The organism is Asanoa ferruginea, from assembly GCF_003387075.1.
GTDB lineage: Bacteria > Actinomycetota > Actinomycetes > Mycobacteriales > Micromonosporaceae > Asanoa > Asanoa ferruginea.
Genome location: NZ_QUMQ01000001.1, coordinates 7,703,197 through 7,816,131, shown reverse-complemented (window position 1 = coordinate 7,816,131; position 112,935 = coordinate 7,703,197). Strand labels below are relative to the sequence as shown.

General features: G+C 71.2%; 99 protein-coding genes (2 of these 99 cut by a window edge). 52 read left to right on the top strand and 47 right to left on the bottom strand.

Going from position 1 to position 112,935, the window contains the following annotated elements:
• On the top strand, positions 1-94 hold the 3' end of the coding sequence (locus DFJ67_RS36485; RefSeq protein ID WP_203784043.1) for a S8 family peptidase. The gene continues 1,847 nt to the left of window position 1, outside the view; the window shows 94 of its 1,941 coding nt (coding positions 1,848-1,941); its start codon lies beyond the left edge, outside the window; the stop codon is at positions 92-94.
• Positions 95-119: 25 nt separating this feature from the next.
• Here the strand turns inward: DFJ67_RS36485 and DFJ67_RS36480 are convergent, their stop codons facing one another.
• Positions 120-1,052: a hypothetical protein gene (locus tag DFJ67_RS36480; RefSeq protein WP_116073424.1), complete on the bottom strand. Its 933-nt coding sequence runs from the start codon at positions 1,050-1,052 to the stop codon at positions 120-122.
• Between the two features lie 86 nt (positions 1,053-1,138).
• On the opposite strand from DFJ67_RS36480, the gene DFJ67_RS36475 reads away from it, so the two are divergent.
• Genes DFJ67_RS36475 through DFJ67_RS36465 form a run of 3 tightly spaced genes read left to right on the top strand, consistent with a single transcriptional unit; the run spans position 1,139 to position 3,357 of the window.
• Positions 1,139-1,990: a DUF4253 domain-containing protein gene (locus DFJ67_RS36475; protein WP_116073422.1), complete on the top strand. Its 852-nt coding sequence runs from the start codon at positions 1,139-1,141 to the stop codon at positions 1,988-1,990.
• 57 nt (positions 1,991-2,047) lie between these two features.
• Entirely contained in the window at positions 2,048-2,578 is a 531-nt protein-coding gene (locus DFJ67_RS36470) for an EXPERA domain-containing protein (RefSeq protein ID WP_116073420.1), read from the top strand.
• On the top strand, positions 2,575-3,357 hold the full coding sequence (locus tag DFJ67_RS36465) for an SDR family NAD(P)-dependent oxidoreductase (protein WP_116077072.1): 783 nt from the start codon (positions 2,575-2,577) through the stop codon (positions 3,355-3,357). The genes DFJ67_RS36470 and DFJ67_RS36465 overlap by 4 nt, the downstream gene beginning before the upstream one ends.
• On the opposite strand, the gene DFJ67_RS36460 is transcribed toward DFJ67_RS36465, so the two are convergent.
• Genes DFJ67_RS36460 through DFJ67_RS36450 form a run of 3 tightly spaced genes read right to left on the bottom strand, consistent with a single transcriptional unit; the run spans position 3,341 to position 6,262 of the window.
• Positions 3,341-3,964 (bottom strand): TMEM175 family protein, encoded by a 624-nt coding sequence (locus tag DFJ67_RS36460; RefSeq protein WP_116073418.1) that lies wholly within the window; start codon positions 3,962-3,964, stop codon positions 3,341-3,343. The two genes, DFJ67_RS36465 and DFJ67_RS36460, sit on opposite strands and share 17 nt — an antisense overlap.
• 13 nt (positions 3,965-3,977) lie before the next feature.
• On the bottom strand, positions 3,978-5,429 hold the full coding sequence (locus DFJ67_RS36455) for an aldehyde dehydrogenase (protein ID WP_116073416.1): 1,452 nt from the start codon (positions 5,427-5,429) through the stop codon (positions 3,978-3,980).
• Positions 5,426-6,262, bottom strand: a complete 837-nt coding sequence (locus DFJ67_RS36450; protein ID WP_116073414.1) for an SDR family NAD(P)-dependent oxidoreductase — start codon at positions 6,260-6,262, stop codon at positions 5,426-5,428. Before DFJ67_RS36450 ends, DFJ67_RS36455 begins: the two co-directional genes overlap by 4 nt.
• A gap of 142 nt (positions 6,263-6,404) precedes the next feature.
• Between DFJ67_RS36450 and DFJ67_RS36445 the strand changes: the two genes are divergently transcribed.
• The gene (locus DFJ67_RS36445) at positions 6,405-6,944 is read left to right on the top strand and encodes a TetR/AcrR family transcriptional regulator (protein WP_116073412.1); all 540 of its coding nucleotides are present in this window, start codon (positions 6,405-6,407) and stop codon (positions 6,942-6,944) included.
• Here DFJ67_RS36445 and DFJ67_RS36440 read toward each other — a convergent pair.
• Together DFJ67_RS36440 and DFJ67_RS36435 are read right to left on the bottom strand one after the other, a co-directional pair.
• Entirely contained in the window at positions 6,941-9,496 is a 2,556-nt protein-coding gene (locus tag DFJ67_RS36440; protein ID WP_116073410.1) for a DUF4062 domain-containing protein, read from the bottom strand. The two genes, DFJ67_RS36445 and DFJ67_RS36440, sit on opposite strands and share 4 nt — an antisense overlap.
• Before the next feature lie 133 nt (positions 9,497-9,629).
• Positions 9,630-10,613, bottom strand: coding sequence for a polysaccharide deacetylase family protein (locus tag DFJ67_RS36435; protein WP_116073408.1), 984 nt, complete (start codon positions 10,611-10,613; stop codon positions 9,630-9,632).
• Positions 10,614-10,784: 171 nt separating this feature from the next.
• Between DFJ67_RS36435 and DFJ67_RS36430 the strand changes: the two genes are divergently transcribed.
• Positions 10,785-11,474 (top strand): VOC family protein, encoded by a 690-nt coding sequence (locus DFJ67_RS36430; protein WP_116073406.1) that lies wholly within the window; start codon positions 10,785-10,787, stop codon positions 11,472-11,474.
• Between the two features lie 326 nt (positions 11,475-11,800).
• On the opposite strand, the gene DFJ67_RS36425 is transcribed toward DFJ67_RS36430, so the two are convergent.
• Together DFJ67_RS36425 and DFJ67_RS36420 are read right to left on the bottom strand one after the other, a co-directional pair.
• Positions 11,801-14,134, bottom strand: coding sequence for an AbfB domain-containing protein (locus DFJ67_RS36425; protein WP_116073404.1), 2,334 nt, complete (start codon positions 14,132-14,134; stop codon positions 11,801-11,803).
• A 13-nt stretch (positions 14,135-14,147) separates the two neighbouring features.
• The gene (locus DFJ67_RS36420) at positions 14,148-16,955 is read right to left on the bottom strand and encodes an RICIN domain-containing protein (RefSeq protein WP_116073402.1); all 2,808 of its coding nucleotides are present in this window, start codon (positions 16,953-16,955) and stop codon (positions 14,148-14,150) included.
• Between the two features lie 164 nt (positions 16,956-17,119).
• Between DFJ67_RS36420 and DFJ67_RS36415 the strand changes: the two genes are divergently transcribed.
• Genes DFJ67_RS36415 through DFJ67_RS36390 form a run of 6 tightly spaced genes read left to right on the top strand, consistent with a single transcriptional unit; the run spans position 17,120 to position 23,215 of the window.
• A complete protein-coding gene (locus DFJ67_RS36415; RefSeq protein ID WP_116073400.1) occupies positions 17,120-18,193 on the top strand; it encodes an ABC transporter substrate-binding protein in 1,074 nt (357 codons plus the stop codon).
• Position 18,194: 1 nt separating this feature from the next.
• Positions 18,195-19,706 carry a sugar ABC transporter ATP-binding protein gene (locus DFJ67_RS36410; protein WP_116073398.1) on the top strand — a complete coding sequence of 504 codons (1,512 nt, stop codon included), beginning with the start codon at positions 18,195-18,197 and terminating at the stop codon, positions 19,704-19,706.
• Between the two features lie 5 nt (positions 19,707-19,711).
• A complete protein-coding gene (locus DFJ67_RS36405) occupies positions 19,712-20,647 on the top strand; it encodes an ABC transporter permease (protein WP_116077071.1) in 936 nt (311 codons plus the stop codon).
• Entirely contained in the window at positions 20,644-21,648 is a 1,005-nt protein-coding gene (locus DFJ67_RS36400; protein ID WP_116073396.1) for an ABC transporter permease, read from the top strand. The genes DFJ67_RS36405 and DFJ67_RS36400 overlap by 4 nt, the downstream gene beginning before the upstream one ends.
• A gap of 22 nt (positions 21,649-21,670) precedes the next feature.
• Positions 21,671-22,699, top strand: coding sequence for a LacI family DNA-binding transcriptional regulator (locus DFJ67_RS36395; RefSeq protein WP_116073394.1), 1,029 nt, complete (start codon positions 21,671-21,673; stop codon positions 22,697-22,699).
• A gap of 39 nt (positions 22,700-22,738) precedes the next feature.
• Positions 22,739-23,215 carry a hypothetical protein gene (locus tag DFJ67_RS36390; RefSeq protein ID WP_116073392.1) on the top strand — a complete coding sequence of 159 codons (477 nt, stop codon included), beginning with the start codon at positions 22,739-22,741 and terminating at the stop codon, positions 23,213-23,215.
• A 49-nt stretch (positions 23,216-23,264) separates the two neighbouring features.
• Here the strand turns inward: DFJ67_RS36390 and DFJ67_RS36385 are convergent, their stop codons facing one another.
• Entirely contained in the window at positions 23,265-23,792 is a 528-nt protein-coding gene (locus DFJ67_RS36385; protein WP_116073390.1) for a COG4315 family predicted lipoprotein, read from the bottom strand.
• Positions 23,793-23,957: 165 nt separating this feature from the next.
• Between DFJ67_RS36385 and DFJ67_RS36380 the strand changes: the two genes are divergently transcribed.
• From DFJ67_RS36380 to DFJ67_RS36370, 3 genes are all read left to right on the top strand, one after another.
• Positions 23,958-25,850 (top strand): lectin, encoded by a 1,893-nt coding sequence (locus DFJ67_RS36380; protein ID WP_116073388.1) that lies wholly within the window; start codon positions 23,958-23,960, stop codon positions 25,848-25,850.
• Between the two features lie 117 nt (positions 25,851-25,967).
• Positions 25,968-27,620 (top strand): lectin, encoded by a 1,653-nt coding sequence (locus tag DFJ67_RS36375; RefSeq protein ID WP_116073386.1) that lies wholly within the window; start codon positions 25,968-25,970, stop codon positions 27,618-27,620.
• Positions 27,621-27,680: 60 nt separating this feature from the next.
• Positions 27,681-28,643 carry an acetylxylan esterase gene (locus DFJ67_RS36370; protein WP_116073384.1) on the top strand — a complete coding sequence of 321 codons (963 nt, stop codon included), beginning with the start codon at positions 27,681-27,683 and terminating at the stop codon, positions 28,641-28,643.
• 7 nt (positions 28,644-28,650) lie between these two features.
• On the opposite strand, the gene DFJ67_RS36365 is transcribed toward DFJ67_RS36370, so the two are convergent.
• Positions 28,651-28,908, bottom strand: coding sequence for a hypothetical protein (locus DFJ67_RS36365; RefSeq protein ID WP_116073382.1), 258 nt, complete (start codon positions 28,906-28,908; stop codon positions 28,651-28,653).
• Positions 28,909-29,025: 117 nt separating this feature from the next.
• Entirely contained in the window at positions 29,026-29,799 is a 774-nt protein-coding gene (locus tag DFJ67_RS36360) for a M23 family metallopeptidase (protein WP_116073380.1), read from the bottom strand.
• A gap of 101 nt (positions 29,800-29,900) precedes the next feature.
• Between DFJ67_RS36360 and DFJ67_RS36355 the strand changes: the two genes are divergently transcribed.
• Both DFJ67_RS36355 and DFJ67_RS36350 read left to right on the top strand, forming a co-directional pair.
• Complete coding sequence (locus DFJ67_RS36355; protein WP_244940451.1) at positions 29,901-31,817, top strand: ABC transporter transmembrane domain-containing protein; 1,917 nt, start codon at positions 29,901-29,903, stop codon at positions 31,815-31,817.
• On the top strand, positions 31,814-33,544 hold the full coding sequence (locus DFJ67_RS36350; RefSeq protein WP_116073376.1) for an ABC transporter ATP-binding protein: 1,731 nt from the start codon (positions 31,814-31,816) through the stop codon (positions 33,542-33,544). The genes DFJ67_RS36355 and DFJ67_RS36350 overlap by 4 nt, the downstream gene beginning before the upstream one ends.
• Here the strand turns inward: DFJ67_RS36350 and DFJ67_RS36345 are convergent.
• A complete protein-coding gene (locus tag DFJ67_RS36345; RefSeq protein ID WP_116073374.1) occupies positions 33,541-34,152 on the bottom strand; it encodes a hypothetical protein in 612 nt (203 codons plus the stop codon). The genes DFJ67_RS36350 and DFJ67_RS36345 overlap by 4 nt on opposite strands.
• A 76-nt stretch (positions 34,153-34,228) precedes the next feature.
• On the opposite strand from DFJ67_RS36345, the gene DFJ67_RS36340 reads away from it, so the two are divergent.
• Positions 34,229-35,176 carry a YihY/virulence factor BrkB family protein gene (locus tag DFJ67_RS36340; RefSeq protein ID WP_239097595.1) on the top strand — a complete coding sequence of 316 codons (948 nt, stop codon included), beginning with the start codon at positions 34,229-34,231 and terminating at the stop codon, positions 35,174-35,176.
• Here the strand turns inward: DFJ67_RS36340 and ppk2 are convergent.
• Complete coding sequence (ppk2, locus tag DFJ67_RS36335) at positions 35,163-36,095, bottom strand: polyphosphate kinase 2 (protein ID WP_116073370.1); 933 nt, start codon at positions 36,093-36,095, stop codon at positions 35,163-35,165. The genes DFJ67_RS36340 and ppk2 overlap by 14 nt on opposite strands.
• Positions 36,096-36,162: 67 nt before the next feature.
• On the opposite strand from ppk2, the gene DFJ67_RS36330 reads away from it, so the two are divergent.
• On the top strand, positions 36,163-36,945 hold the full coding sequence (locus DFJ67_RS36330; RefSeq protein ID WP_116073368.1) for an SDR family NAD(P)-dependent oxidoreductase: 783 nt from the start codon (positions 36,163-36,165) through the stop codon (positions 36,943-36,945).
• Positions 36,945-38,102 (top strand): low temperature requirement protein A, encoded by a 1,158-nt coding sequence (locus DFJ67_RS36325; RefSeq protein WP_116073366.1) that lies wholly within the window; start codon positions 36,945-36,947, stop codon positions 38,100-38,102. Before DFJ67_RS36330 ends, DFJ67_RS36325 begins: the two co-directional genes overlap by 1 nt.
• On the opposite strand, the gene DFJ67_RS36320 is transcribed toward DFJ67_RS36325, so the two are convergent.
• Both DFJ67_RS36320 and DFJ67_RS36315 read right to left on the bottom strand, forming a co-directional pair.
• Positions 38,090-41,020, bottom strand: coding sequence for an NACHT domain-containing protein (locus tag DFJ67_RS36320; protein ID WP_147315752.1), 2,931 nt, complete (start codon positions 41,018-41,020; stop codon positions 38,090-38,092). The genes DFJ67_RS36325 and DFJ67_RS36320 overlap by 13 nt on opposite strands.
• On the bottom strand, positions 41,002-41,733 hold the full coding sequence (locus DFJ67_RS36315) for a Crp/Fnr family transcriptional regulator (protein WP_116073362.1): 732 nt from the start codon (positions 41,731-41,733) through the stop codon (positions 41,002-41,004). Before DFJ67_RS36315 ends, DFJ67_RS36320 begins: the two co-directional genes overlap by 19 nt.
• A gap of 334 nt (positions 41,734-42,067) precedes the next feature.
• On the opposite strand from DFJ67_RS36315, the gene DFJ67_RS36310 reads away from it, so the two are divergent.
• The 5 genes from DFJ67_RS36310 to DFJ67_RS36290 all read left to right on the top strand — a co-directional run bounded on the left by DFJ67_RS36310 (position 42,068) and on the right by DFJ67_RS36290 (position 48,888).
• Complete coding sequence (locus DFJ67_RS36310) at positions 42,068-43,846, top strand: HSP90 family protein (RefSeq protein WP_116073360.1); 1,779 nt, start codon at positions 42,068-42,070, stop codon at positions 43,844-43,846.
• The gene (locus DFJ67_RS36305; RefSeq protein WP_116073358.1) at positions 43,843-46,626 is read left to right on the top strand and encodes a hypothetical protein; all 2,784 of its coding nucleotides are present in this window, start codon (positions 43,843-43,845) and stop codon (positions 46,624-46,626) included. Before DFJ67_RS36310 ends, DFJ67_RS36305 begins: the two co-directional genes overlap by 4 nt.
• A gap of 28 nt (positions 46,627-46,654) precedes the next feature.
• On the top strand, positions 46,655-47,014 hold the full coding sequence (locus tag DFJ67_RS36300; RefSeq protein ID WP_116073356.1) for a hypothetical protein: 360 nt from the start codon (positions 46,655-46,657) through the stop codon (positions 47,012-47,014).
• 31 nt (positions 47,015-47,045) lie between these two features.
• Positions 47,046-47,981, top strand: a complete 936-nt coding sequence (locus DFJ67_RS36295) for a Dyp-type peroxidase (RefSeq protein ID WP_116077069.1) — start codon at positions 47,046-47,048, stop codon at positions 47,979-47,981.
• Positions 47,982-48,057: 76 nt separating this feature from the next.
• Entirely contained in the window at positions 48,058-48,888 is an 831-nt protein-coding gene (locus DFJ67_RS36290; RefSeq protein ID WP_116077068.1) for an alpha/beta fold hydrolase, read from the top strand.
• Positions 48,889-49,165: 277 nt separating this feature from the next.
• Here DFJ67_RS36290 and DFJ67_RS36285 read toward each other — a convergent pair whose 3' ends face one another.
• Together DFJ67_RS36285 and DFJ67_RS36280 are read right to left on the bottom strand one after the other, a co-directional pair.
• Positions 49,166-50,383 carry a hypothetical protein gene (locus DFJ67_RS36285; protein ID WP_239097596.1) on the bottom strand — a complete coding sequence of 406 codons (1,218 nt, stop codon included), beginning with the start codon at positions 50,381-50,383 and terminating at the stop codon, positions 49,166-49,168.
• Between the two features lie 15 nt (positions 50,384-50,398).
• Positions 50,399-51,925: an alkaline phosphatase D family protein gene (locus DFJ67_RS36280; protein ID WP_116073352.1), complete on the bottom strand. Its 1,527-nt coding sequence runs from the start codon at positions 51,923-51,925 to the stop codon at positions 50,399-50,401.
• 119 nt (positions 51,926-52,044) lie between these two features.
• On the opposite strand from DFJ67_RS36280, the gene DFJ67_RS36275 reads away from it, so the two are divergent.
• The 4 genes from DFJ67_RS36275 (at position 52,045) to DFJ67_RS36260 (ending at position 55,725) form a co-directional block, all read left to right on the top strand.
• Positions 52,045-52,779 (top strand): MEDS domain-containing protein, encoded by a 735-nt coding sequence (locus DFJ67_RS36275; RefSeq protein ID WP_116073350.1) that lies wholly within the window; start codon positions 52,045-52,047, stop codon positions 52,777-52,779.
• Positions 52,776-53,729, top strand: a complete 954-nt coding sequence (locus DFJ67_RS36270; protein WP_116073348.1) for a sensor histidine kinase — start codon at positions 52,776-52,778, stop codon at positions 53,727-53,729. Before DFJ67_RS36275 ends, DFJ67_RS36270 begins: the two co-directional genes overlap by 4 nt.
• Before the next feature lie 54 nt (positions 53,730-53,783).
• Positions 53,784-54,950: an FAD-dependent monooxygenase gene (locus DFJ67_RS36265; protein ID WP_116073346.1), complete on the top strand. Its 1,167-nt coding sequence runs from the start codon at positions 53,784-53,786 to the stop codon at positions 54,948-54,950.
• 61 nt (positions 54,951-55,011) lie between these two features.
• A complete protein-coding gene (locus DFJ67_RS36260) occupies positions 55,012-55,725 on the top strand; it encodes a VOC family protein (protein ID WP_116073344.1) in 714 nt (237 codons plus the stop codon).
• Positions 55,726-55,949: 224 nt separating this feature from the next.
• Here the strand turns inward: DFJ67_RS36260 and DFJ67_RS36255 are convergent, their stop codons facing one another.
• Positions 55,950-56,675 (bottom strand): TetR/AcrR family transcriptional regulator, encoded by a 726-nt coding sequence (locus DFJ67_RS36255; protein WP_203784394.1) that lies wholly within the window; start codon positions 56,673-56,675, stop codon positions 55,950-55,952.
• Positions 56,676-56,700: 25 nt separating this feature from the next.
• Here DFJ67_RS36255 and DFJ67_RS36250 point away from each other — a divergent pair, with 25 nt between their 5' ends.
• Complete coding sequence (locus DFJ67_RS36250; protein WP_116073342.1) at positions 56,701-57,546, top strand: alpha/beta fold hydrolase; 846 nt, start codon at positions 56,701-56,703, stop codon at positions 57,544-57,546.
• Here DFJ67_RS36250 and DFJ67_RS36245 read toward each other — a convergent pair.
• Positions 57,509-57,931: a MerR family transcriptional regulator gene (locus tag DFJ67_RS36245; RefSeq protein ID WP_203784393.1), complete on the bottom strand. Its 423-nt coding sequence runs from the start codon at positions 57,929-57,931 to the stop codon at positions 57,509-57,511. The genes DFJ67_RS36250 and DFJ67_RS36245 overlap by 38 nt on opposite strands.
• Before the next feature lie 10 nt (positions 57,932-57,941).
• On the opposite strand from DFJ67_RS36245, the gene DFJ67_RS36240 reads away from it, so the two are divergent.
• On the top strand, positions 57,942-58,664 hold the full coding sequence (locus DFJ67_RS36240) for a methyltransferase domain-containing protein (RefSeq protein ID WP_116073340.1): 723 nt from the start codon (positions 57,942-57,944) through the stop codon (positions 58,662-58,664).
• Between the two features lie 1,704 nt (positions 58,665-60,368).
• On the opposite strand, the gene DFJ67_RS36235 is transcribed toward DFJ67_RS36240, so the two are convergent.
• Both DFJ67_RS36235 and DFJ67_RS36230 read right to left on the bottom strand, forming a co-directional pair.
• On the bottom strand, positions 60,369-62,291 hold the full coding sequence (locus DFJ67_RS36235) for an acyltransferase family protein (RefSeq protein ID WP_116073338.1): 1,923 nt from the start codon (positions 62,289-62,291) through the stop codon (positions 60,369-60,371).
• A gap of 34 nt (positions 62,292-62,325) precedes the next feature.
• Entirely contained in the window at positions 62,326-63,384 is a 1,059-nt protein-coding gene (locus DFJ67_RS36230; protein ID WP_116073336.1) for a 3-deoxy-7-phosphoheptulonate synthase, read from the bottom strand.
• 267 nt (positions 63,385-63,651) lie between these two features.
• Between DFJ67_RS36230 and DFJ67_RS36225 the strand changes: the two genes are divergently transcribed.
• Together DFJ67_RS36225 and DFJ67_RS36220 are read left to right on the top strand one after the other, a co-directional pair.
• Positions 63,652-64,971: a beta-ketoacyl synthase N-terminal-like domain-containing protein gene (locus DFJ67_RS36225; RefSeq protein WP_116073334.1), complete on the top strand. Its 1,320-nt coding sequence runs from the start codon at positions 63,652-63,654 to the stop codon at positions 64,969-64,971.
• Between the two features lie 30 nt (positions 64,972-65,001).
• Positions 65,002-71,112, top strand: a complete 6,111-nt coding sequence (locus DFJ67_RS36220; protein WP_203783323.1) for a type I polyketide synthase — start codon at positions 65,002-65,004, stop codon at positions 71,110-71,112.
• 35 nt (positions 71,113-71,147) lie between these two features.
• Here DFJ67_RS36220 and DFJ67_RS36215 read toward each other — a convergent pair whose 3' ends face one another.
• Positions 71,148-71,591 carry a hypothetical protein gene (locus DFJ67_RS36215; protein WP_116073332.1) on the bottom strand — a complete coding sequence of 148 codons (444 nt, stop codon included), beginning with the start codon at positions 71,589-71,591 and terminating at the stop codon, positions 71,148-71,150.
• A gap of 200 nt (positions 71,592-71,791) precedes the next feature.
• Here DFJ67_RS36215 and DFJ67_RS36210 point away from each other — a divergent pair, with 200 nt between their 5' ends.
• A complete protein-coding gene (locus DFJ67_RS36210; protein WP_116073330.1) occupies positions 71,792-72,901 on the top strand; it encodes an RICIN domain-containing protein in 1,110 nt (369 codons plus the stop codon).
• A gap of 51 nt (positions 72,902-72,952) precedes the next feature.
• Here the strand turns inward: DFJ67_RS36210 and DFJ67_RS36205 are convergent, their stop codons facing one another.
• On the bottom strand, positions 72,953-74,152 hold the full coding sequence (locus DFJ67_RS36205) for an RtcB family protein (protein WP_116073328.1): 1,200 nt from the start codon (positions 74,150-74,152) through the stop codon (positions 72,953-72,955).
• Positions 74,153-74,384: 232 nt separating this feature from the next.
• Positions 74,385-74,831 (bottom strand): YkgB family protein, encoded by a 447-nt coding sequence (locus tag DFJ67_RS36200; RefSeq protein WP_116073326.1) that lies wholly within the window; start codon positions 74,829-74,831, stop codon positions 74,385-74,387.
• A gap of 114 nt (positions 74,832-74,945) precedes the next feature.
• On the opposite strand from DFJ67_RS36200, the gene DFJ67_RS36195 reads away from it, so the two are divergent.
• Genes DFJ67_RS36195 through DFJ67_RS36185 form a run of 3 tightly spaced genes read left to right on the top strand, consistent with a single transcriptional unit; the run spans position 74,946 to position 77,658 of the window.
• The gene (locus DFJ67_RS36195; RefSeq protein WP_203783324.1) at positions 74,946-75,299 is read left to right on the top strand and encodes a VOC family protein; all 354 of its coding nucleotides are present in this window, start codon (positions 74,946-74,948) and stop codon (positions 75,297-75,299) included.
• Positions 75,296-76,252: a sigma-70 family RNA polymerase sigma factor gene (locus DFJ67_RS36190; protein ID WP_203783325.1), complete on the top strand. Its 957-nt coding sequence runs from the start codon at positions 75,296-75,298 to the stop codon at positions 76,250-76,252. The genes DFJ67_RS36195 and DFJ67_RS36190 overlap by 4 nt, the downstream gene beginning before the upstream one ends.
• On the top strand, positions 76,249-77,658 hold the full coding sequence (locus tag DFJ67_RS36185; RefSeq protein ID WP_116073322.1) for an MFS transporter: 1,410 nt from the start codon (positions 76,249-76,251) through the stop codon (positions 77,656-77,658). Before DFJ67_RS36190 ends, DFJ67_RS36185 begins: the two co-directional genes overlap by 4 nt.
• On the opposite strand, the gene DFJ67_RS36180 is transcribed toward DFJ67_RS36185, so the two are convergent.
• The 5 genes from DFJ67_RS36180 to DFJ67_RS36160 all read right to left on the bottom strand — a co-directional run bounded on the left by DFJ67_RS36180 (position 77,646) and on the right by DFJ67_RS36160 (position 81,200).
• A complete protein-coding gene (locus DFJ67_RS36180) occupies positions 77,646-78,527 on the bottom strand; it encodes a serine hydrolase (protein ID WP_116073320.1) in 882 nt (293 codons plus the stop codon). The two genes, DFJ67_RS36185 and DFJ67_RS36180, sit on opposite strands and share 13 nt — an antisense overlap.
• 8 nt (positions 78,528-78,535) lie before the next feature.
• On the bottom strand, positions 78,536-79,132 hold the full coding sequence (locus DFJ67_RS36175; protein WP_116073318.1) for a hypothetical protein: 597 nt from the start codon (positions 79,130-79,132) through the stop codon (positions 78,536-78,538).
• The gene (locus DFJ67_RS36170) at positions 79,129-79,635 is read right to left on the bottom strand and encodes a sigma-70 family RNA polymerase sigma factor (protein WP_116073316.1); all 507 of its coding nucleotides are present in this window, start codon (positions 79,633-79,635) and stop codon (positions 79,129-79,131) included. Before DFJ67_RS36170 ends, DFJ67_RS36175 begins: the two co-directional genes overlap by 4 nt.
• Positions 79,636-79,732: 97 nt before the next feature.
• Positions 79,733-80,458, bottom strand: a complete 726-nt coding sequence (locus DFJ67_RS36165) for a sulfite exporter TauE/SafE family protein (RefSeq protein ID WP_116077060.1) — start codon at positions 80,456-80,458, stop codon at positions 79,733-79,735.
• A 55-nt stretch (positions 80,459-80,513) separates the two neighbouring features.
• Positions 80,514-81,200, bottom strand: a complete 687-nt coding sequence (locus tag DFJ67_RS36160; RefSeq protein ID WP_244940450.1) for a TetR/AcrR family transcriptional regulator — start codon at positions 81,198-81,200, stop codon at positions 80,514-80,516.
• 90 nt (positions 81,201-81,290) lie between these two features.
• On the opposite strand from DFJ67_RS36160, the gene DFJ67_RS36155 reads away from it, so the two are divergent.
• Positions 81,291-82,685, top strand: coding sequence for an MFS transporter (locus tag DFJ67_RS36155; RefSeq protein WP_116073314.1), 1,395 nt, complete (start codon positions 81,291-81,293; stop codon positions 82,683-82,685).
• Positions 82,686-82,689: 4 nt separating this feature from the next.
• Here DFJ67_RS36155 and DFJ67_RS36150 read toward each other — a convergent pair whose 3' ends face one another.
• Complete coding sequence (locus tag DFJ67_RS36150) at positions 82,690-83,793, bottom strand: glycoside hydrolase family 18 protein (protein ID WP_116073312.1); 1,104 nt, start codon at positions 83,791-83,793, stop codon at positions 82,690-82,692.
• Between the two features lie 39 nt (positions 83,794-83,832).
• Positions 83,833-84,180 (bottom strand): ArsR/SmtB family transcription factor, encoded by a 348-nt coding sequence (locus DFJ67_RS36145; protein WP_116073310.1) that lies wholly within the window; start codon positions 84,178-84,180, stop codon positions 83,833-83,835.
• Positions 84,181-84,233: 53 nt separating this feature from the next.
• Between DFJ67_RS36145 and DFJ67_RS36140 the strand changes: the two genes are divergently transcribed.
• Entirely contained in the window at positions 84,234-85,283 is a 1,050-nt protein-coding gene (locus tag DFJ67_RS36140; protein WP_116073308.1) for a cation diffusion facilitator family transporter, read from the top strand.
• A 71-nt stretch (positions 85,284-85,354) separates the two neighbouring features.
• A complete protein-coding gene (locus DFJ67_RS36135) occupies positions 85,355-86,125 on the top strand; it encodes an SAM-dependent methyltransferase (protein WP_116073306.1) in 771 nt (256 codons plus the stop codon).
• Between the two features lie 4 nt (positions 86,126-86,129).
• On the opposite strand, the gene DFJ67_RS36130 is transcribed toward DFJ67_RS36135, so the two are convergent.
• Positions 86,130-86,879: a nuclear transport factor 2 family protein gene (locus tag DFJ67_RS36130; RefSeq protein ID WP_116073304.1), complete on the bottom strand. Its 750-nt coding sequence runs from the start codon at positions 86,877-86,879 to the stop codon at positions 86,130-86,132.
• An 85-nt stretch (positions 86,880-86,964) separates the two neighbouring features.
• Here DFJ67_RS36130 and DFJ67_RS36125 point away from each other — a divergent pair, with 85 nt between their 5' ends.
• Entirely contained in the window at positions 86,965-87,873 is a 909-nt protein-coding gene (locus DFJ67_RS36125) for a restriction endonuclease (RefSeq protein ID WP_147315751.1), read from the top strand.
• Positions 87,874-87,877: 4 nt separating this feature from the next.
• On the opposite strand, the gene DFJ67_RS36120 is transcribed toward DFJ67_RS36125, so the two are convergent.
• The 6 genes from DFJ67_RS36120 to DFJ67_RS36095 all read right to left on the bottom strand — a co-directional run bounded on the left by DFJ67_RS36120 (position 87,878) and on the right by DFJ67_RS36095 (position 94,575).
• A complete protein-coding gene (locus tag DFJ67_RS36120; RefSeq protein WP_116073300.1) occupies positions 87,878-88,723 on the bottom strand; it encodes an SMP-30/gluconolactonase/LRE family protein in 846 nt (281 codons plus the stop codon).
• Positions 88,716-89,645 (bottom strand): ABC transporter permease, encoded by a 930-nt coding sequence (locus tag DFJ67_RS36115; RefSeq protein WP_116073298.1) that lies wholly within the window; start codon positions 89,643-89,645, stop codon positions 88,716-88,718. The genes DFJ67_RS36120 and DFJ67_RS36115 overlap by 8 nt, the downstream gene beginning before the upstream one ends.
• A complete protein-coding gene (locus tag DFJ67_RS36110; RefSeq protein WP_116073296.1) occupies positions 89,642-90,592 on the bottom strand; it encodes an ABC transporter permease in 951 nt (316 codons plus the stop codon). Before DFJ67_RS36110 ends, DFJ67_RS36115 begins: the two co-directional genes overlap by 4 nt.
• A complete protein-coding gene (locus DFJ67_RS36105; protein WP_203783327.1) occupies positions 90,585-92,123 on the bottom strand; it encodes a sugar ABC transporter ATP-binding protein in 1,539 nt (512 codons plus the stop codon). Before DFJ67_RS36105 ends, DFJ67_RS36110 begins: the two co-directional genes overlap by 8 nt.
• Positions 92,120-93,238 carry a sugar ABC transporter substrate-binding protein gene (locus DFJ67_RS36100; RefSeq protein ID WP_116073294.1) on the bottom strand — a complete coding sequence of 373 codons (1,119 nt, stop codon included), beginning with the start codon at positions 93,236-93,238 and terminating at the stop codon, positions 92,120-92,122. Before DFJ67_RS36100 ends, DFJ67_RS36105 begins: the two co-directional genes overlap by 4 nt.
• A 152-nt stretch (positions 93,239-93,390) precedes the next feature.
• Positions 93,391-94,575 (bottom strand): ROK family transcriptional regulator, encoded by a 1,185-nt coding sequence (locus DFJ67_RS36095; protein ID WP_116073292.1) that lies wholly within the window; start codon positions 94,573-94,575, stop codon positions 93,391-93,393.
• Positions 94,576-94,829: 254 nt separating this feature from the next.
• Between DFJ67_RS36095 and DFJ67_RS36090 the strand changes: the two genes are divergently transcribed.
• On the top strand, positions 94,830-95,486 hold the full coding sequence (locus DFJ67_RS36090) for an FMN-binding negative transcriptional regulator (protein ID WP_116073290.1): 657 nt from the start codon (positions 94,830-94,832) through the stop codon (positions 95,484-95,486).
• Positions 95,487-95,499: 13 nt separating this feature from the next.
• Here the strand turns inward: DFJ67_RS36090 and DFJ67_RS36085 are convergent, their stop codons facing one another.
• Positions 95,500-96,000, bottom strand: a complete 501-nt coding sequence (locus DFJ67_RS36085) for a hemerythrin domain-containing protein (protein WP_170216138.1) — start codon at positions 95,998-96,000, stop codon at positions 95,500-95,502.
• A 151-nt stretch (positions 96,001-96,151) separates the two neighbouring features.
• Here DFJ67_RS36085 and DFJ67_RS43475 point away from each other — a divergent pair, with 151 nt between their 5' ends.
• On the top strand, positions 96,152-96,820 hold the full coding sequence (locus DFJ67_RS43475) for a DivIVA domain-containing protein (protein ID WP_116073288.1): 669 nt from the start codon (positions 96,152-96,154) through the stop codon (positions 96,818-96,820).
• Between the two features lie 126 nt (positions 96,821-96,946).
• Complete coding sequence (locus DFJ67_RS36075) at positions 96,947-99,064, top strand: alpha-L-fucosidase (protein ID WP_116077055.1); 2,118 nt, start codon at positions 96,947-96,949, stop codon at positions 99,062-99,064.
• On the opposite strand, the gene DFJ67_RS36070 is transcribed toward DFJ67_RS36075, so the two are convergent.
• Both DFJ67_RS36070 and DFJ67_RS36065 read right to left on the bottom strand, forming a co-directional pair.
• Positions 99,054-100,079: a hypothetical protein gene (locus DFJ67_RS36070; RefSeq protein WP_116073286.1), complete on the bottom strand. Its 1,026-nt coding sequence runs from the start codon at positions 100,077-100,079 to the stop codon at positions 99,054-99,056. The two genes, DFJ67_RS36075 and DFJ67_RS36070, sit on opposite strands and share 11 nt — an antisense overlap.
• A gap of 47 nt (positions 100,080-100,126) precedes the next feature.
• A complete protein-coding gene (locus DFJ67_RS36065) occupies positions 100,127-100,705 on the bottom strand; it encodes a TetR/AcrR family transcriptional regulator (protein ID WP_116073284.1) in 579 nt (192 codons plus the stop codon).
• A gap of 110 nt (positions 100,706-100,815) precedes the next feature.
• Here DFJ67_RS36065 and DFJ67_RS36060 point away from each other — a divergent pair, with 110 nt between their 5' ends.
• From DFJ67_RS36060 to DFJ67_RS36050, 3 genes are read left to right on the top strand one after another with little or no spacing between them, the layout of a single operon-like run.
• Positions 100,816-101,403 carry a TetR/AcrR family transcriptional regulator gene (locus tag DFJ67_RS36060; RefSeq protein ID WP_116073282.1) on the top strand — a complete coding sequence of 196 codons (588 nt, stop codon included), beginning with the start codon at positions 100,816-100,818 and terminating at the stop codon, positions 101,401-101,403.
• A complete protein-coding gene (locus tag DFJ67_RS36055) occupies positions 101,400-102,788 on the top strand; it encodes an FAD-dependent monooxygenase (RefSeq protein ID WP_116073280.1) in 1,389 nt (462 codons plus the stop codon). The genes DFJ67_RS36060 and DFJ67_RS36055 overlap by 4 nt, the downstream gene beginning before the upstream one ends.
• A 10-nt stretch (positions 102,789-102,798) precedes the next feature.
• The gene (locus DFJ67_RS36050) at positions 102,799-103,329 is read left to right on the top strand and encodes a GNAT family N-acetyltransferase (protein ID WP_116077053.1); all 531 of its coding nucleotides are present in this window, start codon (positions 102,799-102,801) and stop codon (positions 103,327-103,329) included.
• Here DFJ67_RS36050 and DFJ67_RS36045 read toward each other — a convergent pair.
• Positions 103,326-105,932, bottom strand: a complete 2,607-nt coding sequence (locus DFJ67_RS36045) for a CHAT domain-containing protein (RefSeq protein ID WP_116073278.1) — start codon at positions 105,930-105,932, stop codon at positions 103,326-103,328. The genes DFJ67_RS36050 and DFJ67_RS36045 overlap by 4 nt on opposite strands.
• A gap of 113 nt (positions 105,933-106,045) precedes the next feature.
• On the opposite strand from DFJ67_RS36045, the gene DFJ67_RS36040 reads away from it, so the two are divergent.
• Positions 106,046-106,933, top strand: a complete 888-nt coding sequence (locus DFJ67_RS36040) for a S8/S53 family peptidase (protein ID WP_170216137.1) — start codon at positions 106,046-106,048, stop codon at positions 106,931-106,933.
• 50 nt (positions 106,934-106,983) lie between these two features.
• Here the strand turns inward: DFJ67_RS36040 and DFJ67_RS36035 are convergent, their stop codons facing one another.
• The gene (locus DFJ67_RS36035; protein WP_239097062.1) at positions 106,984-107,193 is read right to left on the bottom strand and encodes a hypothetical protein; all 210 of its coding nucleotides are present in this window, start codon (positions 107,191-107,193) and stop codon (positions 106,984-106,986) included.
• A 91-nt stretch (positions 107,194-107,284) separates the two neighbouring features.
• Here DFJ67_RS36035 and DFJ67_RS36030 point away from each other — a divergent pair, with 91 nt between their 5' ends.
• From DFJ67_RS36030 to DFJ67_RS36020, 3 genes are all read left to right on the top strand, one after another.
• Positions 107,285-107,773 (top strand): RidA family protein, encoded by a 489-nt coding sequence (locus tag DFJ67_RS36030; protein ID WP_239097063.1) that lies wholly within the window; start codon positions 107,285-107,287, stop codon positions 107,771-107,773.
• A gap of 40 nt (positions 107,774-107,813) precedes the next feature.
• Positions 107,814-108,446, top strand: coding sequence for a maleylpyruvate isomerase family mycothiol-dependent enzyme (locus tag DFJ67_RS36025; protein ID WP_116073274.1), 633 nt, complete (start codon positions 107,814-107,816; stop codon positions 108,444-108,446).
• Between the two features lie 119 nt (positions 108,447-108,565).
• A complete protein-coding gene (locus tag DFJ67_RS36020; protein WP_116077050.1) occupies positions 108,566-110,059 on the top strand; it encodes a dihydrolipoyl dehydrogenase family protein in 1,494 nt (497 codons plus the stop codon).
• Here the strand turns inward: DFJ67_RS36020 and DFJ67_RS36015 are convergent.
• Genes DFJ67_RS36015 through crcB (DFJ67_RS36000) form a run of 4 tightly spaced genes read right to left on the bottom strand, consistent with a single transcriptional unit; the run spans position 110,043 to position 112,402 of the window.
• Positions 110,043-110,531 (bottom strand): inorganic diphosphatase, encoded by a 489-nt coding sequence (locus DFJ67_RS36015; RefSeq protein ID WP_116073272.1) that lies wholly within the window; start codon positions 110,529-110,531, stop codon positions 110,043-110,045. The two genes, DFJ67_RS36020 and DFJ67_RS36015, sit on opposite strands and share 17 nt — an antisense overlap.
• 40 nt (positions 110,532-110,571) lie before the next feature.
• Positions 110,572-111,648, bottom strand: coding sequence for a DUF190 domain-containing protein (locus DFJ67_RS36010; protein WP_116073270.1), 1,077 nt, complete (start codon positions 111,646-111,648; stop codon positions 110,572-110,574).
• A complete protein-coding gene (gene crcB / locus DFJ67_RS36005; protein ID WP_239097064.1) occupies positions 111,645-112,016 on the bottom strand; it encodes a fluoride efflux transporter CrcB in 372 nt (123 codons plus the stop codon). The genes DFJ67_RS36010 and crcB (DFJ67_RS36005) overlap by 4 nt, the downstream gene beginning before the upstream one ends.
• Complete coding sequence (crcB, locus tag DFJ67_RS36000) at positions 112,007-112,402, bottom strand: fluoride efflux transporter CrcB (RefSeq protein ID WP_116073268.1); 396 nt, start codon at positions 112,400-112,402, stop codon at positions 112,007-112,009. The genes crcB (DFJ67_RS36005) and crcB (DFJ67_RS36000) overlap by 10 nt, the downstream gene beginning before the upstream one ends.
• Before the next feature lie 127 nt (positions 112,403-112,529).
• Here crcB (DFJ67_RS36000) and DFJ67_RS35995 point away from each other — a divergent pair, with 127 nt between their 5' ends.
• Positions 112,530-112,935, top strand: partial view of an N-acetylglucosamine kinase gene (locus DFJ67_RS35995; RefSeq protein ID WP_116073266.1) — the start only. Its footprint extends 572 nt past the window's final position; only the first 406 of its 978 coding nucleotides appear in the window; its start codon is at positions 112,530-112,532; the stop codon falls past the right edge of the window.

The window sequence follows — 112,935 nt, the reverse complement described above, 5'->3', positions numbered from 1 at the left end:
CGGTCAGACCGTGACGCTGCGGTTCAACGGTGTCGAGGACCAGTCGCTGCAGACCAGCTTCGTGATCGACGACGTGACCATCAACGCCTCCTGACCTGTGGCGGGAGTGGGGGTAGCGGTTACTCCCACTCCCACCGCATGCCCACGATGCCGGGTGGCACGTCGGCCGAGACCAGGTGCGCGCCGTGGGTCGAGCCGATCCAGACCTCGCGGACGCCCTGGTCGGGTGCGTGCAGCCCGCGCCGCTCGAAGCGGTAGCAGCGGGCCGGCACCGCGTCGCGGTCGAACTGGACCTGGAGCACGTAGTCGCCGACCGGCACCGAGAAGCCGTGGTAGTAGTCGTCGGTGGGGACGGTCGAGCCGCTCTCGAACTCGTACTCGATGACCGCGGTGTCGCCCTGCGACAGCATCCGGTCGAAGATGATCTCCGCGGCGGTGATTCCCGACGCCGGGTCCGACCGCACCCGCCCGACCCGGCAGTTGCGCAACGCGTTGACGCCGACCGAGGCGGTCAGGTCGTCGGTGCGGAAGATGCCGACGGTACGCGAGACCCGGTCGACGTTGGCCCGCAACACCTGCCGGCAGACCAGGCTCCGCTCCTGCCGTTGGGGACCGACCTGGTAGAGGTCGTGCATGCTGATCCGGACGAGCTCGTGGTACATCCAGCGGTCGAGCTCACCGATGATCTTCGCGACCCCGTTCTCGAACAACCGGTCGATGTCGATCGTCCCGGGTGGCTGGTTGAGCCAGCGACCGCGCGGCCGGCGCGGCCCGAGTTGGGCGATCAGCGACTCGGCCGGCAGCGAGAGGATCTGTTCCATCAGCCGCACGGCCCGCATCGACTCGGGCCGCTCAGGCCGGCTCCGCCCGCGCCGCCAGTAGCTCAACGTCGCCAGGCTGACGCTCACCCCGGCGGCCGACAGCCGGGCCTGGATCTCCTCCGGCCGGATGCCGCGGTCCTCGATGGCCAGATGCAGGGCGGAGGAGAACGGGCCGGTGCGCAGGGCGTGCGCGAGGTCACGGCCGAGCGGGTCGGATCGAGCCTTCTCCATGAACGCTGAGTATCACCACGGCACCGCTCCGGCGCCAGCGCTCGGCCGGCTCTCCGGGCACGCCGCGAGGAGTTACGGTTCCCGGCGTGACCGCGGTGATGGACGACCCAGCCGAGATCGCCGCCGTTTTCCGGGGGACGGCACTGGACGGGCTGCCGATCGAGGAGGGCCTCGGCGACACCTGGGTGGTCGACCATGTCGAACCCAGCCGGCTCCTGCCGGCCTGGCGAGCGGCCCGGGCCGCGGTGGCTCGGACCGGCCGGTGGCCCGTCCTGACCACGGTCGACGAAGAGTGGCTCGACGCCGAGAGCGAGCAGGTCGAGGCGCTCGCACACGCGGCTTCGGCGGTGGATCCGTGGACGGTTTACCGCTGGTGGGGCCATGACGCGCTGGTCCGGCCCGACGAGCTGAAGCTGTGGCTGCCCGGGATCCTCGACGGGGACGCCACCGAGCAGGCACTGCGGAGCCTTCGCTGGCCGACGTCACTGGTCGCGGTCGAGCGGTGGATCTGGGAGCTGCTCCTGGCCAACCCCGCGATCCTCGAGCGGGCGCGGCCGCGGGTTGAGCCCTATGTGGGCACCCGGCAGTGGTTCACGAACCTCGACGAGGCGCAGGTCGTGCTGTTGCCGACCGCGACCCAGTGGCTCGCACCGGCCTGGCTCAACTACTTCGGCGCGACGGGCAAAGGTGCTGGCGCCGGCCGCGAGGCGCTCGCCGCGGCGATCCGGCAATGGGAGCAGCGATGGGGCGCGGAACTGGTCGCGTCCTGGGGGACGATGTTGCAGTTCACCGTCGCGCGGCAACCCAGCCTGGGCGACCAGGCGTGGCAATTGGCCCTCCAACTCCTGGCGGTTGGCGGCAGCCTCCAACCGCAGAGCTGGGAGTTGGCGCTCGCCGTCACCCGCAGCGACGCCTGGTTCCTGCACGACCGCCCGTGAACCTGATGGCCTATTGGCTCTTGTTGGGCCGGTGCGCCGAGGGCCAAGATCGGGGCCATGACCGTGCCGCTGCGCGCCCGTCGCTACGACCTGTTCTTCATCGCGTTCTTCACCGTCAACGCGCTGCTGATCACCTACATCGTCGACCTCGAGCAGATCGTGGTCCGCGACCCGGCCAACTTCGACTATCCGGTCTGGCCGCCGTCCGGCGCGATCGACCTGGTGCACTGGTGGGGCAACCACTACGACCCGCTGCTGATGGCCCGCCCACCGTTCTGGCAGATGACCATCTGGATCGACCTGATCTTCTTCGGCCCGTTCTACTTCTTCGCCGTGTACGCGTTCATCCGCGGCCGCGACTGGATCAAGGTGCCGGCGCTGGTCTGGTCGGGCACCATGCTCGCCAACGTGCTGATCATCCTGATGGACGAGCGTTACGGCGTCACCCCGGCACCCAACTTCGCGCTGGTCGTGGCCGCCAACGCGATGTGGCTGATCACCCCGTTCCTGATGATGTGGCGGATGCGGCGCGAGCACCCGTTCACGGTGCCGGCGGCCGCCGCGGAACCGGCGCCGGTGACCGCGTGACGGTCGACTTCGCCCACCGCTACGGCCCGTGGGCGCTCGTCGCCGGCGCGTCGGAGGGCCTGGGCGCGGCGTTCGCGCACCAACTCGCCGCACACGGGCTCAACGTCGTTCTCGCCGCCCGCCGGGCCGACCCGCTCGCCTCCCTGGCGAAGGACCTGCCCACCGAAACCGTCACGGTCGCCGCCGACCTGTCGACAATGGAGGGTCTGGCCGCCGTCGCCGACGCCACGGCCGGGCTCGACATCGGCCTCGTGGTCGCCAACGCGGCCTACTCGCCGATCGGCCGCTTCGTCGAGATGGACCCGGAGCTGACCCGCCGGGCCGTCGACCTCAACTGCCGGATGCCGCTCGAGCTGGCCCACCGCTTCCTGCCGCCGATGGTGGCCCGGGGCCGCGGCGGCTTCGTGGTCATGTCGTCGCTGGCGGGCCTCCAAGGTTCGCCGCCGATCAGCACCTACGCGGCGACCAAGGCGTTCGGCGCGATCCTCGCCGAGGGCCTCTGGGCCGAGTTGCGCGGCACCGGCGTCGACGTGCTCACCTGCGTCGCCGGCGCGGTCTCCACCCCCAACCTGGCCGGCGCGAAGGCTCGCCCGGCGCCCGGCACGCAGACCCCCGACCAGGTGGCCCGCGCCGCGCTGCGCGGTCTGGGCCACGGCCCGCGGGTGGTGCCGGGCCTGGGCATGCGGGTGTCATCGGCGCTGATGTCGCGGCTGCTGCCCCGCCGGGCCGCGATCGCCATCATCGCGCGGGCCTCGCGCGACCTCACTCCCCCCGGATAGGCAGGTAGTAGGCCGGAATGAAGGCGGCGATCACGGCCACCCCGGCGACCGGCACGAAGACGCCGAGCACGATCCCGACACCGATCCAGACCAGCGCGATGGCGAAGCGGATGGTGATGGCCCGGCCGGAATCGGTGAGCGTGCCGGTGTCGACCAGACCGCCGCGCCGGGCGTGCGCCCACAGCACGTTGAACAGCAGCGCCGCCGCCCACAGCGTGGTCCCGTAGAACACCACGGCGACGCCGAGCCCTTCGCGGGCGTCGAGCGCGCCGGCCAGCAACGCGGCCGAGAACGGCAGGAACGCGATGACCATCAGCAGCAGCGTGTTGAGGAACAGGATCCGCCGATCGATGCTCCGGATGTGCTCGAACATCACGTGGTGGTTGACCCAGACCTGACCGATGAGCAGAAAGCTGATGGCGTACGCGAGATAGGACGGCCAGAGCCGCCCGAGCCCTTCCATGAGGTGCCCGAAGTCGGCGGGCGGCTCGATGCCGAGCACCAGCAGCGTGACCGCGATGGCGAAGACGGCGTCGCTGAAGAAGACCACCCGCGCCGGATCGCGTTCGACCCTCGGCAACTGCTGCGACCCGAACCATCTCGTCATGGCACCGCAAACCCTATCGACGCGGGCGGGTCACCGTCTTGTGTTCGACATATCCGGTCAGCCCGACCATCCCGTACTCCCGCCCGATCCCGCTCGCCTTGTAACCGCCGAACGGTCCGTCGAAGCTCATCGGTGCCCCGTTCAGAGTCACGGTCCCGGTCCGCAACCGGCGGGCGACCGCCAGCGCGCGCTCGATGCTCGCCGACCAGACGCCGCCCGACAGGCCGTAGTCGGAGTCGTTGGCGATCCGCACGGCCTCGTCCTCGTCGGCGTAGGGGATCACCACCAGGACCGGGCCGAAGATCTCCTCCTGCGCGATCCGCATGTCGTTGCGGACGTCGGCGAACAGGGTGGGAGTGACGTAGTTGCCACCCTCCAGCCCGGCCGGCACCGCCGGGCCGCCGGTCACCAGGCGGGCGCCCTCCTCGATGCCGAGCTCGATGTAGTCGATCACCCGCTGCTGCTGGTCGGGCCGGATCATCGGGCCGATGAACGTGTCGGGGTCGGACGGATTACCCACCTTCAGCGACCCGACCATCTCCGCGAGCGCGGAGACCACCTCGGCATAGCGACGACGGGGCGCCAGGATCCGGGTCTGGAGGATGCAGGCCTCGCCGTTGTTGGCCAGCGAACCGAAGCGCAACCCCTGCACGGCCGCGGGCAGGTCGGCGTCGTCCAGGATGATGGCCGCCGACTTGCCGCCGAGTTCGAGGCTGACCCGCTTGAGCTGGGCGCCGGCGATCGAGGCGATCCGGCGGCCGGCCAGGGTCGACCCGGTGAACGCGACCTTGTCCACCCGCGGGTGCGAGACGAGGTGCTCGCTCGTCGACCGCGACGCCGGCAGGATGCTGAGGACTCCCGGCGGCAGGCCGGCCTCGTCGAACAGATCCGCCAACAGCATCATGCTCAGTGAGTTTTCCGGCGAGACCTTGAGCACGACCGTGTTGCCGGCCAGCAGGGCCGGCGTCAGCTTGGCCGTCGCCGCGGAGAACGGCGAGTTCCACGGGATCACCGCGGCCACCACGCCGATCGGCTCGCGCCGGACGACGGTGTCGAACGCGACCGACGGGTCCGATGGCGCGACCACCTCTTCCCAGGGCAGCGCCGAAGCCGCGGCCAGGTAGGCGTTGACCTGGCGGGTCAGGAACGGCTGGCCCAGCTTCGTGAACCACAGCGCCGAGCCGTTCTCGGCCGAGATGGCCGCCGCGATCTCGTCGGCGCGGGCCTCCCGTAGCGTGTTGACCCGGCGGATCACCGCGGCGCGGTCGGTGGGGGAGAGGTGCGGCCACGGGCCGTCGTCGAAGGCCGTCCGTGCCGCCGCCACCGCCGCGTCGACGTCGGCCGGCGCGGCCTGTGCGGCGCGGCCCAGCACCGATCGGTCGTGCGGCGAGCGGATCTCCAGCAGCTCCGGGTCGCTGGGCGTGACCCAGGACCCTCCGATGTAGAGCTTGTCCCGGGTGGTCATGCCGGAAGGTCCGTGGAACGGCTGACCTCGGCCCAGGTCCGCACCTCGGCCCGCCGGGTCTCGTCCGCCTCCAGCGCGAGGCCGAGCGCGTCACTGCCGAGCAGCAGCCGGCGCGGGTGCGCGGGTCCTTCGACCACGTCGCGGATCGCCGCCGCCATCCGGGCCGGGTCGCCGGGCTCGTTTCCGCTGTAGCCCACCATGAACCGCGCCATCTCCCCGACGGTCGGCTCGTAGTCGGCGGTCAGCGGGCCCGATGTCTTCGCGGCGCCGGCGGCCCAGCCGGTGCGGATGCCACCCGGCTCCACGATCGTCACTTTGATGCCCAGCGGCGCCACCTCGTTGGCGAGCACCTCGGAGAAGCCGGCGATGCCGAACTTCGCCGTCTGGTAGGCGCTCAGGCCCGGCGTGCCACCGACCCGCCCACCGATGGACGAGACCTGCACGAAGTGGCCGGACCGCTGGCCGCGCATGACCGGCAGCGCCGCCCGGCTCACGTTGATGACGCCGAACAGGTTGGTCTCGACCTGCGTGCGGAACTCGTCGTCCGGGAAGTCCTCCACCGAGCCCGTCGTCGCGTAGCCGGCGTTGTTGACCACCACGTCGAGCGACCCGAACCGGTCGACCACCGCCGCGACGGCTGCGCGGGCCGAGTCGGGCGAGGTCAGATCCAGGGCCAGGGTCAACAGCTCATCCGGGTACGCCGCGCGCAGGTCGCCCAGCGCGTCCGCCTGCCGGGAGGTCACCGCGACCCGGTCGCCCGCGGCCAGCGCCGCCTCGGCCAGGGCCCGCCCGAGGCCCTGGGAACCACCGGTGATCAGCCATGTCCGTACCATTGTGAGGTCTCCTGTCCGCTTCTGTGGTGTCTCAGCTCGGTCTCGAACTGCAACACGAACGTAGCACTAAGAACAGGGCCTGCCACGCCAGAGATGGTGATGTTGGGCATAACCGCGACTACCGCGTAAGATCCAGAGCACTATGAGAGCCGATGCCGCCCGCAACCTCGCCGTGGTCCTGCGTGCCGGGGCCCGGCTGCTGGCCGACGACCCGAGCACCCCGCTGTCAGCGATCGCCAGCGCGGCCGGGGTCGACCGCACCACCGTCCATCGCCGCTTCGCCAACCGGGAGGCCCTGCTCAGCGCGGTCTTCGAGGCCAAGCTCGACTCCTCCGAGCGGGTCCTCGACGAGGCCCGGCTGACGGCGGCGCCGGTGGCGGTCGCGCTGCACCGCTACGTCGAGGGGATCATCCCGGTCAGCCGCGAGTGGCCGGTCGACACCCGCCGGATGATGCGCGACGACCCGGCTGCCACCCGCCGGGCGGGGGAGCAGAGCGCGCGGCTCGACGCTTTCGTCCAGCGCGCGGCCGACGAGGGCCTGCTCCGCGACGACGTCCCACCGGCCTGGGCCCGGGCGGTGCTCGACCGGCTGGTGAGCACCATCGCGCACGACTTCCCCGACCTGCCCGCGCCCAAGGCGGCCGACCTGGTCGTCGACACGTTCCTGCGCGGGCTCGGCTAGCTGTCCGTCGCGAACTCGACCGCGGTCCGCAGGGTGTCCTGGGTGCCCTGCGCCCAGGCCTCGGGGTAGGCGTCCCGGTCGAACGTGGCGGCGCGGCTGGGCCAGGCCGGCACGTAGGCGCGCATCCACGCCGCGCCGCCGAACCTGCCGAGCTTGCGGGCCGCCGCCGCGAGTCGCACCGCGCGTTCGGCGGCGCCGCGGCGGTCGGCGATGTCAGCCAGCGCCCGCAGGTAGAGGGCGGCGCCGGCCTCGTCGCGGGCCGACGCGGAGACCCGCAGCCCGGCCTGGAGTTGGCCGTCGGCGCTGTCGAGGTCGCCGGCCGACGTGTTGGCGACCGCGAGGCTGTAGAGCGCGACGACCTCGCCCAGGTAGTCGTCGGTCTTGCGGGCGACCCGCAACCCGTCGTAGAACTGCTCGACCGCGGCCGGGTGGTCGCCGTCGTTGAGCGGCACCAGGCCGAGCCGGGTGTAGTAGAGCGCGGCCATCCACTCCTCGCCGAGTCGCTCGCCGATCTCCTTCGTCTCGCCGAGCAGTGCGCGGGCCTCGTCGTAGTCGCCGCGTTCCAGCGCTAGCTGGCCGAGCATGCCGGCCGCCCGGGCGGTGACGTCGCCGTCGTCGTACTCCCGCAGCATCTCCAATGCCCGCTCGAGCTTCTCCTTCGCGGGGGCCGCGTCGCCGCTGAGGAAGGCGATCGCGCCGTCGCCGAAGAGCACGTTCGCGTGCGCCCGCGGCGGCATCTCGGCGGCGTGTTCGAGCAGCCGTTGGACGGTCCGGGCGGCTTCGTCGACGTGGCCCCGCAGCCACCAGAGCTGCCACAGCAGCCAGGCCAGCCGGACCGCGTCGACCCACTGCTCGGTGTCGATGAGCCAGCTGATGGCGGCGCGGAGGTTGTCGTGTTCGGCCTCCAGCCGGTCGACCGCGGCCGGGTCGGTGGAGCTTCGGCCGATCGGCGGCGCGCTGCGCACGGCGGTTTCGACAAAGTGCCGGGCGTGCCGGCTATGGGTGTCGTCCCAGTCGCCGGCCTCGCGGAGCCGTTCCAGGGCGTACTCGCGGATGATCCCGAGCATCGTGAACCGGGTCTCGCGTTCGCGCCGCGCCGGGGTGACCAGGCTGCTCTCGACGAGCGCCCCGAGCGCCTCCAATTCGGCATAGCGCTCCGCGAAGCCGGCCACGGCGTCGATCCCGGCGAGGTCGAACCCGCCGGCGAAGACGCCGAGCCGGGCGAACAGCCGCTGCTCGTCGGCGGGCAGAAGCTGATAGCTCCAGGCGATGGTGTCGCGCAGGGTGCGCTGGCGGGCCGGCAGGTCGCGGGCGCCGCCGGTCAGCGTTCCGAGCCGGCTGGTGAGGCGGTCGAGCAGCGCCCGGGGCGTCAGGATGCGGACCTTGGCGGCGGCGAGCTCGATCGCGAGCGGCAGGCCGTCGAGCCGGCGCACTATCTCGACGATCGCGGCGGCGTCGTCGGTGCCGATCCGGAAGTCGCCGCGGACCGCCCGGGCGCGCTCGACGAACAGCAGGGCGGCGCCGTCGCGGTGCACCGCCGCCACCGGGTCCTCGGCCGGATCGGGAATCGACAGCGGTGGCACCTCGTAGACGTGCTCGTAGGTCAGCCGCAGCGGCACCCGGCTGGTGACCAGCACGGTGACACCGGGGGCGGCGTCGAGCACGGTGCCGATCATCGACCCGGCCTCGGCCAGGTGCTCCATGTTGTCGACGATCATGAGCAGGGAGCGGTTGCGCAGGTAGGCCACCACGTCCTCGACGGCCGACCGGTTCGGCATCGTCCGCAGGCTCAGCGACTGGGCCACCGCGGCGGCGACCAGGTTGGGGTCCGAGAGCGTGGACAGGTCGGTGAACCGCACGCCATCGGAGAAACTGCCGCGCAGCGTCGCACCGAGCTCGGTCGCGAGCCGGGTCTTGCCGACACCGCCGGGGCCGGTCAGGGTCACCAACCGCACGTCGTCGTCGGTCAGCAGGTCGCGTAGCGCGCGCTGCTCAGCGCGCCGGCCGAGCAGCGGGTTCGGCGGCACCGGCAGCACGGCGCGGGGGAGGTCGTCGGCCGGCAGCGGGTCTGCCGCTCCGCCGCTGCCGGGTCCGAAGCGTTCGGTCAGCAGCAGCGCGATGTCGTCGCCGACCACCTCGCCCAACTCGTCGGCCGAGCGGAACTGCCGGTAGCTGACCCGGGCGTCGGACCGGATCCGGTCGAGCAGTGCGTGCAACCGGGGGTCGCGGTCGGGTGCCGGGGTCTTGACGTAGATCAGCTTCGGCAGGTCGCCGGCGGCCTGGAACTCGTCGTCGACGCCGGAGATCTCCGCGTCGGACCCGGCCGCGCCGTAGCTCTGCCAGTAGATGCCGATGAAGAGCTGGCTCTGCTCGAGGTAGGCCTGGAGGACGTCGCGCGGCGGGTGTGGCCGCGCGCCCAGCTCGAACATCACCGGCACCAGCCGCATCCGGACGATCGCGTCGCGGACGGCCAGCCGCTCAGGTTCGAGCTCCTCCAGAGTCGACGAGACGAAGACCCGCAGCCGGTGGTCCGGCGCGCCCGAGCTTTCCATGAAAAGCCATCACATCCCCCGCTACCGGTATAAACCTAACTCAGCTCGGGGGCGGCGACCATGGAGGTTGTGGCGTGGCGGCCTGTTGGCCTGTTGGCCGGTTGGCTTGCTGGCCGCCACGCCGGGGTTGGGGCTAGCCCGCGGTGCAGGACCGGATCTGTGGTCGGGCGCTGCTGTTGCCGTTGAACATCGTGGTGAAGCCGAACGTGTTGCCGCTGCCGTTGGACCGCATGGTCATCACGTTGCCGCTGCTGTCCCAGGTCGCGGTGCCGTTCCAGATCGTGACCACCTTCTGCGGCGCTGTGATGGCCACCACCACGGCCCAGGTGCTGGCGCCGCTGACGGTCACCGAGGTGTTGTAGCGGTCACCCCAGACGTTGGGCGTGGTCGCCGTGGCGGTGCAGGACCCGCCGCCCGGGGGTGGGGTCGTCGGGGGTGGGGTGCTGCCGCCGTCGGGTGCGACCGCGCGGCCGGTCGACGAGGAGATCATCCCGGGGCACAGGTTGCGGCTGGTCAGGTTGGCCATGATCTGCGGGATCGCGTCGCGGGTGGTCTGGAGCCCGTCGTGCATCAGGATGACCTGGCCGGCCTGCAACCGCCCGGCGTTGGCGACGATCGTGCTGACGCTGGCGCCGTTCCAGTCCTGCGAGTCGACGTCCCAGATCACCTGGCGCATGCCGAGCGACGAGGCCACCGACTGGAGGGTCGAGTTGGTCTCGCCGTAGGGCGGCCGGAACAGCACCGGCCGGGTGCCGGTCGCCGACTGGATCGCCGTGCTGGTCTGCGACAGGTCAGACTGCATCTGCGCCTGGCTCATCGTGGTCATGTGCGCGTGGCTCCAACTGTGGTTGCCCACCCACATGCCGGCCGCGACCTGCGCCTGCGCCGCCGACCGGTTGTTCTGCGCGTTCTGGCCGATGTTGAACATGGTCGCGCGTACGCCGTTGTTGCGCAGCACCGTCAACAGCGCGCTCGTGCTGCCGGTCGGCCCGTCGTCAAAGGTCAATCCGACGTAGCCGTTACAGGTAGCGGCGCTGGACGGTGCGGCGACGGCAACACCGCCGATCGCGACGGCGGTGGCGACGACGGCCAGCCGGATCACGTGCCTGAGGGACATACCGGTGGTCCTCCTTCGGTTTGTCTCCGCTCGGCCCGCGGGGGTATGGATAGGCCGTGGCCGATGTTTCAGGGTCATTACATCGACGTCAACGAGTTTCGAAACGCGTGAATGGCCAAGCTTCGCGATATCTCGGTTGAAGCTCGAGGGGACCGTGCCTACGGTGCGGTGATGCTGCCACGAGTGCTCACCGTGACCTACGACGCGCGCGATCCGGAACGGTTGGCCAGGTTCTGGGCGGGAATGCTCGGCCGGGAGGTCATCGAGGATGCCGGCGGTCTGCTCCTCCCTGGCGACGACACCCAGCCGGGCCTGCGGGTCGCCCGTGGCGACGCGGAGATGGTGCGGCCGAACCTCATCCACCTGCACCTGACCAGCACCACTCTCGACGACCAGCAGCAGACGGTGGCGAAGATCCTCGAGCTCGGCGGCAGCCACCTCGACGTCGGGCAGCTCCCGGAGGAGGGGCATGTCGTGCTGGCCGACCCCGAGGGCTACGAGTTCGACGTGATCGAGCCCGGCAACAACTTCCTCGCCGGCACGGGCTTCCTCGGCGAGCTGGCCTGCGACGGCAGCCGTGCGGTCGGCGTCTTCTGGAGCGAGGCGCTGGGCTGGCCACTGGTCTGGGATCAAGACGAGGAGACCGCGATCCAATCCCCACACGGGGGTACGAAGGTCGCCTGGGGCGGCCCACCCTTGGCCGAGCGCGAGGGCCGCAACCGGCAACGCTTCGAGGTCGCGGTGGCCGCGGACGACCTGGCGGCGGAGGTCGACCGGCTGGTCGCCCTCGGTGCGAAGCGCCTCGGTCCGGCGGAGCTGGCCGACCCCGACGGCAACGAGTTCAGCGTGACCGCGCGCTGACCATGGGCGGCGCCCGCCTCCGACGGCAACGAGTTCAGCGTGACATCGCGCTGACCATCGCCCTCGCGGGCGTCTTGCGCACATCGGCGGCGCCCGCCCCCGACGGGATGGCGTTCGGGTGGCCATCCCCGGCATGGAGTCGCGCGGGGCCGTCGTGCGGTCGATCGGGGCGTCGGTCATGAAGCCACGATCGCCGGGCCCTGGCCGCGGAACAACGCAAGAAATCGAACCGCCGATTAAGCCAGCGGTTATCGTGCGAGCCCCGGAAGGCCCAGACCGTGGCGGGTGGGCAGGCCCCCGGCGAAGGGGCCTGCCCACCCTGGCCGTCAGGGCGCCCAGGGCGCCGCGAAGTTCCAGGTGCTGTCGGCCGTCCACGAGGTCGGCGAGTTGTAGGCGGCGCCGCCCGCGCCGTTGGAGAGCCACACCTCCGAGTTGTAGTGGCGCAGGTAGGAACCCCGGAAGTTCCAGGACTCCAACGACACACCCGAGCCGGTCAGGCCGGTCCGGGCGCACCACGTCGCGTCGGCTCGTAGCAGCGCCGAGCCGTCGTTGACCGAGTTCTGCACGCGGGAGTTGGCGTGGCGGAGGAACTGGCCCGGGAAGTTGACCGACTCGAACGAGTAGCACGACGCGTCGGCCAGGCCCGCCCGGACCGTGTAGGTCGCGTCGTTCTTCAGCAGTGCCGGCGACGCCGACGTGACCACCTCGGTGTAGGCCAGGCTGTTCTGATGCCGCAGGTAGCGGTTGGTGAACCCAGGCGTGGTCACCTGGAGCGACCGGCGCTGGTTGACCGGCAGCGACGTCGGCGCCAGCACCGGCAGCGACCGGGACGCCGCGATCAGGGACTGGTTGGCCGCCCGCACCCGGGCCTGGTCCATCTTCACGACCTGCCGGTCGTAGGTGACGAAGCCGTTCAGCTCGCCCTCCAGGTCGGTGATCTCGGTGTAGATCGCCGCCGACAGGCCGCGGCCCAGCATCAGGTTCTGCACGCCGGCCACCAGGCCGACGTAGCGGTCGGTCAGTGCGGTCGCGTTGGCCTGCCACTCGTAGGCGAAGAAGCCGCCGCTCGGGCTCCACTCGTGACCGGGCGTGTGCAGGCCCAGGCCGCCGAACTCGCCGAGGACCGCGATCCGGGACGAGGCGAGCGGGGAGTCCGGGCCCAGATACATGTGCCAGTCGTCGATGTCGCCGTTGCCCGGGTTGCCCAGCGACTGGCAGCAGTTATAGCCACTGTGGACATTGACCAGCCGGGTCGGGTCCTGGTTCTTGATGTTCTGGCCGACCCGCTGGGTGTCGGCCAGCGACCGCTCGCCCCAACCCTCGTTGTAGGCGGTGTACGCGATCACCGCGGGCGACGACCGGTGCTCGTCGACGATCTCGCGCGCCTCGGTCTCGAACTGGGCCTGCTGCGCCGCGTTGGCGTCGATGTTCTGCGCGGTCAGCGACGGCACGTCCTGCCAGACCAGCACGCCCAGCCGATCGGCGTGGTAGAACCAGCGCTGCGGCTCCACCTTGATGTGCTTGCGCACCATGTTGAAGCCCAGGTCCTTGTGCTTCTGGAGGTCGAAGGCGAGTGCGGCGTCGGTCGGCGCCGTATACACGCCGTCGGGCCAGAAGCCCTGGTCGAGCGTGCCGGTCTGGAACACGAACTGGCCGTTGAGCAGTGGCCGCCGCACCCCGTTGACCAGGCCGGTGCTGATCTCCCGCATGCCGAAGTAGTGAATGGTCTGATCGACCTGGGAGCCGGACCCGTTGCGCAGTGTCACCCGCAGGTTGTAGAGGAACGGGTCGTCCGGCGACCAGCGGCGCGCGTTGGGCACCGGCACGGCGAACTCGGTGAAGCCACCGGCGGCAGTGCCAACCACCGACGACCCGTTCAGTGCCTCGGCCAGCACCGAGTGGCCGGTGACCGTGCCGCGGGTGAACACTCGTACCCGAATGGTGTTCGTGGAAAGCGACGGCGTCAGGTCGACCGAGCTGATCGACGCCGCCGGGGTCGGTTCGAGCCACACCGTCTGCCAGATGCCCGAGCTCGGTGTGTAGAAGATGCCGTTCGGCGTCTTGGTCTGCTTGCCGATCGGCTGGAGGCTGCCGTTCTGCCGGGTGTCGCTCGGGTCCCAGACCTTGACGACGATCTCGTTCGTGCCGCCGTTCAAGGCAGGAGTGATGTCGAACGTGAACGCGTCATAGCCGCCGGTGTGCCCGCCGATCAAACTTCCGTTGACCCAGACCGTGGTCTGCCAGTCGACAGCGCCGAAGTTGAGCTGCACCCGACGCCCCGACCAGCCCGCCGGCACCGTGAACGTGCGCCGGTAGAACAGGTAGTTGCGGTTGTCGTTGGCCGCCCGCATCACTCCCGAAAGCGCCGACTCGACCGGGAATGGCACGTTGACCCGCTCCGGCAACGTGGTGTTGAACTGCGGTGCATCGTCGGTCGCCGACTGGCGCAACTGCCACTCGCCGTTGAGGTTCTGCCAGTCGGGTCGGGTCATCTGCGGCCGCGGATACTCGGGCAAGGGGGTGCCGTTCAACGCCTGCGCGGTCCAGGGCGTGGTGAGCGGCGGCGGTTTGGCCGGTGCGGCCTCGGCGGCGCCGGGCGCCACAAAACAAGAAACCAAGGCCAATAGAGCGACGACGGCGGTACGACGGGACGGGTTCATACCAACTCCGTTTCTAGAGGATGCGCCAGTTGTGGTCGGCGGTGCCGTTGTCGGCGAACTGCTCGACGTTGGCCGAGTCGGCCGTCGACATGGCGTGCACGGCGAGCACCTTGCCGCTGTTCTGGTTCTGGATCCGCAGCAGGCCGGGACCGCCGGCCAGCACCCGCAACCGCCAGCGGTGGTCGGCGGTGCCGGTGTCGTCGTATTGCACGATCTGGGCCGAGTCGGCGGTGGACATGCCGGCGACGCCGAGCACCTTGCCGGAGTTCTGGTTGCGGATCCGGAACCACGGCGCGACATCAGGTATGAAAGACCAAATATGATCGACTGTGCCGCTGTCGGCGAACTGCTGCACCCGGGCGGAGTTGGCGGTCGACATGTTCTCCACCGCGAGCACCTTGCCCGAGTTCGCGTTCTGGAGCTTCACCGCGCCATCGGGGATCAGCCGCCAGTCGTGGTCGGCCGCGCCGTTGTCGTCGAACTGGGTGACCTGAGCCGAGTCGGCGGTCGACGCGCCGGATACCGCGAGCACCTTGCCGCTGTTGCCGTTGCGCAGCCGCAGCCAACCGTCGCCGGTGTCGACCAGCACCCAGCGGTGGTCGGCCGAGCCGACGTCGTCGTATTGCTGCACCCGCGCGCCGTTGGCCGTCGACATGTTCTCGACGGCCAGCATCTTGCCGGAGTTGACGTTCTGGAGCTTGACCGCTCCGCCGCCGGCGTCGACCAGCCGCCATAGGTGGTCGGCGGTGCCGTTGTCGGCGAACTGCACGACGTTGGCCGAGTTGGCCAGCGACATACCGGCCACCCCGAGCACCTTGCCGGAGTTGCGGTTCTGGACCCGGAACGCGGCACCGGGCCGCTGCCACGGCCGGGTGCCGCCGGTGACCGGGAACGAGGTGATCCGCAGCCGGGCCGCGCCCATCGGGATCAGCGTGACCGCCTCGACCGGCGTGCTCGCCGCCACCGGGCCGTCCTGCAACGGCGTCACCACTCGCTGCGCGTCGGCCTGCCAGGCGTCGATCCGCTGCGCGCTGGTGGTGATCCGGACGGGCGCGTTGACGACGGTGAACGGGTCGGCCACCGAGCCGGCGTTGGTCACGGTGAGCGCGGCCCCGGGCACCAGCCCAAAATTCCAGGGCGATCCCGCGTGTACGTCGTACTCCGGGAACTGATCGGTGCCGCCGGTGCGTACCCAGTTCTCGGTTATCCGCAGTGAGAACGCCAACGGTCCGTAGTGGACGGACGCGGCATTGTGCTGCCCCGGCCAGGATCGCACGGTGGCCGTCATCGGCAGCCGCAGCGTCACCGTGTCGTTGGCCGACCAAGTGCGGTTGATCGTGGCGAACCGCGGCCCGGCCCCCGAGGCCACCAGCGCGCCGTTGACCCGCAACTCCGGCGCCGCACACCAGCCCGGGATCCGCACCAGGAACGGGAACGCGACCGGGGCGGGCGTCGACACGCGGAAGGTGACGGTGTCGGCGAACGGGTAGGAGGTTGTCTCGGTGATCGTGACCGTGGTGCCGGCGCCGACCCGGGCGGTCACCGTCGAGGGCCCGAGCAGTGCCGCGCACAGGCCGCCGTCGCCGGTGGCGAGCCACATCTCGGTGACGTATCCGGGCCAGCCCATCCCGTAGTTGTGCGGGCAGCAGCGGTATTGGTCGACGCCGGCCCGGTAGGACTGCATCGCGAACCCGTTCTGGAACTGGCCGAGCGTCTTCGCCGTGTTGTCGAGGTCGACGACGTTGGCGCTGGTCACGTAGTGGATCGCGCGACCTGAGGGATCGAGTGCGGCGGGCAACGAGTTGACCGCGAGGTCTTCGGCGCGGTCGGCCCACACCGGGTCGCCGGTGATCCGGGTCAGGATCTCGTGGCTGAGCAGATATTCCACGATCCCGCAGGTCTCGAACCCCTGCCGCGGGTCGGTGAAGCCGGGCCGGATGTTCTCGTCGCCGGCGAAGCCGCCGCCCGGGAACTGCCCGTAGTCGCGCTGCACCTGGTCATAGAGCGTGTAGGTGGCCGTGCGGTCGGCCGCGTCGCCGGAGAGCACCCAGTATTGCGCCGGCTCGCGGAAGCCCTGGGTGATGTTGACGTTGTGCGGGTTCGGCAGGCCGTGCCGCCAGTCGGCCGAGTTGGCGTGGATCTTCCGCACCAGGTCGAGCAGGAACGCGTCGCCGGTGCGGTTGTAGAGCCAGTAGACGACGTCGATCGTGTCGCCCCAGCGCCAGGTGCCCCAGCCGTCGCGGAACACCGCCGCCGGCTGGGCGTTGGCGTAGCCGAAGAACCGGGTCAGGAACGGGGTGACCCGGGTGTCGCCGGTGAACTCCGCGTGCGACCGCAGCGCGTGCAGCATCGGCATGTGCGGCCAGAGGTCGGCGTGCCCGTTGAGCGAGGTGCGCAGCGCTGTCGGTCCGAAGAAGCCATCAGCGGATTGGGTACGCAGCACCGCGTCCATCCAGCGCTGCGCTTCCGACAGCACCGTGGCGTCGCCGGTGACGTAGCCGAGTTCGACGTAGCCGCGGAGCCAGTAGGGCACCTCCTCCCAGCCGCCGAGAGCCGGGTTGGTCCAGCCGGTGGCGTCGAAGCGGAGGAAATGCGAGGTCGCCGCGTACTGTCCACACAGCCCGGTGACCTGTCGCGACAGTTGGGTGGCGAGCCAACCCTGGGCGCGCACGGCGCCGGGCGGCAGCCGCAGGAAGGCGGCCGGGCGCAGCGGGGCGCGGTTGATGGGATATTGCGGTGCGGCGAATGCGGGTGCGGCCAGCAGCGAGCCGCCGGCAGCACCCAGCCCGGCCGCGAGCAGCCGGCGTCGGTCGAGGGGCATCGGCCCTCCTGACGGTCCGAAACGGTTTCGTAACGGCGCTTGACATGACATCGATAGCCGGCTGTATAACGTTATAGAGCCCCATCGACCTCTCAGTCAATGGGTGACCGTCAATATCTGCGTCTCCATTGCACCGCCCGCTACCGCGCAAGAGGAGATCTGACATGACCGCACGGAGGCGCGCTGCCGCGCGCACCGCAATCGTCCTGCTCACCACCGCCGCACTGGCCGTGGCCTGCGCCAACCCCGAGGAGGAGACCCCGTCGCCGGCCGGCAGCGGCGGCGAGCAGGTGGTCGCCACCGGCGCGCCCACCGGGGCCGGCTGCTCGCTGTCGCAATACGGTGCCGAGAAGCTCGACCTGAAGAACGCCATCGTCGGCTTCTCCCAGTCGGAGAAGGAGGCCAACCCGTTCCGGATCGCCGAGACCCAGTCGATCCGCGACGAGGCCGCCAAGCTCGGCGTCAAGGAACTCAAGGTCACCAACGCCCAGTCGCAGCTCTCGAAGCAGATCGCCGACATACAGGACCTGCTCAACCAGGGTGCGCAGTTCATCATCGTGGCGCCGCTCAACTCCGACGGCCTGGAGCCCGCGTTGCAGGCCGCGGCGGCCAAGAAGGTGCCGGTGCTGACCATCGACCGCAAGGTCAACGCCACGCCGTGCAAGGACTACCTGGCGTTCCTCGGCTCCAACTTCGTCGAGCAGGGCAAGCGCGCCGCCGACGCGATGATCAAGGCAACCGGCGGCAAGGGGAAGGTGGCGATCCTTCTTGGTTCGTCCGGAAATAACGTAACTACTGACCGGACCAAGGGCTTCGTCGACCAGGTCGCCGCCCAGGCCCCCGGCCTGACCGTCGTCGCGCAGCAGACCGGCGACTTCGCCCGCGACAAGGGCCAGCAGGTGATGGAGCAGATCATCTCCAGCAACCCCGACATCACCGGCGTCTACGCGGAGAACGATGAGATGGCCCTCGGTGCCGTCACCGCATTGACCGCGGCCGGCAAGAAGCCGGGCAAGGACGTCAAGATCGTCTCCATCGACGGCACGCGCAACGCGGTGCAGGCCATCGTGGAGGGCACCATCAACGCGGTGATCGAGTCCAACCCGCGGTTCGGCCCGCTGGCGTTCAAGACGGCGCAGGACTTCTACAACGGCACGGCGATACCGGAGAACGTGATCATCTCCGACCGCGAGTACGACTCGGCCAACGCACAGGCGTCCGTGGCGAGCGCGTACTGAGATGACTCCAGTGCTCGAGGTTCGCGCGGTCACCAAGCGCTTCCCTGGCGTCCGCGCGCTCGACGCGGTGGACATGGCGGTTCTCCCCGGCGAGGTGCACGCCCTCGTCGGGGAGAACGGCGCCGGCAAGTCCACCCTGATCAAGGTGCTCACCGGCGTCTACCGGGCCGACGAGGGCGAGGTGCACTACCGCGGGGAGCCGGTCAGCTTCGCCCGGCCGCTCGACGCCCAGCGCGCGGGGATCTCCACGATCTACCAGGAGGTCAACCTCATCCCGCTGATGAGCGTGGCGCGCAACCTGTTCCTCGGCCGGGAGCCGCGTACCCGATTCGGTCTGCTCGATATCGGTCGGATGAACCGCGACGCGGGCGAGACGCTGGGCCGCTACGGCATCGACGTCGACGTCACCCGGCCGCTGCGCTCGACCAGCCTCGGCACCCAGCAGATGGTCGCGCTGGCCCGCGCCGTCGCGATCGACGCCAAGGTGCTGGTGATGGACGAGCCGACCTCGTCGCTGGAGCCGCGCGAGGTGCGCACCCTCTTCGACGTGGTCCGCCGGCTGCGCGAGCAGGGCCTGGCCGTGGTCTACGTGAGCCACCGCCTGGACGAGCTCTACGAGCTGTGCCAGCGGGTCACCGTGCTGCGCGACGGCCGGGTGGTGCACACCGGGCCGCTCGAAGGCCTGGCGCGGCTCGCGCTCGTCTCCCACATGCTCGGTCGCGACATCAGCCAGGTCCGCCGCGAGGGCCTGACCGGCTTCACCGGCGACCACGCGTTGGCCGACGGCGAAACCCCGGTGCTGCGGGTCGAGGGCCTGACCAAGAGACACCAGTTGCACGACGTCTCGTTCGACGTGCGCGCCGGCGAGGTGACCGGGCTCGGCGGCCTGCTCGGCTCCGGCCGCTCGGAGACCGCCAAGGCGATCGTCGGGGCGCTGCCGCTCGACGAGGGCACCGTCACCGTCAACGGCAGAAGGCTGCGCCGCCTGTCGCCGGCCGCCGCGATCCGCGCCGGGATCGCGCTGCTGCCCGAGGACCGCAAGGCCGAGGGCATCATCCCGGACCTGTCCGTACGCGAGAACATCGTGCTCGCCGCCATGCCCCGGCTGGCCCGGGCCGGGATCGTCACCCGGGCGAAGCAGGACGCGATCGTCGAGACGTTCATGACCCGGCTGCGGATCAAGGCGGCCGGCCCCGAGCAGCGGGTCGCCGAACTGTCCGGCGGCAACCAGCAGAAGGTGCTGCTCGCCCGCTGGCTCTGCCTGCATCCCAAGGTGCTGCTGCTCGACGAGCCGACCCGCGGCATCGACGTCGGTGCCAAGGCCGAGGTGCAGAAGCTGGTCGACGAGCTCGCTGCCCAGGGTCTCGCGGTCGTGCTGATCTCGTCTGACCTGGAGGAACTGGTCGAGGGCGCCGACCGGGTGGTCGTGCTGCGGTCCGGCGCGGTGGCCGGCGAACTGGTCGGCGACGAGGTCACCGAAGACGCCATCCTGGCCACGCTGGTCGCGCCGTGACGACCATGACCGCACCGACCCGGACCCGCTACGTGCAGGACTTCGGTGTGTACGCCGCCGTCCTCGTACTCCTGCTGTTCAACGCGCTCTTCACCGACAACTTCCTCGACCTGGCCAACCTGCGCACCCAACTCGTGCAGGTGGCCCCGGTCGTGATCGTCGCGCTGGGCATGGCGCTGGTGATCGGCAGCGAGGGCATCGACCTGTCGGTCGGCTCGGTGATGGCGCTGGCCGCCGCGGTCATCCCGCTCTACCTCGGCTCCGGCATGTGGGTGGCGATCGCGATGGCCCTGCTGGCCGGCGCCGCCGCCGGCGCACTCAACGGCACGCTGGTCGCGGTCGTCAACCTCCAGCCGATCGTGGCGACGCTGGCGCTGCTGGTCGCCGGCCGGGGCATCGCCCTGGTGCTCGCCGACGGCCAGCTCAAGCAGATCCGCAACCCCGACCTGCTGGCGCTCGGCCGCGACCAGGTGGCCGGGCTGCCGGTGGTGGTCTGGATCGCGATCCTGCTCGCCCTGGTGGTCGGCGCGGTCGTGCACCGCACCACCTACGGGCGGCAGCTCGTCGCGGTCGGCGGCAACCGGGCGGCGGCCCAGCTCGCCGGCCTGCCGGTGCGCCGGGTACTCATTGTTACCTACGTCCTGTGTGGAGTCTTCGCCGCGCTGGCCGGCGTGCTGGCCACGGCCCGGCTGACCGCGAGCGACCCGTCGGCGATCGGCAACCTGATGGAGCTGTCGGCGATCACCGCGGTGGTGGTCGGCGGCACCCCGCTGACCGGCGGCCGGATCCGGGTGCTCGGCACGGTCGCCGGGGCCTTGCTGATGCAGCTCCTGCGGGCCACGCTGATCAAACACGACCTGCCGGACTCGACGGCCCAACTGGTGCAGGCGGCGATCATCCTGGTCGCGGTCTACGTGGCCCGGCAGCGGAGGACGACATGACGGCGGTGGCGGAGCAGTCGCAACAGGTTCCGGTCGCCCGGGTCGCGACCAGCGAACGGCTGGCCGCGCTGGCACAGCGGCACGGCGCGCTCGCCGTACTCCTGCTGGCTCTGCTGGTTTCTTCCCTGACCTTCGATGCTTTCGCGTCGTTCGACAACCTGGCCGGCATCGCGATCCAGTCGTCGTTCCTGGTGATCGTCGCGCTCGGGATGACCTTCGTGATCATCGGCGGCGGCATCGACCTGTCGGTCGGCTCGGTGTTCGCGCTCGGCGGCGTGCTCGCGGCGTGGGCCAGCCAGTGGGGCATGGTGGCCGCGCTGGTCGCGCCGTTGCTCGTCTGCGGCGGGATCGGCCTGCTCAACGGCTTGATCATCGCCCGCACCGGCCTGGCGCCGTTCATCGTGACGCTGGCCAGTCTGCTCGGCGCGCGGGGCCTGTTGCTGGCAATCACTTCCGAGGGGGCAACCACCTACCTCGTACCCCGTGACGCTGTTTTTCTTGATCTGGGTCGGGGCACGTTGTGGGGCCTGGGCTATCCGGTGTGGATCGCGGTGGCGCTGTGTGCCCTCGGCGGCCTGTTGCTGCAACGCACGGGCTATGGGCAGGCGGTGTACGCCGTCGGCGGCAGCGAGGACGCCGCGTCGCTGATGGGCCTGCCGGTGGCCCGGGTCAAAACGCTGTCCTACCTGCTGAGCGGCCTGCTGGCCGGCCTAGCCGGTTGTCTGAACGCGGCCAGGCTCGGCTCCGGCGTGACCATCCTCGGCGTCGGCATGGAGCTGGACGCGATCGCCGCGGTGGTCATCGGCGGCACCCTGCTGGTCGGCGGCGCGGGCACGATCAGTGGCACGCTGTGCGGCGTGCTCCTGCTCGGCGTCATCCAGAACGTGATCAACCAGATCGGCAACCTGACCTCGTCGATCCAGTCGGTGGTCAGCGGCGCGTTCCTGGTCGTGGTCGTCGTGACCCAGAGCTACCTCAGCCGGATCCGGCGGCTGCGATGAGTTTCGCCAAGGGAGTGCGCAGGTGGTCGTGAGCCTCAAGGAGATCGCCGCACGGGCCGGCGTCTCGCTGTCGACCGTGTCCAATGTAGTCAACGGCTACCGCCCGGTGGGCGAGGAGACCCGGCAACGGGTGCAGGACGCGATCGACGAGCTGGGCTACGCGCCCAATCTCAGCGCCCGCCACCTGCGCAGCGGCCGCACCGGCATCGTCGCCCTGGCCATTCCCGAGCTGAACAACCCGTACTTCGCCGAGTTGGCCGGCGCCGCGATCCGGGAGGCGGCCGGCTTGGGCTACACGCTGGTCATGGAGGACACGGCCGGAGAACGCGAGCGCGAGCTGATGGTGATCGACAACTCCCGCCGCCAGGTCGTCGACGGCCTGATCTTCAGCCCGGTCGCGGTCACCCGCGAGGAGGTCCTGGCCCGCGACCCGGCCACCCCGATGGTCCTGATCGGCGAGGGCGTCTACGACGTGCCACACGACCACATCGCCATCGACAACATCGCGGCCAGCCATGTGGCGGTGCAACATCTGGTGTCGCTGGACCGCTATCGGATCGCCTTCATCGGCGCCCAGGCCGGCGACCATCGGCAGTCGGCCCATTTGCGGTTGCGGGGCTATCGCGAGGCACTGGCGGGTGCGGGGTTGCCTTTTGACGCGGCGCTGGCCGCGCCGACAATGGCGTTCGGGCGAGCCGACGGCCTGATGGCAATGCGCGACCTACTGGCGCGGCGGCAGCCACCGGACGCGGTGTTCGCCTACAACGACCTGGTGGCGATCGGCGCCATGCGGGCGGTGGCGGAGGCGGGAATGCGGATCCCGGACGACATCGCGGTGATCGGCATCGACGACATCGAGGAAGGCCGCTTCAGCAACCCCACGCTGACCACGATCTCGCCGGACAAGGAACACATCGGGCGGTTGGCAGTGCAGGCGCTGGTAGCCCGCATCGAGGGCAAGCCGGTGCAGCCGCCCTACGACATCCAGCCACCGTTCCGGCTGGTCACCCGGGAGAGCACGCTCGGCGGCCGCCGCGCCGTGCGGCCATAGCCAATGTCGAAAGTTGCGGCCATCAATGAACCTGGAGCTATGCCCGACCTCGCAGCGCTCATCGTGCCCGCTGTCTCCGCTCTACTCGGCGTCGTCACTAGTCAGGTGTGGACTTCCCGGCAGGCGCGCACCGAGCGGGTGGAGCGCAACGAACAACGTCTGATGATCGATCGCAGGCAGGCCTTGGCCCGGTTTCTGGTCGCCCTGAATCGAGCTATCGACGAGACCCGAAATCGGGTTCGGACCGGCAACGATGCGGATCCTCGCGCGGGGCGCGACTTCGGGTGGGCCGATGCCTACGAACGCAAGTTGGAACTTCTCTTGCTGCTGCCCGAAGACGGCCGTGTCATGGTCGATGACCACATCGCCCGGGCCTACCGCTGGCGTGATGCCGCTCTTGCCACTTCGGACCTCGACGGAGTCCCTGTCAACGAGGACCTCATCCAGCAACTCCAGATCTGGACGGTTTACGCCGGCCTCGGTCGCCGCAACCCGCTCTCGCGCCGTCGTGATTAGCGCGGCCCAACCCCGATGAGCTAGGCCCACCGGGGTTCAGCCGTTCGCGTCAGTAGGTGACGCCTCCGCTCGGGGCCGGTGCGCCGCCCTTGGCGGTGATGGCGTTGCCGGCTGGGTTGACGGTCCACCACAGGGCGCCGAAGGCGTTGACGCCCTGGCCGTTGGTCTGGCCTGGCGCCGTGTCTGCGATGAACTTGTAGAGCGGATGGTTGTTGTACGTCGCCTGCTTCGTGTTGTCCTGCCGGTTCGACGTCGCGAGCTTGGCCGCGTCGACGCCGCTGCCGGCCACCACGGCACCGCCGGTGGTGAGTGGCGGCCACTGGGCCGCGCACGCGTCGTTGCAGGTCGACTGGTTGGTCTTGTCGGCGACGAACAGGTAGAGCGTGTTGCCCTGCTGATCGGTGAGATACGGCCCGTTGGGGCCGTTGCGGGTCTGCACGGTGACGCTGGCCGGTGGTGCGGCCTTCGCGTCGTTCGCGCTCGCCGTCGTGGCCGCCGTGGCACCCGTGATCACAAGTGCCGCACCGGCCACGCCCACTCCGAATTTTGTCCAGAAGCTTCTGGACCTTGTAGCCATGGCGCTGTCCTTCCCCCCGTGAACAGTTCCAAAGGCCGACGCTACGCCGGGTGCGTGTGGCAGGGGCAGACGTACATTGACATCAATCTGTTAAGGGTGTTTCCTATTAGGCACCCTGTCGGCGAGGGCAGCGCAATCCTGATGTCTCCAAGTGGAAGGACGCGCATGTCACGAGCAAGGATCGCCGGCATCGTCGCGCTGGGCGTCGCGGCCGCGGCCACCGCCTTCGCGTTGGCGCAACCGGCGTACGCCGCGAATGAACCGGTCAATGTCTGGCTCACCACCACCTCCGACGGCGGTGGGCGCACCGTCACCCGCGGGCTCCAGCAGCAGGCCGCCACGGCGTTCGCGGCGAGCAGCCCCGGCGCCACGCACACCATCACCGTCAACGAGAACACCCGCTACCAGACCTTCGAGGGCGCCGGCGCGTCGATCACCGACACCACCGCCTACCTGCTGCGCGGGGGAGCGGTCAGCGCGGCCACCCGCGACGCTGTGATGAGCAAGCTCTTCAGCCCGACCAACGGCATCGGTCTGTCCTTTGTGCGCAACCCGATCGGGGCGTCGGACCTGTCGCGACCGGGCAACGTCTCGCTCGACGACACCTGTTGCAACCTCAATGACTTCGGCGCCAACGGGTACGACACGAACGTGCGGCTGCTGACCCAACAGGCCAAGCAACTCAACCCCGCCCTGCGGGTCAAGGGTGTGCCGTGGAGCGCGCCGGGCTGGATGAAGGACAACCGCCGGATGGACCAGATGGGCTGGCTCAAGGCCGAGTACTACCCGATGTATGCCCAGTACCTGGTCAAATACGTGCAGTCCTACCAGGCCGCGGGCATCCCGGTGAACTACATCTCGGTGCAGAACGAGCCCAACTGCTGCCAGGCCGGCAACCCGCCCGCGATGACCTACCCGGGCATGAGCTGGAACTCGTCGGGCCTGCTCGAACTGACCAAGAACCACGTGATCCCGGCGTTCCGGGCCGCGGGGCTGTCGACCAAGGTGTTGGTGCACGACTGGAATTACGGCGACTGGGGCCAGATCGGCGCCGGGATCGTCTCCGACGCGACGCTGCGCAACGACCCGCTCTTCGGCGGGATCGCCTGGCACGGCTACAACGGCAGCCCGTCGGTCGGCTCGCAGGTGCACAGCCAGTACCCAGCGGTGCACATGTTCTCCACCGAGCACTCCGGCGGCACCTGGGTGGGCAACCAGCACAACGACGACATGAGCGACATCATCAACTACACCCGCAACTGGAGCGAGTCCGTCGTCAAGTGGAGCCTCGCGGTCAACCAGTTCATGGGCCCGCACAACGGCGGCTGCGGCACCTGCACCGGCCTGATCACTGTGCAGGAGGGCGGCGCGCGGGCCGGCCAGGTCGACTACACCATCGAGTACTACACGACCGGGCACCTCACCAAGTTCGTCCGGCCGGGCGCGCAGCGGATCGACTCGACCGCCAACGGCACCGTGCAGAACGTCGCCTGGCGCAACAGCGACGGGTCAAAAGCCTTGATCGCCCACAACGGGGGTACGAGCAGCCAGTCGATCAGGGTCGTCTGGGGCGGGCAGTCGTTCACCTACACGATGCCGGCGCGTACGACGGCGACGTTCACCTGGGCCGGCACCCCGGGCAGCGGGCCGACCGACCCGCCGCCGACCGGGCGGACCGGGCCGATCACCGGGCTCGCCGGGAAGTGCCTCGACGTCGCCGGTGCCAACAGCGCCGACGGCACGGCGGTGCAGATCTACGACTGCAACGGCACCGCCGCGCAGCAGTGGACGCTGGGCACCGACGGCACCGTGCGGGCGCTGGGCAAGTGCCTCGACGTGCGCGACAACTCGACCGCCAACGGGGCCCGGGTGCAGATCTGGACCTGCTCGGGCTCGGCCAACCAGCGCTGGACGGCGACCGCGGCCCGCGACCTCACCAGCGTCAGCGCGAGCAAGTGTCTCGACGTCGTCGACAACAACTCCGCCAACGGCACGCCGACCCAGATCTGGTCGTGCACCGGCGCGGCCAACCAGAAGTGGACGGTGCCCGCCGCGTGATCAGACATTGATGGACGTTGACTGATCGGACCTCTCGCCGTTAGCGTGGGGTCCGGTCAGTTAACAAACCAGACACAATGCGGCCATTCGGCGGTGGCCCGAAGGGAGAAAGACCCGATGGGTATCTCACGCCGATCCGTGCTCGCGGGCGCCGGTGCCACGGCCGCCGCGCTCGCCACCGCTCCTTCCACGGCCGCGGCCGCTGCCGCGGTCAGCCCGCCCGGCGATGTCGTCGGCAAGATCAGTGTTGGCTATCAGGGCTGGTTCGCCTGCCCGGGCGACGGCGCCCCGATCGGCGGCTGGTGGCACTGGAGCCGGGACCGGTTCCAGCCGCCGTCGCCGTCGAACACGACGATCGTGTCCTGGCCCGACATGCGCGAATACAACCGCGGTTACACCACCGCCTACCCGAATCTGGGCAATGGGCAGCCGGCGCAGCTGTTCTCGTCGTACGACGATCAGACCGTCGACACGCACTTCCGCTGGATGCAGCAGTACGGCTGCGACACCGCCGCGCTACAGCGGTTCAACCCGGTCTCCGGCGAGGGCCCGACGCGCGACGTGATGGCCCAGAAGGTGCGGGCGGCGGCCGAGCGCTACGGCCGCAAGTTCTACATCATGTATGACGTCACGAGCTGGACGAACATGCAGTCGGAGATCAAGACCGACTGGACGTCGAAGATGTCGGCGCACGTCGCGTCGCCGGCCTACGCCCGGCAGAACGGCAAGCCGGTGGTGTGCATCTGGGGGTTCGGGTTCAACGACTCGGGCCGCCCGTTCGCGCCGGGGCCGTGCCTCGACGTGATCAACTGGTTCAAGGCGCAGGGCTGCTACGTGATCGGGGGAGTGCCGACCTACTGGCGGCAGGGGATCAACGACTCGCGGGCCGGCTTCTCGGGCGTCTACCACGCGTTCAACATGATCTCGCCGTGGATGGTCGGGCGCACCGGTGACCTGGCCGGGCTCGACTCGTTCTACGCCAACGTCAACGTGCCGGACCAGGCCGACTGCAACGCGAACGGCATCGACTACCAGCCGTGCGTGATGCCGGGCGACCTGTCGTCGGGGGTCCGGCGGCACGGCGACTTCTACTGGCGACACATCTACAACATGGTCCGGGTCGGTGCGGCCGGGCTCTACGTCTCGATGTTCGACGAATACAACGAGGGCAACCAGATCGCCAAGACCTCGGAGACCCAGGCGATGACGCCGGCCGGCGCCAACATCCGCGCGCTGGACGAAGACGGCACGTTCTGCTCGTCGGACTACTACCTGCGGATCACCGCCGACGGTGGCCGGATGCTCAAGGGCCAACTCGCGCTGACGGCGACCCGGCCCACCCAGCCGGTCGCGGGCGGCCCGACCAACCCGCCGGTCGCAATCTACGGCTTCCGGTCGCGGGCCAACAACCTCTGGGTGCAGGCCGTCGACGCCGGCGCCGCGCCGCTGGTCGCCCGCGGCACCTCGATGGGCGCGTGGGAGCAGTTCGAGCTGGTCACGCTCAGCGGCGGCAACGTCGCGTTGCGGGCCCGGGTCAACGGGCGTTTCGTCTGCGCGGAGAACGCCGGCGCCAACCCGCTGATCGCCAACCGGGCGACGGCCGGTGGTTGGGAGACGTTCCGGCTGATCCGCAACGCCAACGGCACGGTGAGCCTCCAGGCGACGGTCAACGGCCGCTACGTCTGCGCCGACAACGGCGGCGCGGCCGCGCTCATCGCCAACCGCACCGCGATCGGCCCCTGGGAGCAGTTCGATCTAGCCACCCAATGAGCACGTCGTAGCATCGGCGGCGTGGCTGTCCAACCACGTCGCCGTCGCTAGGAGTTTTTTGTGGAAGTCGACCTGCCCCTCGACCAACTCACCGCCTACCGCTACGCGGAGCCCGAGCCGGCTGACTTCGACGAGTTCTGGCGACGCACGCTCGACGAGGCGGGCGGAGTGCCGGTCGCGGCCGAGTTCACGCCCTACGACTCGCTGCTGCGCACGGTCGACACCTTCGACGTGACGTTCGCCGGCTACGGCGGCGACCCGATCAGGGGCTGGCTGATCCTGCCCGCCGACCGCTCGGGTCCGCTTCCCACGATCGTCGAATACATCGGGTACGGCGGCGGCCGGGGCATCCCGCTCGACTGGCTGCCGTACGCCAGTGCCGGGTATGCGCACTTCGTGATGGACACCCGCGGGCAGGGCAGCACCTGGCGGACCGGCGACACGCCCGACCCGGCCCCGTCCGGCCCGCAGGCGCCCGGCTTCGTCACCCGCGGCATCCTCGACCCGCACGACTACTACTACCGCCGGCTCTACGTCGACGCCTACCGCGCGGTCGACGCGGCCCGGGCCCACCCGGACGTCGACCCGACCCGGATCGCGGTCACCGGCCGCAGCCAGGGCGGCGCGCTGTCGGTCGCGGTCGGCGGCCTACGCCACGACATCGCGGCGGCGATCCCGCACGTGCCGTTCCTGTCGGCCTTCCGGCGGGCGACGACGATCACCGACGCGGATCCCTACCAGGAGATCGTCCGCTGGTGCTCGACCCACCGGACGAAGGCCGACCAGGCGTTCGCCACGCTCGCCTACTTCGACGGCACGTCGTTCGCGTCCCGGGCGACCTGCCGCGGCTCGTTCTCGGTGGGGCTGATGGACCCGATCTGCCCACCATCGACTGTGTACGCCGCGCACAACGTCTGGGCCGGCCCGAAGGACATCACCGTGTGGCCCTTCAACAACCACGACGGCGGCGGCCCGGAAGACACGATCCGCACCATCAAGGTGCTGCGGGAGCTGTTCGGCTGACCCGCGGTCAGGGGAGGCCGCCACCGCAGCTGCTGCCCGTGCCCCAACTCCATGATGTGTCCGCGCCGCCGGGGCCCGTACCCTTGCCGCGCATTGTGCCTTTCGCGGTTTTGCGCTGTTCGTGAGCCATGCCGCGGATGGCGGCGCGGGCGGCGCTCCGCGGGTCCGCCGCCGTCCGCGCGGCGGCCCGCCGCCGGCCGATCACGACGACCGTCCCGCCGACCACCACGGCGAGCACTGCCAGCGCCAACACCCAACCGTCCATCGTGGCCTCCCCGTGTCCACTACCGACGGTAGGCGCGGGCGCAAGCGGGGAAACAGCGGTTATCCCGCCGTTACCTTCAGGCGGAGGGGACAGGTGTCCCCTCCGCCTGGCGGGAAATCAGCAGCGGGGCACGCCGGGGATGAAGCCGTCGTAGCCCGTGTAGACGTAGGCGTCCGAGATGAACCGGCCCGAGCCGATCCGGTCCCAGATGGTGCTCGTGCCGTAGGTGCCGGTGACCGAGGTGCCGTTGGTCTGGCACTGGATGGTCACGCCGGCGCCGTCGGCGACCGTGCCGACCGACGAGTAGGACGTGCCCGGGCCCGAGCGGACCGTGAGCGCCGTGCCGGCCGTGTTGACCGTGCCGTGGCCGGTGGTGCCGCCGGAGCAGGCGTTGTCCGACGTGTAGGTCTTCGTGCCCCAGTAGAGGGCCAGCGTGCCGTTGAACCGGGCCTGCACCGCGGAGCCGTTGAGGCGCTGCTCGTAGTGCAGGTGCGGGCCGGTCGAGTTGCCGGTCGTGCCGACGTAGCCGATCACCGAGCCGTAGCCGACCGACTGCCCGACCGACACGTTGAACCCGCTCAGGTGCGCGTAGTAGGTGGTGTAACCGCCGCCGTGGTTGATCCGCACGTAGCGGCCGTAGCTCGTGTCACCCAGATTGGTGACCACGTCGACGGTGCCGGGTGCGCTGGCGACGACCGGGTCGCCGTCGTCGTTGGTGCGGTTGAAGTCGACCGCGTTGGCCGGGCTATGGTCGCTGCGGGTCTGCCCCGACCACGCCTGCCCGCAGGGGAACGGCACCTTGAACGTGGGCGCCGCCAGTGCGGGTGCCGACGGCAACAGGAGGAAAGCGACACACGCGGCGCCGAGCAGGCGCCACCACCGGTGCTTCATACACGGACCTCCACTCAAATGAAGAAATACTTCAATGCGTGGATATGATCCTGGCAGAAAACTCCGTGAGGGGAAACATCGGCTGACGGTAGGTTGAACCCGTGCCCCCGCAGATCCCCCATGCCGATCCCGGGGTGCCGGACACACGGGGACCGTTCCGCTACATGTGGTGGCTGGTGCGCCGCCAACCCTGGCGGGTGCTGCGCGGTGCCGTGGTCGGCACCGCGTGGATGGTCGGCCTCGCCGTCCGGCCCTGGCTGATCTCCCGGGCGGTCGACGACGGCCTGCGCACCGGCGACCACCGAGCGTTGCTGTTCTGGGTCGGCACGATCGTGCTCTCCGGCCTGGTCCTGTCCTGGCTCGGCATCCAGCGCCACCGCACCATGACCTTCGTCCGCGAAGATGCCACCGCCCGCTCCGCCGAGGTGCTGCTGCGTCACCTGGCCCGCACCGGCAACTCGCTGACCCGCCGCATCGCGGCCGGCGAGGTCGCCACCGTCAGCGGCCGCGACATCGGCTACGTCTCGCAGGTGCTCACCTTCACCGGGCCGGGTGTGGGCGCGATCGTGGCGTACGCCGCGGTGGCGGTCGTGCTCTGGTCGGCAGCACCGACGCTGGCGGTGACCGTGCTGCTCGGCGTGCCGGCCGTGGTCGCCGTTGTCGCGCCGCTGCTGCGCCGGCTGGAGGCGGTCGAGACCGACTACCGCCGCAAGCAGGGCGCGCTCACGGCCCGCGCGGCCGACATCGTCGCCGGGCTGCGGGTGCTCTCGGGTGTCGGTGGCCGGGGCCTGTTCGCCCGCCGCTACGACCGCCGGTCGCAGGACCTGCGGGCCGAGGGCTACCGGGTCGCCGTCCCGCACAGCTGGATCGAGGCGCTCGGTGTCGCGATCCCCGGGCTGTTCCTCGCGCTGGTGGTCTGGCTGGCCGCCCGGCTGGCCGTCGCCGGCACGATCTCGGTCGGCGAGATGGTCGCCGTCTACGGCTACGTCGCGATTCTCGCCGTGCCCTGCTGGTTTCTGCTCGGCAGCGCGCACGACGTCATCCGTGGCCGGGTCGCCGCCCGGCGGATCATCGCGCTGCTCGCGGTGCGACCCGACCCGGCCGGTGGTCCCGAGACCGCCGACGCGCCGGCCGGCCCGGCCGACCTGCACGATCCCCACAGCGGGCTGACCGTCCCGGCGGGCCGGCTGGTCGCTGTCGCCGCCGACCACCCGGGCACGGCGGCGGCGCTCGCCGACCGGCTGGCCCGGTTCGTCGCCAGCGACGTCACCTGGGGCGGCGTGCCGATCGGGTCGGTCCCGCTGGCCGAGGTCCGCCGCCGGATCGTGGTCGGCGACCACGACGCCTACCTGTTCGCCGGCCCGCTACGGGAAACCCTCCGCGGCGCCGCTCCGCTCGAAACCGGCGCGGCTCCGGCGAAGACCGGCGCGGCTCCGCTCGAAACCGGCGCGGCTCCGCTCGCGACCGGCGCGGCTCCGGCGAAGACCGGCGCGGTTCCGCTCGAAACCGGCGCGGTTCCGCTCGCGACCGGCGCGGCTCCGGCGAAGACCGGCGCGGTTCCGCTCGAAACCGGCGCGGCGCTGGCCGGGACCGGCGCGGCCCGGGTCGAGACCGGCGTGCATGCGGCCGCCGCCGAAGATGTCGTCGACTCGCTGCCGGACGGCCTCGACACCGAGGTCGACACCCAGGGCCGCACCCTCTCCGGGGGCCAGCGGCAACGGGTGCGGCTGGCCCGCGCGGTGCTCGCCGACGCCGAGGTGCTGATCCTCATCGACCCGACCTCGGCCGTCGACGCGCACACCGAGGCCCGCATCGCCGCGCGGCTGCGCGCGGCCCGAGCCGGCCGCACCACCGTGCTGCTGGCCACCTCGCCCCTGCTGCTCGGCCAGGCCGACGAGGTCGCGTTCCTCGCCGGCGGCCGGGTCACCGCCACCGGCGGCCACGCCGACCTGCTCGCCCGCGAGCCCGGCTACCGGGCACTGGTCGCCCGCGACAGCGACGCGGAGGTGGCGGGATGAGCGGGCTACCGGTCGCCGACCGGGCGACCACCCGGCGGGCCACCCGCGACCTGGTCACCGGTGAACGCCGCTCGGTGCTCCTGGTGCTGCTGCTCCAGGGCGCCGCGGTGGCCGCCGGGCTGGCGGCGCCCCGGCTGCTCGGCGTCATCGTCGACGACGTGGTCGCCGGCAAGGGCACCGCCGCCGTCGACCGGCTGGCGCTCGCGATCATCGCCTGCACCGTCGTGCAGGGCGCGCTGCTGCGCTACGGGCAGCTCGTCGGCTACCGGCTGGGGGAGCGGGCCATCGCCCGCCTGCGCGAGCAGTTTGTCGCCCGCACCCTCAACCTGCCCACCGCGGTGGTCGAGCGGGCCGGCACCGGCGACCTCGCCAACCGCAGTTCCGTCGACGTGGCCACGGTCGGCACGATGGTCCGCGATGTCGTGCCGATCATGATGATCGCGTTCGTGCAGATCGTGCTGCTCTTCGGCGCCGTGTTCCTGATCGACCCGGTGCTCGGCCTGGTCGCCCTGACGGGGTTGCCGACGATCCTGGCCGTCACCCGCTGGTACCTGCGCCGGGCCACCCCCGCCTACCTCGCCGAGGGCGTGGCCGGCGCCGACCTGACCGAGGCGCTGACCACGACCGCGGAGGGCGCCCGCACGGTCGAGGCCCTGCGGCTGGCCGACGACCGGATCGCCAACGGCACGACCCGGGTCGCCCGGCTGTGGACCACCCGGCGGGCGACGCTGGCGCTGCGCTCGGTCTTCTTCCCGGTCATCGAGGCCAGCTACGCGCTGCCGATCGCGTTCCTGCTGCTGGCCGGCGGCACCCTGGTCCGCGACGGCCGGGTCAGCATCGGCGACGTGGTCGCGGCGGCGCTGTTGCTGCAACAGGCGATCGACCCGCTCGACCGGATGCTCCAGTTCATCGAGCAGGCACAGCGGGGCATCGCCTCGTACGCCCGCGTGTTGGGTGTCGGTCTGGGTGTTCCCGAGCAGCGCGGCGTCGCGCCCGCACCCGACGACGAGCGGATCGAGGTGCGCGGCGCCCGGTTCGCCTACGCGCCGGGGCACGACGTGCTGCACGGCATCGACCTCGAGCTGCGCCCGGGGGAGCGGCTGGCGATCGTCGGCCCGTCCGGTGCCGGCAAGTCGACCCTGGCGCGGCTGCTGGCCGGCACGGAAGCGCCCGACAGCGGCACGGTCACGCTGGGCGGCGTGCCGGTGGCCGAGATCGACCCGGCGCAGCGGCGGCAGCTGATCGCCCTGGTGACTCAGGAACACCACGTCTTCATCGGTACGCTCCGCGACAACCTGTCGTTCGCCGCCCCCGACGCGACCGACGGCGACATGCTCAGCGCCCTGCTCGCGGTCGGCGCCGACTGGTATGCCCGGCTACCCGACGGCCTCGACACCCAACTCGGCGAGGGCGCACACCAACTAGGCCCGGCCGACGCGCAACAGCTCGCGCTGGCCCGCATCGTGCTGGCCGACCCGCACACGCTGATCCTCGACGAGGCGACGGCGGCCCTCGACCCGACGACCGCGCGACGCACCGAACGCGCCCTGGCGGCGGTGCTCGACGGCCGCACGGTCATCGCGATCGCCCACCGCCTCAACACGGCCCGCGACGCCGACCGCGTCGCGGTCCTCGAAGACGGCCGCGTCACCGAGCTGGGCACCCACGACGCACTAGTAGCAGCCGACGGCGCCTACGCCTCCCTCTGGCGCTCCTGGCACGGCTAGCCCTGCTGCTCGGTCCGGCACATGTTGCCGATGATCAGGGGCCACTGGGAGCCGCCGATCTCGACGGTGGTCTCGACGTCGCGGATCGCGCCGTCGCTCGTGCGGATTCGCATCCGCACCGGGAGCGGGTCGGTCGAGATGCCGCCGCGCGTGCAGGCGTAGGTGATCCAGACCGCGACCGTGCGGAAGCCCGGGCGCAGCATCGCCTCCGGTGCCGTGTTGCGGAACTCCAGGCCGTCGCGCTTGGCCTCGACCGCCTCCACCCAGATCGGCAGCGGGCCGAGGTTGACCAGCGTCAGGTTGGCGACCAGGGACGCGTTGATGCCGTCGCTGCTGCCGCCCGCGGCCGACGAGTCGAGCAGTTGCGCGCTGATCGACACGATGGTCGCGGCTTCGGCCTTCTGCTGTTGCCGCTGCCAGTGGTGCACCGCGAAGCCGCCGGCCAGTGCACCGACCAGCGCGGCCAGCACCACCGCGCCGATCGGCACCCGGGCCGCCCGGGCCCGCTCCCAACCGACGCGCAGGCGGGCGCCCGGGTCGGGGGTCGGCCGCTGCGGTGGCGGCCGGTCGAGATCGACGAGGACCTCCGGATGGCGGGCATCGACCATGGCGAGAGGGTACGCGCCGCGCCGTACGCACGGCGATCCCCGTTTGTCCCGTCTGAGGGACGCATCATGGGTGCCCATGGGCGACGACGCACCGGACAGTCCAACCAAGCTGCCCGCCGGCTCGTGGCTGGCCAGTGCCAAGCGCGCGGTCAGGGAGTTCTCCGCTGACTCGGCCGGCGACTGGGCGGCGGCGCTGACCTACTACGGCATCCTGTCGATCTTTCCCGGGCTGCTGGTCGTCGTGTCGATCCTCGGCCTGCTCGGCGACGACACCGTTGCGGCCGTGCAGCGCAACCTGAGCAGCACGCTGCCGGGTGCGCTCGCCGACTTCGTCAACAACGCGATCAGCCAGGTCGCCGGCAACTCGTCGTTGGCCAGCGCCGGCGCCGTCATCGGTGTGCTGGTCGCGTTCTGGTCGGCGTCGGGCTATGTGTCCGCGTTCATGCGCGCGTCCAACGACATCTTCGACGTGCCCGAGGGCCGGCCGATGTGGAAGACGCTGTCGACCCGGGTCGCGATCACCGCTGGCGTCGGGCTGATCCTGATCGCCTGCGCCCTGATCGTGGTCTTCACCGGCCGGTTCGCCGAGTCGATCGGCGACGCGATCGGGCTCGGCTCGGCCGCCGTGACCGCCTGGAACATCGCCAAGTGGCCGGTGCTGGTGGTGCTGGTCAGCCTGATGTTCTCGATCCTCTACTGGGCGGCGCCCAACGCCCGGCACGGCCGCTTCCGCTGGGTCACGCCCGGCGGCCTGCTGGCGGTGCTGCTCTGGATCGTCCTGTCCGGCCTGTTCGGGCTCTACCTGACCTACTTCAACTCCTACAACAAGACCTACGGCACCGTGGCCGGCATCATCATCTTCCTGGTGTGGCTGCAACTGTCCAACATGGCCATCCTGCTCGGCGCCGAGTTCGACGCGGAACTCCAGCGCAGCCGGGCGATCGCCGCCGGCCACCCGGAGGACGAGGAGCCGTATCTGGAGTTGCGCGACGACAGCAAGCTGAAGAAACCTAGAAAGCGGTGAACGCGCGACCGTGCTGCTCGCCGTCTTCGAACAGCTCGCTCGCCGGCCCGACGATCAGCGGGTCGGGCTTGCCGACGACTTCCTCGTCTTTGTTGTCGTAGGGGAACCGGGTCAGCACGTGCCGCATGGCGGCCAGCCGGGCCCGCTTCTTGTCGTTGCTCTTGATCATGGTCCAGGGCGCGTCGGCGGTGTGCGTGTAGAAGAACATCGCCTCCTTCGCCTCGGTGTAGTCGTCCCACTTGTCGAGCGAGGCGAGGTCGGTGGGTGACAACTTCCACTGGCGCACCGGGTCGACCTGGCGGATCAGGAACCGGGTGCGCTGCTCGTGCCGGGTCACCGAGAACCAGAACTTGATCAGGTTTATCCCTGACCGCACCAGCATCCGCTCGAGCTCGGGCGTCTCCCGCATGAACTCGAGGTATTCGCCGCGGGTGCAGTAGCCCATCACCCGCTCGACGCCGGCCCGGTTATACCAGGACCGGTCGAACAGCACGATCTCCCGGGCCGCGGGCAGGTGGGCGATGTAGCGCTGGAAATACCACTGCGCCATCTCCCGCTCGCTGGGCTTCTCCAGCGCCACCACGGTCGCGCCGCGCGGGTTGAGGTGCTCCATGAAGCGCTTGATCGTGCCGCCCTTGCCGGCCGCGTCGCGCCCCTCGAAGAGGATCACCAGCCGCTGGTCGTTGGCCTTGATCCAGTTTTGCAGCTTGAGCAACTCGATCTGGAGCAGCCGCTTCTCGCGCTCGTAGTCGGCGCGGTCCATCCGCTCTTCGTAGGGGTAATTCTCGCGCCAGGTGTCGACGACCTCGCCGTCTTCTTTGAGCAGGACGGGGTCATCGTCGTCGTCATCGAGCACGCGGTAGCCATCGTACCGTTTGAGCAGGTTCGGGGTGCCGCCGTTGCTCGTTTCCGCGCCCATGGACCGACGCTACCCACCTGCGGTGACCGCCAATCGTGGATCGGGTGAACAGCGGTAGCGTGATCACATGCGGATCGACCTCTCGGGAAAGACGGCCGTCGTTACCGGCTCGTCGTCGGGGATCGGCCTGGCGATCGCCGCCGGGCTCGCCGGCTCCGGTGCGCGGGTGGTGCTGACCGGGCGCGACGAGGGCCGGGTCAACGCCGCCGCCGACACGCTGCGGGCCACCGGAGCGCAGGTCAGGCCGGTCGCGGTCGATCTCGCCGCCGACCCCGGACCGCTGCTCGATCAAGAGCCCGAGACCGACATTTTGATCAACAACCTCGGGGTGTACGCCGCACAGCCCGCGCTGGAGATCCCCGACGAGGAGTGGCGGCGCTACTTCGAGACCAACGTCCTCGCCGGTATCCGGCTGACCCGGCACTACCTGCCCGGCATGATGTCGCGCGGCTGGGGCCGGGTGCAGTTCATCGCCAGCGACTCGGCGGTGGTGATCCCGGCCGAGATGATCCACTACGGGATGACCAAGACCGCCGTGCTGGGCGTCTCGCGCGGCTTCGCGAAGGCGGCGGCCGGCACCGGCGTCACCGTCAACACCGTGATCGCCGGCCCGACACACACCGGCGGCGTCGAGACGTTCGTCCGCCAGTTGGTGCCCGGCGACCTCCCGTGGGATGAGGCGCAGCGGCGCTTCATGCGCGATCATCGACCGCAGTCGTTGCTGCAGCGCCTGATCGAGCCGGAGGAGATCGCCAACATGGTGGTGTATCTGAGTTCGGTGCAGGCCTCGGCGACCACCGGCGGCGCACTGCGCGTCGACGGCGGCTACGTCGACGCGATCCTGCCCTGATGACGGAGGCGCCGTCTCCCGCGGCCGAACGGCACGCGTCCTGGCTGGAGCTGTTCTTCGACCTCGTCGTGGTCGTGGCGGTCGCCCAGTTGGCGCACCAACTCGAAGGCTCGCCGGGCCTGCGCGACGTGGGCCTGTTCGTGGTGCTCTTCTACGCGGTGTGGAGCGTGTGGACGAGCTTCACGTTGTACGCCAACGTCGCCGCGACGCGCACCCGTACCCGAGCGATGTTGGTGGCGATGTTCGGCATCGCGGTGATGGCCGCCGCGATCCCGCAGGCGGCCGGCGACCGCGGCGAGGCGTTCGCCGTCGCCTACGTCTGCTGCCGCTGGCTCGGCATCATCTCGTGGCGCCGCACGGGCCAGCTCCTGTTCTCCTGGCCGGCGGCCCAGGCCGGCGCCGGCTTCGTGCCGTGGGTGGTCTCGATCTGGGTGCAGCCGCCGGCCCGCTACTGGCTCTGGACCGCGGGCGTGGTGCTCGACATCGCGGTCTCGGCGTTCCAGGGTAGCCGCGGCCCGCAACTCATCGACCGGATGCGCCGCTCGACCTCGACGCGCGGCGCGTCACGGCAGCTGCGCCCGGCACAGCTTGACCCGGCCCACTTCGGCGAGCGGCTGGGCCTGTTCGTCATCATCGTGCTCGGCGAGGCGGTCGCCCAGGTCGTGATGGCCGCATCCGACGCCGAGTGGCACCGCTCGCTGTTCGTCGCCGCGATCGCCGGGTTCGGCCTGCTCATCTGCCTGTGGTGGCTGACCCTCGAATACGGCGCGATGGCGGTGCCCCGCTACAGCGAACACCGGATCGAGGCGTGGCTGGCGCTGCCGGCGCACTTCACGATGACGCTGGGCATCACCGCGGTGGCGGCCGGCCTGGGCATGCTGGCCGAGGATCCGGCGGGGCCGCTGGAGTTCGCCTCGCGCTGGGTGCTGTGCGGTGGGCTGGCCCTCTATTTCCTGACCACGACGATCGTCGGCTTCGTGACCGGCGCACCGCGCGGATGGCTGCTGTGGCGCGCACTCCCGGCCACCCTGGTGCCGATCCTGCTGGGCGTCTTCGCCGGGCCGTTGCAGGCGCGCTGGCTGGCGCTCATCCTCGTGGCCGCCGCGCTCTGGCAGGTCCGCTACGCCCGCCGGCACGCGGCGCGTCAGTCCGAGTAGTCGCCCGACACGAGCCGATCGACAAGGCCCTGCGGAAACCGGTTGCCTTCAGCGAACAGCCTCGCCCGGACCAGCCTTCGGATGGGACCGGGTTTGCCCTGAAGGGCGACGCGGTAGAGGGATTCGCGGTCATCGACGTTGGCTGGCGTCGTGTCCTTGAACATCAACTCGAAGAGGATGAAGGCATTCGTGTATGGCAGCCGCAGGATGGGCTCGGCCTCGTCATTGGGGAACGCTCGCCAGTATGGAACGAGAGCGTAGAGCAGCTCCCGGTTGTCGACCGGGGTCTGCATGAACCCCGATTGCCGCAACGAACGCCCGAGGTCGCTCTCCGGCTCGGCGTTGAGGTCGAGTGTCAGGGTCGGGAGGAACTGCTTGGGTTCGGCGTCGGGAGGCCATGGAATGGCTGCCCACAGCGACACCGGACTGCCGTCCTCAGGACGGATTTCGAGGACCGGCGGCCCTTCGGGCACGAACACCCAGGCGACCCGAAATGCCTGCCAGAGCCGTTTGCCGTCTTCCGGAGGTAGCTGGCTCTTCCACAGCAGGGCGATCTGCCGCCACGTCACGTAGACCGGGTCGTCAACCATCTCGGCGACGTCAACCGGCCCGTCCGACAGGGCCACGATGAAGATGGCCAGGTTGGCGGAGAAGGCGGCGTGGCGTGCGGCCATGGTGCGGCGCACCGGCTCGTATCCCGGCAGGGACCAGGTGGGGTGTGGGTAGCCCGCGTCCGGCAGCAACTCCAACGCCAGCGCCCGGCACTCGTCGCGGGTCGTCGGCGCGAGGCGAGCGAGCAGGCCGCGGACGAAGTCGAGGAGCGGGCCCCGGCGGGCGACGACGGCGAACGAGGTCGCCGCGTAGAGGTATCCGGCGTCCAGCGACGGCTGGCGGCGGTTGCGCTGGTGGACACGTTCGGCGGCCAACTCGACGAGCGCGTCGACGATGAGGCGGGCGGCGAGAAAGTCTCCGAACGTCGCGTGCAGGAACTCGTAGCTCTTCTCCGGCGGCCCGGTGTCTCGCTGCGCCCGCGACTCGTGCACGAAGAAGAAGCGGCCGACCAGCAACTGCCCGATGGTCAGCGCCCGCCCGCCGCCGGGCGCGGCGGTCGGTTCGATCAGGTCGGCCGGGGTCAGCAGGAAGCCCATGTCGCCATCGAGCTCGGCATCGGTGATCACCTCGGCGCCACGATTGAGCATGGCCAACGCGACGGCACACAGCCTCCGCCACTCCGCGTCGACGGCGCGTGCCCGGTGCTCAGGGCTCAGCTGGCCACCCAACTTCGCGACCTCGCGGTCGACGAAGCCGGCGAAAAGCCGCTCATAGAGTTCAACGCGGTCGAACGACGCGTTGCGCGAACGCTGGAGTGCGTTGTCCTCGGCGTCATACAGGGCGAGCAGCAGGAGGAGCAGGGGTTGGCGGGCAAGCTCACCTTGGGCGAGCGCCGCCCTGGCCGGCAGCGGGTGGAAGCCGCGTCGCGCCAACTGGTCGCCGTTGGCCTCGTTCCAGACGTCGAGCCAGTCGCCGACCTGTGCGTCGGAGAAGGGCGCGATCCGGACGACAACCGTGCCGGCCGGTAGCCGAGCCCGGTCGGCAACAACGGTTCTGGTCGTGACCACGACGGCGACCGGTCGACCCAGCTCGGCTTCCCGGCGCTGGAACTCCTCTACTTCTTCGAGGTAGTCCGCGCGGTTCATCCCGGTCGCCTGGAGAAGTTCGTCAAAGCCGTCCAGGAACACGACCGGCAGTGCCTCACCCGCCCGACGCGCCAGTTCTGGCCAGCCCAGATGCTCGCCCAGCAGCTGCTGTATGCCGCGCTCGATCTGGGTCTGAACCGGAGCGTCACCGGGGACGGCGCGGAGTTCGACCCGGATCGGCAGGAAGTCGACGGCGGGCAGGCCCGCTGCCAGCACCCGGGTGAGCACCGATTTTCCCGAGCCCGGCTGTCCGAGCACCACCATTGGTGCCACGGTAGCGACCGGACCCGAGAGGTGCGCGACGACGGCTTCGAACAGGTCGTCCACCTGCGCCTGATCCTTCCACCAGGCATCGGTCGCAACCGAGTCGCTCGGCCCGGCGGAGGCGATCTGCCCCTGCGGATGGATGTAGGCGCGCTCCAGCGTCGGCAGGACGACCTGCGTCGACCGTGTCGACGTGCCGATCAATGGGCGCTCGACGGCCGCGCGGTAGCGCGCCACCAGGCCGGTGCGGATCTGATCGATCGTCGCGCCGCCGCTGGTGCGGTCGAGGAGATGCCGCATGGCGTCGCGCGTTGCCTGCGAGTCGGCCATGAACGCCCAGACGCCGAACTCGGGCACCTCGGCGGCCAGCGCGCGGAAATGTTCGGCATACCTCTCGACAGCAGGGTCGATGACCGCGAACAGTTGCCTGCGCGTGGGCGCTGTGATCGACAGTTCCTTGAGAAAGCGACTCAGATGCGTGGCCACGTCGGCGTAGTGGTCAGCCAGGTCCGTGAGCACGGCCTCGAATGGGCGGTGCGGGGCCGGGATCGGCACCTCGGCCTCGAACAACGCCCGGACGAGCTGCGCGTGGCTGCTACCCGGCCACTCGCCGGTCACCAGCGTGACCTGCTCGCTCGCCAGCAGATCGACGGAGTAGGCCTCGTCGAGGGCCTCGAAGAAGGCGGTCACGACCAGCACGGTGTGCGCAGCGACCAGCCGCTCGGTGCGGTCGAACCGCCGCTCGCCGGTCAGCCGTCGGCGAACCCCCGACACCGCGGCGTGTCCCCACTCGACCAACTCGCCGCGCAGGGCGAAGAAGTCGACCGTGCCGAGGCTGGCGATGGTCGCCGCCGCGGCGGGCACGCCGGCCGCCCGGCCGAGCCACTCGACCACCTCGCTGTCGCGGCCGGCCAGGAGGCGCACGGCGTCGGCGTAGCTCAGTCTTCTCGGCTGCACCGCGCTGACGGTAACGGCTCGCGCACAGCCTGCGCCACACCGGCGTAGCGATTGAGGGCCGGGACGTCGACGAGCAGGATGCGGCCGGGCTCGAGGACCAGCCAGCCGCGGCGTTCGAGGCGGGACAGCACCGCGCTGACCGACTGGCGGGCGCCGCCGGCCAGGTTGGCCAGGACCGTGACGCCGATGTCGACGGTCATCGGGTCGCTCGGCCGGGCCATCCGCAGCAGCGCCTTCGCCACCCGGCGGGCCAGGTCGAGAATCATCAGGTCGGCGCGTTGCTCGGCGAGGGTGCGGACGTGTGCCGCGAATTGCAGGACCACGTTGTGGGTGAGCAACATGGACGACGCCGCGAGGGTGACCACCGGCTCTGCCGGAATCGCCAGAATGACGCTTTCCCGGAGTGCTTCCACGGATGCCAGATGCGGCCGGCGGTCGAATACGGCGATGTCACCCACAACATGTGGTGGGCCTTTGAGGTGAAGCACCGAACGGCGCCCGGAACGGCTCGGCTGGAACTCGCACAACAGCCCGCTCTGGATGACCACCAGGTCGAGCGGGTCGTCGCCCTGCTCCCAGAGGATCGAGCCGACGGGCACCGTAAACGGGGTGGCCTGCGAGGTCAGCTCTGCGAGAGACTCCGGTGGCAGGCCCCTGAAGATGGGGGACCGGGCCAAGGTGGCAGTGATCATTCGCGCGGAATCGTCGGCCATCGTGGCTCCCTCGGTCGGGTTGCGCAGGTGGTCGGGTCCGGGTGAACGTGAATTGAAAGGCGCGGTTCACTCTCGCCGGCGGAGCGAATTCGAACCACACAGGATTGCACGTGCATTGGCAGGCGGTAAACCACGTCGTCCGATATCCAGTATGGGCGCTGACGTAGTCAAGTCAATCGCTCAGCATGGGGTTGCGGCAATGGCAATTGTCATTGCCGCGACACAACCGGAGACCTTGCCGAGGGTGGCCGCCGTGGCCCGACGGCGGCCACCGCCTGACCGCCGCACCGGCGGGACCACACATGTCGTAGGCAGGCGGTACCTTGGCACCGCCATGGACGCTCACCGCACCTTTCAAGTCGACCTCGCCGGCCTGGTCGACCTGCTCAGCCACCACCTCTACGCCAGCCCGCGGGTCTATGTCCGCGAGCTGCTGCAAAACGCCGTCGACGCGATCACCGCGCGCCGCCTGCGCGAGCCCGGCGCGCCGGGCCTGGTCACGATCGAGACCACCGACGCCGGGCTGCGGGTCACCGACAGCGGCGTCGGCCTGACCGAGCAGCAGGTGCACGAGCTGCTGGCCACCATCGGTCGCAGCTCCAAACGCGACGACCTGGGCTTCGCTCGCCACGAGTTCCTCGGCCAGTTCGGCATCGGCCTGCTGTCCTGCTTCCTGGTGGCCCGCGAGATCGTGGTGGTCACCACCGCGGCCGGCGCGCCGACGGTCCGCTGGACGGGCTACGACGACGGGCGCTACCTGGTCGAGCCGGTCGCCGGCGACCACCCGGTGGGCACCACGGTCACCCTGGTGCCGCGGCCCGGCGCGAAGAGCTGGTTCGCCCCGGCCACCGTGCTCGAGCTGGCCCGGCTCTACGGCGACCAGCTCCCGATCGAGGTCACCGTCGACGGCACGCCGACCACCGGCGCGGTGGTGAGCGCGCCGTGGGACGCCGCGGGTGTGCGCGCCTGGACGGCGTACGCCGAACGCACCATGGGTCTGACGCCCTTCGACGTGATCCCCCTGTCGGTGCCCGAGGCGGGCCTGACCGGCGCCGCCTTCGTCATGCCGCAGCCGCTCAACCCGGCGCAGCGCGGCGGTCACCGGGTCTACCTCAAGCGGATGCTGCTCGCCGAGAGCGCGGAGGGCCTGCTGCCCGACTGGGCGTTCTTCGCCCGCTGCGTCGTCGACACCAGTGAGCTGCGGCCGACCGCCAGCCGCGAGGCGCTCTACGAAGACGGCCTGCTCGAGAGCACCCGCGAGGCGCTCGGCGACCAGCTCCGCGGCTGGCTGGTCCGGCTGGCCCGCACCGACCCGCGCCGGCTGGGCGAGTTCCTGCGGGTGCACCACCTCGGCGTCAAGGCGCTGGCGCTGCACGACGACGCGATGCTCAACCTGGTCGCCGCCTGGTGGCCGATGGAGACCAACGTCGGCCGGATGACGCTCAACGAGTTCCGCGAGCGGCACGGCGTGCTCCGCTACAGCGCGACCACCGACCAGTTCCGCCAGCTCGCCGGCGTCGCCGCCGCGCAGGACCTGGCCCTGGTCAACGCCGGCTACACCTACGACACCGAGATCATCGAGCGGCTGGCCCAGGTCGAGCGCGGCGTGCGGATCGAGCGGCTCGACCCGACCGACCTGGCCACCCGGTTCGAGGCCCTCGACCCGGGCGTCGAGCTGGGGCTGCGTGGGTTCACGTTGGCCGCGCAGCGGGCGCTCGACCGGCTCGGTTGCGAGGTCGTGCTGCGCGCCTTCGACCCGCCGACCGTGCCGGCGCTCTACCTGGTCGACCGCGAGACCGCGTTCCGGCAGGAGCTGCGCGCCACCCGCGACAAGGCCGACCCGATCTGGTCCGACGTGTTGTCGGCCCTCGACGATCGGCGCGCCGACAGCCGGCCGCAGCTCGTGCTCAACCACCGCAACCCGCTGGTCCGCCGGGTCACCGTGCTGCCGACCGACGACCTGGTCGAGCTCGCCGTCGAGGCGCTCTACGGCCAGGCGCTGCTGCTCGGCTACCACCCCATCCGCCCGGCCGACGCGGCGTTGCTCAACCGCTCGTTCCTCGGCCTGCTCGACCGGGCGGTGCCGCCGACCGACCCGGAGGCCCGCGCGTGAACGTCACCGAGATGCTCGACCAGGCGCGCGAGATGCCCTACGGCGCCGCCCAGATCGCCCTGCTGGAGCAGGCGATCGCCCACGCCGACGCGCAACGGCTGGCCGACGAGGCGTTCGAGGCGCGGATGCTGGCCACGACCGGCTACATCTACGGCGGCGAGCCGGCCCGGTCGTTCGTCACGTTCAGTTGGTGCCTGACCGAGTTCGATCAGGACCCGGTGCGCTACGGCGGGTGGACCCACCACGTGCTGTGGTCGTTCAAGGCCATGGTCAACGCGATGACCAAGTTCCCCGAGATCCCGCTGGCCCGCACCGAAGACGTGCTCGACGACATGGAGCGTCGCTGGAAAGCCGGCGGCCACAGCCCGCACGCCGTCTACATGGAGCGGCACCTGGTCGCCCGGCACGTCGGTGACGTCGACGCCGCCGAGCAGTGGTTCGAGCGCTGGTCCACGGCGCCCCGCGACGACCTGTCCGACTGCATCGGCTGCGACCCCACCGGCAAGGCCTACTGGCTGGCCCGGCGCGGCCGCGACGACGAGGCGATCGCGCTCGCCGAGCCGGTGCTGGCCGGCCGGCTGTCCTGCACCGAGCAGCCGCATTCGATCCACACCGCGCTGCTGCTGCCCTACCTGCGCACCGGGCGCACCGACGCGGCCCGCGACGCGCACCGCCGCGCCTACCGGGCCCACCGCACCCGCCTCGCCGATCTCGGCGACATCGCCGAGCACATCCGGTTCTGCGCGCTGACCGGCAACGACGCGCTCGGCCTGGAGATCGTCGAGCGGCATCTCGACTGGCTCGACCGGTCGCCGACCCCGTGGGCGACGATGACGTTCGCGGCGTCGGCGGCGCTGGTGCTGCGCCGGCTCGACGCCGCCGGCCACCGCGGCCTGACCGTGGGCGACCGGCCGGTCGGTGCCGTCGCCGAAGACCTGGCCACCCGGGCCCTCGACCTCGCCGCCCGGTTCGACGCCCGCAACGGCACCGGCGAGCAGACCGCGCAGACCCGGGAAACCCTGGCCACGACGCCCATCGGCGCCGCCGTGCGGTTGGCCGCGCCGGGGTCACGCTCTTCATGGGATACGCACACCGACTCGGGCGCGGCCGAAGAAGGCCAAGACCGTCCGGTGTGGACAGAGGCGGCGCACCCGGTGCCCGAGACATCCGGCCCCGACGAGCTGCTCGACCTCGCCGAGGCCCGTTACCGCGACCGGCGCGAGGCGGAGGCGTTCGCGGCCTGGAACGCGTTCGACGACCGCTACGCCGATGGCCCGCTCACCGACCTCCAGCGGGCCCGCCGCCTCGACGGGCTCGGCAGCCGGGTCGCACACGACGACGACCACGCCGCCGCCGAGCAGGCCTGGCAGCAGGCCGCCGCGCTCTACGCCGCGGCCGGCGACGAGGTGCGCCGGCAGATCGCCCGCGGGCGGCTGGGCATGGGCCTGCTCCGGCAGGGCCGCGCCGACGAGGGCGGCCCGCTGATCGAAGAGTCCACCGCCTACCTGCTCGAGCACGGCGCACCCGGCCAGCTCGCCCGCGCCCACCTGCGGCTGGCCTACGCGCAGGCGACCACCGGCCGGCTCGCCGAGTCGGTGGCGACCAGCCGCGCGGCGCAGGAGCACGCCGCGGCCGCCGAAGACCCGTCGGTGCTCGGCCAGATCCTGTCGCTGCGGGCCCAGGCGCTCGGCCGGCTCGGCGAGATCGAAGAGGCCGCCGCCGCGGCCGGCGAGAGCCGCCAGCAGCAGCGCGCCGGCGGCCAGCCCGACGAGCTCGCACACGCCTGCCTGCTGCACGGCGCCGCGCTGCGCCAGCTCGGCGAGGCCGACGCGGCGTTGGCCGCGTTCGACGAGGCGCTGTCCGTGCCCTGCGGTGCCGAGTTGCGGCGGCTGGTCGGCCGGCAGCGCGCCGGCCTGCTCGCCAACTCCGCGCGGGCCGCCGAGGCGATCACGCCGCTGGCCGAGGAGATCGCGGCGCTGACCGCCGCCGGTGACCGCGAGACCGTCCCGCACACCCAGCACGAGCTCGCGATCGCCTACCTCAACGCGGGCCGGGCCCTCGACGCCGCCGAGGTCGCCGAGGAGGCGCTGGCGGCGTTCGAGGCGGCCGGCGACGACCAGGCGCTGGGCGTGCGCGACCTGCTGGTGGCCGTCTACCAGGAGCTGGCCGAGCACGAGTCGATGCTGACCCAGCTCACCGCGCTGGCCACCGCGATCGCCGCGCAGGGCGACCCGGCGGCGCTGGGCCGGGTCACCGAGCGGCTGGCCGAGGCGCTCGACAAGCTCGACCGCGACGCCACCGCCGCGGCCCGGTTCGCCGAGGCCGCCGCCTCCTACACGAGCGCCGGGCGGCCGATCGACGCCGTGCGCACCAGCCGCCGGCACGCCACCTCGCTGCTCTGGGCCGGGCAGCCCGACCAGGCGCTGGCCGCGCTAGCCGCCGCCGACACCGCCGCCGCGGCGTTGCCGGGCGAGCCGCACGCGGTCTGGGAGCGGGCGATGCTCGACTACGACGGGGCGAGGCTCCTCGACCGCTCCGGCCGCGCCGAGGAGGCGATCCCGCGGGCCGCCCGCGCGATGGCCGGCTTCCGCGAGCTGGGCGCCGGCGCCCAGGCCGGCTTCGCGGGCCTGCTGCACGGCGAGCTGCTGCGGGCGGCGGGCCGGCACGAGGCGGCCGAGACAGCGCTGTCCGACGCGCTGGCGCTGGTTCCCGACGACGAGGAGGCGCTGCGCGGGCAGCTCGAGGGCGCCCTGTCAGCCGTCCGTGACGACCGGTTTTGATCGGTCTGGATCGGGGAATACCGGTCCTATGCCGACCGCCGACGCACCCAACGCATCCGACGCACCTGACGCCGCACCCGAGGTCACTACCGACCCACCCGCCATCGCGCAGGTGACCCCCGGCATGGAGGTTCAGGACGCGACGGGGGTGCCGGTCGGCCTGGTCGGCGCGGTGCAACAGCCCGACACCGAGGTGCGGCCCGAGCTGCCGGCCGGCCCGGCCGAGTTCTTCATGGCCAACGGCTATCTGCTGGTCGACCGCGGCGAGCAGTTCGAGAACAACGTCTACGTCAGCGGCGACCAGGTCGACCACATCAGCGGCACCGGCGACGGCACGCTGGTGACGCTCAATGTGAGCTGGGACGAGTTGGACCGCGCCGTCGACTGACAGCCCGGCGCGGGGCGGTAAATTGGCCGCCATGATCGAAGCGCAGCAGGTGCTCGCACCGCTCAGCCGGGCCGCGTTGGTGCTGGTGGTCACCGTCAACGAGGGTGCCGAGGCCGCGGCGAAGACCAGGGATCTCTGCGGTGACCTGTCGGGTCTGGTGCGGTCCGTCGGCTTCCGCGACCTCGACGCGCAACTGTCCTGCGTGGTCGGCTTCGGCGCCGGTGTCTGGCCCCGTATCTTCGACGACGTCCGCCCGCCGGCCCGGCTGCACCCGCTGCCGCGGATCCGGGGCGAGAAACACGAAGCGGTCTCCACACCCGGCGACCTGGTCTTCCACATCCGCGCCGGGCGCCCCGACCTGTGCTTCGAGCTGGCCACCCAGATCCTGACCAAGCTCGCCGGCGCGGTCACCCCGGTCGACGAGACCCAGGGCTTCCGTTTCTTCGACTTCCGCGACCTGCTCGGCTTCGTCGACGGCACGGAGAACCCGGTGGGTGACGCCTCGGTCAAGGCCGCGCTGATCGGTGCCGAAGACCCCGACTTCGCCGGCGGCAGCTACCTGGTCGTGCAGAAATACCTGCACGACCTGGACGCCTGGAACAAGCTGCCGGTCGAGGCGCAGAACAAGGTGATCGGCCGCGACAAGCTGTCCAATGTGGAGATGGACGACGCGGTCACGCCGTCGTCGGCGCACCGGATCCTGACCACGATCAAGGACGACGACGGCAACGAAATCAAGATCATGCGGGACAACATGCCGTTCGGCAGCCCGGCGGCGGGGGAGTTCGGCACCTACTTCATCGGGTACGCGGCCAGCCCCACCGTGATCGAGCAGATGCTGCGCAACATGTTCATCGGCGACCCCGCCGGCAACTACGACCGCATCCTCGACTTCTCCCGCGCCGTCACCGGCAACCTCTTCTTCGTGCCGTCACTGGCCCTGCTGGACACTCTCGGCGACGACTGACCACATATTCGGGTGATGCGTGGCGTGGACCGCCGTCGGCAGCGTGGAGGGCATCGACACCAACGGGGAGGTCCAGATGCCGTACGTGACCGTGGGGCAGGAGAACACCGAGCCCATCCAGATCTACTACGAGGACCACGGCGAGGGCACACCGGTCGTCCTGATCCACGGCTACCCGCTCAGTGGGCAGTCCTGGGAGAAGATCGCCCGCCCGTTGCAGGGCAAATACCGTCTCGTCACGATGGACCGGCGCGGCTTCGGAAAATCGTCACAACCGGGCAGCGGGTACGACTACGACACGTTCACCGCCGACTTCAACATCCTGATGGAGACGCTGGACCTCAACGACGCGGTGCTGATCGGCCACTCGATGGGCACCGGCGAGATCACCCGCTATCTCGGTCAATACGGCTCGGCCCGGGTCAGCAAGGGCGTGCTGCTGAGCCCGCTGGCACCGATGCTCGTCAAGACCGACGACAACCCCGAGGGTGTCGACCGGTCGGTGTTCACCGGCATCCAGGAACTCGCGCTGAAGGACCGGCCGCTCTGGATCAAGCAGTTCTTCGACCTGTTCTTCAACGTCAAGGACACCATGGGCAACCGGCTGAGCCAGGAGGCCTGGAACGCGCACTGGAACGTCGGTATCACCGCGTCGCCGGTGGCCAGCTACGACTGCGTCGAGTCGTGGCTGACCGACTTCCGCGACGACGTCGGGCGAATCGACGTGCCGATGCTGGCGGTGCAGGGCACGGCCGACCAGGTGCTGCCCTTCGCGTCGACCGGCAAGCGGCTGCCGCCCCTGATCAAGGACCTCAAGCTGGTCGCGATCGAGTACGCGCCGCACAGCATCCCGTGGACCCATGCCGATGAGTGCAACGCGGCGATCAAGGACTTCATGGCGGAGTAAAACCCGCTGACACGTATGTGAACATCGGGGCGAGAGTGGTTGCTCACTGTTACCGTAGCGATGCAGCCAGTAACCGGACGGCTGCTGGCGCGCGCCGTATCTGGTATCAGCATCGAACGAACGGGGTTTCGCAATGTCGCTCTTCGGCCTGCTTGGCACTGCACTCGGTGGCGTGGTCAACGTCGTCGGCGGTCTCCTGACCGGGCTCGGTGGCCTCCTGTTCTGATCGCGACGCGGGGGTGCCCGGACCGCACGGGTCCGGGCACCCCTACGTGCGTCACCAGGTCGAGTTGCTCCCGCCGAGCGCGAGCAGCACCTGGTCGTAAAGATTGCTGTCGTTGTCGTCGGTGTAGCTGACCGCGATCTCGCCCCACGGTGACACGCCCAGGCTGAGTTGCTCCTGCCGCCCGGTCGTGGTGCCGCTGTAGGTCTGCGCCGGCAACCGTCCCGTGGTCGTGCCGTCGGGGTTGAACCCGCGGGCCCACACGTCGGAGTTGAGCGAGAGCACCGTCCAGCCGACCACGACGTTGGCCTGGTCGTCGATGCCGACCGCCGGCGCGCCGGCCCCGGGCGTGTTCGCCACCTCCACGTCGCCGTGCTTCGGATCGCCGGTCGAGGTGAACGAGCGCGACCAGATGCCCGGGACACCCGTGTGGTCCGACTCCCACGCCACTACGAAGTCGCCGGTGAAGTTGGCCGCCACGGCCGGATGCCGCTGTTGACCGCCGCCGTTGAGGTTGGCCGCCCGGCGCGACAGGTTGACGGCGCCGTTGCTCTTCGCCAGGCGTACCAACCCGATCTGGTAGAAGCCGTTGCCGTCGCTGTCCTCGTCCCAGGCGATCAGCGCGTCTCCGGACGCGGAGACCGCGACGTCGGGCTGGTGATGGGCGCCGGTCGACTGGCTGGCCACCACCTCGTAGGCCTTGGTCGCGACGTTGGTGTAGCCCGCCGCCTTGATCGTGGTGACCGTGCCCTGCACGTCTTCCCAGACAACGGAGAACGCGACCGCCGCCGGGGTGCTCGGCGTGCCGTCGGGGTCGACCGCGACCTTCGGCGTGAGCTGCTGGCCGGCCGCGCTGGCGTTGACCTGGCCCTGCCCGAGCACCGTGCCGGCCGGCGAGATCACCCGGTAGACCACGTTGTAGGTGCCGTTGCCGTCCGGGTCGTCGTTCCAGACGACCACCGCGTTGCCCTTGTCGTCGAGCGCGACGTCCGGGTTGACGTGCTTCCACTTGACACCGGCGGTGCCGCCGGCGGAGAGCTTCTTCTCGTACGCCGAGGTGCCGTTCCGGAACAGCCGGACGAAGATCTCGGAGTTGGTGTTGTCGCCGGGGTTGGACTCGGCGCGATCGTCCTCCCAGACCACGGCCACGTCGCCGATCCGATTGGTGGCGACGGCGCCGCCGTCCTGGTCACCGGTCGCGACGCTGTTGGCGGTCGACACGGTGACGCCGGCCGGAACGGCGAGCAGCGCCGCCACGAGCACAGTGGGCACTAGCAACGTTGTCTCCTAGAGCGCTTGCAGGCCGGGCTGGCCGTCGAGGATGGCGAACGAGCGGACCGTGCTGACCGGGGAACCGTGCTCGGTGACGCTGGCGACGGCCCGGAAGTCAGCCCGGATCTGCTCCCGGCTGATGGTGGTTCGGGTGTAGCCCCGCCGGTCGTGGTAGAAGCGCAGGTGCGGGTTGGTCGACAGGTTCGGGATCACCGTGTCGCCCGTGCCGCTGCCGGTCGACGAGATCGACGTGCAGACCAACTCGGTGCCGATCGTCGCGGAGTTCGGGTTGGCGTAGTCGGCCTTGAGGTCGTTGGCCCAGGCCCGGTGCACGTCACCGGTCAGCACCACCGGGTTGCGCACCGCGCGCTGCTGCCAGCCGGTCTGGATCCGGGACCGCGACGCACGGTAGCCGTCCCAGGCGTCCATGCTCGCCGCGCCGGTCGAGGTGAACTGGCGGGCGAAGAAGACCTGCTGCCCGATCACGTCCCAGGTGCCGAGCTTCTGGCCGAGGCCGTCGAGCAGCCAGGCCTCCTGCGCGGCACCGGTGATGCTGCGGGTGGCCAGGTCGGCGTCGGCGCACACCTTGCTGCCGTCGCCACAGGCCTGGTCGTCGCGGAACTGCCGGGTGTCGAGCATGTGGAACGTGGCGAGCTGGCCCCAGCGGACCCGGCGGTAGAGCGGGATGCTGTTGCCACTGGGTGCCGACGCCGGCCGCAACGGCATGTTCTCGTAGTACGCCTTGTAGGCGGCGCTGCGGCGCGCGGTCCACTGCGCCGCGGTCAGGGCGGGCGTGTTGTTCTCGCGTACCGTGCCGGCGTAGTTGTTCTCCACCTCGTGGTCGTCGGGCACCACCAGCCACGGCGCCATCTGGTGCGCCGCTTGCAGGTCGGGGTCCGACTTGTAGAGCGCGTAGCGGCGCCGGTAGTCGGCGAGGCTGACGATCTCGGCTCCGACGTGCTGGCGCACCCCGCTGCTGCCGACGCCGCCCTCGTAGATGTAGTCACCCAGGTGCAGCACCAGGTCGGGGCGGTCCTCGGCCATCCGCCGGTAGGCGGTGTAGTAGCCGTTCTCGTAGTGCGCGCAGGAGGCGAACGCCATCGTGAAGTCGCGGCCGAACGTGCTGGTCGTGGGCGTGGTCCGGGTCCGGCCCACCGGCGAGAGGTGACCCTGGGCGCGGAACCGGTAGTAGTAGTCGGCGTCGGGCGCGAGGCCGCCGGCGACCACGTGCACGGAGTGCGCGTCGGCATAACGGGCGGTGACGGTTCCGGAGGCGACCAGCGCCGCGAAGGTGTCCGTTGTGGACACCTGCCAGTCGACCGCCACGTCGGCGTTGGCCATGCCGCCCTGGCCGTCGGCGTTGAGGGGGGAGGGCGCCAGGCGGGTCCAGAGGACCACGCTGTCGGCGGCGGGTTCGCCGCTGGCGACACCGAGCTTGAAGGGGTACGGGGGCGCCGCCTGGGCGCGGGACAGGGGGACGATCGTCGCACCCACAGTGGCCAGTCCACCGAGGACGAAGACGCGTCGGCTGAGCCGTGTCATGCCGAGCACATTGACGATGTTAGATGAACAGAAGATGATCTCCAGGCGGACCGGCGGCCAACCGCTGCCGCCCTGCCCGTGGCCGTTAGGTGCGGCGCGGCCGGCGTAGGCTGGCGGACGTGCGCGCGGCTGGCGAAGTGACGGTCGTCCGACCCACAGGTGCCGGGCGTCACCAATGCTGGGCGTTTACTGAACGCGCCGGCTTCCTCGACCGGGCCCGGGCGTTCCTCGCCGAGGGCCGCGCCGCGGGCGAGCAGCGCTGGCTGGTCGGCGCCGACCTGGCCGGCCTCGACGGGGTGCCGGCGCTCCCGGGTTTCGACCCGGCCGCGGCGACGGGTGCTGCGCTGGCCGCCGGGTTCACCGGGCTGCGGGTGGTGGTCGACGCGACGCTGCTGGTCCGCTCCCGGGCCGACTTCGCCGCTTATGAGCACCTGGTCGACCGTGCTGCGGCGGATCACCCGTTTTCCGCTTTGTGCGGGTATGACCGACGAGTTCTCGACTCGGCCGCCGTCGCTGAGCTGGCCTGCCTGCACGGCACGCACAACGTGGCCGACGTGCCGTTCCGGCTGCACGGCACGGCCGGGCCCGGGGCCGTCGCCCTGTCCGGCGAGCTCGACGGCGCCGGCTCGGGGCTGCTGGCGCGGGCGCTCGACCGGGCCGCGCCGCCGGTCGTCGACGGCGAGGTCGTGGTCGACGGTGCCGCGCTGGAGTTCATCGACCACCGGTCGCTGCTCCGGCTGGCCGACTACGCCCGGGGCCGGGGAGCCACAGCGGTGCTGCGCACCCCGCTGCCGGCCGCCGCCCGGCTGGCCGACCTGCTCCGCGTCCCCGGTGTCCGGGTCGAGGCGCGATGACCCGCACCGGAGCACCCGCCGACCACGTCGGCTATTTCCACGAGGCCGTCTGTTACGGCTCCGACGAGGAACTGCTGGCGACCGTGCTGCCGTTCCTGGTCGACGGGGCCGACGCCAAGGAGCCGACCGTGGTCGCGCTCGGTCCTGAGAAGGCCGACCTGGTCCGGCGCGCGCTGCCGCGGTCGGCCGCGGTGACGTTCCTCGGCGGTGACAGCGTCTATGCCAGGCCGGCGACCGTGATCCGTTCCTACCGCGAGCTGTTCGCCGGGTATGTGGCCGACGGAGCCGGCCAGATCCGGGTGATCGGGGAGATCCCGCGGCCGTCGCTGGGCGCCACGTGGAACTGGTGGGCGCGCTACGAGGCGGCGATCAACCAGGCATTCGACGACTACCCGTTGTGGAGCCTGTGCGCGTACGACACCCGGGTCTGCCCTTCTTCGGTCCTCGACGACGTGGCCAGCACCCATCCGCGCACGCTGCACGCGGACGGGCGGCACGAGCCCAGCGCGACCTATGCGGCGCCGGCGTCGTTCCTGTCCGCCTGGCCGCCGGTCGCCGACGACCCGTTGCAGTCGCTGCCGCCGCTGGTGTCGCTGGTCGATCCGACCGCCGCGCGGGCCCGGCACGCGGTGCGGCTGGTCGACCCGGGGTTGCCGGTCGTAGAGGTCGAAGACCTGGAGATCGCGGTGAGCGAGGTGGTCACCAACGCGCTGCGGCACGGGCGGCCGCCGGTGCGGGTCCGCTACTGGTCGGGCGCCGACCGGATCGTGGTGGCGGTGACCGACGGCGGGTCCGGCCCCGCCGACCCGTTCGCCGGGCTGATCCCGTCGCACGACACGGCCAATGGGGGGCTGGGGCTGTGGATCACCCACCAGTCGTGCAACTACGTCGCTTTCTCGTCGTCTGATGAGGGGTTCACGCTGCGGCTGACGGCGGGTAATCCGTACTAAAGCTGTGTCAACTTAGGTTGACGATTTTGGCGCGTGTCAACTACGGTTGACGGCATGGATGCTGAGGTCGTTGTCGTCGGGGCCGGGCCGGTCGGGTTGCTGCTGGCGCTGGAACTCGTCCGCGGTGGGGTTGACCCGATCGTGGTGGAGGCGCTGCCGCAACCGAGCGATCTGCCGAAGGCCAACGGGGTCGTCGGGCGGGCGGTGCCGGTGCTGCACTCGCGGGGGCTCTATCGCGAGCTGACCGGGCGGCGGCGACTGCGGGCCGCGCCGCGGTTCATGTACGGGGGTTTCGCCGTCGACCTGCGCCGGCTGCGCGACAACCCGGTGCACATCCTGCCGGTGCCTCAGCGGCGGTTGGAGGCGGTGCTCGCGGCGCGGGCGTTGTCGGCTGGCGTGGACATTCGTCGTGGGCACACGGTCACCGGGCTCAGCCAGGACTCCGCCGGGGTGACGGTGGCCGTTGACGGGCCGTCCGGTGCGTACACGTTGCGGTGTGCCCATCTTGTTGGCTGCGATGGGGCGCACAGCGCGGTGCGGAAGGCGGCCGGGATCGGGTTTCCGGGTGCGGTCAACGACGCGGTGGTGTCGCGGAGTGCGCACGTGGTGCTGCCTGCGGGTGCGTTGACGCCCTTCGGGGGCCGGTTGCGGGCGCCGGGTGGGCCCTACCGGCCCTATCTGTTCCACCGCACGCCGCACGGGGTGTTCTCGTTCGCGCGGTTCAAAGGTGCACCGCACCTGGTGACGACGCTGGAATGGTCCCCTTCCGATGACTCCGTTCCGATGACGGTCGGTGAGTTGCGGGCGAGCCTGGGGCGCGTACTCGGTCAGGATCTCGCCATTGCGCCGCCTTCCGGGGCCGGGCCCTACGTGTTGCGCCGGGCCGTCGCGCGGCACAGTCGGGTCGCCGACCGTTACCAGGCGGGTCGGGTGCTGCTGGCCGGGGATGCCGCGCACGTGGTCGCCGGGATCGGCGGGCCGGCCCTCAACCTGGGCATGCTCGACGCGGTCGATCTGGCGGGGCGGCTGCTCGGCGGTGGGCTCGAGGGATATGACCAGGCGCGGCGGCCGTACGCGGAGCGGGTGCTCGCCCATGCCGCGGAGCAGTCGGCGCTGCTCGGGCCCGGTCCTTCGACGGACGCGCAGCGGGAGCGGTTCGCGGCGCGGCTGGCCACGGAGGCTGGTCTCCGCTCGGTGGCCGAGGCCATCGCCGGCGGCTGAGCCGTTTTTGTCAGACCCCGGGTGCACGATGTCTGCGGAGTTTCAGACTAGGGAGACCACGATGATCGCAAAGCTGCGCACGGTCGTGCTCGACGCGGCCGATATCGCGGCCCTGTCCGCGTTCTACCAGGCGCTGGCCGGTTGGAAAGAGACCTACGCCGACGACGAGTGGGTGTTGCTGGAGACGCCCGACGGTTGGCGGATCGGCCTACAGGCCGTGCCGGAGCATCAGCAGCCGCAGTGGCCGGGGCAGGAGCGGCCGCAGCAGGCTCACCTCGACCTGCGGATGCCCGACCTGGAGGTCGGCGTCGAGCGGGCGGTCGCGCTCGGTGGCACGCTGCTGCGCCGCAACGACACCTGGCACACGGTCGCCGACCCGGCCGGCCACCCGTTCGACCTGTGCCTCAAGGCCGAAGACCCCAACACCACCCTGATGGGTGTGATGCTCGACTGCGGTGACGCCAAGCAGCTCAGCACCTTCTATTCGGAGTTGCTCGGCAAGCCGATCACCTACGAGGCCGAAGGCATCGCGATGATCGGCGACGACGGCGCCCAGCCGGTGATGTTCCAGCAGGTCGCCGACTACCGGGCGCCGCAGTGGCCGGACCCTGCCCATCCGCAGCAGTTCCACCTTGACCTGCGGGTCGACAGCTTCGACATCGCGGAGCCGGCAACGCTGGCGCTGGGCGCGACGCCGTTGCCCGGCGGCGGCGAGACGTTCCGGGTCTACGCCGACCCGCAGGGCAAGCCGTTCTGCCTGACGGTGGGCGACTAGCTGGTGGCATGACCAGCCCGGCCGCCGCGGTGGCGGCCGGGCTGGCTCGGCAGGTTCGGCTCGTGGTTCGGCGGCGGTCTGGTCCTGCTCGTGGGTGGGGTGCCGCGCCACGGCCGGACCGCCGTGCTGGCTGTTGGACGCGCCCGATCTGGGGGAGCCCGCGTGGGCGACACGCCCAGCGGCGTCCCACATCCGCCGACCCAGATGACGGCAGAGTCCGGCGACTAGCCCTCACCGACGACCACTGCTGGCGCCAGCAGTCCGATCGCGGCGGTGACGGCTGCGCGTGGGTTGTCGCGCCAGTCCGGGGTGACGGGAGCGAGGCTGGTCGACAGGGGATAGCGCGAGCCGAGGTCGGGGATCTGGGCCCGGGTCGCGGTGGCCACCGCTAGCCACTCGGCGACTCCTTCGTCGTCGAGGGTTCGATAGGCGGCGGCCGTCGACGCGGTGGCGCGGACGGTCGCGTAGAGCATGGTGACCGTGGTGGCGTGCCGGTCGGCCGGCACCTGCCAGGCGGCCAGGATCTCGAGGAGGCGTTCGAGCCAGTCCTGCTCGTTGGGTCCCTGGCTGGCCTGCGACCACGGCCGCTCGGTCAGCCACGGGTGCGCCAGGTAGATCTCGAACAGCGCCGAGGCCCAGGCCTGGAGCGCGTCGGCGAGCGAGGTCTCCGGGTCCGGCCAGGTCGGCATGGCGCTGGCCTGGTCCTGCATCAGCGCGAGCAGGTTGTCCTTGGTGCCCACGTAGGGGTAGAGCGCCATCGCGGTCTTGTCCAACCGCGCGGCGACCGCCCGGGTCGACACCGCCGCCAGGCCGGAGGTGTCGGCGATCGCGATGCCGATCGCCACGATCTCGTCGAGGTCGAGTTGTTGGCGTGGGCCGCGGCGCGGAGTGGGCAGGGTCGTGCCGCGGTGCCGCCAGAGGCGGCGGATATGAGCGTCGGCGTCGATCATAGTCCTTACACTGTATAGTGTTTCCATGACCACCGCACGCATGCACGACGACACCCTGATCGACGTGTCGGCAACGGGCGACGGCCCGGCCGTCCTGCTCCCGATCAGCACGACCGTGATCGAGGGCGACCCGGCCGAGCAGCTGCGCGCCTGGGGCGCCGACCCGGCCCTCGGCCACACCCTCGCAACCGGTCTGGCGGAGGCCGGCTTCCGGGCGGTCACCGCCGACTACGAGGGCCACCTGACCGACCACCCGAAGCCCGACACCCTCACCGCAGAGGCAGTGGCCGCCGACCTGCTGGCCATCGCCGACGCGGCGGGAGCCGACCGGTTCGCCTACTACGGCTATTCCTGGCTCGCGCTCGCCGGCCTGCAACTCGCCACCCGCACCGACCGGCTCACCGCGCTGGCGATGGGCGGCTACCCGCCGCTCGGCGGCCCCTATGACGCGATGCTCGAGGTCACCCGCATCGCACACCGCATGGCCGTCGCCAACCAGGGCAAGCCGCCGACCGTGGCGGAGCCCGGCGACTGGGACTCGGCCGAGGTCAGCCGCCACCCAGACCAGACGGCGCAATACGTGACGCTCTACGAGTCACTGCGCGATTTCGACGAACGCGCGGCGCTCGACCGCCTGGACATCCCGCGCCTCGCCTTCGCAGGCGCCGACGACAACATCTCCTACGGTCCGAAGTGGAACAACGCCTATGTAGCGATCGCCGACGCCCTGCGCCAACACCAGGCGGAGCTGATCGAACGCGGCTGGACGGTCGAGTTGGTCAAAGACGCCGACCACATGAGCGCGATGCTGCCGGCCGCCGTCCTGCCCATCCTCATCCCGTGGCTGACCTCCGCCCAGCTCGTCGGCTGACCAACGCCCGGAAGTGGGGACAGCTCGCCAGATCGTCGGCCGGGCAGCGGGCCGCGTAGTCGAGCATCTCGCGCGCGGTCTCCAACGCCCGGATCTGCGCGTCGACCGCCTCCCGGTGCGCCCGCAACGCGGCGCGCCGGGCCGGTCCGGCCGCGGTGAGCAGCTGGCGGATGTCGGCGAGCCCGAGTCCGGCGTCCTTGGCGGCCAGGATCGCCCCGATCCGATCGGCGTCGGCCTCTATGTAGCATCGCCGCCCCGCCGACGTGCGCTCCGGCCGGAGCAGACCCACGTCCTCCCAGTGCCGCAACACGTGCGTGGCCAGCCCGAACCGAGCGGCAAGGTCACCAATAGCGACGGTCGACTTCAGGTCGACCTGAACTCGCATGCTCACCATCATGACCATCCCACCGGCGTTCCTGACCGCCCTGGATCTCTTCGACGCGCAACCGACCGCGGCCCGGTTGCGCGCGTACGGCTATGAGTTGCTCCGCTTGACGAGCGGCGGCCGGGTCGCCGACGTGGGCTGCGGCACGGGCCTGGCGGTGGCGGAGTTGACGGCCCTGGGCGCCACCGCGATCGGCGTCGACCTCAACCCAGCGATGATCGAGGTTGCCCGGCATCGGCACCCGCGTGGCGAGTACCAGGTCGGGTCCGCTCTGGACCTCCCCTTCGCGGACGGTTCGCTGGCCGGCTACCGCGCCGACAAGGTGCTCCACGACCTGGCTGATCCACAAGCGGCCCTGGCTGAAGCCCGCCGCGTCCTCTCCGCCGGCGCCTGTATCGTGCTGACCGACCTGGACTGGGACACGATCGCCATCGCGAGCGACGACCCCGCCCGGACCCGGGCCGTTGTCCAGGCCCGCACCGACGCCCTGCCCGCCGGCTTCGCCGCCCGCCAGGCCCCGGAATTGCTCCGATCGCTGGGCTTCCTGGAGGTAAGCACGACCGCTGAGACGGCCGTGATCACCAGCCCCGACGTGGGCGAGGTCCTGCTCAGCAGAATCGCCGGCGACGATGCCGACTGGCTGGCCGAGCAGCGGACCCGGGCCGCGCGCGGCGACCTGCTGGTCTTCGTGCCCATTGTGGTCACCGCAGCCAGCCGGCAGCCCGCGGTGTGACGCGCCGGCGCCGTCCGAGCCGGCGTCCATTGTCTCTGGCCCGGTCCATGCGTTCCTACGCCGACGGCCTTGCCTTTCCATGCCGGTTCCACACATTTCTGCGCCGAAGGTCGTGTTCCCGCGCCGAGGTCATGCGGTCCCGCGTCCGCCGCCGCGAGCGGGTGGAGATGCGGCACCATTGGCTTAAGATTGCATAATCGAAAGCCTTGGGCGGGGCCGATTTCTCGCCTGGGATAGGAGATAATTGATGCATGCGGCAGCTCCAATTTTTTACCACGACAGAGCTGGCCGCCATGCGAGATCGCACCGCGTCCCGCAGTTATTCGCCCGCCGGTGAGGAGTTTCGCCGCGAGCATGAGCGCCATCGCGCTTGGGGCCTGACTCGACGTCACGCTGAGCGTCTGCGCCGCTTGCGTGGCAGCGACTGCGAGCCTCACACTCCGACCGCTGCGGGGATCAATCCGGAGCGGCAACCCCTTACTCCGCCTGGCCCTGCCGTCGCCCTGAGATTAGAGGCGCCCGACCGGGCAGTGCGCCCGACAGCGGACCTCGCATCGCCGGCAAGCCAGAACCCAGGGGTGAAGGACGCAGCCGATCGACCCGGGCGGCAGCGAAATAGCTCGACCGAGACGGCCGCGATAGCGTCGAGCAGACCGGCCGGGGGCGCACCATTGCGCCGCGCGGAAAAGATGCCGTCGCGCCCAGCACAAAATGCACCTTGGCGCCCTATGGGTAATGCGCCGGATGCTCCAATCGGGACACACGCGAACCTGCTAAGCGCCAAACGCGCCGCCGCATCAAGCGGTAAATGCGACGTCATCCACAACGGAAATCTGGCGTGGCGCCCCGCAGGAAATGGGGCCCGCCTCCAACAGAAATACACCTTCGCGCCCAGGGGCGCTGCCCATCGCGACCCAGCGGAAAATACACCTCCGCGGCCCTGCGGTATGTGCCTCGTCGCGGCGCGGAGGGAACTGGACCTCCGCGGCCTCGCGGGAGGTGCCTCATCCCGGCCGGACGGCGAGTGGGTCTTCGTGGTCCGCCGGGCAACGTCGGCAGGTCCGGCTCGACGGCGAGTGGGTCTTCGTGGTCCGCCGGGCAACGTCGGCAGGTCCGGCTCGACGGCGAGTGGGTCTTCGTGGTCCGCCGGGCAACGTCGGCAGGTCCGGCTCGACGGCGAGTGGGTCTTCGTGGTCCGCCGGGCAACGTCGGCAGGTCCGGCTCGACGGCGAGTGGGTCTTCGCGGTCCGCCGGGCGACGTCGGGCAGGGCCGGCCGGACGGCGAGTGGGTCTTCGTGGTCGCTGTCGGGCAACGTCGGGCAGGGCCGGCCCGACGGCGAGTGGGTCTTCGCGGTCCGCTGTCGGGCAGGGCCGGCCCGACGGCGAGTGGGTCTTCGCGGTCCGCCGGGCGCCGTCGGGCAGGGCCGGTCCGACGGCGAGTGGGTCTTCGCGGTCCGCCGGGCAACGTCGGGCAAGGCCGGCCCGGCAGCGACCGACCGCGCTCGTCAGCACGCGCCGAGCTGTGCGGCGACGGGCCGGCCTTCGTCGACGACCAGACCCGCCAAACGCAGGCGGGCGCGCGGGGCCAAAGCAGCATCAGCGGGGGACGCGGAGGGCTCCTGGTAGCCGGAGCTGTTCGGAGACAGCTCCCCACTTTCCCGCAACGCCCCCAGCGCGCTGCGAGTGGACCATGACTGAGCACTACTAGGCGCCGGTCGTGGCGATGCGGGCCAGGGGTGGCAGGACCCATGGCGCGATGACCTGTTGGACGCCCTCCGGGGTGAAGTGCAGGCCGTCGCTGCGGATGCGGACGCCGCCCGCGTCCCAGGTGAAATGGCCGCCTGGGCAGACCACCGCGTTCAGGTCTAGGACCGTGGCCTTGCGCTTCGCGGCCGCCCCGCGCAGCAGTGCGTTCCAGGCGTCTACCCGCGCCGGCTCGTCTTCCGGCCACAGGCCGCCGTCGGGGCGCTCGGCCCGTCGTGTGTAGGGCGCCGTCAACAGGACAACGTGCGCGCCTCGGGACGAGACGATGTCGATCGCCAGGTTGAGCTCGCGCGAGAGGTAGGCGTCGAACTCCGGCTCTCCGACATGTTGATAGCGGCCGTTGAGCTTGCGGTCCATCAGCTCCCAGCGGTCGAGCAGGATCGCCACCACGTCCGGGTCGTCGGTGGCGATGTGGCGTTTCCATCGCTGGTCCCATTTGTCGCAGCCGGGGTAGTTCGGGTGGGGCTCGCCCACGTAGTTGATCTCGGGGAGGCGGGCGATGCCGCAGCCCTGGACGCCTCGCGCGAAGATCTGGAGCTTGTCCTGCTTGGGCAGGTATTTGCCGAGCGACCAGGAGACCGAGTCTCCCATGATCGCGATCCGCGGCAGTGCGCCAGGCGTGCGGCCCGCCCGCTGGATCGGTGGCGCCTTCGACGCCGAGGCGGCCGGGCCGCCCAGGTTCAGCGCGATTTGCGGTGCCGGTCGCGCGGCCGGCGGCACCGTGAGCAACACCGCCGCCGTCGCGGTCGCCAGCGCGGCCGTCACCGCCGTCGCACCGCCCAGCCGCGGCCGCCGGCGGGTCCAGCCAGCCGTCCGAATAGGGCGCTCGACCAGCACGTAGGACGCGGTGGCGACCGCGAACACCGCCGCCAGTCGCACCCCCAGCAGCGGCAACCCGGTCAGGCCGGTCCGGTCCGCGCTCAGCCACTGGTAGAGCGGCCAGTGCCACAGATACAGGCCGTAGGAGATCCGGCCGATCAGCACCAGGGGCAGCACCCCGAGCACCCGGGCGGTCGGCGACCGGGGGCTGATCACCGCGTGCGCGATCACCGCCGCGGTACCCAGCGCGACCAGCGTCAACCCACCCCGGTAGAGCCACGGGGAAGAGCCGTCCGCGAGAGCCCACACCAACCCGGTGACCACGACGCCGCCCACCGCGAGCGTGCCGAGCACGCGATGCTGCCCACCCGACGCGACCCGGTCGGACACGAGCACCGCGAGCCCGCAACCGATCAGCAGCGCCACCGCCCGGGTGTCGGTCCCGTAGTAGACCCGGTCCACGTCGGCCGCGGAGAAGAGGAAGAAGGACGCCGCGGCCGAGGCGACCGCGCCGACGCCACAGACCACGAGGAGGAGGCGTCGCCCGGCCGCGAGGGACATCAAAGCGATGAAGATCAACGGCCAGATCAGGTAGAACTGCTCCTCAATCCCCAGCGACCAGGTGTGCTGCAACGGCGACGGTGACCCGGTCGCGGCGAAATAGTCCCCGCCGCGCAGCATCATCCGCCAGTTGGCGAGGTAGGCGACCCCGGCGAGCGAGTCCAGCCGCAACGCCGGCAACTCCGTCGGTGGCAGCAGGAACCGGGACACCAGCGCCACCGTGGCCAGCACCAGCAGCAGTGCGGGCAGGAGTCGGCGGGCCCGGCGGCCCCAGAACGCGACGAGATCCGTCCGCCCGGTCGCCGAGCGCTCGACGAGCAGCAGCGACGTGATCAGGAAGCCGGATAACACGAAGAAAGCGTCGACGCCCAGGAAGCCGCCCGGCAGGAATGCCACGCCGCCGTGGAAGAGCAGCACGGCGAGGACGGCGAAGGCCCGAACCCCGTCGAGCGCAGGCTGGTACGGAAAGCGCGCCCCGGACATTTGCCCCGAATCTACCGGGGCGCGCTCATTCCGGTCAGCGCCTTGCGCGAACCGCCGCCGCGAGCTCGTCGAGCAGCGTCGCCGTGGTGTCCCAGTCGATGCAGGCGTCGGTGACCGACTGGCCGCGCACCAAAGCGGGACCGCCCAGGTCCTGCCGGCCGGCGACCAGGAAGCTCTCCAGCATCACACCGGCGATGCCCTGCTCACCGGCGGCCAGCCGCGCCGCGATGTCGCGTACGACACCTGGTTGACGGTTGTGGTCCTTGCCGCTGTTGCCGTGGCTCGCATCGATCATGAGACGCGTCGGCAGACCGGCGGAGGAGAGCTTGCCCAGGGCATCGGACACGTGTGCGGCGGAGTAGTTGGGGCCGAGCGACCCGCCGCGCAGCATCAGGTGGCAGTCGGGGTTGCCGGTCGTGGTGACCAGCGCCGCGATCCCGTCCAGGTTGATCCCCATGAACACATGGCTGGCCGCCGCGGCGCCGATGCCGTCGACCGCGTCACCGACGTCGCCCGAGGTCGAGTTCTTGATCCCGATCGGCATCGACAGGCCGCTGCAGAGCTGCCGGTGGGTCTGGCTGGCGGCGGTCCGCGCGCCGATCGAGCCCCAGCTCACGATGTCGGCGATGAACTGCGGCGTGATCGGGTCGAGGAACTCGCAGCCGACCGGCAGGCCGAGCGCGGAGACGTCGAGCAGGAGTTGGCGGGCCAGGCGCAGGCCGCGGTTGACGTCGAAGCCGCCGGACAGCTCCGGGTCGTTGATCAAGCCCTTCCAACCGACGGTGGTACGCGGCTTCTCGAAGTAGGTGCGCATCACGATCCGCAGGTCACCGGAGAGGCGGGCGGAGACCGCGGCGAGCCGCTGCGCGTACTCCAGGCCGGCGTCGGGGTCGTGGATCGAGCATGGGCCGACGATCACGAGGAGGCGGTCGTCGCGGCCGTCGAGGATGTCGACGACCTCGGCGCGGCCCCGGGCCACGACCTCGGCGACGGATGGGGAGACCGGGAACTCGTGGCGGAGCAGCGCAGGGGAGATCAACGGGCTCATCCGGGCGATGCGGGCATCATCGAGCGCCGCGGCGGTGACTGACATGGCGTCCTCTCATGGGCGAGCCGCCCCGGGACGCGTGCCGAGCCGGCTCAGGAATCCGGCTCAGGGGTGAAGGTCAGCGTGGCGAATCGCCCGCCGACCCGATCCGGGCCGGGGGTGTAAACCGATACCAGCGCTGCACGCCGCAACCCTAGCAGCACGCAGCGATGAGCCGTGCCGCGCCCTCGTTGGCGGCGTTACGTCTGATTCGTCCCGTTAGGACGTAATCTCTTCCCCGAACAAGCCACCCTCTGGGAAGGAAACAAAAGAATGGTGCGGTCGGGTACGGACGCGCGTGACGTCGTCGTCACCGGCATGGGGTTCTGTCTGCCGGGCATCGGCCAGCCGGCCATCACGACGCAGGACGTCTGGGAGATCGCCTCCCAGGGCAAGACCGCGATCGCGGCCCGCGAGGACGGCGTCTTCTACGGCAGCGTCGACCTGCCGGCGGAGAAGTTCGCCGAATACTTCCCGGAGATCCCGGGCATCTTCGCCGCACACTTCACCGACACGCACCGCTTCGGGCTGATGTCGTTCCTGGAGGCGTGCACCGACGCGAAGCTCGACGTGCGGGCGGGCGCGCTCGCCAACGCCGGCATCCTGGTCGGCCGGGGCGGCGTCGACGCCAACATCGCCGGCTACCTCAAGGTGCTCAACACCGAGATCGGCGACCTCAACATCCTCGAGGCGACGTCGCTGTTCATCGAGAGCTCGATCGCGGTCACCTCGTCGGACGTGGCGCTGGCGCAGTCGGCGTTCGCCAGGACTACGGGCCCCTGCTACACCGCCAACGCCGGCTGCTCGTCGTCGTCGGTTCAGATCAACAACGCCCGGATGCTGATCAACAGTGGCGCGTCCGACGTGATCGCCGTCACCGGCGTCGACAACTTCTACTACCCGCTGCTGAAGAAGGTCTTCGATCTCGTACGCATGGTCCAGGACCAGGCGGCCGACGAGCGCCCGACCAACGCGCTGCCCGACGAGCCGATCGAGTTCGACCGCCTGATGCGGCCGTACGACCGGCGCCAGGGCTGTGTCAACTACGGCGAGGGCTCGGTGAGCCTGATCCTGGAGAGCCGGGAGCACGCCGAGCGGCGCGGCGCCGCGATCTACGGCCAGGTGCTGGGCCAGGCCGTCACCCGCGACGGGCTGCCGCACCCGCTGGCCAGCGACCAGACCGGCGGCGGCCTCGTCGCGGCCGTCCGCCAGGCGCTCGGCGACCGGCCGATCGAGCAGGTGAAGTATGTGCACGGCGGCAGCGACGGCGGCATGGCCCAGCAGGAGGCCGAGGCGATCCGCACGCTGTTCGGCGACAAGGCCGGCGACCTGCTGATGACCTCGCAGGAGGGCTGCTTCGGCCACAACGGCGCACCGACCGGCGCCCTCGGCGTGGCGCTGACGCTGCTGATGATGCAGCACCGCACGGTCTGCCCGACCGCCAACCTGGTCGACCCGCTGGATTACCTCCCGTTCAACCCGCTGCCGGGCCACGAGAGCGTGCCGCTCGCCTTCGACCACGCGCTGAGCTTCACCTACCAGTTGGGCGGCGTGCAGAGCGCCGTTCTCCTCGGCAGCCCCGACGCCCTCTAGCACAAAACCTTTCGAGAGGACTGCCCCACCGTGGAACACGAGCACATCGCGATCGTCGGGCTCGGCTGCCGGTTGCCCGGCGACGTCGACTCGCCGGCCGCCCTGTGGCGACTGCTGGCCGACGGCCAAGACGCGGTCGGCCCCTTCCCGGCGGGGCGACCGCTGCCGGGCACCGGAACGCCAGGAGACGGCGGCTGGCTGCGCGACGTCGCCGGCTTCGACGCCGACTTCTTCGGTGTCTCCCGGCGTGAGGCCGACGTGCTCGACCCGCAGCACCGGTTGATGCTCGAGGTCGTCTGGGAGGCGTTCGAGCACGCCGGCCTGCCGCCGGACCGGTTGGCCGGTGAGCCGACCGGCGTGTTCCTCGGGCTGAGCTACGACGAATACATGCACCGCCTCGCCGGCCAGCCGGAAGAGCTGGCCGGCGGGATCCTCACCAACGGGCACTGCGTGGCGGCCGGGCGGATCTCCTACCTGCTCGGCCTGCACGGCCCGGCGGTCAGTGTCGACACCGCCTGCTCGTCGGGCCTGGTCGCGGTGCACCAGGCCGCGCAGGCCCTGCGCGAGCGGGAATGCGACCTCGCCGTCGCCGGCGCGGTCAACCTGGTCGTCGACGAGCGGACCACCCGGGAGTTCACCCGGTTCGGCATGCTCTCGCCGACCGGCCGGTGCCGGGCCTTCGACGAGCGGGCCGACGGTTTCGTCCGCTCCGAGGGCGCCGGCGCTGTGGTGCTCAAGCGGCTCGGCGACGCGCTCCGCGACGGCGACCGGATCCTCGCCGTGGTCCGCGGCTCGGCGGTCAACCAGGACGGCCGCTCCGACGGGCTGAGCGCGCCGTCGGCCGAGGCGCAGGAGGCGGTCTACCGGGCCGCGTTGGTCCGCGCGGGTCTCGACGCCAGCCAGGTCGGCTACGTCGAGGCGCACGGCACCGGCACCCGGCTCGGCGACCCGACCGAGTTGGCCAGCCTCACCCGCGTGTACGGCGGCCAGGGCCGGGCGGTCGCCATCGGCTCGATCAAGTCCAATGTGGGTCACCTGGAGCCGGCCGCCGGCATCGCCGGTCTGATCAAGGCCGTGCTCGCGCTCGACTACGGCGTGATCCCCGGCAACCTGCACTTCACCGGCTGGACCCCGGGCACCGACCCGTCGGCCGCCGGCCTGTTCGTGCCCACCGGCACCACCCGCTGGCCCGACGGTGCCGCGGTGCGCCGGGCGGCGGTCTCCTCGTTCGGCTTCTCGGGCACCAACGCGCACGTCGTGCTGGAGGAGGCGCCGACGCTGCCGTCGCCCGCGTCGTCGACCCGCACGTCCGGCGAGCCCGAGGTGGTCCTCATCCCGGCCGGCTCCCGCGAGGCGCTGCCCGCCGCCGCCGAACGGGTCGCCGACTGGCTCGACGGCGACGGGCGCGACGTGCCGCTGCGCGACATCGCGCACACCTTCGCACTCCGTCGCGGCGCCGGCCGGGGGCGGCTGGGGGTGGTCGCCACCACGACCGAAGAGCTTTCGGACCGATTGCGGGGGTACGTGGCCGGCCGGCTCGACCCGGCCGTCGTCTCCGGCGCCGTACCCGGTGGCGTGGCCCGTGGCGCCGTCTGGGTGTTCTCCGGCCAGGGTTCACAGTGGACCGGCATGGGCCGCGAACTGCTCGCCACCGAGCCCGCGTTCGCGGCCAGCCTGACCCGGTCCGACGCGCTGATCGCTTCCGAGGCCGGCTTCTCCGTGCTCGACGTGATCCGCTCGGGCCAGCCGGTCGCCGGATGTGGCTTCGTGCAACCCGTGCTGTTCGCCCTCCAGGTCGCGCTCGCCGACCTGTGGCGCGCGCACGGCGTCACGCCGGCCGGCGTGCTCGGCCACTCGATGGGCGAAGTGGCCGCCGCCGTCGTGTCCGGCGCGCTCACCCTCGCCGACGGCGTCGCGGTGATCTGCCGCCGTTCGGCACTGCTGGAACGCATCGCCGGCGCGGGCGCGATGGCCAGCGTGGGCCTGAGCCGCTCCCAGGTCGAGGCCGACATCGCCGCCGCCGGCGCCGGCGCGGTCGTCTCCGTCGCGGTGGTCGCCGCACCGGAGAGCACCGTGGTCGCCGGCGACGACGAGTGGGTCCGCCTGCTGGTCGACGCCTGGGACGCCGAGGGCGTGCCGGCCCGGCTGGTCGCGGTCGACGTCGCGTCGCACTCGCCGCAGGTCGACCCGCTGCTCCAGGACCTCACCGCGGCGCTGAAGGACCTGCGGCCGCGCGACCCCGCCGTGCGCTTCTACTCCACCGTGCTCGACCCGCGCTCCGAGGAGCCGGCGTTCGACGCCGACTACTGGTGCCGCAACCTGCGGCAGCCGGTCCGCTTCGCGGCCGCCGTCGGTGCCGCCGCCGCCGACCGGCACCGGGTGTTCCTGGAGGTCTCGCCGCACCCGATCGTGACCAGCGCCGTGCGCGACAGCACCACCGACGCGGTGGTGGTCGGCACGCTGCGCCGCGACGAGCCGGAGGTGCTGACCTTCCGGACCGCGCTGGCGGCGCTGCACTGCTCGGGCGTCCCGGTCGCCTGGTCCGCGCTCTACGGCGACGCCGACCTGGCCGACCCGCCGACGATGACCTACGACCGGCGCCGGCACTGGGTCGACGTGTCGCCGGTGGACCCGACACCGGACGTGAGCGGTCTGCCCGGTCGGCACACCGAGGTGGCCGGCGACCCGGTGCGGCACACCTGGGTCGGTGACGCGGGGCTGGACGCCCTGCCGTTCCTGGCCGACCACCGGGTGCACGACGAGGCGGTGCTGCCGGGCGCCGCGTTCCACGCGCTCGCGCTCAGCGCCGCGACCGCGGTGTTCGCGGCACCGGTCGACCAGGTCGTGGTCGAGGACCTGGCGTTCCGCGAGCTGCTCCGGCTCGAGGCGCGCACCGAGGTCAGCACCACCGTGACGATGACCACGCCGGACCGGGCCGAGTGCGAGATCTTCGCCCGCGGCACCGACGGCGCGTGGGTCCGTCACGCGACCGCCGCGCTCCGCTCGGGTCGGTCCACAACAGACACACCGACGCCGCAATGCGACGTCCCGGGTGACGCCGAGGGGCTCTACGCGGCGATGCGGGCCCGGGGGATCCACCACGGTCCGACATTCGCGGGACTGAGCGAGCTGGCCCGCTCGGCGGACGGCAAAGCCGCGCGGGCCCTGGTCGCCTCTCCGGGTGCGGCGCCGGACGCGCTCGCGATCCACCCGGTGTTGCTCGACATGTGCGCGCAACTGCTGGTCGCGACCGTGCTCGACGAGCCGGGCCGCGGCCTGGTGCTGCCGGTCGGCATCGCGCGCGTGGCGGTGACCGGCGACCTGTCGCTGGCCGCCCACGCCGAGGCCCGGCTGGTCTCGTCGGACGCCGAGGGCTTCAGCGGCGACGTGGTGCTCCGCGACGACGCGGGCGCGGCCCTGCTGACCGTCGGCGGCCTGCGCTGCGTGCGGCAGCGGGTGCCGGAGGCGTCGGCAGGGGAGTGGCTGCTGGAACCTCGCTGGGCAGCCGCGCCGGCCCTCACCGGCCGCGCGGTCGGCCGGGTGCTGCTGGTCGGGGAGGGCGGCGGCGCGGTGCTCCCGGTCGCGTCGGCGCTGCGTGCCCGCGGTGCCGTCGTCGACGTGGTCGACGTGCCGCTCGCCGAGCCGGTGCGCGGCCTGTTCGGTGGGGTGTTGCCCGGCGCGGTCGCGCTGGTCTGCGGCGGCGCGTCCGGTGCGGACGCCGCGCTGGACCGCACCCGTCGCGCGGTCGCGGTGGCCCAGACGCTCTGCGCCGAAGCCGTACCGCCCCGCCTGGTGCTGGTCACCGGCGGCGCCCTCGACGAGGCGGCGCTGCGCGGCATCGTCCGGGTGCTCGCGATCGAACACCCGGAGTTGCGGGCGACGCTGGTCGAGACCGATGACGCCGGCCTGCTCGCCGACGAACTGCTCGCCAACGGCACCGACGACGAGGTGCGGCACCGCTCCGGGGAGCGGCTGGTCGCGCGGCTGGCGTACGCACCGGTCCCGGAGGTTTCGACCGTCGACGTGCGCTGCGGCGTCGACGGTTTCCGCCTGCGGGCCGGCCGGCTCGGCGACCTGTCCGGGCTGGAACTGGCCGCCTGCCACCGCCGGCGCCCGGGCCCGGGCGAGGTGGAGATCCAGGTGACCGCCACCGGGGTCAACTTCCGTGACGTGCTCACCGTGCTCGGCCTCCTGCCGGGCGACGGCCACGACGTCCGCTACCGGATCGGCTTCGAGTGCGCGGGCGTGGTCAGCGCGGTCGGTGCCGGCGTGCCGCTCGAAGTCGGTGAGTCGGTGCTCGCGGTCGACCTGCGCGGCGGCGCGTTCGGCTCGTTCCTGACCGTGCCGGCCACCGCGGTGGCCCGGATGCCCGGCGGCCTCGACCCGGTGGTCGCGGCCGGACAGCTCACCGGATACCTGACCGCCTGGTACGCGCTGCGGCACGTCGCGGGCGTCCGCTCCGGCGAGCGGGTGCTCATCCACAGTGGAACCGGCGGCACCGGCCTGGCCGCGATCGCGGTCGCCCGCAAGCTCGGCGCGACCGTGTTCGCCACGGCCGGCACCCCGGAGAAGCGGGCCCGACTGCGCGAGCTGGGCATCGCGACCGTGATGGACTCCCGCACGCTCGACTTCGCGGCCGAGACCCTGGAGGCCACCGGCGGCGAGGGCGTCGACGTGGTGCTCAACTCGCTGGCCGGCCCGGCCATCCGGGCGGGCCTGTCGACGCTGCGGCCGTTCGGCCGGTTCGTCGAACTCGGCGTGCGCGACATCCTCGCCGACCGGGCTCTCGGGCTGGCGCCGATGCGGCACAACATCACCTTCAGCACGGTCGACCTGATCGAGTTGCAGAGCCGGCGTCCGGGTGTGTTCGCGACGGTGCTCCGGGAGGTGATCGCCGGCCTGGCCGACGGGTCGCTGCCGCCGCTGCCGGTGCGCTCCTACCCGCTGACCGCGGCCACGGAGGCGTTCCGCACGATGGCCGCCGCGGCACACCAGGGCAAGCTGGTGCTGACCGTGCCGGGCTCCGGAACGCTGAAGGCGGCCCGGCCGGCCGAGCCGGCGGTGCGCGGCGACGGTTCCTACATCATCACCGGCGGTCTGACCGGCGTGGGCCTCGCGGCCGCGGCCTGGCTGGCCTCCCGCGGTGCCGGGCACGTCGTGCTCAACGGCCGCCGGGCACCCTCGCCGGAGGCGGCAGCGGCCATCGCGGACCTGCGCGCCGGCGGCACCCGGGTCACCGTGCTCCGCGGCGACGTGGCCGCGCCCGGCACGGCGACGGCGCTGGTGGAGGCGGCCACGGCGTTCGGCCGCCCGCTGTGCGGCGTGCTGCACGCGGCGATGGTGCTCGACGACGCGGCGCTGCTGACGGTGGCCGACGAGCAGTTCGACCGGGTCTGGCGGCCGAAGGTGGTCGGCGCCCGCGCCCTCCACACGGCGGTCGCCGGACAGCGGCTGGACTGGTTCGTCGTCTTCTCGTCGATGGCGTCGCTGATCGGAAACGCCGGCCAGACGGTGTACGCGGCCGCGAACGCCTGGCTCGACGGTTTCGCATCGTGGCGGGCCGCGCAGGGCCTGCCGACGCTCGCGGTCAACTGGGGCCCATGGGGCCAGACAGGCGCGGCGACGGACTTCGCGGCGCGCGGCTACACCACGATCGGCACCTCCGAAGGGTTCTCGGCACTGTCCATCTTGCTGGCCCACGACCGGGTCCGCACCGGCGTGATCCCGGGGGCGCCCGCGACCTGGGTGCCGGCACCGGCGTCGCCGTTCTTCGCCGACGTCCTCGCGACGGTCGCCGCACCGGAACCCGTCACGCCCACCGGTCCGACGGTGGCCGACGTCCGCGCGGAGCTGGCGGCGGCACCGGCAGGCCTGGCCCGCCGCACGGCACTGGAGTCCTATGTCGGCGGCCACGTCCAGGCGGTGATGCGGCTGGGCGACAGCGCCCTGGACCCGCAGACACCACTGCGGGCGCTGGGCTTCGACTCGCTGCTGGCAATGGAGCTGCGGGCCAGGCTGGAGGCCGGCCTGGGGGTCAAGCTGGCCGGCAACTTCGTCTGGAAGCACCCGACCCTGGCCGCGCTGGCCGAGGGCCTGGCCGGCCACATGGACCTCGCCCTGGAGCCCGACGACGCGGCCTGACCGTGGAGACGGGGTGCGGCCACGGCCGCACCCCGTCACGCGTTGCGGGCCTCGATGGCCTTGATGGTCTTCGCCAGGCTCGGTGCGAACCCGCGGGCGCCGGCGACGCTGAGCAGCGCGCCGATCGCCTTGCCCTTGAAGTTTTTGCCCTCGCGCACGACGGTCACGTCCACCTTGGTCGTCCCGTCGGGCTGCGGGGTCAGGTCGTAGGTGTGGCCCGACCTGCCGCCCCAGGTGTTGGAGTCGGTGGTGGTCAGGACGACGTGGTTGATGTCGGACCAGTCGTAGCGCAGGCGTTCCCAGACGCCACCGGAGCCCTCCGTGACATCGGCGTAGTCGGTGCCGCGCGCGTGGACCTTGAGGTAGCCGTCGTCGCTCCGGGGAAACAGCTCCGCCCGGCCCGGGCCGAAGTCGGTGAGCCCGGCGACGAACTGCTCCGGCGTCGCGGTGGTCGTCTGGTGGACGGTGATGGTGGCCATCGGGTGCCCCCTTCGTCAAGGTCCAGCCTAGGCCGGCACGAGCTTGTCCGGGTAGCCATAGCTTACGACCGTTCGGCGCACGGGCATCGGCGTTCATCGGTCTGACCGCGCCGCAGGGCTCCCGCTGAACAGCTGATATCGCCGAACCTCGATCTCAGAGCCGTCCCCCGTCCCGGACGGCACTGACGAGAGGAACGCGCATGCGATGGAGACTGGCCCGACTCGGGCTCGCGCTCACGCTGGCCACGGTCGGCCTCGGGGTCGTCACCGCGACACCCGCCCTGGCCGAGTCCAACGGCGGCGTGCGGGTGATGCCGCTCGGTGACTCGATCACCGACGGCTACAACGTCCCGGGCGGCTACCGGATCAACCTGTGGCAGCGGCTCGCCGGCGGCGGCTACACCGTCGACTTCGTCGGGTCCGGCTTCAACGGGCCGGCCGGCCTCGGCGACCACGACCACGAGGGCCACTCCGGGTGGCGGATCGACCAGATCGACGCCAACATCGTCGGCTGGCTCGGCGCGTACACCCCGCGCACGATCCTGCTGCACATCGGCACCAACGACATGAACCAGAACTACGACATCGCCAACGCGCCCGCGCGGCTGTCGGCGCTCATCGACAAGATCCGGGCCAACGCGCCCGATGTGGAACTGTTCGTCGCCCAGATCACGCCCGAGACCGATGCGACCCTGGAGTCACGGGTACGCGCGTACAACGCCGCCCTTCCCGGCATCGTCGCCGGAAAGGGCGCCAAGACGCACCTCGTCGACCAGCACAGCGCGCTGACCACCGCCGACCTCGCCGACGGCGTGCACCCCAACCAGGCGGGCTACGACAAGATGGCCGCGGTCTGGTACTCCGCGTTGCAGTCGGTGCCGGCCAGTCTTCAGGCGCCGGGCACCACCGGGCCGCCGGTCGGCACGCCGGTCTCGTTGCGCAACCCGCAGTCGAACCGTTGCATGGACGTCTCCGGCGCCAGCACCACCGCCGGCGCGCAGATCCACATCTGGGACTGCCACGGCGGCACCAATCAGAAGTGGACCCGCACGGCGGCCAACGAGTTGCGCGTCTACGGCAACCGTTGCCTCGACGTCAACGGCAACGGCACGGCCAACGGCACGAAGATCCAGATCTGGGACTGCAACGGTACGGGCGCCCAGAAGTTCACCTTCCAGGCCAACGGCTCGATCCTGGTGCCGGCGTCGGGCAAGTGCGTCGACGTCACCGCGAGCGGCACCGCCAACGGCACCAAGGTGCAGCTCTACACCTGCAACGGCACCGGCGCCCAGCGCTGGACGGTCGGCTGAGCCGACGCCGCGTGGCCGCCGGCCTCCACAAGAGACCGGCGGCCGTGCTCCTTAGCCCTTCACGCACACCACCTGCTTGAGGTGGGCGACGACCTCGACGAGGTCGCGCTGCTCGGACATCACGGCGCCCAGGTCCTTGTAAGCGCCCGGGATCTCGTCGACGACGCCGGCGTCCTTGCGGCACTCGACGCCAGCCGTCTGCTCGGCCAGGTCGTGCACCGTGAACGTCTTCTTCGCCTTCGCCCGTGACATCCGCCGGCCCGCGCCGTGCGACGCGGAGCAGTAGGCGTCTTCGTTGCCGAGCCCGCGCACGATGTAGGAACCGGTGCCCATCGAGCCCGGGATGATGCCCAGGTCGCCGCGACCCGCCCGGATCGCGCCCTTGCGGGTCACCAGCAGGTCGACACCGCCGTAGCGCTCCTCGGCCACGTAGTTGTGGTGGCACGAGATCGGCTCGTCGAACCGCACCCGCTCGAGCGCCTCCCGGACCACCCGGCACAGCAGCGCGAGCATGATGGCCCGGTTGCGGGCCGCGTATTCCTGTGCCCAGGTCAGGTCGCGCCGGTAGGCGTCCATCTCCGGCGTGCCGGTGACGAACACGGCCAGGTCCCGGTCGGGCAGGTCGGCGTTGTGCGGCAGCTTGCGGGCCACCGCGATGTGTCGTTCCGCCAGTTCCTTGCCGATGTTGCGGGAACCCGAGTGCAGCATCAGCCAGACCCGCCCGGCGTCCGGGCCGCCCTGCTCGACGCAGACCTCGATGAAGTGGTTGCCGCCACCGAGCGTGCCGAGCTGGCGGGTCGCCCGCGCCTCGAGCTGGCGTACGCCCGAGGTCAGTGACGTGAACTTCGCCCAGAACGCGTCCCAGCCCGCGGTCGGCATGCCGTGGATGCGGCGGGGGTTGACCGGCTCGTCGTGCGCGTTGAAGCCGACCGGGATGGCCGACTCGATCGCGCGCCGCAGCGGGCCGAGGTCGTCGGGCAGGTCGGCGTCGGTGAGGTTGGTGCGCACCGCCGACATGCCGCAGCCGATGTCGACACCGACCGCGGCCGGCGCGAGCGCCTGCCGCATCGCGATGACCGAACCGACCGTGGCGCCCTTGCCGTAGTGCACGTCGGGCATCACCGCGACGCCCTCGACCCACGGCAGCGACCCGATGTTGCGGAGCTGGCCGGCCGCCTCGGCCTCGATGGTGGCGGGATCGGTCCAGACCCGAACCGGCGCCCGGGTGCCGGGCAGCAGCGTGTAACTCATGAAAAGCTCCAATGTGGAGGGGGAACAGAAGAAGGCCGCTAGGCGGCAGCGGTCGGCGGCGCGGAACGCACGCTCAGCGGGGCTGTCGACCCGATCGTTGCGAGACCAAGACACGGGCAGCGCACGGCAGACACCGTGTCGCGCTCGCTGTGGCTTGCCTCGTCATGGCCGGATCTCCTCGCTCGTCGTGATCAAGGCTAGGTCTCACCGGCCACCGTGGGCAACGCGATTTCTAGCGCGCGGCGCGCAGCGCCTCGGCGGCCGTCAGGATGCCGGCGCCGAGCAGGACGCTGTCCTTGAGCAGGGCCTCGCCGAGCACGGAGAGTTGCGGAACGCCGTGCTCCTGCCAGGCCTCCCGCGTCGTTACCAGGAAGCTGAGCGTGCCGACCATCATCCCGGCCGCACCGAGGCTGCCGAGGGCCGAGGCCCGCGGCGCGAACGGCCGGGCCGCCATCAGCCCACCCAGGATCACCTGCGAGACGCCGACGAGCCGGCACAGCTTGCGCGCGCCCATCCGCTTGTAGAGCAGCGCGGTCAGCGGGCTCTCGCTGATCAGCGGCTTGGAGTTCTCGACCTCGTACTCCAGGAACTTGAGCCCACCCACCCACACGAACACCGTCACCAGGCCGCAGCGCGCGATCGTGGTCCCGAGGGAAGCAAGGTCCTGTTCGGTGCGCATGGTTTGGCCTCCCAGCGTGGGTTCTGACCGGATTAACACCGATATGGCAGCCGCCTTCAGTATCGCCGATGAGTTTTGGCCCGGCCGCGGATCAGTACAGGCATGAGTGGAAACATGACGGTCCAGCTGGGCAGCCTGGTGTTGGGCAGCTCGGACCCGCAGCGGCTGGCCCGCTGGTATCGCGCGGCGTTCGCTCCGGACGCCGCCGACGGCGGAGTGGTGGAGCTCGCCGGCGGCGGCAAGCTGATCTTCGATGCCCGGGACGACGTCGCGCCCGCTGCGGCCGAGCCCGGGCGGATCTTGATCAACGTGTACGTGGACGACGCACACGCTGTCGCCGCGCACCTGAGCGGGCTCGGCGTGCGGTGGGTGCGGGAGGTGGAACCGTTCCCGCCGGGGCTGATCGGCACCGTCGAGGACGCCGATGGAAACTATGTGCAGGTGGTTCAGCTGGGTGGGCCGGCGTGACCGCCCAGGGGGTGGCGGTGCGTCCGGACGCGGCGGAGTTCGCGCGGGTCACCGGCCCGTTCCGGCGGGAGTTGCTCGCCTACGGCTACCGCATGCTCGGCTCGCTGCCCGAGGCCGAAGACGCCGTGCAGGAGACCTACCTGCGCGCCTGGCGCGGCTTCGAGGGGTTCGACGGGCGTTCCTCGGTGCGCACGTGGCTCTACCGGATCGCCACCAACGCCTGCCTGCGGGCGATCGAGCGGGCCGGCCGCCGGCCGCTGCCCTCGGCGCTCGTCGGCGGCACCGACGACGTCGCCTGGCTCGGGCCGGTGCCGGACTCCCGGGTGCTGCCCGACGGCGGCGACCCGGCCACGCTGGTCGCGGTGCGCAGCAGCGTGCGGCTGGCCCTGGTCGCGGCGCTGCAATATCTGCCCGCGCGCCAGCGGGCCGTGCTGATCCTGCGCGACGTGCTGGCGTGGAGCGCCGCCGAGACGGCCGACCTGCTCGATACGACCGTGCCGGCCGTCAACAGTGCCCTCCAGCGGGCGCACGGCCAGCTCGCTCTGGCCGCTCCCCGTGAGGACGAGCTCACCGAACCGTCGGAGCCCGTGCTCCGCGACCGGCTGGAGCGGTGGATGCGCGCCTTCGAGACCGCCGACGCCGGTGCGCTCGTCGGCCTGATGCGCCACGACATCGTGTTCGAGATGCCACCCCGGGCGCAGTGGTACGCCGGCCGCGAAGCTGTCGGCCGGTTCCTCGCGTCGACCGTGCTGGGCCGGCCGGGTGACTGGCGTGCGGAGCTGACCGCCGCCAACGGCCGGCCGGCGATCGCGACGTGGCTGCGCGGCGCCGACGGCCGCCATCACGGGCACGGCATCCAGCTCACGACCGTGACGGCCGGTGGTATCTCACACGTCGTCACGTTCCTGGATCCGGCCCTGTTCCCGGCGTTCGGGCTGGAGCCGGTGCGATGACCTCCACAATGGAGGGCGGCCGCAAGCTGGCCGCCTGGACGCTCGTGCTCGCGTCCCTGGGCAGTTTCCTCGCGTCCCTCGACGTGGTCGTGGTGGCCACCGCGCTACCCGCGTTGCGCAGCAACCTCGGCGCCAGCCTCACCGATCTGGAATGGACGGTCAACGCCTACAACCTGGTCTGTGCCTGCCTCATGCTCACCGGCGCCGCGCTGGGCGACCGGTTCGGCCGGCGCCGCACCTTCATCGGCGGCGTGCTGCTGTTCGCGGCCGCGTCGACGGCGGCGGCGCTCGCGGGCGACGCGACCACGTTGATCCTGGCGCGGGCCGTGCAGGGCGCCGGCGCCGCCGTCGTGCTGCCGCTGTCGCTGACGCTGATCAGCGAGGCGTTCCCGGCCGAACGGCGCTCGGTGGCGATCGGCATCTGGGGCGGTGTCTCCGGGCTGGGCGTCGCCGCCGGACCGGTGGTCGGTGGTGCGGTGGTGCAGGGCATCTCCTGGCACTGGATCTTCTGGCTGAACGTGCCCGTCGCGCTGGTGGTGGCCGCCCTGTCGGCGGTGCGCCTGCGGGAGAGCCGCGGCCCGCGGCCGCAGTTGGACCTGCCGGGCGTAGTGCTCGGCGGCGTCGCGCTGCTGGCGCTCGTCTGGGCACCGGTGCGGGCGCCGGTGGTCGGCTGGTCCTCGGCCGAAGTGGTCGGCGCGCTGGTCGCCGGCGTGCTGCTGATGGTGGCGTTCGTGCGCTGGGAGCGGCGGGCGGCGTACCCGATGCTGCCCCTGGGCTATTTCCGGTCCCGCGCGTTCAGTGCCGCCAACGCGGTGATCTTCATCCAGTTCATCTCGCTGATCGGCTCGCTCTTCATCATCACCCAGTTGTTCCAGATCGGCCTGGGCTACCGGCCGCTCGAGGCTGGCCTGCGCCTGCTGGTCTGGATGGCGATGCCGATGCTGGTCGCGCCCGTCGGTGGCGTGCTGGCCGGCCGGTTCGGCAACCGGCCGGTGATGCTGGTCGGGATGGCGCTCCAGGCCGCCGGTCTCGGCTGGCTGGCCGCGGAGATCACGCCGGGCGTCGGCTACGGGTCGCTGGTCGCACCGCTGATCGTCGCCGGCATCGGCATCTCGCTGGTGTTCCCGACCTCGGCGGACGCGGTGGTCGCGTCGGTGCCGCCGCAGGACGCCGGCGTGGCGGCCGGCGCCAACACCTCCCTGCGCGAGGTCGGCGGCGTGTTCGGCGTCGCGGTGCTGGCGGCGGTCTTCGCGGCGAACGGCGGCTACGCCGACTTCCTGCACGGGGTACGCGCCGCGCTGGTGGTGGCCGCGCTGGTCCCGATGCTCGGGGTGGTCGCGGCCTACCTGGTGCCGGCCCGCACGCGGGCACCGCAGCGGGAAGCCGAGCCGGTCTACGTCGGCTGAAGCGGGATCTTCCGCAACTCGCCCAGGGTGAACCTGGCCGCGGCCTCGATCATCCGGATGCCGGCCGATTGTGTCTGGTGGCCGTGCGAGAGCACGGCCACCAACCAGTCGCGTCCCGGCTCGACGATCCGGCCGATCGTGTTGACCTGCCAGCGGCCACCGTCCGCGGAGATGTTGTCCCAGCCGTTCTTGACGTAGACCGCCGTGGCCCGCGGGCCCGCGGCGGCCGGAACGCCCCAGTCCTGGCCCGCGTCGACCTGGCTCATCAGGTCGAAGAGGTAGGACCGGCCGTCCTCGTCGAGCGGGCCGTCCTCGTCGGCGATCGCGGCGAGCAGCCGGATCTGGTCGGCCGCCGTCGTCGTGGTCCTGCCCCACGACGAGTTGGGCGTGGTCTGCTTCAGGCCGAAGGTCCGGTTCGCAGTGGCGAGCCCCGACTTCCCGCCGATCCGGTGGAACAGGGTCGTCGCGGCGTCGTTGTCGCTCAGGGTGATCATCCGCTTGGCGTTGCGCCGGTCGCTGTCGGTGAGCTCCTCGTGCCGGCCCTGCGCCCGCAACAGCAGGGCGGCCAGGATGTCGACTTTGACGATGCTGGCGGTCGGGAAGCGGGTGCCGCCGACGGTCAGCGCGAGATCCGATCGCCGGTCCCGCACCGCGAGCGTGACCTGACCGTTCCCGAGTTCGGCGAGGTAGGCGGAGACCTTGGCCCGGGCCATGCCCAGGTAGTCCGGTGTCGGACTGGGCGTGGGGGAGAGGGTCGGAGCCGCCGCGGGCGGCTCGGTTGTGCCGGGCTGGCGTGGAACGCAGCCGGCGCCGCCTCCGACGAGGGTCAGCACCGCTGCGGCCAGCAGCCCGCGACGTGATGGTCTCATCCGGGCGGCTACGCGACGCGGTGGCAGATCATCGGATCGTTGTCCGACACGAGAAAGTGTGCCGCCTTGGCGAACCCGCCGCCGGGTCGCACGGCGAAGACGCTGAAGTAGATGCGGCTGTTCTTCGGCATCTTGTCCGGCGCGATGACCAGCGTGTATTCCTTGGGCGAACCGTCCGGCCAGTCGACCCGCTCGGTCCAGGAGACCTGGCTGGCACCGGAGAGTTGCCTGCCCTTCGGCACGCAGAGCACGTTGGCCTTGACGACGGCCGGGATGCCCGCGTCGGCCAGCGCCTTCTGAAGGGCGGCGGGGTCGAGGATCTGCTCCCAGTGCAGCGTCAGCTTGACCGTGTCGTCGGACATCCTGACCAGCGTGAACGGCGAGGGCTGGAGGGCGGCGGGTGCCGCGGCGGGTGGCTGGGCCGCCATCGGCAGGGCCAGCGCGAGCGCGGCGACGGCCGCGGCGCCACCACCGGCGGCCAGGCCGAACAGGTTGCGCCGGCGGCGGCGGGCCCGGCCGCGCTGTTCGATCGCCTCGATCGGGCGATCCATCCGTACGCCGGAAAGGGTTTGCTTCACCGCGTCCAGCACCTCGTCGTCGCTCATGATCCGACCTCCTGACGGGCTACGGGCACGAACTGCGCCCGCAGGGTTGCGGTGGCACGGGACAGGTGGACGGCGACGGTCTGCGCGGAGATGCCCAGCACCTCGGCCACGGTCCGGGTGTCCAGGTCGAGCCAGATGCGCAGCACGATCACCTCGCGCTGCCGTTGCGGCAGCTTGCGGATGGCGGCCAGCAGGGCGTCGTCCATGGCGGGTCCGTCGAGTTGCGGCCGGTCGTGACCGTCGAGGGCCACCTCGCGCCGGTGCCGCCGCCACCAGGAAACCTTGACGTTGAGGGCGGTGCGCACCACCCACGCCGCGGGTGCCGGATGCCGGCTCACCTTGGGCCACGCCGCCCAGGCCCGCGCGAACGCCTCCGCTACCAGGTCTTCGGCCAGCGCGAGATCGCCGGTGCCGGCCAGCACGGCGCGCAGGCAGTTGTCCCTGGCGCGCTGGTAGAAGTCGGCGAAGTCCGCCCGGTCTCGTTCCACACCTGCTTTACGCACCGGCGCACCGAACCATTTACCGGAACCCGAAGAAAACTCCGGACAGTGTCACCGCCGGTCGACCCGAGATCATGATCGCACCGTACACACGCTGGGCTTATCGCATGGCACTGATGGCCAAGCCCACCGCGGCGATGACCAGGACGGCGTCGATGAGCGCCTCGTAACGCCGGGTGGTGACGTCGCGCAGAATCCGGCGAGCGAGGAACGATCCGGCCATAACGGCCGCTCCGATGACGGCGCCACGGCTCAGCACGTCGGTGCCGAGCACGCCGGCATCCTGAAATGTGGCCAGTTTGCTCGCGTAGAGCAACAGTGCGCTGGCGGCCTCGGAGCCGAGGAACGCACCGCCGGTCAGCCCGTAGCCGGTGAAGACCGGCACGCTGAGCGGCCCGGTGGACAGGACCATGCCGGTCAGAAACCCCACGCCCGCGCCGGCGACGGCCAGGTGCCACAGCCGCATCCGCCACTGTCTGCGGCCCGCGAACCTACGCAGCGGAATCGTCGCGACGAAGAACGCGGCGAGGCACCCGTCGACGACCCGGGGCGGGATGGTCAGCAGGGTGTGCGCACCCAGCACCGCCGCCGGTATCCCGGGGAGTGAGTAGGCCACGACCGGCGCCCAGGCGATCCGGCTCCACCAGGCGACCACCCGGCCGACGTTGCCCATGACGGCGGCGACGGCCATGACCGGGACGGCGACCCGTGGGCCGTAGCAGAGCACGAGTGCCGGCAGCAGCACCATCGAGGACCCGGTGCCGACGACGCCGCCGAGCACACCGGCGAACAGAGCGAGGGCGAACAGGAAGGCAAGGACAAGCACGCGCAGGACCGCCTCACTCCGGTGCGGGCGCACCGGAAGGGGATCCTCAAGGCTTTTATCCCTTTAGATGACCGCGACTGTTCGGCTGGACGCGGTGGCGCCGCTCGGACCAGGCGTGCGCGGACCGTATCGATCCGAGCACCGGAACCCTAGGCGCTGTCGTCGCGAACCCTATCGAACGCGGTGGCCCGGTGGGGTGAGGGCGGCAAGGACCGTGGCGGAGATGAAACCGGCCGCGTCGCCTGGTTTGAGGCGGTCGGCGGTGATTTTCGTCGGCGGCGCCGTGCATCACGTTCTGGATGACGCTGATCAGCCATGAGTCGGGCAGGTCGGTGCGGAAGACGCCGTCGGCCTGGCCGCGGGCGATGAGGCCGCGCATCCGGTCGGCCGGTTCGGCGTGCAGGTCGCGGATGCGGCCCGGCGGCAGGGTGTGTTGTGCGGCGACCAGCAGTGAGCGGAACTGGTTGACCAACTGCCAACTGGCGTCGATCAGCCGCGTCATCGCCGCGCGTGGGTCGCCGTCGAGGTCGACCGCGGTGAGGATCGCGTCGCCGTCTTCGATGGCGCGGGCGAAGGCGGCGTCGACCAGGTCGGCCCGCGACGGGAAGTGGCCGTAGAGCGTGACCCGCCCGACGCCTGCGGCCATGGCGATCTCGTTGACGCTCGCGTCGGGGTCGCGGCTCAGACAGTCGACGGCGGCCGCCGCGATGGCGTCGATGTTGCGTTGGGCGTCGGCCCGCACTGGACGACCTCTCTTGTTGAACACCGCTGTACGAGTTACTGTAGCCGAAGCTTAACTCGTACATCAGTGTTCAGGTTATGGAGGTCTTCCATGTCCGACGACCCGCGCCGCTGGCGGGCGCTGGCGCTGCTCGGAACCGCCCAGTTCATGCTCGTCCTGGACGTCACCGTGGTGGCCATCGCCCTGCCGCACATGGGCATCGACCTGGGCCTGAGCCGAGGCACGCTGACCTGGGTGGTCAGCGCCTACACGTTGATGTTCGGCGGCCTGATGCTGCTGGGCGGCCGGGCGGCCGACCTGTTCGGCGCGCGCCGGCTGGTGCTGTCGGGCCTGCTCGTCTTCACCGCCGCGTCGCTGGTGACCGGCCTGGCCGGCTCCGCCGAGGTGCTGCTCAGCGGCCGGGTGGCCCAGGGCGTCGGCGCGGCGATGCTGTCGCCGGCCGCGCTGTCGATGGTGACGAAACTGTTCCGCGGCCCCGAGTTGAACAAGGCGCTCGGCGTGTGGTCCGGCCTGGGCGGCGGCGGAGCGGCCATCGGCGTGCTGCTCGGCGGGGTGCTGACCGCGGGCCCGGGCTGGCAGTGGGTGTTCTACGTGAACGTGCCGGTCGGCCTGCTGGTGGCCGTGGCACTGAGCCGGCTGCTGCCGACCGACCCACCGGTGCCCGACCGGCCGCGCCTGGACGTGCCGGGCGCGCTGCTGGTCACCGCCGGCACCGGCGCCGCGATCTACGCGCTGATCACCGCGGGCGACCGCGGCTGGGGCTCGACCCGCACGCTCGTCGCCCTGGCCGCCGCGGCGGTGTTCTATGCCGGGTTCGCGGTGCTGCAACGCGCCGTCCGGGCGCCGCTGATGGACCCGCGGATCCTCACCCGCCGGCCGGTCGCCGCCGGAACGTTCATGATCCTGGTCGCCACCGCGCTGATGATCAGCGTCTTCTTCCTGGGCTCGTTCTACCTGCAACACCTGCGGGGGTACGGAGCCCTCCACACTGGACTGTTGTTCCTCCCGGTGGCGTTGTTGACGATCGCCGGCGCGCACACGGCCGGCCAGGTCGTCGGTCGGGTCGGCCCGCGGGTGGTCGCGATCGCCGGGCTCGCGGTCGCCGGCCTGGGCACCGCGGCCCCGGCGATCTGGGACGGTGCGACCGCCCTGGTCGTGGGAATCAGCGTGGCCGGCGGCGGCATCGGCGCGACGTTCGTGGCCGCGTCGACGACCGCGCTGGCCCAGGCCGCACCGCACGAAGCCGGCGTGGCATCGGGAATCCTGAGCACGTTCCACGAGTTCGGCGCATCGCTCGGCGTCGCGGTCGTCTCCAGCATCGCCGCGGCGAGCATCGCCGGCACGACCGCGACGGGGTTCACGAACGCCTTCACCTTCGCCGCCGTTGTGGCCGGGGTGGCCGCGATCCTCAGCGCGGTGATCGTCCCCGCGCGCTCGGCGTCGGGCGAGCTCGACCACGAACGCCCTCGAATGGCGATGCACTGACCGGTCAGGCGAGGCCGGCCGCCATCGCCTTGATCAACTGGCCGTCGGCCGAGTCGCCGGCGAGTTCCCAGGCGAAGGCGCCGCCCAGGCCGGCCTCGCGGGCGTACGCCATCTTGGTGTTGATCGTCTCCGGGGTGTCGTAGGCCCACCACTCGTCGCCGCACTGTGCGTAGGCCGTGCCGCCGACCGTGCCGGTCGGTGGGCAGGTCTCGCGCAGCACCCGGTAGTCGCGTGGCTTGGGCAGGCCGGTCGCCGCGGCTCCGGGCTCGGGCTGTGCGACGCCGGTCCAGCCCCGGCCGTAGAAGCCGATGCCCAGCAGCAGCTTGCGGGCCGGGATGCCCATGCCGGTGTAGGCCGCCACCGCGGCCTCCGCCGTCGAACTCGTCCGGGGGATGCCGGGATAGGCGGTCAACGGGGAGTGCGCCGCGGTCGGGCCGCGCGGCGAACCCGTCCCGAAATAGTCGTAGGACATCACCATCGCCCAGTCCAGCGACCTGACCGCGCGGGCGTAGTCGGCCTTGCCGGCCGTGCCACTCTCGCCGGTCACCGCCGCCGTCACCAGGCGGTCGGGGCCGAACGCGGCGCGCAGTGCTTCGGTGAGCGCGGCCAGCGCGTCTGGTCCACTGTGGTCGCAGCTACGACCGCAGGCGTTCGGGTATTCCCAGTCGATGTCGATGCCGTCGAAGACGCCGGTCCATCGTGGATCGTCGACCAGGTCGCGGCACGACGCCGCGAACGCCGCCGGATCCTTTGCCGCCTCGGTGAAACCGGCCGAGCCGTTCCAGCCGCCGAACGACCAGATCAGCTTGAGCTTCGGGTGACGCGCCTTCAGGTCGCGCAGTTCGGCGAACACCGCCTCCTGGCCGCCGGCGCAGCGGCCACCCGCGACGCTGCCGAACGCGTAGACCAGGTGTGTCAGCACATCGGCGGCGCCGCTGCGTTCCACGTCTTTGATCCGGTCGCCGCTGCCCCATGCCGTGAGGTAACCGACCACGAGCGGAGCGGCCTCGGGCGCGGCCGGCGGCTGCTGGCTCCCGGCGCCGCACCCGGCCAGGACGCCGAGGAGGGTCGCGATGACGGCGGCGGCGGTGACCGCGCGATGTCGCATGCGCCCAAGGTTAAGGTGCGGCGACCGATGGCGCCGGGTTCAGTCGTGTTCCGGCGCGTTCGTGAGTTGGTGGTCGGCCGCGTAGAGGACCTCGGCCACCAGGCGTTTGACGTGACCGCCGCGGGCCCGGTAGAGGACCCGGCGGCCGTCGCGGCGGCTGCTGACCAGGCCGGCGAGCAGCAGTTTCCCCAGATGTTGCGACACCGCCGGGCGGGCGGCCCGGACCTCGGCGGCGAGTGAGCCGACGTCGAGTTCGGCGCCGTCGTGCAGCAGCCAGAGCAGGCGCAGGCGGGTCGGCTCGGCGAGCATCCGCAGTGCCACCACGGCGGCCTCGAACTGCGCGTCGCTGGGCAGTTCGTGCTCGGGGGCTTTGCCGCTTGCGTACATGAGCACAGGTTAGTTGCCCATGGTTGGCAGTTGCAGCGTTGTCGCGTGCGTACATGAGCACGTATTCTGCGGTGGTGAGCGGCAGCCATTCAGACCACGAGCACGAGCACCGGCGGAGCGGCTGGCACCGGCTCAAGCACGCCCTGACGCCGCACTCGCACGATTCGGCCGGCAAGGTCGACTCCGCGATGGAGTCGTCCCGCGACGGACTGCGCGCCCTGTGGATCTCACTGGTCGTGCTCGGCGCCACCGCCGCCATCCAGGTGGTGATCGTGCTGCTCTCCGGCTCGGTCGCCCTGCTCGGCGACACGCTGCACAACGTCGCCGACGCGCTGACCGCCGTTCCGCTGGGCGTCGCGTTCCTGGTCGGGCGGCGGGCGGCGACCCGGGCGTACACCTATGGGTTCGGACGTGCTGAAGACCTGGCCGGCATCCTCATCATCGTCGTGATCGCCGCGTCGGCCGTGCTGGCCGGCTGGACCGCGGTCGTCCGCCTGCTCGACCCCGAGCCGATGACGCACATCCCGTGGGTGGCCGCCGCCGGCGTCGTCGGCTTCGTCGGCAACGAGGTGGTCGCGCGCTACCGGATCTCGGTCGGCCGGCGGATCGGGTCGGCCGCGCTGGTCGCCGACGGCCTGCACGCCCGCACCGACGGGTTCACCTCGCTCGCCGTGGTGCTCGCGGCCGCCGGCGCCTGGATCGGCTGGCAGTGGGCCGACCCGGTGGTCGGCCTGGCCATCACGGTCGCGATCCTGTTCGTGCTCAAGGACGCCGCCCGGGAGATCTACCGGCGGCTGATGGACGCGGTCGACCCGGCGCTGATCGACGCCGCGGACGCCAGCCTGCGCCGGGTCGCCGGGGTGCGCGACGTGAGCCGGATCCGGATGCGCTGGATCGGTCACCGCCTGCACGCCGAGGCCGACATCGTCGTGGACGCCGACCTGAGCCTGATCCAGGCGCACGAGGTCGCCGCCGACGCCGAGCATCAACTCACCCATCACGTGCCGCGCCTGACGGGTGCCACTGTCCACACCGACCCGGCCTGCCATGTCGGCCCCGATCATCACGAGGGTCTCTCGCACCGGCGGCAGCTGGCCACCTGACGGGACACATCGGAGCCACGCGGAAGACTATGCTGCGCGCTGAAAACGGCCGATCTTCGGGAGCGCGCGCGATGACGCAGGACCAGGTGCCCAGTCTCGACACCAGCGTGCCGCACAGCGCGCGGGTCTGGAACTACTGGTTGGGCGGCAAGGACAACTTCGCCGTCGACCGGGAGGCCGGCGACCGGGTCCGGGCGGTCTTCCCGGCGATCGTCGACAACGCCCGGGCGCAGCGGGCGTTCCTGGGTCGCGCGGTGCGCCACCTCGCCGCCGACCGGGGCGTCCGGCAGTTCCTCGACCTCGGCACCGGGCTGCCCACGGCCGACAACACCCACGAGATCGCGCAGGCCGTGGCGCCGGAGTCGCGGGTGGTCTATGTCGACAACGACCCGCTCGTGCTGGTGCACGCCCGCGCGCTGCTCGCCAGCAGCCCGGAAGGCGTGACCGACTACGTCGACGCCGACGTGCGCGACACCGACCGGATCCTGGGCGAGGCCCGCCGGGTGCTCGACTTCGAGCAGCCCGTGGCGGTCATCATGCTGGGCATCCTGGGCAATATCCCCGACTACGACGACGCCTGCTCGGTCGTGGCCCGGTTCGTCGACGCGGTCCCGGCCGGCAGCTTCGTGGTGATCAACGACGGCACCGACTCCAGCGACGAGATCACCAAGGGCGCCAGCGCCGGCGCGCAGAACTACGCGCTGCGCCGCCCCGAGCAGATCGCACTCTATTTCAAGGGGCTCGAGCTCGAAGAGCCCGGCGTGGTGCCGACGACCCGGTGGCGGCACGAGCCCGACGGCGACGAGCTCGACGGCTGGTGCGGCGTGGCCCGCAAGCCCTGAGCGGTCAGAAGGCGCCGTTGGCGTGCGGCAGGTCATTCCTGATCTCCGGCGTCGAGTCCCAGTGCTCCACGATCTTGCCGTTCTCCACCCGGTAGAGGTCGTAGAACGCGGTCGGCTTGCCGCCGAAGGTGCCCTCGCCCGCGGTCAGCACGAAGTTGCCCTCGGCGACCACCAGGTGCACCTTGTCATAGGCCAGGCCGCTGCCCAGTTTCTCCAATGTCGCCGACAGCTCGCCGATGCCGTCGGCGATCCCGGGGCTGTGCTGGAGATACTCGTCGGTGCTGATGAAATTGCCGATGGCGCCGGCCCGACCGTCCTTGAAGACGGTCTCGATGAACCCGACAACCAGGTCACGGTTGGCTTCGGTGGAGGCCAGATCCGTGACCTCGGTCGGCCCGTCGGTCTGCGAGCGCCCCGAGGCGGTCTTCGGCACCACCGGGGTCAGGGCGTCCCAGTGCTCGACCCGCTTGCCGTCGGCGACGCGGAACACGTCGAAGGCGACCAGCGGATCGGGCCCCCAGCCGTAGTAGGTGCCGTGCAGCGCGACCAGGTCACCGTCGGCGATGATCCGGTGCATGTCGTAACGGAACCCGTCGGGCAGGCCCTGGATCAGGTCGCGCAGCCCGTCGGGCCCGTCGGCAGCCATGCTGCTGTGCTGGACATAGCCGGGGGAGACCCAGCGGTCGACCGCCAGAGGGTCCTTCTCACCGAACAACTGCGCGGCCGAGGTCAGCACGACCTGCTTCGCTTCCATGCTCCTCAGAATATGGGCAAACCCGACATGTCGCATCGGCATCGCGGATTCGGACGGAGTGCGGGCATGCGGAATGATGCGAAGCATGGCAACTGCGGACCACCGCAAGCTCTATGTGGGGAACCTTCCGTACTCGTACACGGAAGCTGATCTCGCTGAGCTGTTCTCACGCTATAGCCCGAGAATCCTGTCCGTGGTGCAGGATAGGGAAACGGGTCGGTCAAAGGGCTTCGGCTTCGTCGAAGTTCCGCAACACGCCGCGGCCGAGGCCATTGCCGATCTAAACGGGAGAGATTGGGCCGGACGAGACCTCGTCGTCAATGAGGTACGTCCCAGGTCCGAACGTCCCCTGGGGTCATTCAGGACGCGGTCCTGGGGGAATCTGGACGACTTTCTGGACGAGGTTCCTCAGCGTCTTGCCGCCCCGTCGCTGAGCACAGAGGAACTGCGCGACCTCTTGCACTCGAAGCTCCGCGGCGCGGACACCGCCGGACTGCTCCGCCCGGAGAGTGCGCCTGGTGACCCTGCAGGTCGCAGACTTGCCGACGTCATCATGGCCAAGCCGCGGATCGACGACGAGGCTGTTCGGCTGCTCGCACATCACCCCGAGCTGCTCTACACGTTGAGCCCGCGCCAATTCGAAGAGATCGTCGCTGACATTCTCGTCCGTTCCGGCTTCAACCATGTCCATCTCACGCCACCGAGCCGGGATGGCGGAGTCGATATCTACGCCAAGAAGGATGATCTGGTCGGCACGTCTCTCTATCTGGTCGAGTGCAAGCTTTGGCGGCCGGAAAATCCGGTCGGCCGTCCGGTCCTCCAAAAGCTCTATGGAGTGCTAGCAGACAAGCGCGCCAACAAGGCAGTTGTCGTCGCCACGACGAGGTTTACCAAAGACGCGCGGGAATGGGCGGCCGACAAGCCGTATCAGATGGCGCTTCGCGACTATGACGCCGTCACCACCTGGCTCGGTCAATGCTTGGACGAAGGCTGAGAGGTCACCCGCCGAAGTGGGGAGTGGGTAGGCCGCGGGCGCCGGGGTCGAGCAGCAGGACCTGGCCCGCAAGCGGGGACGGGTCCCCGCCGACCCGGGCCGAGGTTACCGCCAGCACGTCGAGGTCCGGGCCGAGGAAGGCGCACCGGGTCGGTTTGGCCACCGGCACCGGGATCACCCGGTCGACCGTGCCGTCCGGCGCGTAGCGGACGATGCGGCCGCCGCCGAATTTGCAGTTCCAGACGAAGCCCTCGGCGTCGACCGTCACGCCGTCGGGGAACCACTCGTGTTCCTCGTCGGAGACGAACACCCGGCCCTCGCCGAGCGTGCCGGACGGCGACACCGGATAGGACCGGATCAGCCGCACCGTCGAGTCGACGTGGTAGATCGTCGCCCCGTCGGGGCTCCACGCCGGGCCGTTTGAGCAGATGATGCCGCCGAACGCGCGGGTGACCGTCAGCGCCGGGTCGAGGCGGTAGAACGAACCGCACGGCTCCTTCTCCTCCATGTCCATCGACCCGAACCAGAACGCGCCGGACGGGTCGACGGCGCCGTCGTTGAGGCGGGTGCCGGGCGGGGTGTCGATGGCGCGGACCACTTCGACCGTGCCGGCGTCGACGTCGCAGAACGCGATCGCGTCGCGCAACGCCGCCACCAGGCCGCCGCCCGCCCGCAGCGCGACGGAGCCGACCAGGTCCGGGACCGGCAACGTGAGCACCGGGCCGGCCGGCCACGCCTTCGCATAGATCCGCCGGGAGAGGATGTCGACCCAGTAGAACCGCGACCCGTCCCACAGCGCGCTTTCGCCCAGCTCGCAGGGGATGTCGCTGAGCACGGTCACGTCAGTCATGAGCCTTCTCCCGGCCGTAGGCGAACAGGATCGTGAGGATGACCAGGCCGTAGATCATAAGGCGGCCGTACTCGGGGACGCGCTGAGCCTGGAGGAACGTCGTCACCGCCACCAGGGTCAGCGAGCCGGCGATGACGCCCAGATAGTGGCCGCGGCCGCCGAGGATGGAGACGCCGCCGACCACGACGGCGGCGATCGACTCGAAGAGGTAGGGGTCGCCGAGGCCAAGCGACGGCTGACCGCCGTAGGCGACGAGCGCGATCCCGGCCAGCGCGGCGAAGACCCCGCTGAGCGTGTAGAGCGCCACGGTCACCCCGCGCACGCCCACGCCGGACAGGAACGCCGCGCGGGGGTTGACGCCGACGGCGTACACCCGGCGCCCGAAGGTGGTGAGGGTGAGCAGCACGGTCATGAACAGGCCCACGCCCGCCCAGAGGAAAAGCTGGGCCGGCAGCGCGCCGTCGAACAGGCCGCGCAGGGGAGCGGGTGCGTAGGAGCCGCAGGACGCACAGGTCAGTCCCTTGGAGAGGCCGAGCGTCAGGCCCTGCATGACGCCGTTCATGCCCAACGTCATGACGACCGCGGGAACGCCGAGCCAGGCGACACCCATGCCATTGCCGAGCCCGACCAGCGCACCGACGCCGAGCGCGAGCACGATCGCCAGCGGCGCCCGCGAGGTCTGGCCGAGGCTCGATGTGGTGAGCACGATCGCGGCGCCGTTGAGCACCCAGGGTATCGACAGGTCGATGCCGCCGACGAGCACGACGAGCATCTGCCCGGCCGCGACGAAGCCGGTGAAGCTGGCGACGACGAGCATCACCCGCAGGCTCGACCAGGACGCGAAACCGGGGTGCAGAATCGCACCGATCAGCAGCACGGCGACGGTGCCGGCAAGCGCGTAAAGGACCCGCCGGGTGCTCATGCCAGCCTCCTGCGGCGGGCGACCAGGGCGGCGACCGTGCCGAGCAGCACCGCCACGACCAGGAACAGGCCCTGGAACAGCGACTGGTAGAGCGGGTCGATGCCGGAGAAGAACAGGATGTCGATGACCAGCGTCAGGGCGACCGCACCGGCGACGGCACCGAGCGCGCTGCCCCGCCCGCCGCTGAACGCGACGCCGCCGACCACCACCGACGCGATCGAGGTGAGGATGAACGGGTTGCCGGCGTTGGCGTCGCCGGCGGTCGTGGTCGACACGTAGAACACGGCGGCGAGCGCGCTGCACAGGCCCGAGAGCGCGTAGACCTTGAGCTTGACCGCGGCCGCCGGCACCCCGACCGCCCGGGCGCTGCTCTCGTCGCTGCCGACGGCGTACACCCGCATGCCGAACCTGGTCCGGCGCAGCACGAGCCAGCCGACGACCGCGAGCCCGAGCCAGATCAGCCCGGTCGGCGTGCCGGGGTTGGTCAGCACCAGCCGCACCTCGGGCGGGATCGAGCCGCCGGGCACCGGCAGCACCCACAGCGCGAGGCCGCTGAAGATGGACAGGGTCGCCAGGGTGGTGAGGATCGGCGCGATCCGTCCATAGGCGACGATCAGCCCGTTGACCGCACCGCACGCGGCGCCCATCGCGATAATCACCACGATCCACGTGTACGACGAGAGCACGCCACCGGTCACCCTGCTGGCGGTCACGGCGACGCAGACGCTCACGATGCCCCCGACGGACAGGTCGATCCCGCCGGTGAGCACGACCAGGCTCTGGCCGATCGCGACGAACACCAGCGGCAGCGTGGTGTTGAGGATCGACAGATAATCGAACGAGGTGGGAAACCGGCCCAGCCGCGAGGTGTAGACGACGAGGTAGGCGACGACGGTCGCCGCCAGCACCAGATAGCCGAGGCTGGCCCGGCGCAACGCTTCACGCATCCTGACTCTCCTTGATGGACGCCGCGACGATCCGCTCCGCGTCGCCGACCGGCCCGGCCAGCTCGGCCGCCACCTTGCCCTCCCGCAGCACCAGAACCCGGTGACAGAGGTGGGCGATCTCCTCGGTCTCGCTCGAGTAGTAGAGGATCGCCCGGCCCTGCGCGGCGAGCGTGCCGACCAGCTCGTAGATGTCGTGCTTGGTAGCGGCGTCGACGCCGCGGGTGACGTCGAACAGCAGCAGGATCCGGGCGTCGGTGAGCAGCCACCGGGCCATCACGACCTTCTGCTGGTTGCCGCCCGACAGTGTGTCGACCGCGCGGTTGGTCGACCGGCCGGCACCGATTCGCAGCTGGTCCACGATGGACTTGATGGCCGCCTGCTCGGCGCCCCGGTTGACGAAGCCGCCGGTGGCCCGGCGGGACAAGGTGGCGGAGGCGATGTTGTCGCGGATCGACAAGGGCAGGAACAGGCCTTCGGCCTTGCGGTCCTCGGGCACGTAGGCGATGCCGACGCCGGCCCGGATCGCGTCCTTCGGTGAGCGGACCGTGACTGTCTTGCCGTCGACGGCGATCGTGCCCTCCTTGGCCCGCCGTGCGCCGAACAGGGTCAGGAACAGGTCCCGCTGTCCCTGGCCCGCGAGGCCGCCGACGCCGAGGATCTCGCCGCGGCGCAGGTCGAAGGAGATCCCGTCGAGGCGTCCACTCTTGAGCCCGTCGACGCGAAGGGCGCTCTCGTCGGTGGGTTGGGCGGTGATTGTCGGGTACGCCCCGGCGAAGCTCCGCCCGCTCATCAGCGTGACGGCCTCCGCCTCGGACAGCCGCTCGCGGGTGGCGACCTGGGTGCCGTTGCGGAACACGGTGACCCGGTCGGCGAGCGACTCGATCTCGCGCCAGCGGTGGGAGGTGAAGATGACGCAGCACCCCTCGTCGCGCAGCCGCCGCATGTGTCCGGCGAGCCATTCGACCTGCCGGTCGGGCAGCGCGGCGGTCGGCTCGTCGAGGATGACCACCCGTGGCTCGCCGGCCAGCACCCGCACGAGCTCGACGACCTGCCGCTGGCCGACCGACAGGTCTTCGGCCGTGGCCCGGGGGTCGATGTCGTCGACGCCGTAGTGCCGCAGCACCGCGAGCGCCGCCGGCACCAGGCGGCTGCGGCGGACCAGCCCGAGGCGGCCCCGCGGTGGGTCCTGGAGCAGCAGGTTCTCCGCCACGGTCAGGTCGGGCAGCAGCGACAGTTCCTGGAACGCGGTCGCCACGCCCAGCTTGCGCCGTGCGGCGGGCTGCACCTTGCTGACCTCGGTGCCGAGGATCTCCACGGTGCCCTTGTCGGCGCTGATGAGTCCACACAGGACCTTGATGAGGGTGCTCTTGCCGGCGCCGTTCTCGCCGGCCAGGGCGTGGATCTCGCCGGGACGCGCCGCGAACGACGCGTCCCGGAGCGCCTGGACCCCGCCGAAGGCGCGGTCGACGCCGGTTGCCCGTACCGCCAATGCTCTGGTGTCGGACCGCGCCATCGACGAGGTCTGGGTCATGGCGTGCCGAGGTTGACGTCGAGGGTCTTGCCCGGGCACGGGGTGCCGTCGGTCGCCGCCTCCTGGCAGAGCACGACCGTGGCGTTGGGCCCCGAGTCGGTGAAGTCGGCGAAGAAGCTGTCCGGCAGGTCGGGGAAGACCGTCTCGCCGGGCACCATGTTCTCCGACGTCGCGACCGGGAACGGGATGGTGATGCTCGACTTGGGGTGCTCGCCCTTCACCACGGCACGCGCGAGTTCGAGCGAGATGACCGACAGGAACGGGGGTTGCCCGATCGACATGCCGGTCACCTTCGGGGTGAGCAGGCCCGCCATGAACTTGCGGAACCCGTTCTCGGCCTCGCCACCGACGACCGGCATGGGCCGCTTGGCCGCGGCGAACGCCTTGATCACGCCGTCGGTGCCGCCGGACACCCAGACGCCGTCGACCTTCGGCAGGTTGGGTAGCTGCGCCGAGGTCGCGCGCTGTGCGGTGGCCGAGTCCCACATGCCGGTGTAGGTGGCGACGACCTTGATGCCCGGGTTGGCCGCGAAGACCTCCTTGGCGCCCTTGTTGCGGTCGTTGTCGGCGCCGGTGCCGGCGACACCGGTCACCATCACCACGTTGCCCTGACCCTTGAGCTGGTCGACGATGAACTGCGCGAGTTGCTGGCCGAACTTGACCTGGTCGGTGTTGACGGTCAGACCGCATTTGTTGTCGACGGTGTTGTCGAACGAGACGATCACGATGCCGCGGTCGCAGGCCTGCTGCACGACGCCGTTGAGGCCGCTGGTCGAGGCGGCGTTGATGACGATCGCGTCGACGCCCTGCGAGATGAGGTTGGAGATCTGCCGCGACTGCGTCGAGACGTCGTTGCCGGCGTTGAAGACGCTGCACTCGACCTGGTCGGCGTAGGGCGGCATGGCGCAGGCAGCTTTGTAGACGTTCTCCATCTCCACCCGCCACTGGTTGCCGATGAAGGAGTTGGAGAGGGCGATCTTGATCTTGCCTTTGTCGCCGGCTTGGCCGCCGGCCGCCGGCGTGTCGCCGGCGTCGCTGCACGCACCGGCGAAGAGCAGCAACGTCGCCGCGAGGAGCGCGACAGCTTTTCGCCCGGGGTGTCGAGGTAAATTCATGGTTGCTCCACCGTGTGAAGGCGCGACGGGTCTGACCCGCGGCGCTTGGCGTCTGGTCGGCGGCTGCAACCGCCGGCCAAATGTGTGGTGTGAGTGCCCGCACTGGCGTGTGGCTGGGCGGCCAGGGCCTTTCGGCCCTGGCCGTTCTGGGATTACCTGTGGTGGTTGGGCAGCGGGAACCTTTCGGCGTCTCGCAGCACCGCCGCCGCGGCGCCCAGGACGACCACGGTGTGTTCGTCCAACGCGCCGACGACGACCGGAGGCAGCACTTCCCCGGCGTGGATCGCACGCCGGGCCATCGATTCGCGCAACGGGGCCAGGAGGATCTCGCCCGCCGGCGCGAGGTTGCCGCCGAGAATGATCAGCTCCGGATCGAGCAGGTTATACATGTTGGCGGCGGCCAGCCCGATGTGCCGGCCGGCGTCGGCGATCACCCGCCGGCAGCCGACGTCGCCCATCTGAGCCATCTTGATCACGTCGGCGATGGACAGCCGGTCGTGGTGACTGCGCCACAGCTTCTGGGTGATCGAGTCGGCGTTGGCGAGGGTGTTGAGGCAGCCGCGACCGCCGCACTGGCAGACCTCACCGTTCTCGTCGATCGTGGTGTGGCCGAGCTCGCCCGCGGTGCCGTTGGCGCCCACGTAGAGGGAGCCGCCGAGGATGAACCCGACCCCGATGCCCGACGCGGTGTAGACGTAGGCGATGTCCCGCATGCCGCGCGCGACACCCCAGGTGGTCTCCGCGAGCGCCGCGAAGTTGGCGTCGTTGCCGACCACGAGCGGCAGTCGCAGGGCGTGGGAGGCGGTCGCGTAGGGGTTGACGTTGACCCACGGCTTGAGCGTCGTCGCCCGGCCGTTGACGCCGGTGTTGCGCTGGATCGGCCCCGGCATCGCGACGCCGACGCCGAGCACCCGGTCTTTGCCGAGCCCGAGCCGGTCGAGCATGTGCCCGACCAGGGTGCCCGCGGTCTTGAGGGTGGCCTCCGGAGGGGTGTGGTCGTCCATCGGCACCGCGTCGTGCAGCAGCAGTTGCTGGGCGGTGTCACAGACGGCCGCCCGGATGGCCCCGTTGGCGATCTCGATGCCCACCGCCACGCCGAGATCGCCCTTGAGCCCGACGAGCGTGGGTGGCCGCCCGGTGCCCGCCCGCCGATCGGCGTCGGACACCTCCATGATCGTGCCGTCGTCGAGCAGCTCCTCGATGACGCTCTTGACGGTGGAGCGCGACAGGCCGATCTCGGCCAGCGCGCGCCGGCTCAGCGCCCCGCGTTCCCGCAGCGCGCGGACCACCCGGCCACGGTTGGCCGAGCGCTGCGCGGACGGAACGGGAGACGACATCACACCTTCTTCCGCTGAGGTGGCACCGAGTATCGGGGCGTTTGCCGATAGCAGTCAATACTGCGGCACACTTAGCGCGAATTTGCCGCGCTATTAAGGCTGGTCTATTCAAAAAGCCGCCCGATTCGCCGGCAAGGTGCGCTATTCGAGCCCGCTCACGCTCGGCGCTTTCGCCCGCGCCACCGGGATTGTGGCTGATCCAGTCAAAACAAACCGCTAGAGAGCGTGATCCCGTACGTGCTATTGACTGCTACATGTTCATCCACCCGTGGGACGCCGCCCTCGACCCGGCCGAATGGCAAGCCTGGCTGGCCGGCACCGACCGCTTCGGGCTGCTCGTGGTCAACAACCTCGACCCGGCCGAGGCGCCGCTGGCGCTGCCGCTCCACTTCACCGTCGCGGGCGACGAGTTGCTGATCCACCTGGCCCGCCCCAACCCGGTGTGGCCCCACCTGGCGGCGGCGGAGCGGGTGCGCCTGGCTGTCGTGGGCGACTACGCCTTCGTGCCCGGCTACTGGCGGGCCAAGGCGGGCGTACCCGCGGAGGAGGGCGTGCCGACGAGCTACTACAGCTCGGTGCAGTTCGTCTGCCGGCCGACGGTGATCGACGACCCGGCGGGCAAGGCCGAGATCCTCGCCGCCCAGTTGGCCGATCTCCAACCGGAGGGCGGCCACGCGCCGGCGACGCCTGAGGCCGCGCCCTACGGTCCGATGCTGCCGGGCATCCGCGGGGTGCGACTCGCGGTGCTGGAGGCGCAGGCGAAGTTCAAATACGACGACCAGAAGCCGGTCGAACACCGGGAACGCGTGATCGCCAACCTCGAGCAGCGCGGCGCCGGCCTCGACCACGGCGCCGCCCAGCAACAGCGCCGCCGCCTGGACACCCTCGGCGAGTGGCGGTCCGGGACCTAGTCCACGATGGACCTCAGCGGCGGCCGGGCCAGCGCGTCCAGGTGGCCAGCACCGGTTTGAGTTCGGCTTCCTCGAACGCCAGGTGTTCGAGTAGGTGGTCTGACAGCGCCCGCAACGCCTCGACCAGCTTGCGCCTCGGCGCCATATCGTTGCCGCCGAGTTGGCGTGCGGCGCCCTCGACCTGGTCTAGCAGGTCGGCTACCAGGCGGTGGTCGGCCTTGAGCTTCGCCACCGTCCCGCGCAGGTGGGGCGCCGCCCGCACGACCGCCGGGAACAGGCCCTCGTCCTCGTTGTGGTGGTGGCCGTGCACCGTTTGGCAGTAGCTCAGGCAGTTGACCCGCAACTGGAACAGCGGCCCGTTGGACTTCAGCTTGGTCAGGCCCGACCGCACGTCGCGGGCCGGTGCGCCGCCGGCCGCGGCGTCGGCCAGCTTCCGGACCGTCGCGAGGTCGCGCCGGAGCATGGCGTGCACGGACTTCAGCTCGTCGAAGAGGGGGTTACGCCCGGGTTTCATCAGCCACGCGTGTTTCGTCGTCGGTCGTCCCGGCGTCCATCCGCGCCTGGCTCGGGTCCAAGCATGACCGAGACGCGGCGTCGGGGTCGGAGAGGTCCGACACACCCAAGTGGGCTTGCTACTGTCAGCCGCACTGACCCAAGGAGCCTCGATGCCGCTCACCCCCGCCGACGTCCACAACATGGCCTTCAAGAAGACCTCGATCGGCAAACGGGGTTACGACGAGGAAGAAGTCGACGCCTTCCTGGACGACCTCGAGCAGGCCCTGGTCGGGCTGATCGAGGAGAACCACCAGCTCCGTGGCCGGGTCGCGCGCGGCGGTCCCGCCGCCGACCAGCGGCCGTCCGCCGACCCGCGGATGTCTGCCGAGCTGGACATGCTCTCCGCGCAGCTCGACCGCGTCCGGCACGACAAGGCGATGGCCGAGCAGGCCGCCCACGAGATGCGGGGTCAGCTCGAGCAGTCGCGCACCCGCAACGGCGCCATGGCGGCCGACGACCAGGTGTCGCGGGTGCTGACGATGGCCGAGCGCACCGCCGACCAGCACCTCGGCGATGCCCGCCGCGAGGCCAACGCCCTGCTGGCCGACGCCCGCTCGACCGCGCAGCGGATCACCGAGGAGGCGCTGGCCAGCTCCGAAGCGCTCGAACGCGACGCTCGCAAGCGACACCAGGAAGCGATCGCCGACATCGCCGCCAGCCGCGACGCGCTGCTTCAGGAGATCAGCGATCTCGACTCGTTGGAGCGCCAATACCGGGCCGCGCTCGGGACGCACGTGGTGAGCCAGCTCCAGCAGCTGGAGGGGCGCGCGAAGGATTAGGTCCCATCTCTGGGCCGCATCCGCCACGGTGGATTCGGACCAAACGGACCAGCCATTGACAGAACATCCGACCTCTCGCGAAAATCGAGCGACTTAGATCCCTCGGTGTACGCGGAGGAGAGCGCCATGCGGTCAACGCTCCGGATCGGTCTGTCGTTGCTCCTCGCGCTGGCGGCGACGGCCGTCATCCCGGCGGGGCCGGTCGCCGCCGCGCAGGGGGACAACTACGCGGTCGACGACGCGCTGAGCGGGTCGCGCACCCGCTGGTTCGACGAGGCGCGGTTCGGCATGTTCATCCACTTCGGCACCTACTCCGCGTGGCGCGGCCAATACGGCACCTGCCGCGGCGCCGAGTGGATCAAGCGGGAGTGCAACATCCCGTGGAGCGAATACGAGGCCAAGGCCGCCACCTTCAACCCCGCCTCGTTCGACGCCAACGCGATCGTGCAGCTCGCCAAGCAGGCCGGCCAGAAATACATCGTCATCACGGCCAAGCACCACGACGGCTTTGCCATGTGGCCGACCAAGGTCAACCGGTGGAACCTGCGCGACCAGTCGGGCTTCTCCCGCGACCTCCTGCGCGAGCTCAAGGACGCCGCGACCGCCAACGGCATCAAACTCGGCTTCTACTACTCGATCTGGGACTGGCACGAGCCCGATTTCACGGCCAACTTCCCGGCCTACGTCACCAAGATGAAGGCGCAGCTCCAGGAATTGGTGACCAACTACGATCCCGCGCTGCTGTGGTTCGACGGCGAATGGACCGAGACCAACCCCACCAACCCGTGGTCGGAGCAGAACGGCGAAGACCTGGAGCGCTACGTCCGCAGCATCTCGCCGCAGATCGTGACCAACAACCGGATCGGCAAGCGTCGCCCCGTCGACGGCGACTACGGCACCCCTGAGCAGGCCCTCGCCGGGTCACCGCCGTCGGCGCAACTTCAGGAGACGTGCCTGACCATCAACAACACCTGGGGGTACGCGGCCTGGGACACCAGTTTCAAGTCGCCGACCGAACTGGTGCGCGACCTGGCCCAGTTGACCAGCAACGGCGCCAACCTCCTGCTCAACATCGGCCCCACCGACACCGGAGCGGTCACGGCCGGGCAGTCCGGCGCGCTGAACGGCATGGGCACCTGGATGACCGCCAACGGCACCGCCATCTCCGGCGCGGGCTACACGGGACTGGTCAGCCAGCCCGCCTGGGGCCGGGTCACCCGCAAGGGCAACAAGCTCTATCTGGTCGTCAACAACTGGGCCAGCACCCTGCACCTCAGCCGGCTGTCGCCCTTCATGGTCACCGGCGCCCGGGTGCTCGGCAGCGCGTCAGCGGTGACGGTGCGCGCCGCTGGCGACGGCTACGACTTCCTGCCCAGCGGTGGCGCCACCAACGCGATCGCCACCGTCATCGAGGCCGACATCACCCCGCCCGCACCGGCCACGGTCGGCACCGGTTCAGGGCTCAAGGCCGAGTTCTGGAACAACACCACCTTCACGGGTACGCCTGCCGTCACCCGCACGGACCCGACCGTCAACTACGCCTGGAAGTTCAGCGGCTCGCCGGCCCCGTCGATCGGCACCGACAACTTCGCCAGCCGCTGGACCGGCTCCATCGAGCCGCGCTACTCCGAGCGCTACACGTTCACCACCGTCTCCGATGACACGGTCCGGCTGTGGATCGACGGGCAACTCGTCATCGACCACGCGACGCCACACGGTCCGGCCGTCGACCAGGGCAGCGTGACCCTGACGGCCGGCCGCCACGACATCCGGCTCGAACAGACCGAGCAGGGCGGCGAGGCCTATCTGAAGCTCATCTGGAGCAGCCCCAACACGCCCGTCCAGATCGTGCCCCGCACGCAGCTCTATCCGTCGGGCGGCTCGGCGGTGCGGTTGAACGACAGCGTGGCCACCTACAGCAGCGGCTGGTCGGTCAGCAGCGGCCGCGGCCTCGGTGACTACAACGACGACGTGCACTACACGACCACCAACGGTGGCTCGTTCAGCTACACGTTCACCGGGACGGGCATCGACTATTTGTCGGAGCGCTATTCCGACCAGGGCCTGGTCGACGTCTACGTCGACAACGTCCTGCGGGCCACAGTGGACACCACCAGCGCCACCCGCCAGACCCAACAGGTCATCTACTCGGTCCGCGGCCTGTCCTCGGGTTCGCACACGCTGCGCGGCGTCAAGCGATCGGGCACCTACCTGCTCGTCGACCGCTTCGACGTCATCCCGTAGCGGCGGTGGCGGCGTCCATGTGGATGTCGAACGCATGGCGCGGCTGGTGGCGCCGGCCGGCGACGGCGTAGGCGGTCAGGCCCAGGATCGCCCAGGCGACGAGCACGACGATGGGTTGGGTGATGGCGGCCCCGTCGAAGAAGGAGACGTTGCGCAGCAGGGTGCCGGTCGCGCCGGGCGGCAGGAGCTGGCCGAGCGCGCCCCAGGGGTGCGGGAGCATCTCCGGCGCGCTGGCCAGCCCCGACAACGGGTTGCCGAGCAGGATCAGCACCACCGCCGCGATGCCGATGCCCCGGCCGCGCAGCAGCCGTTCGAAGCCCAGCACGAAGTAGCAGGTGCCGGCGATCCCGAGCATGGCGGCGGCCGACGTGGCCCAGTAGTTGGTGTCGAAGGTGCCGATGGCGAAGAGCGCGCCGGTGAGCGCGAAGCCACCGCCGATGGAGAACACGGCGGCCGCGATCAGCCGGTGCCACGCGCCCACGATCAGGGCGATGATGCCCATCGCGGCGAGCCAGCCGCCCAGGGCGATCGGCAGCGCGCCGGCCGTGAGCCCCATTCCCTTGGGATCGTCACTGGTGAGCGGCCGGATGTCGTGCACCGTCACCGGCAGGTTCAGGGTCGAGCCGAGTTGTTGCGCCAGCGGCACGAGGGCGGTGGCGACCGTCGCGCTGGCGGCTGACGCGGTGTCCAGGGTCAGGCCGTCGGTGTCGACGATCAACGCGCCGTACACGTCGCGGTTGAGAATCTCCTGCTGTGCCGCCTGTTCCGAGGCGACCATGCTGACGTCGAAGGCCCCGGCATCCGCCTTCGCGAGCGTCGCGGTCACCTGGGTCGGCGCCAACCCGTCGCCGGAGACGGCGATGGGCAGGTCCTTGACGGCCGTGTTGACGCCTGGGAGGGCGAAGGCCGACAGCAAGATCACCATGAGGACCAGCAGGCCGCCGACGGTCACCGCGATCTTCCTGGCCGTGCTGTGCTGGGTGGGGGCCGGGCCCCCCGCGGCGAACAACGCCATGTGCTCACTACCTTCCGCCTAGATACGCAGAGTATCTTAGGGGGAGGTCAGTGTGCCCGGCTGCGGGCAGTGAGCAAGGGCACCGCGATCTCGTCGACGATGATGTCGAGCTTCGCGTCGGTCAGCGCACCGACGATGAGCACCTCGTGCCGCACCAGATCCAGGGCCGGCGCGGCGATGCCGAGCGGCAACGGGGCGTCGCCGAGTTCGCCGCGCCGCCGGGCCCGGTCGAGCAGCGGTCCGAGGATGTCGGCTCCGCGGGCGAACAGCAGTTCGCGGACGGCCTCGCCCGCGGACGGGTCGAGCTCGGCCAGCAGGCTCAGCAGCGTCTGCCGGCCGGCACGCTCCATCATGGACTGTGCGTTGCGCAGGAAGGCCTTGAGGTCACCGGACAGGCTTCCGGTGTCGCGCGGGACCGTCAGGCCGGGCCGGGCCTCGAGAAAGGCGTCCAGGACCATGCGGGCCTTGCTGGGCCAGCGCCGGTAGAGGACGGGTTTGCTGGTTCCCGCCCGGGTCGCGACCCCCTCGTAGGTGGTGCCGGCGTAGCCGTGCTCGGCGACCTCCGCGAGGACCGCCTCGTGGATTGCGCTGACAAGTTCCTTGCCGTGCCTGCGGGTCGCCGTCATGCCCACCTCTAGGGAACGTCGCGTTTCTTCGATCTCCAGCTTAGTGCCACCAGAATATTGCCGGCCACTGAAATATTGCAGTGCTCTGCAATTTCTGCCACGCTGGGGACATGACCGAGCAGGGACTGCGGGAGCGCAAGAAGCAGGCGACCCGGGCCGCACTCATCGAAGCCGCCCGCCGGCTCGGCGCCGAGCTGGGCCCCGACAACGTGCGGATGGAAGACATCGCCGCGGCGGCCGGCGTCTCCGCGCGGACGGTCAGCAACTACTTCGCGTCGAAGGCGGAGATCATCCTCGCGGTCGGCGCCGGCCGGGCGGCCCAGTTCGCGGCGGCCCTGCTGGCCCGGCCGCCCGCGGAGCCCATCTGGGCGGCCCTGCGCGAGGTGTCGATCGCCCAGTTCGCGGGCGCCACCGACATCACCCGCGCGAACGTGGCCGCCTCGGCCGCGGCTCCCGACCTGCACCGTGCCGTCGAGCCGGTGGTGGCGGCCGCGATCGCGCAGCGGACCGGCACCGATCCGGAACGCGACCTCTATCCGCGGCTGGTCGCCGGCGCGCTGATCGCCGCGACCCGCGTGGCCGTCGGCTTCTGGCTCACCAGCGACGATCCTGCGCCCAGCCTGGCCGACCTGGTCGGCGCTGCCGTCCAGCAGGTGGCAGCGGGCCTACCCGACCCTCGAGGGGGAGATGTGCGATGACCAACGACGTGGTGATCGTCGGGGCCGGGCCCACCGGCCTGGTGCTGGCCAGCGAGCTCGCCCTGGCCGGCGTACACCCGATTGTTCTGGAACGCCTGCCCGAACCCACCGGCCTGTCGAAGGCCCTCGCGCTGGTCGGGCGTTCGGTCGACCTGCTCGAACGGCGCGGCCTCCTGGAGCGGTTCCCGGCCGTGGGCCCTCCGGTCTTCGCCCACTTCTCCATGCTGCCGCTCGACCTCGCGGTCGTCGGCGACCTCGGCGTACGCGGGATCTTCCTGCCCCAGGCGCAGACCGAGGAGATCCTGCTGGCCCGGGCTCTCGAACTCGGCGTGGAGATTCGCCGCGGCCAGGCAGTTGACGGCCTGGAGCAGGACCCGGACGGCGTGACGCTCACCGTGCACGGTCAGCCCGTGCGGGCCAGATACGTGGTCGGCTGCGATGGCGGGTCCAGCACGGTGCGCAAGCTGGCTGGCATCGGCTTCCCGGGCATCGCACCCGCACGCCTGCTGCGCCTGGCCGACTTCACCGTGCCGGCGGGCGTGGCCGGCGAGGGCCACCTCGACCTGCCAACGGGCGAGCGGCTGCCCTACTTCATCAGCGGCGTCGTCCCGCTGCGCGACGGATACTTCCGGGTGATCACCAACGAGCCCTATCCGGCCGGCTTCGATCGCGACGCGCCGATGACCGTGGAAGAGCTACAGGGCAGCGTCCAGCGGGCGACCGGCGTGCGACTGCCGATCACCGGCACCCGCTGGATGTCGCGGTTCACCGACGCGACCCGGCAGGCCGACCGTTATCGCGCGGGCCGGGTGCTGCTCGCCGGCGACGCGGCACACATCCACCTGCCGGCCGGCGGGCCCGGGCTCAACACCGGCCTGTTGGACGCCTTCAACCTCGGTTGGAAGCTGGCCGCCGAGCTACACGGCTGGGCGCCGGAGGGCCTGCTGGACAGCTATCACACCGAGCGGCACGCCGAGGGTGCCCGGGTGCTGCTGCACACCCGGGCCCAGGGCGCCCTCGCGCTGCCGGACGAGCGGGTCGCCTCGCTCCGCACGGTTTTCGCTGAGTTGCTCCAGGACGCCGCGACGACCCGCCGCCTCGCCGGACTGCTCTACTCCCTGGACACCCGCTACGACATGGGCGGTGGCCAGACGCACCCGCTGGTCGGTCGCTGGTCACCGGAGATCGATGCGACACACACCGCCAAGCCGATGCTCTTTGGGGCCAAGTGTCCGGGCTGGGAAGACCGCGTGGTCACCGTCCCGACGGGCGACCCAGAAGCAATGCTGATCCGCCCGGACGGGTACGTCGCGTGGGCGGGCTCACCCGATGACGGCGCCTTGGAGCCCGCTCTGCGGCGGTGGTTCGGCCGGCCGTCGGCCTAGAGTGGGACGGGTGGCGAGTGAGTTGAAGACCGAACGCCTGACCCTGCGACCGTGGCGGGTCGACGACGCCGATTCCGCGCTGCCCGTCTATGGCGCGTCGAATGTCGCCCGGTGGCTGAGCCCGGCCATGGACACCGTCGCCGATGCCGACGCGATGCGGCTGGTCCTCCAGCAGTGGATCGGCGAGGACGCGCGGTTGACCTCGCCCGCCGGTCGGTGGGCGATCGAGCAGACCGACGATCATCGCCTGGTCGGCGGGGCCGTGCTGCTGCCGCTGCCGCCCCGCGGCGAAGACCTCGAGATGGGTTGGCAGTTGCACCCCGACGTCTGGGGCCGGGGGTACGCCGTCGAAGCGGGACGTGCGGTCGCCCGCTGGGCGTTCGACGAGGGATACGACGAGATCCTCGCGGTCGCCCGGCCGGCGAACAGCCGTGCGCAGGCGACCGCCCGCCGCATAGGCATGGAGTGGGTCGGCGAAACCGAGAAGTATTACGACCTGCGCCTCCAGGTCTTCCGGTTGCGGCCGGCCGACCTGGCCTAACCCGCGCCGTAGCAGACGAAGCCGACCGCGGCCGGGTCGCCCGGGACGAGTTCCTGCTGCGCGCGCGCCAGGGCCTCGGCCGGTCTGGCGCCGGCCCGCAGGTGGCGGTGCATCCGCAGCATCAACGGCCGGGTCGCCTCGTCGGGGACCGGCACGACGGCCGCGACCAGCGACGTGGCGCCCATCCCGAGCAGCGCCGCCGCCAGGCCGAGCAGCTCGTCGCCGGGCCGGATCGCCTGTAGGCCCGAGTCGCAGGCGGACAGCACGACGTGCCGCGGTGGGCGGCGCAGCCGCTCCAGGTCGTACACCGTCAATGGTCCGTCGATCAGGCGCAGTGCCGAGAACAGCGGGTTGTCGGCGCGGAACGACCCATGTGCGGCCAGGTGCGCCAGCCCGGCACCGTCGAGCGCCCCGAGCACCGACTCCACATCGGAGGACTGCCGGGTGAACCGCCGCGCGCCCGGTGTGGCCCGCGCGAGGGCGGTCACCTCGGCCGTCGCGTGCGGCAGGCCCGGACCGGCCACGAACACCGCCGGCCCCGCTGTCGCGGCGGGCGCAGCGGTCGCCGCGCGGTGCCAGAGGGTGGCCGACGGCGCGACGCAGACCGGGCGACCGGTCAACGACGGCAGGGCCGGCCACGGCAGGGCGTGCAGCGTGCCGGTGGGCACGATGACCAGCGGGCCGTCGAGCCGCAACGGATGCAACAGCAGCGCGTCGAGCTGCTTGGCCTTGTGCTCGACGAGGGTGGCGGCGGCCGCGGCGGTCCGGCTGGAGTGCGCGAGGCGGCGCAGCCCGTGCCGCAGCGCCGCGAGATGGTTTTCGGCCTCGGCGACCGCGCCCAGCCGGTGCAGCGTCACCCGGCCGCCGGTGACCACGGCCGCGTGCAGGACGCCGTCGAGGGCCAGGTATTCCACCAGCGTCGCCGGGCCCAGGGCCGCGCGCAGGGCCGACAGCCGGACCGGCTCGTGGGTGCCGATCCAGGTCGTGCCGCCGGCCCGCCGGGCCCGCCGCCGCACCGAATCCTCCAACGTGGCCTGGCGGCGGAGCAGCGGCGCGGGGTCGTCGCCGCCGGCCACGGCGGCCGCGTGGTCGGCCACCGCCTGCCGCAGTTCGGCCAGGTCGCGGGCGAAGGCGTCGTCGTCGGACGGGCGGGCCGGGGGGAGCACGGCCGCGCGGGCGCGGGAGCGTTCGGTCCAGCCGAGCACCGCCCTGGCGTCGCCGCGCGCGAAAGCGAGCCGGACGCCCAGGTCTGCCAACTCCCCGCCGTGCCCGGAGGCGTGCACGCGCAACTCGGTCGCCCCGAGGTTGGCCCGGAACTCGTCGAGCGCCCGCAGCCCCGCGCGCAACGAGCGTTCGGCGCCGGCCGGGTCGCCCTCGGCCAGGTGCAGCAACGCCTGCGCGTGGTGGACGCGGGCGCGCAACTCGGCGGTGCGGTGCCGGCCGGCCACGCCCGCGGTGAGGCCGCGCACGGCTGCCAACTCGCGCCGCGCGACCGCCGGCCGGCCCTGGTCGAGGGCGGCCCGCGCGACCACCAGGCGCGCGTCGACGGCCTCGACCAGCCAGCCGGCGGCGACGAGCGCCACCGCCACCCGGCGGCCCGCCCGGATGTCCGGAGTGGCCGGTGCGGCCCGGAACGCCAGGTAGCCGGCCAGGGCGGCCCAGGCCGGGCGTTGCTGCCGCTGGGCGGCGCGCTTCGCCAGCAGCGCCTCGGCCACCGCGGTGTGCCGGTCGCCGGACAGCAGCGCCGCCCGGGCCAGCACGACGCGGGCCTGCACCAGGTCGATCGCGTTGCGCTGGGCGGCATAGTGGACGACGGCGTCTTCGGCGGCGCGGCGGGCCTCCGACACCAGCAGCACCGACAGCAGCACCTCGGCCCGGTCGGCGGGAAGCTGGTTGGGGTCGCGGCCGGAGCGGCGGTAACGGTCGGCCGCCTCGTCGAACGCCGCGAGCGCCGCCGGCACGTCACCGCGGGCCGCCGCGGCGAGCCCGCGGTTGTGGTAGATCGGAGCGGTCTTGCCGAGATGGCCGGCCGCGTCGTAGGCCGCCTCCGCCCGGGCGAGATCGTCTTCCGCGCCCGGCCAGTCGCGCAGCCGGATCCGGGCGGTGCTGCGGTTGTTGCGGATGTCGCCCTCCAGCACCGCGTCGCCGCCGGCCCGCGCGAGGGCGGCGAGCGCCGCGCCGTAGCCGTCAGCGGCGGCGGCGAACCGGCCCGCCTCGGTGTGCACGAGGGCCCGTTGCATCAGCAGCCGGGCGTGCGGCACGCCGTGCAGGGCCGGCTCGGCCAGGTCGATCTCGCGCAGTGCCTCGGCGGAGCGGCCGGTCAGGGCCAGGACGTAGGCGATCGAGCCGCGCGCCTCGCCGGCCCGGAAACGCAGGCCGGCCCGGTCGGCGTGGGCGATCGCCGCGCGGAAGTGGGCCTCGGCGGCGTCGAGGTCGCCGGTGGCGGTGCGGGCCATCCCGAGCGCGCGTTCGGCGATGGCGACCGGCTCGGGGTCGTCGCCGGCGTCGGCCACCGCGCGGGCAGCGAGCCGCCGGGCCCGCACCGGCTCGGTGTAGGCCACGTCGACCGCCGCGAGTGCGGCCCGGACTGCCTGATCGGTCATCCGGAACGACCCTTCGGATGGAAACGTGTATCAGCGCGCCGCAGGTCGCATCCGTATGCCGAAATGGTAGCTGGTCCATCCGATCGGCAACGTCACCGAAAAGGAGCATCCGCATGACCCGCAACCCTGGCGCGGCGACCGTGCCCGAGGTGATCGACCGGACCCTGGCGCCGCTCGTCCCGGCCAAGGACTTCAAGGCCATCGTCGGCGTCATCGACGCCGGCGTGATCAGCATCGACGGGCCGCACCCGCGGATCTCGGCCTGCCTCGACCGGGTCTCGTTGATCGACGACAACCTCGACCGCCTGCCCGAGCCCGGCCTGTCGCTGAGCCCGGCCGACGGGCACGGCACGTTCGTCGTGGGCCGCATCCTCCAGGAGACCGATGACGCCCTGGTCATGTCGCGGCGGGGCCTCGACCTCGGCAGCCGCGACGCCGACGCGGTGGTGGCGGACTGGCTGGACTCCTTCACGGTGCTCGACCCGTCGGTGCGCCCGCAGGTCGTCAACCTCTCCTTCTACGGCGACGAGTTCGAGCCGCCGGCCGGCATCGGCCGGGCCCTGCTCGGGTTGCTCGACGCCGCACCAGACGTCGTCGTGGTCACCAGCGCGGGCAACCGGTGGACCGACGTGCCGCCGTGGCCGGCCGCGTTCCACCGTGACCTCGAACGGCATCGGGAGCGGGTGGTGGCGGTCGGTGCCGTCGACACCTCGATCCTGCGGCCCCTCGGCGTGTCCGACCCACCCCGGGCGTCGTTCAGCAACAGCTGGCCCGGCATCCAGCTCTGGGCACCGGGCGTCCGCGTCGTCGGCCCCTACGCGCGCGCCACAGAGGATGGTTTCGAGTTCTGCAGCGCCATCTGGAGCGGCACGTCGTTCGCGGCCGCGACGGTGACCGGCGTCCTGGCCCGCGGCGTCGCGGCGGGTGGAAAAGCACCCGACGTGCTGGCCGACCTGGTCTCCAACGGGCCGGTCGTGCTCGCGTCGGACACGACCTGGTAGTCGTGAGGGCCGGGCCGGGCTCGCCCCGGCCCGGCCTCACCGGGACACCTCTACGCGTAACCCATGGCCGGGATGACGGCGCGCCGTTGCTCGGGCCAGTCGGCGGCGAGATCCTCGGCCTTCACCTCCACATAGCGCCGGCCGGTCAGGTCGGCCGTGCGCTTCCAGGCGAGCCAGCGGTCGTAGACCGGTGTGACCCAGGCGAGCGCGCCGTCGACCGTCGGCGGTGCCCAGGACTGGTCGACGTGCGACGCGACCACCGCGACCGGGTGGCGCTTGATGTGGAGCAGCTAAGTCTCGGCACCAGGGCCCCGCAACGAAATAACTCGGTTGCGCCGTAGCCTGGGAGCCGTGAGCGAACGGATCGAGCGTCGACTGGCCGAACTCGGGTTGCGGCTGCCGGAACCCATGAAGCTGCCGGCCGGTGCGACCCTGCCGTTTCCGTGGGTGCGGGTGCACGGCGACCGGGCCTTCGTTTCCGGGCACGGCCCGCTGCTGCCCGACGGAACCGTGGCCGGCCCGTTCGGCAAGGTCGGCGACCAGGTGACGCCCGAGCAGGCCTACCAGGCCGCCCGGCTGACCGGGTTGGCCGTGCTGGCCAGCCTGCGCACTGCGCTCGGCGATCTCGACCGGGTGACCGCCTGGCTGCGGGTCTTCGGGATGGTCAACGCGGCGCCGGGCTTCACCAACACGCCGATGGTCGTCAACGGCTTCTCCGACCTCATCCTCGAGGTGTGGGGCCCGGATACCGGCAGCCACTCCCGCTCGGCGGTGGGGCTCGCCGAGTTGCCGTTCGGCATACCTGTGGAGATCGAAGCCGAGGTGGCGATCGCCGCGTAGGCTGTGCCGTGCTCTGATCACCTTCACGCGGGGGGACCCAATGGCCGGCGACACCCTCTGGGCGCAGATCCACGCGCAACGCGCCGCCCTCGCCGACGAGCTGGCGACGCTGTCCGATGACCAGTGGGCCCAGCGCTCGCTGTGTGGCGACTGGGTCGTCGAAGACGTGGTCGCCCACCTGACCGCGGGTGCGAGCACCACCAGGTTTCGTTGGCTGACCAGCATCGTGGGCGCGCGGTTCGACGCCGACCTGCACAACCAGCGCCGGCTGGCCGAGCACCGGGGTGCGAAGCCCGCCGAAACGCTCGACCGGTTCCGCGACATCATCACCAGCACCACCGCCCCGACCGGGGACACCGCGGCCTGGCTCGGTGAGGTGGTCGTGCACGGCCAGGACATCCGCTACCCGCTCGGCCTGCCCTACACCCCTCCGGTCGACGCGGTCACCGAGGTCGCCCGCTTCTTCGCCAGCCGCAACTTCACCGTGGCGGGGCGTACCAAATCGAAGGGGTTGCGGTTGGAAGCGACCGACGGACCCTTCGCCACCGGTGAGGGCCCGCTGGTGAGCGGCACGACGCTCGCGCTCACGATGGCGCTGGCCGGGCGGAGCGTCTATGGCGCCGAGCTGACCGGCCCCGGCGCGCCGACCCTGCGCGCGCGGTGCGAGCCCTGACCGAGGCGGACACCGGCGTGGCCGGCTGGCCACCGGCGGATGCGCCGCACGGCCGCCACGACGCAGGCTAGCTCCATGGACCGCACCCCGGGCGGGTGCGAAACCGGGAGGAGGCCGCCGTGTCCGCGCATGAGGGTCAGGAACGGGACCATTGGGACGTTGTCGTGGTCGGCGGCGGACAGGCCGGCGAGACGGCCGCGCAGTATGCCAGCCAGTTCTCCGGGCTCTCGACCGTGTTGGTCGAGGAGGACCTCATCGGCGGCGAGTGCGAATACTGGGCCTGCCGGCCGAGCAAGGCCCTCCTGATGCCGGTCGAGGCGCAGAGCGTGGGCCGGGACCTTCCCGGGGTACGCGAGATGATCGCCGACCGGTCACTGGACGTCCCGGCGGTGCTGGCCCGCCGCGACGACATCGCGTTCCACTACGCCGACCCGCAGGAGGTCGCGTGGCTCAAGGCCAACAACATTGATCTCGTACGCGGACGCGGGCGCCTGGCCGGCCCGAAGCAGGTGGCCGTCACCGCCTCCGACGGCATGGTGCGGACGATCACCGCCGAACACGCCGTGGTGTTGGCGACGGGCAGTTCGGCGTTGCTGCCGCCGACCGACGGCCTCGCCGCCGCGTTCCCGTGGACGTCGCGCGACGTGACCGCGGTGCGGGAGGTGCCCCGGCGCCTCGTGGTCGTCGGCGGTGGCCCGGTCGCCTGCGAGGCGGTCACCTGGCTGCACGCGCTGGGCGTCGAGGAAACCACGCTCGTGCACCGCGGCCCGCGACTCCTCACGATGATGGAGCCGTTCGCCAGCGACTTCGCCGCACGGCACCTCACCCTGGCCGGGGTCGATCTGCGGCTCGGCACCAGCGTCACCGGGGTCAGCCGGGAGGACGCGCAGGACCGGGGTGTGGGCCGCATCCACGGCGGACCCGTGACCGTCACCCTCGACGACGGCAGTCAGCTCGAGGCCGACGAACTGGTGGTCGCGGTCGGGCGCCGGGGCGGGACCGACGACATCGGGCTCGAAACCGTCGACATCCCGGCACCGCACGGATATGTCGAGGTCGACGACCAATGTGCCGTTGTCGGCACCGACTGGCTCTACGCCACCGGCGACCTGACCGGCCGCGCCCTGCTGACCCACATGGCCAAATACCAGGCCCGCGTCGCCGGCGAGGCGATCACCGCCCGCGCGCTCGGCAAGCCGTTCAACGGCCTGACGACCGCGGAGTATGACGCCGTGGCGCACGTCGTGTTCCTCGACCCTCCACTGTGTGCGGTGGGGATGACGGAAAGCGTGGCGCGGCAACGCGGCATCGAGGTGGAGACGGCCGAGTATGACATCGCCGGCATCTCCGGCGCCGCGATCTCCCGGGAACACTACGACGGACGGGCGAAACTGGTCGTCGACCCGGCCACCGACACGGTGATCGGTGCGACCTTCGCCGGCACGGCGACGACGGAACTGTTGCACTCGGCGACCGTCGCGATCGTCGGACGGGTGCCGGTCAGCCGGCTCTGGCACGCCGTCGCGAGCTTCCCGACCGTCAGCGAGATCTGGCTGCGCCTGTTGGAGACGCTGCAACAGCAGCGCCGAACGGCTCCTACGCCGCCGGCTTAGGCGCGCGGGCGAACGCGTCCTCGATCGTGGCTTCGGCGTCGGTGCGGTCCTGCCACCCGCGTACCTCGGACTGCTTTCCGGGTTCGAGCTGCTTGTAGACGTCGAAGAAGTGGCCGATCTCGGCCTGGAGGTGGGGCGCCAGATCGCCCAGGTCGGTGATGTGGTCGTAACGCTGGTCGCCGGCAGGCACGCAGAGCACCTTGGCGTCCGGGCCCTTCTCGTCGCGCATCCAGAACACGGCGACGGGCCGGACCCGGATCTGGCAGCCCGGGAAGGTCGGGGCGTCGAGCAGGACCATGGCGTCGAGCGGATCGCCGTCTTCCGCGAGGGTGCCGGGCACGAACCCGTAGTCGGCGGGATAGGCCGTGGCGGTGAACAACGTGCGGTCGAGCCGGATCCGGCCAAGGCTCTGGTCCATCTCATATTTGTTGCGCGATCCGGCCGGGATCTCGACGATCATGTCGAACTCCATCGGGGACCTCCTCCTCTGGTTGAGCGGATGACGGCTGCCGTCACCAACGATGGTCGGCCAGGCGGAGCCCACCGCGCAGGCGGTCGCCGGCGCGGGCGTGGACGGCGGGCACCAACTCGCTGACGACCAGTCCCTGCTCGGCGGTCAGCTCGTCGACGATCGGGAAGATGCCGCTGATGCGGTCGGCGGTGTCGATGACGATGGTGACGGCCGGCACCCGGCGGCCGAGCTGGAAGAACCGGTCGCCGTGCGGGCGGTGGTCGCCGTGGAACCCCCAGATGCCGCGGACGGTCGTGGCGCCGCTGGAGCCGCCGGCGCGCAACCGGCGCACGAGAGCGCGGTGGATGGGCTGACCCTCGTGCTGGCCGGCCTCCGACGTGAAGATGGTCAGCTTCTGCCACAGGCCCAGCCCGCGCGCGTCGGTGGCGGGCAGCGCCTGCGGTTCCTCGATGAGGCGGCCGTCGCGCTTGCAGAGGCGTACCCGCTCCAGGGTCAGCCGTGGTTGGTCGAGCAGCGCGGCGAGGTCGGGCAGGGCGCGACCGATCCGGTCGCCGGAACCCACCGCAATGATCATCATGGGTACGTCGTGGTTGCGCCCGATGAACCGCGCGCGTTCCCGCTGACCGCCGACGGTCCCGTCGACGCCGAGCAGCACGGTCGCGCCCGCGACGCCGTGGCGGTGCAGCAGGTCGCACACCGCGACGAACGCCGGAGCGCCGTGGATCCGCTGCTGGCGTCCGACGTAGACGGTCAGCTTCGTGGCCTCGTGCAGCGCTTCCGGAAGGCGGACGGGCCCGACGTCGCCCTGGAGCAGGCGGGCGCGCTCGAGCGTCACCAGGCCGACCTGCGGCATGCCGGCGACCTGGTCGACGATCGCCTCGATGCGCGGCCGGGTGTCGACGGCGACGGTGACGGCGGGCAGATCCTCCGACAGGGTCAGTGAGTGGTCGCTGCGGAGGTGGTGCTTGAGGCCGAACCCTTCGATGCCGCGCAGCACGATGCTGGTCGCGATGCGGTGCCGGCCGTAGAGGGCCAACAGCTCGTCGGCGACAAATCCCGTGCCGGTGCGGTGCCGTTCCCCGAAATAGCAGGTGAGCTTGAGACAGTCGGCGTTCACAGCAGGTCACCCACCGCTCGACCGGCGGCCGCCGCGGCCACACCGAGGATCAGGCTGACGACCACGTTGAGCACGGCGGGCGTGACCGCGCGTTCCTCGGCAAGGCGTTCCGTCTCGAACATCCAGGTCGAGAACGTGGTGTAGGAGCCGACCGCGGCGGTCCCGGCCAGCAGCGCCTCATGTTTGCCGAGCGCGAGGCCGGTCAGGAAGCCGAGGACGACCGCTCCGGAAATGTTGACCACGAGCGTGCCGTAGGGAAAGTCGCGACCGCGGCGGGCCGCGACCGCGCCGTCGACCAGGAACCTCAGCACCGAGCCGGCCCCGCCGATGAGGAACACTCCGGTCCAGATCAGGATGTTCACGCCCACGCACGCACCCGTCGGGTCAGCGCCGTGGCCGCGTAGACCGCGGCGTATCCACCGGCGACGCTCGCGATGGTGTAGCCGGCCGCGAGGCCCCAGGCGTGCGCGTCGAGCATGAGCAGGATTTCGACCTGCATGGTGGAGAAGGTCGACAGCCCGCCACAGATCCCGGTGCCGAGCAGCGGCCGGCGATAGCTCGACGGCGGCAGCCGCTCCTGCAACCGGGTGACGAACAGGCCGAGCAGGAACGCCGCGACGAGATTGACCGTGAAGGTCGGCCAGGGCCACGCCGTTGCCGCGTGCGGAAAGGCGTAGGTGAGCCCGGCTCGGGCCAGGGTTCCCACGGCGCCGCCGGCGAAGATGGCGAGCAGCTCCCGCCTGTCCAGCCGCATTCCCACAATCCTAACGTGCCTGGCCACGGCATTCCCGCCAGACGTGGTGTCCCCGGTCGCTCATATAGTCGCGGGGCGCGATCATGCACCCACGGCACGCTCAGCACCCGAACCGGAGGTAAGAGACATGTTCCTCGGCGTGGACGGCGGCGGCACCAAGACCGCCTTCTGCCTGCTGCGGTCGGACGGCTCGATCGCGGGGCAGAGCGTGGCCCCCAGCAGCTACTACTTCAGCGAAGGCATCGACCTGGTGACCCGCGTCCTCGAAGAGGGCATCGGGGCCGTCTGCACCACCGCCGGCGTCACCCCGGCCGGCATCGACTTCGCGTTCTTCGGGCTACCGACCTACGGCGAGGTCAGCGGCGACGTCGCGACCCTCGGTGCGGCGCCGCGGGACATCCTCGGCCACGACCGCTACCGGGTCGACAACGACATGGTCTGCGGCTGGTCCGGTTCGCTGGGCGCCGCCGACGGGATCAACGTCATCAGCGGCACCGGATCGATGACGTACGGCGAGCGGGCCGGCCGCGGCC

What these genes read in the sequence shown, in the direction of transcription:
- DFJ67_RS36140 (WP_116073308.1), top strand. Translation starts at nt 84,234, where the DNA reads ATGAGCACGTATTCTGCGGTGGTGAGCGGCAGCCATTCAGACCACGAG.
- DFJ67_RS43475 (WP_116073288.1), top strand. Translation starts at nt 96,152, where the DNA reads ATGCCGCTCACCCCCGCCGACGTCCACAACATGGCCTTCAAGAAGACC.
- DFJ67_RS36100 (WP_116073294.1), bottom strand. Translation starts at nt 93,238, where the DNA reads ATGAATTTACCTCGACACCCCGGGCGAAAAGCTGTCGCGCTCCTCGCG.
- DFJ67_RS36430 (WP_116073406.1), top strand. Translation starts at nt 10,785, where the DNA reads ATGCTGCCACGAGTGCTCACCGTGACCTACGACGCGCGCGATCCGGAA.
- DFJ67_RS36060 (WP_116073282.1), top strand. Translation starts at nt 100,816, where the DNA reads ATGACCGAGCAGGGACTGCGGGAGCGCAAGAAGCAGGCGACCCGGGCC.
- DFJ67_RS36150 (WP_116073312.1), bottom strand. Translation starts at nt 83,793, where the DNA reads ATGCGACATCGCGCGGTCACCGCCGCCGCCGTCATCGCGACCCTCCTC.
- DFJ67_RS36015 (WP_116073272.1), bottom strand. Translation starts at nt 110,531, where the DNA reads ATGGAGTTCGACATGATCGTCGAGATCCCGGCCGGATCGCGCAACAAA.
- DFJ67_RS36155 (WP_116073314.1), top strand. Translation starts at nt 81,291, where the DNA reads ATGTCCGACGACCCGCGCCGCTGGCGGGCGCTGGCGCTGCTCGGAACC.
- DFJ67_RS36400 (WP_116073396.1), top strand. Translation starts at nt 20,644, where the DNA reads ATGACGGCGGTGGCGGAGCAGTCGCAACAGGTTCCGGTCGCCCGGGTC.
- DFJ67_RS36410 (WP_116073398.1), top strand. Translation starts at nt 18,195, where the DNA reads ATGACTCCAGTGCTCGAGGTTCGCGCGGTCACCAAGCGCTTCCCTGGC.
- DFJ67_RS36215 (WP_116073332.1), bottom strand. Translation starts at nt 71,591, where the DNA reads ATGGCCACCATCACCGTCCACCAGACGACCACCGCGACGCCGGAGCAG.
- DFJ67_RS36360 (WP_116073380.1), bottom strand. Translation starts at nt 29,799, where the DNA reads ATGAAGCACCGGTGGTGGCGCCTGCTCGGCGCCGCGTGTGTCGCTTTC.
- DFJ67_RS36025 (WP_116073274.1), top strand. Translation starts at nt 107,814, where the DNA reads ATGGCCGGCGACACCCTCTGGGCGCAGATCCACGCGCAACGCGCCGCC.
- DFJ67_RS36290 (WP_116077068.1), top strand. Translation starts at nt 48,058, where the DNA reads ATGCCGTACGTGACCGTGGGGCAGGAGAACACCGAGCCCATCCAGATC.
- DFJ67_RS36315 (WP_116073362.1), bottom strand. Translation starts at nt 41,733, where the DNA reads ATGGCCGACGATTCCGCGCGAATGATCACTGCCACCTTGGCCCGGTCC.
- DFJ67_RS36480 (WP_116073424.1), bottom strand. Translation starts at nt 1,052, where the DNA reads ATGGAGAAGGCTCGATCCGACCCGCTCGGCCGTGACCTCGCGCACGCC.
- DFJ67_RS36415 (WP_116073400.1), top strand. Translation starts at nt 17,120, where the DNA reads ATGACCGCACGGAGGCGCGCTGCCGCGCGCACCGCAATCGTCCTGCTC.
- DFJ67_RS36175 (WP_116073318.1), bottom strand. Translation starts at nt 79,132, where the DNA reads ATGAGCGACGACGAGGTGCTGGACGCGGTGAAGCAAACCCTTTCCGGC.
- DFJ67_RS36090 (WP_116073290.1), top strand. Translation starts at nt 94,830, where the DNA reads ATGTTCATCCACCCGTGGGACGCCGCCCTCGACCCGGCCGAATGGCAA.
- DFJ67_RS36115 (WP_116073298.1), bottom strand. Translation starts at nt 89,645, where the DNA reads ATGAGCACCCGGCGGGTCCTTTACGCGCTTGCCGGCACCGTCGCCGTG.
- DFJ67_RS36095 (WP_116073292.1), bottom strand. Translation starts at nt 94,575, where the DNA reads ATGTCGTCTCCCGTTCCGTCCGCGCAGCGCTCGGCCAACCGTGGCCGG.
- DFJ67_RS36055 (WP_116073280.1), top strand. Translation starts at nt 101,400, where the DNA reads ATGACCAACGACGTGGTGATCGTCGGGGCCGGGCCCACCGGCCTGGTG.
- DFJ67_RS36070 (WP_116073286.1), bottom strand. Translation starts at nt 100,079, where the DNA reads ATGGCGTTGTTCGCCGCGGGGGGCCCGGCCCCCACCCAGCACAGCACG.
- DFJ67_RS36450 (WP_116073414.1), bottom strand. Translation starts at nt 6,262, where the DNA reads ATGGTACGGACATGGCTGATCACCGGTGGTTCCCAGGGCCTCGGGCGG.
- DFJ67_RS36280 (WP_116073352.1), bottom strand. Translation starts at nt 51,925, where the DNA reads ATGACACGGCTCAGCCGACGCGTCTTCGTCCTCGGTGGACTGGCCACT.
- DFJ67_RS36040 (WP_170216137.1), top strand. Translation starts at nt 106,046, where the DNA reads ATGACCCGCAACCCTGGCGCGGCGACCGTGCCCGAGGTGATCGACCGG.
- DFJ67_RS36455 (WP_116073416.1), bottom strand. Translation starts at nt 5,429, where the DNA reads ATGACCACCCGGGACAAGCTCTACATCGGAGGGTCCTGGGTCACGCCC.
- DFJ67_RS36185 (WP_116073322.1), top strand. Translation starts at nt 76,249, where the DNA reads ATGACCTCCACAATGGAGGGCGGCCGCAAGCTGGCCGCCTGGACGCTC.
- DFJ67_RS36380 (WP_116073388.1), top strand. Translation starts at nt 23,958, where the DNA reads ATGTCACGAGCAAGGATCGCCGGCATCGTCGCGCTGGGCGTCGCGGCC.
- DFJ67_RS36325 (WP_116073366.1), top strand. Translation starts at nt 36,945, where the DNA reads ATGACGGAGGCGCCGTCTCCCGCGGCCGAACGGCACGCGTCCTGGCTG.
- DFJ67_RS36270 (WP_116073348.1), top strand. Translation starts at nt 52,776, where the DNA reads ATGACCCGCACCGGAGCACCCGCCGACCACGTCGGCTATTTCCACGAG.
- DFJ67_RS36135 (WP_116073306.1), top strand. Translation starts at nt 85,355, where the DNA reads ATGACGCAGGACCAGGTGCCCAGTCTCGACACCAGCGTGCCGCACAGC.
- DFJ67_RS36180 (WP_116073320.1), bottom strand. Translation starts at nt 78,527, where the DNA reads ATGAGACCATCACGTCGCGGGCTGCTGGCCGCAGCGGTGCTGACCCTC.
- DFJ67_RS36250 (WP_116073342.1), top strand. Translation starts at nt 56,701, where the DNA reads ATGACCACCGCACGCATGCACGACGACACCCTGATCGACGTGTCGGCA.
- DFJ67_RS36245 (WP_203784393.1), bottom strand. Translation starts at nt 57,931, where the DNA reads ATGCGAGTTCAGGTCGACCTGAAGTCGACCGTCGCTATTGGTGACCTT.
- DFJ67_RS36125 (WP_147315751.1), top strand. Translation starts at nt 86,965, where the DNA reads ATGGCAACTGCGGACCACCGCAAGCTCTATGTGGGGAACCTTCCGTAC.
- DFJ67_RS36425 (WP_116073404.1), bottom strand. Translation starts at nt 14,134, where the DNA reads ATGAACCCGTCCCGTCGTACCGCCGTCGTCGCTCTATTGGCCTTGGTT.
- DFJ67_RS36105 (WP_203783327.1), bottom strand. Translation starts at nt 92,123, where the DNA reads ATGACCCAGACCTCGTCGATGGCGCGGTCCGACACCAGAGCATTGGCG.
- DFJ67_RS36310 (WP_116073360.1), top strand. Translation starts at nt 42,068, where the DNA reads ATGGACGCTCACCGCACCTTTCAAGTCGACCTCGCCGGCCTGGTCGAC.
- DFJ67_RS36195 (WP_203783324.1), top strand. Translation starts at nt 74,946, where the DNA reads ATGACGGTCCAGCTGGGCAGCCTGGTGTTGGGCAGCTCGGACCCGCAG.
- DFJ67_RS36340 (WP_239097595.1), top strand. Translation starts at nt 34,229, where the DNA reads ATGGGCGACGACGCACCGGACAGTCCAACCAAGCTGCCCGCCGGCTCG.
- DFJ67_RS36405 (WP_116077071.1), top strand. Translation starts at nt 19,712, where the DNA reads ATGACCGCACCGACCCGGACCCGCTACGTGCAGGACTTCGGTGTGTAC.
- DFJ67_RS36445 (WP_116073412.1), top strand. Translation starts at nt 6,405, where the DNA reads ATGAGAGCCGATGCCGCCCGCAACCTCGCCGTGGTCCTGCGTGCCGGG.
- DFJ67_RS36210 (WP_116073330.1), top strand. Translation starts at nt 71,792, where the DNA reads ATGCGATGGAGACTGGCCCGACTCGGGCTCGCGCTCACGCTGGCCACG.
- DFJ67_RS36295 (WP_116077069.1), top strand. Translation starts at nt 47,046, where the DNA reads ATGATCGAAGCGCAGCAGGTGCTCGCACCGCTCAGCCGGGCCGCGTTG.
- DFJ67_RS36200 (WP_116073326.1), bottom strand. Translation starts at nt 74,831, where the DNA reads ATGCGCACCGAACAGGACCTTGCTTCCCTCGGGACCACGATCGCGCGC.
- DFJ67_RS36240 (WP_116073340.1), top strand. Translation starts at nt 57,942, where the DNA reads ATGACCATCCCACCGGCGTTCCTGACCGCCCTGGATCTCTTCGACGCG.
- DFJ67_RS36205 (WP_116073328.1), bottom strand. Translation starts at nt 74,152, where the DNA reads ATGAGTTACACGCTGCTGCCCGGCACCCGGGCGCCGGTTCGGGTCTGG.
- DFJ67_RS36385 (WP_116073390.1), bottom strand. Translation starts at nt 23,792, where the DNA reads ATGGCTACAAGGTCCAGAAGCTTCTGGACAAAATTCGGAGTGGGCGTG.
- DFJ67_RS36075 (WP_116077055.1), top strand. Translation starts at nt 96,947, where the DNA reads ATGCGGTCAACGCTCCGGATCGGTCTGTCGTTGCTCCTCGCGCTGGCG.
- DFJ67_RS36345 (WP_116073374.1), bottom strand. Translation starts at nt 34,152, where the DNA reads ATGGTCGATGCCCGCCATCCGGAGGTCCTCGTCGATCTCGACCGGCCG.
- DFJ67_RS36260 (WP_116073344.1), top strand. Translation starts at nt 55,012, where the DNA reads ATGATCGCAAAGCTGCGCACGGTCGTGCTCGACGCGGCCGATATCGCG.
- DFJ67_RS36390 (WP_116073392.1), top strand. Translation starts at nt 22,739, where the DNA reads ATGCCCGACCTCGCAGCGCTCATCGTGCCCGCTGTCTCCGCTCTACTC.
- DFJ67_RS36120 (WP_116073300.1), bottom strand. Translation starts at nt 88,723, where the DNA reads ATGACTGACGTGACCGTGCTCAGCGACATCCCCTGCGAGCTGGGCGAA.
- DFJ67_RS36440 (WP_116073410.1), bottom strand. Translation starts at nt 9,496, where the DNA reads ATGGAAAGCTCGGGCGCGCCGGACCACCGGCTGCGGGTCTTCGTCTCG.
- DFJ67_RS36300 (WP_116073356.1), top strand. Translation starts at nt 46,655, where the DNA reads ATGCCGACCGCCGACGCACCCAACGCATCCGACGCACCTGACGCCGCA.
- DFJ67_RS36435 (WP_116073408.1), bottom strand. Translation starts at nt 10,613, where the DNA reads ATGTCCCTCAGGCACGTGATCCGGCTGGCCGTCGTCGCCACCGCCGTC.
- DFJ67_RS36350 (WP_116073376.1), top strand. Translation starts at nt 31,814, where the DNA reads ATGAGCGGGCTACCGGTCGCCGACCGGGCGACCACCCGGCGGGCCACC.
- DFJ67_RS36230 (WP_116073336.1), bottom strand. Translation starts at nt 63,384, where the DNA reads ATGTCAGTCACCGCCGCGGCGCTCGATGATGCCCGCATCGCCCGGATG.
- ppk2 (WP_116073370.1), bottom strand. Translation starts at nt 36,095, where the DNA reads ATGGGCGCGGAAACGAGCAACGGCGGCACCCCGAACCTGCTCAAACGG.
- DFJ67_RS36065 (WP_116073284.1), bottom strand. Translation starts at nt 100,705, where the DNA reads ATGACGGCGACCCGCAGGCACGGCAAGGAACTTGTCAGCGCAATCCAC.
- DFJ67_RS36235 (WP_116073338.1), bottom strand. Translation starts at nt 62,291, where the DNA reads ATGTCCGGGGCGCGCTTTCCGTACCAGCCTGCGCTCGACGGGGTTCGG.
- DFJ67_RS36265 (WP_116073346.1), top strand. Translation starts at nt 53,784, where the DNA reads ATGGATGCTGAGGTCGTTGTCGTCGGGGCCGGGCCGGTCGGGTTGCTG.
- DFJ67_RS36330 (WP_116073368.1), top strand. Translation starts at nt 36,163, where the DNA reads ATGCGGATCGACCTCTCGGGAAAGACGGCCGTCGTTACCGGCTCGTCG.
- DFJ67_RS36085 (WP_170216138.1), bottom strand. Translation starts at nt 96,000, where the DNA reads ATGAAACCCGGGCGTAACCCCCTCTTCGACGAGCTGAAGTCCGTGCAC.
- DFJ67_RS36110 (WP_116073296.1), bottom strand. Translation starts at nt 90,592, where the DNA reads ATGCGTGAAGCGTTGCGCCGGGCCAGCCTCGGCTATCTGGTGCTGGCG.
- DFJ67_RS36255 (WP_203784394.1), bottom strand. Translation starts at nt 56,675, where the DNA reads ATGATCGACGCCGACGCTCATATCCGCCGCCTCTGGCGGCACCGCGGC.
- DFJ67_RS36460 (WP_116073418.1), bottom strand. Translation starts at nt 3,964, where the DNA reads ATGACGAGATGGTTCGGGTCGCAGCAGTTGCCGAGGGTCGAACGCGAT.
- DFJ67_RS36130 (WP_116073304.1), bottom strand. Translation starts at nt 86,879, where the DNA reads ATGGAAGCGAAGCAGGTCGTGCTGACCTCGGCCGCGCAGTTGTTCGGT.
- DFJ67_RS36045 (WP_116073278.1), bottom strand. Translation starts at nt 105,932, where the DNA reads ATGACCGATCAGGCAGTCCGGGCCGCACTCGCGGCGGTCGACGTGGCC.
- DFJ67_RS36225 (WP_116073334.1), top strand. Translation starts at nt 63,652, where the DNA reads ATGGTGCGGTCGGGTACGGACGCGCGTGACGTCGTCGTCACCGGCATG.
- DFJ67_RS36420 (WP_116073402.1), bottom strand. Translation starts at nt 16,955, where the DNA reads ATGCCCCTCGACCGACGCCGGCTGCTCGCGGCCGGGCTGGGTGCTGCC.
- DFJ67_RS36375 (WP_116073386.1), top strand. Translation starts at nt 25,968, where the DNA reads ATGGGTATCTCACGCCGATCCGTGCTCGCGGGCGCCGGTGCCACGGCC.
- DFJ67_RS36470 (WP_116073420.1), top strand. Translation starts at nt 2,048, where the DNA reads ATGACCGTGCCGCTGCGCGCCCGTCGCTACGACCTGTTCTTCATCGCG.
- DFJ67_RS36365 (WP_116073382.1), bottom strand. Translation starts at nt 28,908, where the DNA reads ATGGACGGTTGGGTGTTGGCGCTGGCAGTGCTCGCCGTGGTGGTCGGC.
- crcB (WP_116073268.1), bottom strand. Translation starts at nt 112,402, where the DNA reads ATGCGGCTGGACAGGCGGGAGCTGCTCGCCATCTTCGCCGGCGGCGCC.
- DFJ67_RS36145 (WP_116073310.1), bottom strand. Translation starts at nt 84,180, where the DNA reads ATGTACGCAAGCGGCAAAGCCCCCGAGCACGAACTGCCCAGCGACGCG.